Origin of the sequence: Leptospira stimsonii (genome assembly GCF_003545885.1) — a bacterium.
Taxonomy (GTDB): Bacteria; Spirochaetota; Leptospiria; order Leptospirales; family Leptospiraceae; genus Leptospira; species Leptospira stimsonii.
In genome coordinates this window covers 1036686-1152028 of the sequence record NZ_QHCT01000001.1, presented here as the reverse complement: position 1 = coordinate 1152028, position 115343 = coordinate 1036686, and the positions used below count along the sequence as shown (strand labels likewise).

Genomic DNA, 115343 nt, shown 5'->3' with positions numbered 1-115343 from the left:
GATCCTTACAACGTAAGCCTCGTTGCCCTGGGAATCCCAGGAGTGATCGATCTTACTTGGGGACAATCTCTAACATACTGTCTTCAATTAAATCTAAACAATTCCGGTGCAGGTTTTGCAGGAAAGAAAACTTGGAGACTTCCGACTCTAAGCGAACAAATGGGAATTCTTATCTATGAAGGAACTTCCGGCAATGAAACGGTTCCCGCTTCCAGCTTCCCCGGGTTTATCAGAAACAACTACCAAAGATATTGGAGTTCTACGAACGCTGTTAGTGCTTCCTTGGCGAACGGTATTACAGGACCTGATTTAGCAAACGGAGCGAATGCCTGGGGCGCTTGGCAAATTTCCGTGTTCGGCGGAGGGGCCCATCTCAATAACAAAGGTAAGAATTATTCTTGGGGCAACTACTGGATGAACAAATACGCTACGCTCGCAATGTGTGTTGCGGATTGAACAAAGGAGAACTGAGATGAAACGAATCAGACTAATACTACTTTTAATCATTCTCTTCGGATTAGAAAGCAAAATCACCGCAATCGGTGGCGCTTACTCCGATTTAGGAGACGGAACCATTCAAGATGCGGGAAATAGACTTCTTTGGAGAAAGTGTATTCGAGGTAGAGGAACCGCAGGTATGAATTATACGGATTGCGGAACCTCTTCCGGTCCGGCCGAATCGAGCAACTGGACAAACGCACTGAGTTATTGCAGAAATTTAGGAACCACTTTGGGCGACGGAAGACAGTGGAGATTACCTTCCGTTAAAGAATTGATCTCGATCGTTGACTACAGAGTTACATCGATGCCGATCATCAATGCCTCTCTATTTCCAAATACGACAACGGGAAGATATTGGACTTCAACAAATTCTTTTGCGATGGGAAGTAGCCCGACATTATCCGGAAACGGAAATAACGAAAGCGATCCAAAACAGTACGTAGCTTCCTCCGAAAACATAGACCAACACTATAAAATTCCTGAAGGAACGAGCTATCGATCAATGGTTTACATAGTAGATTTCGCAATTGGAGGAGTCGTCGAATATCCGAAATCGAATACAAACGGATATGTTCGTTGTGTTACCAGTTATTGATCATCGAAAATTTGGAATTCCGCAGAAGTTCAGTTTTGCGGAATTCCTTTGTAAATCCGTAATTCCCTCACTCAATATTAAAACAAGCATTCAGCATAAACTCGATATTCTCTTTGGAGATTAAATCCAACCGTTCGTTCCATTTTGCAACCGGTAGACTTTTATCGTCTTTTTCAAGATAACTCATTTGAGGTATGAGAGTATAGGTATGGTTTGCGTCATGCACACTTGAATTGGAAAAGGAAATAAGATTATGAATGACGGGAACACATGTTGTCTGACTAGGATCACAGTATTCCACTCGTTGTTGAACGTGTCTAACGTGAATCTCCGCATCTTTTCCAATCAGCATTTTCTTCTTCGGAAAAACCTTCTTTAATGCAAGAACCAACTCCAGAGCCTTGGTGATATTTTTTTCCTTTGGAGAAGGCAAATAAATTCTTCCAAAAAGTTCTTCCTGTCTCTTACGCATACAAAGATCGTCTTCCGGATTTAAAAATTCAGGATCCGGAGTTTTCGAACAAATCTCTCGCACCGTATCAACGGAAAAAGACTCCACAACGAGCGTTTTTGCGGTTTGAATCTTTTCGATTTTATTGTGATTATCGGGCTCTTGCGTTTGCGCGGACGAACAAGTAACCAAGAACAAGGCAAGATTGAGGAGAGAGATTCGGACTATCATACTCTTCGAAACAATGGTTCTTTTCCTTTTTTGAATACATTTTGAAAGTGTAGGCCGTTTTTTTGATCAAATCATCCATTTTACGTTCGAAAATCTTTGACTCTCATTCCCATCCAAATCTGGAAATATCCACTAACACGATTTAGCGGACCTTGGAAATTGGGAGCAGTCCTTTTGAAAATTCGAGAAGCTACGTTTATCCATCCACAAACGCGAATCTATTGTTCTTCTAAAAGATGGAAAGTTAGACGAAATCAAATACTCCATATTTTATTTTTGAACTATTTTCTGCGGTCAGTCAATCCTAAGGAAAGCATTCGAAATTTATCAAACGTTCAAGATCTTATAACGTAGGAATTCGGCACAGCCAATATAAGACAAAAATAATTTACGAGGGTGTTTAAGAATTAAACATAGCAGGAAAATATGATGAATTTTATTGGAAATCTTTTGAAGAGAATTATTCTTACGATTATCTTAGTGATAGTAGGTGGCCTTAGCTTTCTATATATCAAATATCCGGACATCGGAAAAAAAGAGGAAATCAAGATAGCCCACACTCCCGAACAAGTCCGAAGGGGAGAATATTTAGTAAATAACGTTGCCGCATGTATGGGATGTCATACGGGAGAAAGAGATCCTCAAAAGTTATTCTACCCATTTGATAAAAACGTAGGTGCAGGAAATTTAAAGTTTGGTGAAGAGATGGGCTTACCTGGAAAATTCTACTCGAGAAACATCACTCCCGCATTGACCGGTTTGAAGAATTGGTCCGATACCGATATTTTTTATGCAATCACATCCGGTGTTTCAAAGGACGGTTCGCCGCTCTTTCCTCTTATGCCTTATGAAAATTACGCGCAGTTGGATAAGGAAGATATCTATGCGATCATTGCGTATATTAGAACGATTCCTGCCGTAGAAAATCATGTGGAAAAGTCGAAAGCAAACTTTCCTATGAATCTAATTATGAGAACCATACCGAAACCGCCTGAATTCTCACAAAGACCTGATCCGAAAGATACGATCGCCTACGGAAAGTATATGTTTACACTCGCGGCTTGCAACGATTGTCATACTCAGAAGATAAAAGGTAAACCAGTCGAAGGAATGGAACTAGCCGGAGGTTTTGAATTTGCTTTACCCACCGGTGGAAAATCAATAAGCGCAAATATCTCGCCTGACATTCATACCGGAATCGGAACATGGACAAGAGAAAACTTTATCGCACGATTCAAAGCAAGTGTTGCACGAGCTAACGCCAAGCCCGAAATCAAACCGGGCGAGTTCAATAGTTTAATGCCTTGGTTGGAATATGCAGGAATGAATGACCAAGACTTAGGAGCCATCTACACATTTCTCATGAGTTCAAAGCCGGTTTCCAACAAAGTTCAGACTTTTGAAAAATAATCAATTTATAGTACGCGTAGAAAAGGATCTGCGCGTGCATACCAATTCGGCAAAGACGATATTTTTGAAATAGGTTATTTTCGTTTAATAAATTTGACTAAAAACTTTAATACGTCATAAAATTTTTATTCTGAAAGTTCAAAAACGCAATTTGCAAACTTTTTTGGCGTGAAAGTAATTCTTTTACAACAAACTTCTTCAAAATATATCATTAAGCCATCATTATTAGCTCTATATATCTGACAATTATCGTTTTATAATAAACGATGCTAATATCTGAAAATATCCGTATACTGATATCAGTTATGAAACGATCACTGAGACTTCAGATAATTTCTATCTATTCCTTATTGACAGTGATCAATCTCACCTTTGTCGCCGTCATGATCTTTGAGAATCAAACGGATTTATTGATTGATAATTTCACACTGGAATCGGACCAAATCGCAAGAAAAATTCTGAAGAAAATCGAAGGTTTGGAAACCCAAAACTACGAGGACAAGGAACAATTAGCGGATATAGAGAATAAACTGCTAAGCATTGGGATTGAAAATTTTTCGATCGTTTCCGTTGAGGATCGATCCGTTGAAAAGTTCAAAATCAATCTTGAACACGGAACGCCTACTTCCATAGATTATCTCAAAAGTAAACTGGCCACGATTATCAACGCAAAAGAAGCGATCAATAGTTCTTACGATATCGAGCTCGATTCGGAAAACTTTATCGTAAGTCTCATTTTCTATCTTACCGAGAAAACGTTCTTAGTCTCTCAAGTTCGAGTGAAAGAAATCTTGGATCGCCTTAATTCCTTATACATTCAGCTTGGGCTACTACTTCTCTGGGGTGTGATCTTTCACATTCTTTTCGGTATTTTCCTTTATCGCAAAATCTTCGTCCGTCTATTTATTCTCAAAGAAGTCAGTGAAACCATGGCGACGGGGGATTTGAGCGCACGCGCACTCTGGAACTTTTCCTCAAAAGACGAGCTGGATCTCTTAGGAACCACATTTAACGGAATGGTGGAAAGAATTTCTTCCCAAGTCGAAAGTTTAGAATATAAGAACAATCAAATTCAAACCGAATTGGAAATCGGTAAGAACGTTCAAGAGTGTTTATTACCCGGTAAAAGAAGAAAATTTAATCTGATTACCTTGGATATCTTTTACAAACCGATGCGCGAAGTCAGCGGAGATATCTACGACGTCATCGAAATCAACGAAGATAGAACGGTATTCTTTCTTGCGGACGCGACGGGACACGGTGTTTCTGCGGCGCTTATCACCTCCATCATCCACTATAATATAGAAAATATCATGAAGGAAACGGTTAATCCTTCGTTTATATTTACTCGTTTGAGTGAAAGGCTCTTCGACACTCTGCAAGGCTCATTCTTTGCGACCGGTATTTTTGTTCTCTTCGATAAGGAAGGCTACGCATACTTCTGTAGCGCCGGTCATAACCCAATCTACTATTTCAGAAAAAATAAGGATAAAATCGTCACACTCGATTCCACGGGGCATATCCTCGGAATCGGTATCCCGGAAGAATACCAAGTTCTAAAAATAAAAACGGAACCCGGTGATAAAATTTTAGTTTATACGGACGGAATTCTCGATGCGACTTCTCCAACGGGAGAACAATTCGGGGACGATCGTCTTCTTCAACTTTTTCAGTCGAACGTACATCTGGATGCAAAAGAAATCACGTCGGTTATCAAAAAGGAAGTCGATATTTTCGCGGATCATTTTCCCGACGATGTTACGTTTGGAATTATCGAAATTCAATAACTATGAAGAAGAGCATCGCCATTTCCATTATAGGATTCCTATTGATTCTTCCTCTCGGATTCATCGTTTTGGAGACGAAGCTTTTCGAGCTGAGAATCATATTAGAAAGACGTAAAATTCTTAATTTTTCATTTTCCAGCGAAATTCTACGCTCTAAATTCGAAGGAATCATTTCCAATAAGGAAAACATCAAAGCCGAGATGAAATTGAATCATCTTCAAAGTTCGATGATCGATAGTTCCAGAGATTCACTCTCCTTGGAGCCCTCTTTTATACACGAAACCGGAGCCGTATTGATCAATTCCGTTCGTTCTCTTTCCTTAAAGGCGGGTATCAATCTTCATCTTAATTCTTCTAAAATTCGTCTCTTAGAGCACGCGTTCGCGCTGGAAAGAAATCAATTTTATAAGGAAGCTTATAGAACTTACGAAGAATCCTTTGATCAATTCGGTAAGGAATCTGAAGAAGGAGGTTTTATACAACTTCACCAAGGATTCTGCCTCGCGGTCCAAGGCGAATTCGATACGGCCCTTAAACCTCTCTATGAAGTGAAGGCAAATCATCCGGGCACTCTACTTTCCAGCGACGCAGAAATTCTTATTTCTCTGATTTTAAAAGCGAAACAGAGCGAAAAGGAAATCGAGTCGAGCGAGGATGACCCGGAAAAAAGAGCAAGAGCTTATTTCGCTAAAGGAAATTACGCGAAGGCATTGGAAGAAATCGAAAGAGCAAACATCAATTCTCCTGAGATGAATTATATAAAAGGTTATTCCTTGGAGAAAACGGGACACCAGCCGGAGGCGATCAAAGAATACGCAAGCCTTGCATTCTCTGACAAGAACAAAGAGATCGCGATCAAAGCGAATCGTAGACTTTTGATGTTGGGTTATTATTACAACGCGGGTTCCGAAATCGCAAGCCTTTCCGATAAGAACGCGGAAAGACTTGGAGATACTTCCGAAGCGAAGGAAATTAAAACTTCTTCTGAAAAATTAAAACAGCCGAGCAGACTGCTTGATGGCGTTGATGAAAGACGAGATCCTAAACTGGATATTGACATTTCCAAAAAGAACCAGGCCGTCTTGGAAGAAGTTCTTCAGAAATCGACCCAATTCTTAAAAAAAGTGGAAGCTCAGGCTCCGCCTAAGGCGCTTATCAAGATCATCGTTTCGGACGCGGATCCGGTTTATGCAAATAGAATCGTGATCAACGGAGATCAAACGAGATTATTTTCGACTCACTTCCCGATCACGCTTCCGACTTATACGATCGAATCCATTTCGATGGATAAAAACGCCACAAAGGATTCTAAACTGGTAATGACTAAAGATACGAACAAACAATCCTTCTTAAGGGCATCCTTTGAGGACGATACGATAACCGTGATGGATAAAACTTCTAAGAAGATGGTTCCGATCGATTCCGCCATTAAAATCGAGGTGATCCAATGAGCAGAATTCTTCTCACAGTTACGATCCTCATTTTTTCCCTGGAAATTTCGGCCCATAGAATTATCCTGAAAAACGGAGAAGAGATTTCGGGTAACGTTACGGAAAATGATCCAGCTTTGGAAGAGATCACGATTCAAACCGATGACGGTGAAAGAAAGATCAAAAAGAGCGAGATTTCCGAAATGCGTTTCGAAGAAGCCGGAAATTTTCTCTGTTTGGAATTGGACGAAGACCCGAAACGAATTTGCACTCATAAGATTACGAAAATCAATCCGCAGACTCTTTTTTACGTAACGGAAGAAGGAGAATACCTCAGAGTCGCTTTGGATCGTGTAAAATTCGCTCAAATCAAAGAGCCGTCCGCGAGAATTTTACAACAGCTTTCGAAAACGAATTTGAAATTCACGGTTTCCTCGGAAACGGACGACGACATTCTCTCCAAAATCTCGATCCTCAACGACGAATCCATCATGGTTACCCGAGGAGAAGCCGAATCTCCAGTTATTTTAGAAAATAAGAATATTACAAAATTAGTATTCAAACCAGAGGATCTAACGCCTATAAATCCGGAGACCAGTTTGGTTCTCTGGGATTTCCTGATTCCCGGTTATTACCTTCAGAGAAAAAATTACACCAAGTCCGGATATGCGATGATGGGACTCACCGGTTTTTTTATTGTCGGAGCCGCATACGAATACTACGCGGGAATCAACGTCAAAGAAAAACAACCTTTGCTTATTCCGCAGGACAACGGGACTTTTCTTTTATTCGATCAGAGCAATTCGGAATATTCCAGACACAAACAGCTGAATCATCTTTTTTTGATTTCTTTATCAATTAATTATTTATTAAATACAGCACTGATTTCCTTTCCAGCGGTCTTTTCGATTTCCGCAACGGAAAAAACCCTTCCCTACGCAATGACGAAGGAAAGAAACATCGAATTTAAAATGACGTATACTTTTTAGGAGACAAGAAACTTATGCAAAACACAAACTCAGGCGGAGTAGCCTCTAAAGACGAACTTCAGGTTCAGGAAATCACCGATTCTCACGTGGCGGGAGTTCTCAAAAAGAATATGGCGATCCTGAAAACAACCGGAGAGATCAGCCTCTTTTCGGCGAAAAAGTTCAAAGAAGCGATGACCGATAGAATTGAAAATGGAGTGAACATTTTCTTAGTGGATCTTTCCACTACGACTCATATCGATTCTTCCGGTTTGGCGGCTTTTATCAGCACACAAGCGAGACTTTTTAAGGAAGCTCAAGGAAAGATCATCATCTTCAACGTTCCAACGCATCTTCAAAAGATCTTCGAACTTACAAGACTCGACAAATTGATCGGGATCACACTCGACTTAGACGCGGCTATGGACAAGGCGATTGCCTAACCTTTAGGATCGAATTGCGCCAGGAATCGGAAACGCCGATTTCAAAATGAGTTGCAATGAGTGGAATGCTTCCTAAGCTTTCCTGCGATGGCAGGAAAGCTTTTTCTTATCGGTTCAAACGTTCTTTTGACGGGGGTTCCGATCTTGAACGAGTTGCACGAACACTACAGCGCTTCCCTAATTTTAAGCAACGGAAAACCATTTCGATTTAGAACCGGGTCCAGCGATTGGATAGAATCCCGGTCGATCTTCGTTCGTCCCAACGTCGAACAACAGTTAGATGCTCAAAACGAGGACATTTTCATCTTTCACTTTGATCCGGACAATATCCGAATTCACGGCTCTTTTTTCAGCTTTCCCTCCGATTATCTAGAGTTGGATTCTCAACTATATAAAAGAATCTTAAAATTCTTAAAGGCGCCCGTTAACGAACAAGAAGCGATTACCCTTTGGAAAGAATTATTAAACGAACTCAAAAAAGATAGGAACGGATCGGAAGAACGTGATCCGAGAATCGAAACCGTAGTGCAAAAACTTGCAGAATCCGTTCCCGATATCATTCCTTTGGAAGAATTGACCAAGTTTACGGGTTTATCCGAAAGCAGATTGATGCATTTATTCAAGGACGAAGTCGGAATTCCGATGAGAAAATATATCCAATGGCTTAGAATCAAATCCTGTGTATTTTCTCTTTCACGCGGTAATTCACTGACGCTTGCGTCGCACGAGGCCGGTTTCGCGGATCAGGCCCATATGAGCCGAACTTTTCGAGAAATGTTCGGACTCAAACCCTCACTTTTTTTGAAAAATAGCAGTTCCGTTCAAGTAATCTTCTGCGATTTCGAGGATGATATCCAACTCTAAAAGAAGCCGTCTCATCCGTGTTCTACGAAACGGGATCGGAAACGGCTCTAACAATGATGAAGGGAGTTGAAGATGAAACCAATCGAACAGTGGCTGACCGAATACGCAGATAGCCATCAGAATAAAATCAACAAAAGAATCCACTGGATTATGGTGCCGACCATTATGTTTACGTTATTAGGAATGTTGTGGTCCATACCTTCCGGATCGATTCAAAGTATTCTTCCAGAATCTTTAGGACAGGCCCGTCTCTTTTTAAACTGGGCGACGATCTTCGCTTTGATCACGGGAATCTTTTATCTCCGGCTTTCCGTTCCTTTGTTCATAGGAATGATGCTTATGGTCGTCGTGATGTTATCCGGAATCTACTACATCGCGCTTTCCGGAATTTCCACTCTGATAAGTATCTCCGTGGGGGTTTTTATCGTAGCTTGGGTTTTTCAGTTTATCGGTCATAAAATCGAAGGTAAAAAACCTTCCTTCTTCAAGGATCTTCAATTTCTTTTGATCGGTCCGGCTTGGTGTCTGAGCTTTTTTTACAAAAAAATCGGGATTTCCTACTAAGACTTTGTTTTAATAGATCGATGAAAGAATTTATTTTTCCGATCTAAATCAAGGCGGGGCTTTTGAGCCCCGTTCTTTTTATTTCCGAAAGAATCAAATCTGTCATTCGTTCTAAAACCTCAACATCCTACACAAAACGTTTGACTACTTTGAAAAGAAGATTACGATCTTCGTCCGAAAGGAGCACCAATTTGAAAACACAATCCGAGACTCGATCGATTACGAGAAAAGAATTCCTACGTTCTTCGACAAAATTTTTCCTTCTCATAGGAACCGCAGGTGCGATTCTTCCGAACATAAACCACTGTTCTTCCGCGCCGAAGGGAGTCAAGGATCAAGGACTTGCCTTTGATTCGCTTTCAGAGGCTCTAAAATATCTAAATACATTAGAAAATTCGAATTCGATTTTCGGTTACAACGGTTGGGACGCGGGAAAAGTGATGCTCCATTGCGCTCAGTCCATCGAATATTCGATTCAGGGTTACCCTGAAAACAAAAGTCCGCTTTTCCAAAACACGATCGGCAAACTCGTCTTTTTAAAATTCTCCCTCTCTAAAAAAATGTCCCACGATCTCGAAGCGCCGATCCCGGGAGCAACCGAAATCCAATCGAATACGGAATGGAAAAAAAGTCTCGGCGTTCTAAGAAACACCATTCTAAATTTTCAATCCTATGGCGGAGAACTCAAACCTCATTTTGCATACGGTAGTTTGTCAAAAGAAGAATACGACCAAGCTCACGCGATGCATATCGCGAATCATTTCAGCTTTTTAACGGCTGTCCCCAATTCTTGATCGAAAAAATTACATTCGAATGATTGAACCTTTTTTTCAAGGAAAGGAACGGAACGTTCTTCTTTCTTACTTTCGAAAATATTAAGAGAATGGAAATAAGGAGAAGGCAAAAAAATAGACTTCGGAATTCCTAAGAACTCCGAAGTCCGAGAGCAAGTGTTTCGGATGGATTCGTAAGTGAAAAAAATGTAAAATTACAAGGTCGCCAATTTCGCTTCTGCGAGTTCGTAACCGCCCATCTGATCGGGATGGAAATCTTTTCTAAAATACTTTAGAAATCCTTTATATAAGGGCGGAACCGAAATTCTCATCTGCTCCCTCGCATACTTTCGGTCGTTTTTGAATTTCTTCCAAGTAACTTCCTTATCCGCGAGCAAAAACCAATATTGGAATACAATCGCATACGACCAGAGCATAACCGTGGCGATCATGTATCCGGCGATTCTCAGAAAATAACTCGGAGCGACTTCTTGTAAAACGTCGTAGACGACCGACTTGTGTTCGATCTCTTCACACGCGTGCCAAACGAGAAGTTTTTTCATATCGCCTTGCACGTCTTTTGCCAAATCGTGTTCGAGAGAAATTTCTCCGAGCGTAGCCGTGTAGTGTTCCAGAGCGGCGGTGATCGACAAGTTGAGTTTCGGCCCGAAAAGAAAACCCAACAAATTGAAGATAATTTTGTAACAGGTGAAATGGTAGAACTTCGCGATTCGATCCAAAGGTAGTCCGAAATTCCGAATCGAAGTCCAGACCCTTTCGTGTTCTTTTCCGTGTTGCACTTCCTGACCGATAAAGGCTTTGATTCGATTCTTCAGAGCTTCGCTCCGAATCCGATCCTGAAACGGCTTCACACTTCGGATAAAAAATCTTTCCCCTTCGGGAAAGATCACGTGAAAGCTGTTCACCGCGTGCGTCATGATTGCGTTGTCATTGAAATAGTATCTCGGGACATTCTCCAGAGCTTCGAAGTCCATTTTGCGGACCGATGGAGAATTCCCATCAATCGTTTTCGTAAACGGCTTTTTCATTTCCAACCTCTTTGTTTCATTCGTCTTTTGTTTCCAACGCGAGGTAAGAATACCCGATCTTTCGGATTCGTTCTGTCTGAATTCCAAAAGCACTGATGGATTTCAAAATCGGCTAGCTTTTTTGGAGGAAGAATCCGGATTCTTTCTTCAAAAAAAAATTCACCGAAGCTTCCGGATCGGATTCTTCTTTACGAATTAAGAGGGACGCAAATTCTGGAACGCAAGGTAAGGGGGATTAGCTCAGCTGGTTAGAGCGCTACCTTGACATGGTAGAGGTCACTGGTTCGATCCCAGTATCTCCCACCACCCTTCCTTCGAAAACGCGTCGAATTTGTTTTTAGCGTCGGGAATTCTCCTTCAAGATTCTCCATATGCCCGAATCTCGCAAAAAAATCATCACACGAACCATTCTTGTTCTTTCACTCGTGAGTCTTCTAACCGACGTCGCTTCGGAAATGCTTTACCCCGTTCTTCCCATCTATCTCAAAGAAATCGGATTTTCGATTTTTCTCATCGGAATCTTAGAAGGAGTCGCGGAAGCGACCGCCGGTTTCAGCAAGGGTTCATTCGGAAGAATGTCCGACCTTTCCGGCAAAAGACTCCCCTTTGTTCGTTGGGGTTATTTTCTGAGCGCGATCTCCAAACCTCTGATGACCTCTTTCATTTCTCCGATTTGGGTTTTTCTGATTCGAACCACCGATCGTCTCGGAAAAGGAATTCGAACTTCCGCTAGGGATGCTCTTCTTTCGGATGAAACCACGATCGTGAACAAGGGAATGGTCTTCGGTTTTCATCGATCGATGGATACGTTCGGCGCGGTCTTAGGTCCCGTTGGAGCTCTGGTTTTCCTTTATTTTTATCCGGGACATTATAAGGAATTGTTCTTGTTCGCGTTTCTTCCGGGAATTCTCGCGATCGGTTTTACGTTTTTGATTCGTGAGAAACACAGAGAGCCGATTCTAAAAAAGAAAGGCGAGAATTCTCATTCGATCCTACTCTTTTTTCAATACTGGAAAACTTCTCCGGCTTCTTACAGAAATCTTTGCAAAGGGATTCTACTCTTTTCTCTTTTTAACGGATCGGACGTGTTTCTTCTTCTAAGACTCAAAGAATTCGGACTCAGCGATTCCGCTTCGATCGGAGCTTATATCTTTTACAATCTCGTTTACGCGGGCACGGCTTATCCTCTCGGAATCTTGGGCGATAAGATCGGATTGAAGAGCCTTTTTATCTTCGGACTCGGTTGTTTTGCTTTGGTTTATTTCGGAATGAGTTTCGGAACCTCTTCCTGGGTTCTCTGGGTTTCCTTTTCGATCTACGGAGTTTTTGCGGCTTCTACGGAAGGGATTTCGAGAGCTTGGATCACCAATCTTGTTCCTCAGACGGAAACCGGAACTGCATTAGGAACTTTTAATGCGTTTCAGAGCTTGTGTATGATTCTCGCGAGTTCTATCACCGGATTTCTTTGGACTCAGTGGAATTCCACCGTCGCCTTGAGTGCGTCCGGGATCGTAGCACTGGTCGCAGGAGCTTATCTCTTTTTCTCGGAAGCTCCCAAAAAACAAAAAAGCCCCTGAGGTCATCAGGAGCTTTCATACACCGGTTTGGTTTGATTTTTATTTAACGAACGAGTTTAGAATTTCGATTTTCCTTATTCCACGGAAATCACAGAAATAGACGGAAGTTTAAATCCGAGAACGGTTCCCAAATCTTTACGAATCTGATCGCGCACGGTCTGTTTATCTTCCACAAGAAGCGCCTCACGAAGATAAAATTCCGCGGCCTTCAGATCCACTTCTCCCAATGCCATGGAAACTCTATAACGCACCATCGGGCTTTCGCTCTTCAACATATCGCAGAGAACGTAAAAATTCTTATCCGCGACCTTCAGAATTCTCACGATTGAATTGAGAATCGCCGCACGAGTGAAGTCGTTCTTTTCCTTTTCCAAAGTGGAAACGAGAAAGTTTACGGTTTCCTTGCGATTCATGTATTTTAAACCGTCGGCCGCAGAAGCGCGGATATAATAATTCGGATGACCGAGCGCGTTTACGAGAACGTCTTCGGATTCTTTCGCATACGGATAACTTCCGATCGTTCTCAGGATTTCTCCCGCGGCGATGACCATCGTATAATCGTCTTTATTCGTAAAATACGGTTCGTCCTTTTCGGTGATGGTCGGTTCGATCTTTTTGTATTCTTCGATCGTAGGTTTGATCGCAGATTCTTGATCCATCACGGAAAGAGCTTGAGCGATCGTATATTTCAGGTAGGGATGATTCTCCAAAGATTTAGGAACTTTCGGATTTCCCTTGAGAGCGTTTAAAAGGGGACGAACCGCGAGTTTATTGCTTACGAATTTGAGGTAATCGGCGGCGTCGACTTTCTCTTCGTAAGAACCGGATTCTAACTTTCGAATCTGTTCGAAGTAAGCCCTATCGGCGTATTCCATCGCCTTATCGGAAGAGAATAAAGAGGCAGTGCAGATAGAAAACAGAAAGATAGAGATCGAAATATTCTTAAACATGGAATTCCCTCTCTTGTAATATCGGTTTTTAGAATCTCTGGTTAAAGTTTCAGGCTTCCTTTTCTTTTACGCTTTCCGCAATTTTGCGGATTTTTTCCGAGAGATCTTCCAATGGTAAATCGGATTCCGTGGATTCTTCCAGCTCTTTTCCGATTTTTTTGAGGTCTTCTTGGATTCGAAGCTTGTTCTCGGAAGCCCGAGTCGCCATATGAGTGAGAAGATCGTCCCTGTATTCCGTCGCCAACTCTAGTTTGAGTTCACCCAACGAAATCATAGACTGGAGAATTTTTTCGAGCCTCTCTCTGGTGAGATAACTGGCTCCGATGCCGCCTAAGACCAATCTACCGAAAAGGGAACTGATATCCTTGCCCGTTTCTCGAATCAAAGCCGAAAGCATAAAATTGGAGAATTCCTCGTTTCTTTGTCCCAAAGAAACTTTGAGAAAGGTTTGTCCGAGAATCTTAGGAGTAATATCGGAACCCGACATATTATCGATCACACGAATCTCTTCTCCGTTGATGATCATCTCAGCAACGTCCTCCAGAGTAATTGTCTTACTCGTTTCCGGATCGTAGAGTCTTCGGTTCGCGTATCGTTTGAGGAGCTTCATTTTAATTGGTTGCGTCTTTTACGCATCGCACAATTCTAGAATCCGTCGCAAAACCCTTCGGTCAAGCAAAATACCCATGCCAAGCCTATTGTTCGATTGTCTCCTCCTAAACGGACTTACTAAAAAGGAGGAAAAACTTCTTCTCTCCCTTTTGGACTGGAAAGAAATTTCCTTTTTAGAATGGTCGAATGCGGGAAGATTTCCGGAAACAAAGGCCGGAGAAATCGTAATTCGGAAATCCGTGGAAACAGATTCCTTACAGACGGCCTTGGATTGGTCGAAACAACCTCTTCTTATCGGGAGAATCGATTCTAAACTTTTGAAAGATCTTTTCGACCGCGGTTTGAATTACTTTTTAAATTTAGAATCTTCTAAAATCATCGACATCCCATTGGAAGAAATTCCGCAGAGAAAGGGTTTGCATTCGATCGTGGTGAGCACCGATTCTCTTCTTTATCAAAGGATCCGGGCTCATTTGAGAGCGATGGGATGGGAATGTTATCCTTGTAAGGATCTATCGATTCTCAAAGACCGATATAAAGAATACGAACCCGGAATCCTATTCTTAGATTGGGAACGAATGAACGTCAAAGAAGCCGTGGAACAACTTAAGAATCTTCCGCAAAGACCGACGTTTCCGCCCATCATCGGAATCAGGGACGTAAAGAGGGAGAATCTCTTCCAAGATCTTTCCTTGGGAATTCGGGACTACTGCCAAGAACTATATTCAGAAAAAGAAATATTAGGAATTCTGAATCATTCAATCCAGAGCGAAGAAAGGGAAAATATCGGCGCTGAAAATCAAAAAAGAATGATTTTCGAATTTAGAACCGGGATTTTACCCACCGGTATTCGAATCGAAAGAATCGCTCCGACTCAGTTTTCAACGGATCGACTTGAAAAAATCAAACTCAGGAATATGTTGAGTTGGATGCAACCATTTCTCTGATTCACTGTTCGGACAAACCGAGTGCAATCGAAATAACTCTTGAAGGCGGACTTAAAGTCCGGTTTGAAGTAAAATAAAGGTTGCGGAATCCGTTTTTTACCCACCGCCGTTTTTCGCTTTTAAAACGAGGATTCATCCTGAACCTGGGATCATGAATTCGATCCAAATCAAACCAATCGAAAGTCCGGAAGAAATCCTTTCGACGTTTCCCGTGATGAATCAATTGCGACCGGATCTAAAAAAAGAAGAATATCTTTCACTCGTTTCCTCCATGATGAAGGAAGGTTATCTTTTAGCCGCCGTATCGGAGAATTCCGAAATTTGCGCGGTCGCCGGTTATCGTTTTGGTACGATGCTCGCGCGCGGAAAGTATCTATATGTAGACGATCTTGTGACCGATAGCGAAAAGCGCTCCCGAAGTTTCGGAAAGCTTCTTTTCGATTGGCTCATAGAAGAAGCGAAAAAAAGAGACTGCGATCAGTTCCATCTGGACAGCGGGGTTCAGAGATACGGCGCACATCGATTTTATCTCCGGGAGAGAATGATCCTATCCGCACACCACTTCGTATTAATGCTAAAGTAGAATTTAGAATGTTAGAAACACATTTTATATCTTCCCCTGAAATCGAATCCATCGGATACGACGCGGAGCACAAAGAGCTTCACGTTCGTATGAGAAACGGAAAAGAGAGAATCTTATATTACGTCGAAAAACAAACCTACTCGGAACTTATGCAATCCGGTTCCAAAATGGAATTCCTGAAAAAAATGAATCCTTCCGTTTGATCTCCTCCTCGAATTCCTCAATTATTGTTGAAGTAATCATTTCCTATATAACAATGAGCGGATTGAGAAAAAACGATGCCTCGTAACAAAGAAAAAAAAACTTCCCAACTCATTGATACCGCGTTCGCGTATTATTTTCATAGAACGGATCGTCTTTTAAGACTTCATTTTACAAAACTGATGTCCGATTACAAAGAGGATATCACCGTGGAACAATGGATTCTTCTCAACCAATTATCCGCAACTGGATCGGCCTCTCAAACGGATCTTGTGGATAAAACGTTCAAGGACAGACCGAACGTCACTCGTCTTTTGGACGGACTCGAAAAGAAGGATTTCGTACAAAGAGAAGACGATCCGGACGATCGAAGAAAATTCCAAGTGGTAATTACGAAAAAAGGAAAAGCGTTGCTGGAGAGAACCTTGCCGCTTATGATAAAGGAAAGAAAGTTTGTCTACAAAGGACTCAGCAATTCCGACTTACAAGTTCTAAAAAGAATTTCTGAAACGATAGAAAACAACGTTTTAGACGGAAGAATCTAAGTTGTTTTCCCGTTTCAGAGCAACGACTTGCACAAGCTGATCCTCTTAATGTAAGGGTCAGTTTAGATACGCTTTGATGTCTTCCAATGAAATATGATCCGTCACTTTTTTGGAAAATTTAGCGATCTCGATTTTCAAGTCCGGACCGATTAAAAATTCCGCAGGCATACGATCCATTTTCATGCCGGGAACTTTTCTCATCTCAAAGCCTAATTCTTCCGCTTCCTTCATTTCTTTCTTACCTGTCAAAATCGTACGGATTACACCAAGCCAAGATCGTTCCACGTCGTAAAGCTTATACAATTTGTTGGAGGGATCCGGCACCAATGTAAAGGGGATAGCCTGCTTTCCTACGCTGTTCCGAATACTTTCTTCCGAGGACTCGAACACCGCGACGATTTGAAGACCTTTGTCCTTAAGTTTCGGATACGCTTTTAAAAGCTGGTGTACTCGCAAATTACAAAGGGCACATTCCGCGTTTCTAAAAAAGGCCAGAAGTGTGTATTTCCCTTTCAAATCCGAAAGGTGAATCGTTTTTCCAAGGTAATCTCTTACCATAAACTCTTTGGCCTGGTCACCCGTCTTTAGTTTCATATAAATCTCCTTTGATTCTATACCGAAGATTAGACTCTTTTTGTTGCCTATGCAACAATTATTTAGGCACTTTCTTTAAATATTTTATCACCCCTCCCCTTTCTTTCTTGCAAATTACGGAAATCGACTTCAATGAAAAGGGAAACTTCCGGGAATCAAAAGATTCTTGACTTTCCTTTCAAAAGTCTTAGGTTCCTAGGAAGTATGAAACGAATTCTAATCCTTGCGTTGACCGTTCTCGTTGCGATTTTAATTCTCCTTCCGTTCGTTTCCGACGGAGAAAATCAAATTCTCAATTCGGAAACTCGATCCAAAAGTGGAGGAACGTTTATCGAGACTCCGGACGGCTTTGTACATTACAAATTCGATGGCCCTAAGAACGGAGACGTCGTAGTTCTCGTTCCTGGATTCTCTAATCCTCTGTTCATTTACGAACCGTTGTCGAAGATTCTTCAGGAGGAAGGATTTCGAGTTCTTACGATGGATCTTTTCGGAAGAGGACTTTCCGATCGACCGGATACGATTTACAATCCGGAACTTTTTGAAAGAGAATTACTTCATTTATTCAAATCTTTGAATATTCAAAAACCTGTAAACTTGATCGGAACTTCCATGGGAGGGATTATCGTTGGTCAATTTACGCTAAAACACCCTGAAATGGTCAAAAAACTTGGCTTGATCGCTCCTGCGGGTTTTCCGATGGAACTTCCTTTAATCGGAAAATTGACGAGACTCCCTTGGATCGGCGATTACTTTACGAAAACCTTTGGCGATAGGGCAATTTTGAAAGGTTCGAAGACAAATTTCTACGCGCCGGAAAAATTTCCGGATTTCAATTCGATCTATAAGGATCAGATGAAATACATCGGATTTAAAAGAGCGATTCTTTCCAGCCTCAGAAATATGCCCTTAGAATCCTTTCAGAAAGAATATGAAAAATTGGATAAGATCCCGATTCCTAAATTGCTGATCTGGGGAAAAGACGACAAAGTAGTTCCTTTCCAGAATAGCGAGGCGGCGCTCAAAACATTTCACGGAATTGAATTTTTCCCTTTAGAGAACGAAGGACATATTCCACATTTTGAATCTCCGGAAAGAATTAGGCCGATACTTCTTTCCTTTTTGAAAAAGTAAAAAGCCGGAAGTCGAAACGAATTCAAAGAATTCCCACTTTTTAGATTCTTTTTAATCCAAGGGAACCAAATAGGTTGTTTTGTGTTCCGTTAAGGGCTCGTAGATTTCCATCGAGTATTTTCCTTTCAGTTTACAGCCTTTCTCTTCGCAGGCTTGAAATACTTTTGGATAAACCTTATAGATTCCTAAGAAGATCGAAAGAAAATTCTTCAAAGGAAAGTCGGCTAACACATACTTCTGCTCCGGAATCGTTCGTAACTTTAAATCGAGAGAAAGTCCTTCGGGAACTTTCGACAAGGGTTCCGTTAAAATCGCACCGACCTCACAACGAAGTTTTTCTTTCGGAACCTCGTTCGGATTGTCTAAATAGATTCCAAAAAGTTTAAAGTTTTGAATCCCTTTTGCAGGGAGTTCCTTTTGTAGAATTTCAAAAGTAATTCCAGTGTTTCGATAATCACCGATTCTCTCGTGCGATAAAACATAGAACGGGCCACGATTCTCTTCTTTTACTTGAACGCGATCGAACGCACCCATGTAAAATAAGAATCCGATCAAACCGATCGCCATGATCAAGGTTGAGAAAGTTAAGATTTTCATAGTCACCTCATAGACTTCAGATGAGAAAGAATGAAATAGGGAAAACAAAGTTCAAGAAATATTCTAAAAAACGAATAGAGGATTTCGCGTTCCCAAAGTTCAATCGAGCGACTTATTTGTAAGCGGAACAGTTTCCTTGATCTTGCAAAAGGAACGGTTTTCGAAAGAGTTTCTTTCGTAATCAAACCGTATGGGATTTTCTCATTCTTCGGAATTCTTTTTCTAAAAGTAGATCGGATGCTCACTTCGAAAAATCATTTCGTGTTTTCGTTCCCCGAAAATTTGATTTCCCTTAGAGAAATTTTTTCTGGATTTCTCGATTTCAGAAACAGGTTGATGCCCTCCCAATTCGGATCTACAAACGGGAAGGACCTTTTGGATTTGGTTACGAATCCTCTTTTTTCCTTTTCCAAATCGAGTTTGGGCCGTATTGTTCGACTTTCTTCTCCGCTCCCTGAGTAAACTGTGGAAAAGATTTTTTTCTTTTTTTTGAACGTGTTCATTTTTTTGACTTGAGGGAATTCTCCATTGGAGATAAATTTGAACATGTTCAATTTTGGAGAATAAAAAATGAAACAAATTACCCTATTGCTCTTCACATTCCTTTTCGGAATCCTTTCTTCCTTATCAGCGGATTCTCAAAGCGGTTTTTTTGAAACCGTTCGGAAAGGAGATTTACTAAAAATTGAAAAGGCTCTCGAAAAAGAACCGGAATTAGTTGAGTTCACCGATAGCAGAGGCAGGAGCGCCGTGTTCTATGCAATAGAAAGCGGAAACCCGAAGGTTTTGAAATTGATCCTCGATCGTTACAATCCGAGCGACAGAGCGGATCTTTCCGGTGAATATCCGATCCATGTTGCGGCAAAATATCCCGATAGTAAAATGTTGGAATTATTGGTGGAACGAGATTCTTTTTTGGAATATCTGAACCGTAACGGAGAAAATGCTTTGGATGTCGCTTTACAATATGGAAATACGAATTCAGCCGCATTCCTGATGACAAGAGGATTGAAGGTTTCCAAACGCCAATCCGGCCCATTTACAATCGGACTCTATTCCGCCTATCTCATCATCAGTATTCTTATGACCGTGTGGGTCGCGAGAACACTTTTCAATAACGGTAGAATTTTCCTGGTTCAGATGTTTAATGGAGAAGAGAAATTGGCGGATTCCATCAACCATCTCTTAATCGTAGGTTTCTACCTGATCAATATCGGCTATATCAGCCTTTCCTTGACTACCAGTCAAAAGCCTTTAGATCTGGCAGAATGTATCGAAGTCTTAACCACAAAAGTGGGTATCGTTCTTTTGATATTAGGAGCGATGCATTTTTTCAATCTATTCTTGTTTGCAAAGTTCAGAAAGAAAATCTCATCCAGTTTTGGAGAAGCTGAAGCCAGAGCATGATTCGAAAAAAAATCAAATCCACAGGGGAAACCGGTAAGTCTCAACAGACCCGGTCTCTCCTTTTTAATACCGCGATCTCGTTATTCCAAAAAGAAGGATACGACCAAACCACGATGCGAGCGATCGCTCAAAAAGCGGGACTCGCAGTCGGAGCCACTTACTATCACTTTAAAACAAAAGAAGACATCGTCCTTGAATTTTACAGACTCACTCAGGAAGAAGCTAATATTCAAAATATTGAATTTTGTAGAACCGAGTTGGGACTAAAGGCAAGAGTAAAAAATATTATCCGTTTTAAACTCGGCCAGTTTCAGGGATACGAAAAGTTTCTACACGTTCTTGCGCGGAGCGGCGGTGATCCGAAACATCCACTGTCTCCTTTTAGCAAGGAAACGGAACAAATTCGAGAAGACGCAATTTCACTTTTCAGAAATGCGATCGAAAGTTCCAAAGATTCAATTCCGGATGATTTGGCCGCGGATCTTCCTTTTTTATTCTGGCTCTTACAGTTGGGCTTCATCTACGTCTGGTTATTCGATTCTTCTTCGAAGAAGAAAAAAACGGAAATTCTTATTGAAAAAGGTTTGGATCTCGTTTTTCAACTTCTCAAACTGTCCTCTCTTCCGATCTTTCGATCCGTACGAAAATCCATTCTATCCATGATCGAACTTTTTAAAAACTAAACTCTTAGAGGTTTTCGAAATGAATTTAAAAGACGTCGAAACAATCCCTTCCGCGGATAAAACTAAAGAAGAGGTTCTTCTTAAAACGGCGGAATATCTCAAAGATCTCGCCAAACATCAGGAGAAGCTGTTCGCAAAAAAAGAGAATTCCGTTTTGATTCTTTTACAGGGCGTTGATACCGCAGGTAAGGACGGAACCATAAAACACGTTTTTTCAGGATTGAACCCTTTGGGATGTTCCGTTAAGGCTTGGACAAAACCGAACTCGGAAGAAGTCCAATACGATTTTCTTTGGAGAATCCACAAGTACGTTCCTTCAAAAGGAATGATCTACATTCACAATCGTTCCCACTATGAAGACGTGATCATGCCTTTGATTCTCAATACTCTTCCGGAAAAAAGGATCAAGGAAAGAATGGAATCGATTCGTAACTTCGAAAAACATCTTTCGAGGGAAAACAACACACTCATTCTAAAATTCTTCTTACATATTTCTAAGGAAGAACAGAAAGAAAGAATCCAGGAAAGATTGAATGATCCGGACAAAAAATGGAAGTATGATCCTTCGGACGAAGTAACTCAAGATCGATGGGATGAGTATCGGTCCGCGTACGAGATGATCTTCAACGAAAAGGATCAGGAAAAAGAATGGAATCTGATTCCTTCCGATAAGAAGTGGTACCGAAATTATAAGGTTGCGAAAATTATCTGTAAGGAATTGGAGAAACTCGTTTAATAAATCGAGATCCCGAATCCTCTTGCGGAAAGGATAGAAAGAGGATACAACGTTTTGAGAACTTGATCGACGATCAAGTCACCTCTCTGTCAAATCGATTTTCTCAGTATCCTTCTGTAGGAACTCCCGCAAATTTGATTCAAGGAGCTTGTATTTTTTAGAATCAAAAAACGATTCAATCGAATATTCCATTTATCTAAAAAGAAGGCCGGGATTTTCACCCGGCCTTTTCTATCCCCTAACTAAGGAATCCTTTTCGCGTAAACTTTGAATCTAGAAATCTCGATTCATTTCCCGTTTCGAAGCGAATAAACCGAGTATCTTCAATTGTGCTTCTTTGACTTTTTCCGAACCATCATACGAATCGTCGGATTTCATCAGTTCTTTCATCAACCAGCGGGAAGATTCTCGGTCCATAAAATCCAAGACCTGAATCACAAGTTTTTCCCGTACACTTTTGAGCGCACCCGCCAAATCGGGAAGACTGACTTGTCTCAGAAGATCTTTTAGTTCGTTATGAGAAAGAGAATGGAAAGCGCGGCTCAAAAGAATATCAGAATCGATCTCCGGTTTGGAATTACAAAACTCCGCATAAAAGTCGTTGAGAAGAATCGTATCGATCTCCTTTCTTTTTTGCATCACGTAATCCCAATAATTCTGCTGATACGATTCGCCAAAGAAGGATGCGATTTTTTCCAAAAATACGGATATATGCATTTCTTTCTGAATCGCTTCCATTCCTTCGAGGATGATAATTCTATCTAAAAGTTCCTTCCCTTCGTAATTTCCGGATAGGATATAACCTTTCAAAATATTTCGGACGTTTTCCGGACCCATTCCGATTCCCAAAAGTTCGAATCCTTTTCTTAACAGAAACGGATGTTTTTCGGAATTGAATTCATCAATCAAGAAATACTTTCCAAAAACATAACACTTTTCGCAGAGTTCGAGCATCATTCCCAAAGTTATTAAACTTTGTTCTTTTTCGCTGTCCTTGCAAAAAAGCTGATTCGGTTTAATGTGTGCCAGCATGTCTTCGATTCTCCGATATCTATGATAGTTCTTCCGAACGTTTTCCGATCCCCAAAACGGATCGGAAGCCGACAAATTGGTTTCGCAGAAAGATGCATCAATAGACGAAGAAACGGAATTCTTTCGAACTTTTTGCTAAAAAATTCTTTTTTATAATTTAAAATTCCATTCAAATCCGTCTTCGTAATCCTTTTGTTTTAGCATTTCTTAACCTTTGGAACCAATTCGATTCCATTTAAAAAACGATCCGCTGAAAATGAATGTAAGAACTAAAAAAAATCTGCTAAGAAATCGGCTCCAGAGGATAGAGCAGAACCTGAATCGATTCGGAATAGTGAACCAGAAATGTGTCCTCTAGGACGGGAATGCCATGACTTTGGAGAAGCTCATTTTTACGAATGATACATTTTCCTTTTTGAAGCGGCCAAGGAACGTGATGAACTTCTCCTCTATATATTCTTCCATTAGAATCTTGAGAATAAAGACAGTATCTTTCTGTGAGCCAGTTTTCCAGAGTTCCCGGTTTTGATCGATACACCTCGGAGATGGGTTTGTATTCGGCGTGAAATTCCGCAGTCGCCGCGCGACGATCTTTTCTCAATGAGAAGAATTCTTTTTGATTTTCCTCTCTTCTTATTAACATCTTCGCGTTGAGATAAGGAAGATAAAAAAACTTTCTTGCGATCTCGACAACAAGACGATTGCCCGCGTCCAAACTAAAAAAATAAACTCCTTGTTTTTCTCCGTTCTTTACATAGGTCCGAACATTCAATTCCGGAAAATAGGAAAGCCATGGTAAAGGTGGAAGATAGATCGGCCTTACCCCTCTCATCCGAAACGGAACCAAACCTATATAAGCTTTTCCTTCAAATAGATCGGCTTCCAGATCCTTCGGCAGAACTTCTTCTAAAAATTCTTTCGGAATCTCCCAGTGTAAAAAAGCCAATTCCTCCCAATATTGAACCATAAACGGTTCCGATTTTGGCAAGGGCCAAGGCCGATGCGATATTTGTTTTTGAACGTTTTGAATGGAAGAAGGAATCATTAGAAGAATCTTATGAATCGAATGATTTCAGGAAATATATTTTCTATGTTTTTCTTCCGATTTTAACCCTATTTTCTACGACTTTAGTTTCCCCTGCCTCCACCATTATTTGTATCTTTTCATAATTTTTTATGATTCTTTCAAAAAAAAGGAAGGCACTGTCTGATTCGTTTCCACGAACTGATAGGTATAGAAAAAGGTTCGAAATGAAAAAGTATGTTCTAAAGCTAATTTTAGGTTTTTTCCTCATCACTTCGTTTATCCATTGTCCCGGTGGCGGCGGAGGTTCCGACATGACTCCGATTCTATTTTTGTTGACGAATGGATCTTCCAATTCGGGTAACAATAATTCATCGACGAACACCTCGACTACACCCTGTCTCGAAAAAAATTCCTTTACGATCTCGAGTGGCACTGCTTGGACTTTCAGCGGTCTTCCCTATTTTTATTCGAACGCACGGACTTATACGCTCTCTCCTTCAAGACCTTCTTCGATCTTTTATGTAAAACAAGATCATACGTTTACGAATCCGAATGCAGATTATAGACCTGTTTTCCCCTCCTTCTACGATTCGAACGGAAACAATTATCAAGGAAGGGAGATTTGGAACGTCTTTACGGCTACTTCCATGAGTCCGTACGGTTACAACGGTTATTATTATGTGAATCGTTTTATCAACAATACCCTATCTTCTGGCCAAGTGAACGCGGTAGATTTCAACTTCCCGACCAATCCCGGCACGATCAACGCAAGCGCTTCGATCATCACAAACTGTAGAACCTTGGATCCGGACGAACGATCCTTCTCTGCGGCAAGCGGGACTTCCAGCTCCAACGGCTTGAGTAAAGTTTGGTCAAATCGTAAAAAATTGAACGTGAATCTTATCTTTATTAAGGACGGTAACACTCGGGCTTATCCGAATCCGACGCAGGCCGGTTTGCAAACGGCGCTCGATCGTTGGAAATCGATTTATTCTCAGAACTCGGCTAAGATCGACATTCAATTTACTTCGACAGAATTGGATTCTTCCGAATTCCTAAGTCTTGCGTCATTATCGACCGACTCCTATAACACGACCGGCAGTTTAGGAAAACTTTTCTCTTCCACTTCTTCGGTCCAATCCGATGTCGCATTAAATCTTTATATTGCGAGGGACGAAACGGAAGTCGGAGGCGTTCTCGGAATTTCAGGCGGAATTCCTGGAACCGTCGGCCTCAAGGGGACTCCTCAATCAGGAATGATCGTATTTATCGAACCTCATCGTTCTTCGGGTGCCCTCGGATCGATTCTGAGTGCCGCCGATCAGAACTTTTTAGGCGACACGATGGCGCATGAAGCTTCTCACTTTTTAGGATTATTTCATATCGTGGAAAGCGCGGGTCAAAGCGGGGCGGGTATTCCGAATTATACGATGGATCCGCTGATCGAAACTCCGATCTGCACCTCCGCGAGAAACACAAACGGAAACGGTAGAGTCGACATCAGCGAATGTAGCGGGACCGGTTTTTTCGATTCCGGTTCACTGAATCTCATGTTTTGGGCGGGAGACGGCGTGACCCAGCAAACTCAACTTACCGGAGAACAAGGATGGGTTTTAAGAATGAACCCTCTCGTTTATTGAATAAATTAGGAATATAATATATATGAAAAACTTAATTCTTACATTGATCGTTTTGACGGTGTTGGTTCCACCTTTGATTGCGGGAAATTTAGACCCGCAAAAACTCTCCGAAATCCGATCCGTCTTATCGGGTACGAGACATCTAGAAGATTTAAACGAACTAAAGACGAATTTAGAGATCTACGAAGCGGACCCTTCTCCTTACCTGATTGCGATCATACAAGAATCCGGAACCAGAGTTTATGTCAGAACGAGAGCCTTGAACTTACTTCAATTCTACCCTTCAGAAACGAATTCTCAGTTTTTAGAATCTAAAATTTCCGCAAATAACGAGCACGAATCCGTTCGGAAATTCGCGATTCGATCCTATGCTATTTCGCAAAAAAGCCAAACCTCCAAAGTGGAAACTTTTTTAGGAAAGTATCGCCATGATGCGAACGTTGGAACCTTCGTAAATCGAACGTTGAAAGAATTCAGCTCGAATCAAAGTTTGGAAAAGAAGGATCCTTTCAAGCGACAAATTGACAGAACTCATTTGAAGAAGTAGAAACTAGAGTTTGGTAGTGCCCAGATTTGGCTCGCCTTTGTTCGTAAAGAGCCGCTTTCGAGTTCTTCCATACGGCTTTCTTGTAGGAACTCCTGCGGTTTCCTAATTTCAAGTGCGGATTCTTATTTCAAAAAAAGTAGGAACTCCTGCGGTTCCCTGATTTCAAGTGCGGATTCTTATATCAAAAAAAGTAGGAACTCCTGCGGTTCCCTGATTTCAAGTGCGGATTCTTATATCAAAAAAGTAGGAACTCCTGCGGTTCCCTGATTTCAAGTGCGGATTCTTATATCAATAAAAGTAGGAACTCCTGCGCAACGGATCTGAGTTCCCCCGAAAAAACGCGGGAACTCCCCTAAAAATTGGTGTAGATGAAATACCAAAGTTCAGAAATCTGTGCTCATGAGCCAAATTGAATCCGTTCCAATCGGAACCCTCCCACCCTTGGGACAGGTTCCTAAAAAAATGTATGCACAGGTCGTTCGTCCCGAGCGTTTCGGCGATCCGATCAAAGCAATTCAGGAAGAACTCATCGATGTTCCAGAAATAGCTCCGGACGAGGTGCTCGTCGCGGTAATGGCCGCCGGTGTAAATTATAACAATGTTTGGGCCGCTCTCGGATTTCCCGTAGATGTGATCGGCGCAAGAAACAAAAAAGGTGAACCCGAAAAGTTTCATATCGGCGGATCCGATGCGTCCGGTATCGTTTATAAAGTCGGCGCCGATGTTAAGAATGTAAAGGTCGGAGACGAAGTCGTTCTTCACTGCGGAATCTGGGATAAAAACGATCCTTGGGTAAAAGCAGGAAAAGATCCGATGTTCGCACCTTCTCAGTTGATCTGGGGATACGAAACGAACTGGGGTTCTTTCGCGCAATTCTGCAAAGTGCAAGACCATCAGTGTCTTCCAAAACCGAAACACCTTTCTTGGGAAGAAGCCGCCGCTTACATGTTAGTCGGTGCGACCGCTTATAGAATGCTTCATCACTGGAAACCGAACGACGTACAAAAAGACGACGTGGTTCTGATCTGGGGAGGAGCGGGTGGACTCGGTGCAATGGCGATTCAAATCGTAAAAGCCGCCGGTGGAATTCCAATCGCGGTCGTTTCCGAAGACGATAAGTTCGACTTCTGTATGAAGTTAGGCGCCGCGGGTGTCATCAACCGTAAGAAGTTCAACCACTGGGGAGCTTTGACTTCCGAGATCAACAAGATGGAAAAATTCGCGGAATGGACTAAGTCCGCGCGCGAATTCGGAAAGGCGATCTGGGACATAGCTGGAAAAGGAAATAACCCGAAGATCGTTTTCGAACATCCGGGAGAAACCACGATTCCAACTTCTATGTTCGTTTGTGAAACAGGAGGAATGGTTGTCATCTGTGCGGGAACCACCGGTTTCAATGCGACCGTTGACTTACGTTATCTCTGGATGAGACAAAAACGTCTTCAAGGTTCTCACTTTGCAAACGACGAAAACTCAAAAGGTCTGAACGACCTCGTGATCGAGAAAAAAGTGGATCCTTGTCTTTCCAAAACTTTTGCTTGGAACGAGACCGCTACTTCTCACCAGTTGATGAAAGAAAACAAACATCCTGCTGGAAATATGTCCATTCTCGTAGGAGCCGATAAACCGGGATTAGGAAAAAAATAATTTCCAAATCGGTAAGTCGTAAAACCCCCGAAAGCTAAAAAGGTTTCGGGGGTTTTTTATTTTTCTGAAAAATATCTCGGGCGCGTTCTGCGGTCGATCTTCCGAAGGAAAGAATAGGTCTTTAAGTTCCGCAGAACCGCGCTCTTAGCTCCGGTCAAGTTATTGCCAAAGAAAAACAGAACGAAGCGCGACCCACTCGCAATAACTTGACCACGCTTCGATCGCTCGCGCGGAAAAATCTTAAACCAAAACCGGTAATTTATTAGATGGGTGAATTCGATTCAATTTTTGTTTTGAAAAAGAATACGCTTTCCCCTTAATCGAGTATGGTCCGATCGTTTCAGGATCTCCTGAATAGAAAATCTGACCGCGTTGCGAATCAATCTGAACATTGGTCAGACCCAGATTCAAGAGATCTTCCACTTCCTCTCTGTATTCAAAAGAACGATCCCCTCTTCTTCTTACATCTATGATCTTTCCGGACTGACAAAGGACATCGTCACCCATATCGTAAAACTTGCCGATCGGAAAGAGAAGATCGGCAAAGTTATCCCTTACGATCAAAGGATGCCAACCATCCGTTTCCATCGGAATCTGAAAGGAAAATCGTTCGTTCTGAAGCAGGTAATTTGTTGGATCCGTCGCATTCTTAAAGATTCTCAGTGCAACAGCGGGCATTTCGGTGGAGCCATATTGCTCGATCAGTAGAATGTTCGGAAATCTTCGAAATATCTTTGTTAGATCGGAAGAATAAATTCTTTCCCCTCCAAGTTTGATAGCTTTTAGATTTTTCAAAAAAACAGCCGAATCGTCGACTAACTCCCGAACAACGCTTGGATAACAAGAAATTACATTAGGATCGAACGTATCCAATTGATCGACCTCATCCAATTGAAACGACCTCATCGTGATCGATCCCATTTGTAATTTTACCGCCGCCTCCGTATGAGAGATTCCTCCAAAAAGAGCGATTCTTTCCGGATAAGATTGATAAAATTCGGCATAAGGACGGATCACCCTCTTTGCGATGTCGGCGACATCCGCTTTGGAGCGCGGAATGAGCAAGGGCTCGGAAGTGCTTCCACTTGAGGCTTGAATTATGATATCTTCACCCAAAGATTCCTTTCGAAGAAAGGCATCCCGTTCCAGCTCGGTCAATCTTCCCTTTTTTAGGATTTCTAAATATTCAGTTTTGAGATAATTCTTTCCAACATATTGTTCCATTTTCACCTTCTTTCGCTTTTAGCGTCTGTTATTCCTATCTCAGTTCGGTATATCGAATATTCTACTATTGAAAAGTCCTAATGTAGAACTTTTGCATTGAACCAAACGATATCCTTGGAGAATGATCCTGATGCGCCGCATCAAAACATAAAACGTTTTCAAAACCAGATGGCAATACTTTGATTTTCAATTCTAATCTAATCGTCGCTATGCGTAACTGGTTTTTTTCATTCTATCCGTTCTATAATAATCAAATTTCAATGAGGAAATAAATTAACAGTTTGACTCTATAATTTCAAGTCCATTTAATATCCCTTCAGAATTTTTCATGCATTTATTCGAAAAGGAATTACAATGGCGAATTTTCTTCAGCTCAACTACTACTCGATAGGCTATATCTCAGGAACGATATTCTCCTCCTTTCTCCTGGTTTACCTTTTGAGTTTAAAGGGAAAGTCTAAACAAACTTGGCTCTTAGTTGGCTATTTCTTTTTTGCGCTACTACTGAACCTCGGCTTCGTTTTAAGAACCAGCGTTTTCATTTCGGAACTTGCAAAGCCTGCGAGCTTTATAATCGCACTTTATACTTGTTTTTCGAATTTAGTTTTACTTTCTTTCATCTATTCTTTTCCGAAAAATCGTAACAAAAAAGAATCCTACTTCTCTTTTATCTTTGTAGCGGCGCTCGGACTTTTCGGTTATACATATTATATATTAAATAATCTTAATTCCGAAGTCTTCTACAACTTCGAGACTCAACTTTTTGAATTTCAAACTCCCCAATCCACCGCTCCTATGGGCCTAATCCACTTTCTGACTTTTTTGTGGATTCTTTCCGTAATCTTTCGAAAGACCGTGAGCGAGGAACGCGAATTCAGAAAGATTGAGAACATGAAAGAAAATCGATTCTTTCACCTATTAAGCCCTAATGCGAGAATGTTGCGCTCCTTTGGTTGGGCGGTTATCTTGCATACTTGTTTCTCCGCTGTTTACGTTTTATACGCGGCTAAGAAGATCTCATTTGCCGACTTTCAACTTCTCCTTACTTCCGCTACCAGTTTACAATTGTTTATCTATACCGTAATATATCTAAATAATTCTCCACAACCTTCGTCCTTTATGGTTAAGATCGTAGGCGTTACCTTAGTTTCTACGCTCACGATCCTTAGCATCGTATCAAGGATCACGTTTCGTATCAATGAAACCTATTACGACGAGGCTAGAAACATAGAAGTCGAAACAATTCTCAAGAATATTCCTAAATTAAATAAATCTGTTATTCCGGACGACGTTATATACGTATCCTCAAGACCCAAAAGTGACGGATTATTCGCCTCTTCTTTTAAAATAGAATATAAAAAATTGAATACGATTCAGCAGAAGATCCTATTTCAAAGTGAAGCGAATGAAATGGGAAAATATCTAAATCGACTTCAAAAAAAATCGGTTTCTTCCAAGGAAGAATGGAAAGATTACTACGGAATCGAAGAAAGTTCTTCCACCGCTGTTTCGAATCGTATGTATCGGTCTCTTAAACTTCCGAGCGGCGAAACCATTCTTCTGATTCGTTATTTGATTAAGACCGAAGATATGATTTTCGAGGTCGCCTTTCCTTATTCTTCCTATTTGCAAATGGTTCATTCGATCGTACTAAAAATGGCGATGTTGATTGTATTTACCGCACTTTTGATTCTCCTCCTTTTTCCTTATCTTTTCCACGGAGGTTTGATTCGTCCTTTGATGCTTCTTTTAAGCGGAGTAAAACAAGTCAACGAGGGAGAGTATGACGTTTCCGTTCCTGTTCAGGCGGAGGATGAAATCGGATTCTTATCCAGATCCTTCAATCATATGGTCGCTTCGATTCGTTCGGCGCAGGAGAAACTAAAAGAATATGCGGAGACTTTGGAAGAAAAGGTGGTGGAAAGAACCCACGAGTTACAACAAAGCTTGGAAAAAGTTCAAGAGTTAAAAACGAAACAAGACGCGGACTATTACCTTACGTCCCTCCTTATCCAACCTCTCGCTCAAAATAAATCCAAATCGGAAAACATTTTTGTGGAATTCTTAACCGAGCAAAAAAAGAAATTTCAGTTCAAACGATGGGCTTCGGAAATCGGAGGAGATCTTTGTGTATCAAGCAAGATAAATCTGAAAGGAAGATCTTACACTGTCATCCTAAACGGCGACGCAATGGGTAAATCGATTCAAGGTGCGGGCGGAGCTTTAGTTCTCGGATCTGTCTTCGAAGCCATTTTAGAAAGGTCAAGAAACTCTTTCGACGTAATGAATCTTTTTCCGGAACGTTGGTTAAAAAATACTTTTATAGAACTTCATAATATATTCACGAGCTTCGATGGAACCATGTTGGTTTCCGTCTTTGTTTCTCTTCTTGATGAAGAATCTGGTTTACTTTACTACATGAACGCCGAACATCCTCTCCCGGCCTATTATCGAGACGGAGTCGCAAACTTTCTACCTCATCGATTTTTTTATAGAAAACTTGGAATGCCGATCAATATGGAAACAAGCCTTCATATCAATACTTTTCAATTTCAACCCGAAGACGTTCTAATCATAGGATCAGACGGACGAGATGATATTCTGATTCAAGGTGAAAATGGAACAAACATGAATGAAAATGAGGATTTCTTTTTAAGATGTGTAGAGAAAGGAAACGGTAATCTTCAAGAAATCGTTAAGGAGATAAAAATTGCGGGAGAGGTTACTGACGACATATCCTTGATACGGGTTGAATATAAATTAGGAAACGTACCAGAACTTTCCGAATCGGATGAAGTAAATAAGACATACGCGAAGGCGAGAAACGAGTTTAAACAAAAAAATTACGATGAAACGATTCCGCTTCTTGAAGCGATTTTAGAGAAAGATCCTATTTACAGGAAAAATCGGAAAATTCTCAAACTTCTTACGAATGTCTACATTCAGAAAAAAGAATATCAGAAGGCCGCCGAAGCGGCGTTAAACTATAGCAACGCGACGCCCGAAGATTCGGATTGTCTATTTATCATATCTAAATGTTATAAAAATTCAGGTAATTTAAAGAACGCCACTGACTTCGGGGAGCGCTTGAGACTACGAAATCCGGAGCACAAACAGAACTTGATACACCTATCTGAAATTTACCAGACCGCCGGCGATATTAGTCGTGCAACGATGCTGATAAATGAAGCAAAATACTTTGAAAATAACGGAAACCACAATGAACTTTGAAGATACATTAGTTTCGAACATTAAGAACGTAAAACAGTATGCCCCGTCCACGGAAAGAAGACAACACGGGCGAATCGACGTTCGTATGGGAGGAGATATCTTGTTATTCGCTTCTCATCCAAATTGGAAGGAAGCGAAAGAATTTCGAGTTCTCGACTACTCATCTCTCGGTCTTGGAATAGAAAGTCTGGACAAAGATCTTCATTTGTTAAGCGAAGATCTTAAAAAGAATATTTCAATACAGGTAGATTTTCGTCTTTCTCCAAAAGATACAAATCCATATAGTTTCGTCTGTAGGATCGCAAATCGATCTCAAAAGGAAGACCAACCCATAAGACTGGGACTCCATCGAATTTTAGGCTCGGAAGATCTTTTTCAAGATCGATCGGAAACTATGATGGAGATCTCGGATCAGATTCCTCTTTTCGGATTGATGGATCATCCTTTTCTCTATGATCAAACCTCTCTCATCAAGGTTAGGAGAATCGCGAGAAAACGATTTCTTATCGAAAACTATGACCAATCCTTAGCTATCTTCCCTTCGATGGAAATTGTATTTAGTCTGAATCTTTTTAGCGGAAACGAACCGATTCATGCAAAAGTGGAGGCGGTCCAACCCATCGCAGGTGGAATCAGTTTTATTGCGAATATAGATTTCCTTTCCGAAAATACGGAGAAAGCTATAGTACGATATTTTTTAAGACTCATCGATATAGGACCTTTTTCGCTTCGTAAATTAGGATTCAATACGGCTAATATCAAGAATATAATGACGTATAGATTCGTGAAATCGCAACAGGAGTATGTCGAGGTTCTAAAGTTAAGGAAACTTGCATATTCTGCCGTAAAAAAATTAAAAAAAGAGGCGGACCTATCGGACGTCTCGCATTGGTATGATCCAAATAGTAGAATCATAACCGCCTGGCACCATAATCGGCTAATAGGAAGCGCTAACGTATTCTTCGCTAATGGAGAGGATATACCTTTCGAATTGCAAAGACATATTAAACCGGAAGAATTCAAAAAGTTACCAAACGCGAGAGATATGATAGAAGTAGTCGGTTTGTGTATGCATCACGATTATCGAAAAAGCGATATTCTTATGGGTATATTTGAACGTATTTTTCACGTTCTAATTACCACGAATAAATCCTATATCGTGGCCGCTACCGATCCTTATCTTTGGAAAGTCTACGAACCGCTTGGCTTTGAAAAAACCGGAATTAAATATACACTTAGGAAGAACGACAGAGATTTGATTTTGGACGTAATAATGGTTCACCGGCGAGTAGGCACTTACGGCGGCCTAAAACTGGATCCGATGCGATGGAACGAACTCTACAGGGATATGTCAAGATATCTTGACGGACAAGGGGTTTTACCTAAAACAATGGGGTATAAGATCCTTTCTCCGATCTATAAAACATATATTGAATATGCTAAATTTATGGATAATTCCCAGAGAATGATAAAAGAAACGCAAAATGGAATCATTCAATCGAACATCGTAAAAAAGGTTCTGGATTATGAAATCATAAAACGTTTCATAGATAGTTATCAAACCGACTCCGCAAAAAATAACGCAGAAACGGAAATGGATGCTAACGACTAATAAGGTTATAGAATGGGGCTATCCTGTATCGGATAATGAAAGAACGAATGATCCTCTCGTATTCTTGAGGATTCCGGTTCCAGTTTTCACTGTGTTTTGCATTCCATTGTGTTAGGTGGAGTTCTTTTTCTCTTACCGATAATTTAGAATAAATTCTTTCCGAATGCGAAGGTAAGGTAGCAACGTCCGCGGCAGAGTGCATCAGCAAAGTAGGTGTTTGTATCATCTCGGCGAAGGATTCGGGAGAGGAATCTTTCAAGTCAGCCCCGGAACGTACGGATGCCAACCATATCGCGGAAGGCAACATCGTTAAGATGAGTTTAGAATATTGAACGATTGCTCTCTCGCGAAAAACCACAGTCGCTTTACTATAAGATGAATCCGCTAAAAGGAATGAAAACCTCTCTTTTGATTTAGCCGCGGCCAAAAGGGAAATGGCGGCACCCATCGATTGACCGGCAACCGCTATTTCCGAAGACTTCAATCCCGTTCGATTCTTAAACCATTGAATGATTTGCAAAAGGTCGTCCTTTTCATAAAAACCGTATGTGGATGAATCACCTGAACTCAGACCATGATAACGAACGTCATACACTAAAGAAGGACAGCCGAGCTTGTAAAAAAACTGAGCGTATTTAAGCACTGAAAAACGTGTAACCGTATAACCGTGCGTGATTACAGATCCACATCGATTCTTATACTTCGGTTCAAACAACCAAGCACGAATGGTAACGTCCTTTAATTTAATTGTCACTTCGGACGGAGGATCATTTAATCCCAATTTGGCGAAAGAAGCGATTGCCTGTTCTCTGCGATCTTCTTCCAACGTTTTTGTCTTAAAATGTATAATCTGATCCGAAAAATAGAATACGGCCATCGCATAGGATATGCTGACTACACTAATAAAAAAAATTATTCGCCTCATTTCATGGCTACCATTTGGAAAACGTAAACTACCCAAACGAATGCTTCAGTCAATCGAATATTGCTTATTTTATGAACGGAATGACAAAATTTTTTTATCTAACAATTGAATAATTTAAATCTAAAAGAAAAAAAGATTATTTGAATATTCTTATATTCCTCTTTATTCAATAATGATTCTAATTTCCTTCCGAATTAGAGTTATTTGTACAAGAATCTCGACGTTAAAAAATATAGAATCGCAGAATCGATCTCCGAAATGGAATGATCCGCTCAAAAAATAGAATCAAATTTTTATTCGGCTCCCCATTTTGGTACACGAAAAACCGTTTGCTTTTTTTCTTTTCGGAATTAGTTTCTTCATTCGACCGGAACCATCGAAAAGTCGAGTTCTAAAGAATACGAATTCCGACTTTAGAATCTTCCGCGGTCTTTTGAACGGATCACAATGCAAATTCCAAAAGCAATTCTTCTAACTCAATGTCTTCAAAACGATTTTACCGCCCTTCTTGAAAAATATGATCCTCTTCCGAATGCATTGCATGTCGGTTATCAAGAGTCAAAGCGATTGTTAGGCGAAATGGTGGAATACGGTCCGATCGATTCATTGATCGAATGGGCTTATTCCGTAGAACCGGATGATCTCTGGATCGTTCATATTCGAGATTGGCACGACGCTTCGGATTCTTCTCAAAAGGATCATCTTCGTCAATTCGGACCGCATTGCATTCAGAATACCAAAGGCGCAGAATTCGTTTTTGAATCTTGGCTTCAAGAGGAACAAAAGAAAAGACACCGAATCGTAGACGCATCCGGACTAAACGATTTCGTAAAAACGAATCTTGAGAAAATTCTTGAACCTTTGAAGGAACATCCTCTGAAAGTGGGAATTTCCGGAGTTTGGACCGAGGCAAAAGTTCAATTTCTTGCTTACGATATCAAAACGAGATATCCGCAATGGGAGATTGCGATATGCTCCGCCTTAACCGCATCCTCTTCCATCGGAATGCATTTTATCGCTTTAGATCAGATGAAAGAGATTTTAGGAATCAAAATCTTTCCTTCCATCGGAGCTTTTACTTCTTTCTTAAATGGAAGTGTTCCAAATTTAGAAAAAAGAATCACACATTCCAGAATTTCCACGGACCATTTCAGATTCGAAGAAGATTATAAAGTAAACGAAACGGATGAAAAATTACTCCTGTTCCTTTTTCGAGACTGCAAAGACGTCGAGTTCAAATGTCTCGACGGAGGATTTTCAGGAAACGTCGTTCTAAAATCCAAATCGATCGATCACTTAGGTCATAGCCAGGTTCCATCCGTGATCAAAATCGGTCCGCGGGACCTTATTGCAAGGGAAAGAATCGCCTTCGAACGAATCGAAGAAGTTCTTGGAAACAACGCACCGTCCATCGTAGATTTCGCCGAGTTAGAGGATCGAGGAGCGATTAAATACCGTTATGCGGCAATGTTAGAAGGGAACGTCCGCACGTTTCAAAAAGCATACGAATCCACGGAAGACATCCAAGATTTAAAAAGGATCTTGGACACGGTATTTCGAAAACAATTGGCCAAGCTCTACGATGCATCGGTTCAAGAAAAATTAAATTTATTAGAATATTATGATTTTCAATCTAAATATGCGCCCGGAGTCCGAAAAAGAATCGAGGCGATAATCGGAAAACCGGCGATCGGGGAATGGATCGAAATCGTTTCGGGTTTAATCGTTCCGAACGTCTGTAAGTTTTACGAAGAGGATCTGGTATCGCTTAAAGAATATGTTTCCCTTTCCCATTTTACTTCTTATATTCACGGAGATCTCAACGGTGCCAATATCATCCTGGACGCACAGAACAACGTCTGGTTGATCGATTTCTTCCACACACACAAAGGACATATTCTTAAAGACTTAATTAAACTTGAAAACGATATTCTCTACATCTTTACCAAAATAGAGAATTTAGAAGAATGGAAAGAGGCCATCGAACTTAGCGATGTCCTACTGAAAGTCGCAGATCTTGGAATCCCATTACCGCCAAATCCGAGAAAACCCTGGAAACATTCCAAAATAAACAAGGCGTATTCCATCATAGCGCATCTTAGATCATATTATTCTTCACTAATTAAGATGGATCGAGATCCTTATCAGCTTCATACCGGAGCGTTACGTTATGCGATGCACACTCTATCTTTTGACGAGTCCAACGACTGGCAAAAAAAATGGGCGCTCTATTCGGGAACTCTTTGTGTCGCGGGGATCAGAGAATTCATCCAGAGATCCAAAATTCTTCGAATTGATTTTCTCAAATCCGGCTCAAATCAGGAGGAGATTTCTCGCATCGGGCTTACGATTCTTCCCGGCCGAAAGGATCGGGAAAGAAATTTGCCGGAGGACATTCAAACGATTCAAAAGGAAGGAATCACGCACATTCTTTGTTTACTCACTGAGAACGAATTCTCGGAATACGGAGTCAAGGATCTCAAAGAAGAATATAAAAGTCGCGGCTTAAACGTATATTACTGCCCCGTCTTGGATCAAACCGCACCTTCACTGGAACAAGCAATCGCCTCCCTGAAGTGGATGGAGCTCGCACTTTCACAAAAGAAAAAACTGCTCATTCATTGCGTTGGGGGCTTGGGACGTTCAGGCACGTTTGCCGCGGCGTATATGATCTGGAAAGAAAAGCTGAGTTCAAGCGAAGCCATCTCCATCGTTCGAGAATCCAGAAGCGAACGGGCGATCGAATCCAAGGTTCAAGAAGAATTCTTATCCAATTTGGATACAAAAACGATCAATAAAAAGATAAATTAGATAATTCTACTATTCTCCTAATAGGGTTACGCCTTGCCAATTCTCAGGAACTCCGAATCTACAATGATGTACGGACTTCTCCAGATAAACTCTCGCGGCCTGATCCGCTCTATTTTTTTCCAAGATCCGATTGAATACGACGCAGGCTTCTTCGAAATGTTTTTCTCTAAACATTAGAACGCCGCGTTCAAATTCCTCGCGTGTATTCATATAAGAATCGATCAGATTTTCGGAGAGTCCGTTGAACACCTCCAAAACCGTGTGAACCGTCTTCTGATCGCGAATCTGAATCCGATCCACGACACGATAGTAGTATTTGGAAGAATTTGTTAAGCGAAATAAGGTGGAATCCGTTATAAGTAAGGAAGACTCGTACGTTCTACTCAGTTGTCCTATTCTGGTCACAACGTTTACGGAGGAAGAGATGACCGTGCTCTCCATTCTTTCAGCTTCTCCGATCGTTCCCAGCAAGATCGGTCCCGTGTGAACTCCGCTTCCCGAACGCACGGGATCTTTCCCGTTTGCAATTCTTTCTCGGTTAAATTCTCTCAAAATTCTTTGGATCTCAATCGCGCTATCAAGTGCCTTTTCCGGTTCGGGTGGAAATAACGCCAAAAAAGCCTCGCCGTAGTATTTATCTATAAAGCCGTCTCTTTCTCGGATGATCGGACCGACTTTTCCCAAAAAGGAATTGATGAACTCGAAATTCTCCTTTCCATTCATTTTTTCGGAAAGATCGGAAAAGGCCCTGATTTCGTTATAAAGAAGACTCATTTCCTCTTCGACGGTATCTCCGAGTTTAATTTCAAGAATATCATGTTTATTTAATATTTTAAGAAGTTCTCTAGGAACAAAAAGACCGTAAGAAGAATTCACTTTCTTCAAACTTTCCGACATGTCTTCTACCGCGTCGAAGGCGAGCGAATATCTTTTCGCAAGAAGATAGGCCTCCGAAAAAATAAAGGCGATCAATCCGAAAGGGGCGAGAATAAACGTAGGAATGATTCTTTTATTGTAAAAAATATCCTGGCTATACGCTAAAAAGAAAAGAAACAAACCGATCAGAATGGCGATCGATCCGGGCTTTTTTCGAAGGAGGGCAAAGATCAAAACGTAAAAGCCGTATGCAAAACATACAAATGTAAACACATAATAGTATTCAATCGTTCCCGTAAAAAAGACCGGGTCCTGCGAAACGACGATTAGGGAAAAGATCGAAGCGATACAAACGACCCCGTAGTGGATCTCTTTCCTCACTTCGTCCGGAAACAGCGCTCGTAAGAAAGCGGTCGCGAGAGGAGGAATCAAATAAAAACTGAGATACACGATTCTCATATGAATCTGATAATTGATTCCTGGAAAAATCACTTGAATCAAATTCTGACTCGTACTCAATTCGCGAAAACAAAAGACAAAACAGATGATTCCGAAATACAAAAGGGCCGCGTCTTTTTTTCTAAGAAAGTAAAGTGTAAAATGATAGAAGGCCATCGCCACGAGAAAACCGAATAAAAAGACGTCCAGAGTCATTCTTCTTTCTCGCAATCGAATGACTTCGTCTTCGTTTCCGAATATCAACCTTGCGGTCAACCCGCCTCTCGCATGATAAAAGTTGGAAAGTGGGATTCGAATCTGAAATTCGTTTTTCTGAATTTGAAACGGAATCACTCTTACGTTCCATTCCGGAATCGATGTCTCCTGTGTTTTTCCGGGAACTCCGTGCGATCCTATTTTTTTACCGTCGATCCAGATCTCGTATGCGGTTTCCGACGTTTCCGCAAGAAGAGCGAACTTTCTCGGTTCTTGACTCGGAGGTAAGATCACTTTTAAAAAATACGTGGCGATTCCGGTTCCGGGATAATTCTTACCTTCCGGAGTTTGGATTCGAGTCCAAGCTTTTGGAACAGGCATGATTCTATTTTTTTCGGGTTCTCTGTCCTGGCTTTCGGCAAACTCGTTCCACCGAAAGATCCAATCTCCTTGCATCGCGACAGGACCGTATTCTTCGAAATTCCAAGAAGAAAGATCCAAAACTCCCGATGAGGCGAGTATCTGCGGTCGTTCCGCTTCGCTCAGACATTGAGTCAAAACGAAAAGTAGACCGAGAAAAAACAAAACCTTCTTTGGATAAAATTTAGCTAAACTCATGGGAAGTTTTCTTTATTTTCTTTCCCACTTAGACTCATGGTCAATAAGAATATTGAAAATCGAGTTCTTTACTTTCTTTCAAAAGACATTCACAACGTCAGGACTCGACCATCGAAAAAAGATAGACCTTTTGCATTAAGAATCTTTGATCAAACGTCTAATACTGTTATTCCATCCCAGTTATTCGGCGAGCCGAATCTACAATAGTGGATCGATTTTTCGAGATACCAACGCGCGGGTTGATCTAGTTTATTTCTTTCTAATACCCGATTGAATACAACGCAGGCCTCTTCGAAATTTCTTTGTCGAAAATGTGAAATGCCTCTTTCAAACTCTTCTTTTGTGTCCATAAAAACATTGAGAAGAGAATCCGGTTGTCCATTAAAAACTTCTAAAATGGTTACGATAGAATTATGGCCTTTGAGCTGAATTCGGTCCAAAACTCGCATCTGATACTTTTCCGGATTTTCCAAACTAAAAAGGACGTGGTCCGTCATCAAAATAGATGAATCAAAGAGGCGACAGAGTTGCCCGACCCTTGTCGCAAGAGTAACGGAAGCGGAAATCACGGCGCCTTCCATCCTTTCCGATTCTCCGATCGTCCCTAAAAGAATCGGACCACGATGCAAACCTGTGCCGACTCGAACAGGCTCCCTTCCGTTTCCGAGCCTAAACATATTAATGTCTCTTAATATACTTTGTATTCCGACCGCACTTTCCAACGCGTCTTCCGCCTTTTGAGAAAACAAAGAAAGAAAAGCTTCTCCGTAATATTTATCGATAAATCCGTTATTATCCCTGATCAGAGGTCCGACTTTTCCAAGATAAGAGTTGATGAATTCGAAATTCTCCTTTGCGGAAGTTTGTTCTGAGATGATCTGAGAAGGCCGAATTTCATTATAGAGGATCGTCATCTCTTCTTCGGCCACATCGCCTAACTTCACTTCTATGAAGTTATTCTCGTTGAGAATTTTCAAAAATTCTCTCGGAACGAACAAACCGTAGGAGGTGTTCGTCTTGTTCAAAGTATTGGTCAAATCCACGATCGCGCCGAATGCCTGAGAATAGCGACGAGCCAACAAATAAGCCTGAGAAAAAAGCATTGCGAGAAGACCGATCGGAGAAAAATAACCCGTGTTAATGATTCTCTTATTGTAAAGCGTATCGTGAATGCTTACCAAAAAGAATATTAGCAATCCGTTTAATAGAAGAATGGCTCCGCTTCGTTTTCTTACGATCGCGAGTGAAAGAATATAAAACCCGTATAAAAAAGCGACAAACGTAAACCCGTAGTAAACGTCGATCGTTCCCGTAAAAAAGGAAGGAGATGTAATGAGAACCACCACGGAAGCCAGCGTTCCTACGGAAAGAATTCCATAATACGAGTATTCGTTCAGCTCCGTTGGGAAGATAGATCGAAAAAACGCCGCGAAGATCGGAACCGTTAGATAAAAAGAAAGATATACGATCTTACTATGAATCGAATAATCCAAACCGGGGATCAAAATTTGAATCAAATTTTCCCCCGTGCTGATCGTTCGGAAACAATACACGAGGCAAAGAATTCCGAAAAAGAGAACCGACTTTTCCTCTTTACGAAGATAGAATAAAGTAAGATGATAGAGAGCCATGATCGCCAAACTTCCGAAAACGAAAACTTCGATCGTCAGCCTTTTTTCCCGAATCGATTGGATGGAGGCGCTCTTTCCGATAAAAAATTTTCCGGTCAACCCTCCTCGCGCGTGGTGAAAATTAGAGATTAGAATTTTCAGATTGAGTTCTTTTTCCGTATTCAAAAAAGAAAATATTTTCTTGTTCCATTCCGGTTTTGAACTTTCAGAACTGATGCCGACCGTTCCGATGGATCCCAATTTTTTAGAGTTGATGGAAAGTTCGTATGCGGTTTCGGATATATCCGATTGAAATGATAATTCCTGACCTACTAAAGAATCCGGGAGTTTTATCTTTAGAAAATAAGTCGCATAACCTTGCGACGGGAAACGGCTTCCGTCCGGATTATCAAGCCTTACCCAAGATTTCGGAACCGTCGCAAAGGAGGAATTTTCCGTCCACGATTCTTGCGAAAATTGATTCCATAAAAAACGAAATTCTCCTTCGAGTAACGCCGGACCGTCTTCGTCGAAGTTCCATCCCGTAAGATCTAAGATTCCTTTTTCCGCTCTTGGAAACGGAATCGATTCGATACAAGAGCCGAAAAAAAAGAGAAAAACAAAAATCCAAAAATAGATCCTAAGAATTTTCATATTCTTATCCAGTCACTCGAACCGAAAAGACCGTTGTCGGATTAAAAGGAAGGTTCAGAAGAAGTGTTAATTTCATGTTGTTTCGAGTATCGATCGAAATCCGATTTCGAAACGATATTCTCATCCGCGAAATCAAAAGGTCAATGAATATTCAAACTATATAAATCAATTTCCGTTTCTCTTCCTTTTACTTTGAAATTTCCGAGCGACTTACAGTGCTTTCGATTTTCTTCGGAGAGAAGCTCGTAAACCGCCGAAGAAAAAAGAATTTTCTCCCCGAGCGCCGAACACAGACCTTCGATCCTCGATGCGGTATTGACGCTGTCTCCGATAACTGTAAAATCCAACCGATTCTTAGAACCGATCGCTCCTTGAACGACTTCTCCGTAATGAAGACCGATTCCTGATTCTAATATCGGAAATTGCGAAATACTCCATTCTCGATTGAGAATTTCCAATTCCTTCTGCATCTCTTGCGATGTTCTCAACGCGGCGTCGGCCGGAAAATCCAAATCCACAAGCCCGCCAAAGACGGCCATGATGGCGTCTCCGATGAATTTATCGATCGTACCTCCGTTGCGTGTAATACAATCCGCCATCCGATCGAAGTATTCATTCAATTGTAGAATCAACCGATCCGGATCGGACTTCTCACCCAAAGATGTAAACGATCTCAGATCGGAAAATAAGACGAGAACCTTTTTCTTTTCGGTTCGATCCGTGACACCTTCTCTTAAGAGTTTTTCTTTCACTTCTTCGGAGACGAATTGTCCAAAGAGTCTGGAAATGTTTGATCTTTCTTTTTCCCGTTCTAAAACCTCGGAAAGAAGACGTTTGGTATTTCTGACAAGGACTCCGACTACGATTCCTGAAAAAACCATCATCATCGATTTGAAAAAATAAATCGGCGGATCAGTGAGATCATGCCACTGAAGAAGATCTTTCGAATGAATTTCCAAAATTCCGTCTCTCGAGAGAAAGTAAAAAACAAGATATTGAAGTCCGCAATACGAACCCGAAAGAATCGATAATCGTTCGTCTAACGCAAAGCCGGAAAGAATCACCATAAAAAAATAAAGATAAGAAGCAGGACCGGTGATGTAAGTCGCGGCGCCTAACGGTAGATAGACTTCTGCGAGAACGTATAAAATTCCGGGAAGCGTCGAATAAAACAAAATCACAAGGTAGATCCGTGCGCCCTTTGCCATCTTGAATTTTGCGAGAAGATAAAAGAATAAGGAAACGATTCCACCGATCAAGGTCCATAAAATCGGAACCTGCATCCGAAAAATAATTCCCCACTCCTGCATCCAAATCAAGGCAATCGCGGCCGTCGTTCCCATAATAAAAGAATAGAAACTGACTTTTTTCAGAGTAGAATTGATCTCGAATTCCAAATAAGAAGAGTAAGATTCCTTTTCGCGAAAAGTTGTCATGGCCTGATGACCGTTTCACAAACGGACCGGAATTCCAAGAATTTTTGAAAGAGAGGTCAATTTTATTTTTCCAAACTCGTTTTCACTCTTGATCTGCTCCCTTTTTTACCGTTCATTCCTCTTTAGCAGGCTCTCGCAAATTGAAAATCGAAGAAAAACCGAAACCGTTCTATCTTTTTTCCGGAAGTTCATCGAAGAATCCCAAAAGAAGAAAATCCAATTTTTATTAAACGACGGTGCGTTTTCTAAAGAGCGAACTTCTCGAAGAACAATTCCGATCCACTCAAATGCTCCTTACTATATGGAAGGAATTAAATTATAATTTTAGACCTTATTTAAGTTTTTCTAAGGACCCTATAAAACAAACTTCGACCAGAAATCCTTTTTACGTTCGTTTTTTGACGTTATACGAAACTCCGTCGAATCCTATAAATTCGAATCAAATAAAGCAAGAAAGAAGCGTATCTTACTGCACATTTTTTATAATTCGATTCTCTTTATCATTTCGACAACGCTCGATTCTAAATAAATTTAGTGTATTATAAATACATTATGTAATTTTATACCACCGGAAATAAATGATTCAAAGGAAAATCTATACACTTGTTGAAAAGTAAATCACAAGGAGAACCCTTTACATGAAGAAATCAAAAACTGGACTTGTAGTCTTGCTTGCCCTGACAATGTTTTTGTCTGCCTGCAAAAAAGACAAGGATGACAACACCGCTACTGCCGCTTTACTTTTCCTCTTGGATCAAACTTCAGGAAATTGCGCCGTGGTAACGAGAACAAGTTCTACAGTCTTTACCGCAAATTTGAGCGTAATTCCAAAAGGAGGATGTAACCAAGCGACAATTACCGGATCTTCCTTAGCGGCAAACACGTTACTCACGCAGGCGAACTACGACGCGGCCCAAACTCTTGCCACGTCTTTGGGATGCACAGCAAACACGAAAACTGCGCTCACAACTGCAAAAAATGCAGTAAACACGTCCGCAACGGCTCAGAGTACGTTTGACACAAACGCCGAAAAAACCAGATATTTTCCAATCGCCGACCTGAGAGTCGAAGGTATTGTAGCGTTAAACACCGCGCTATCACCGCTGGGATTCTCGCAAGCAGAAATATTAGCGCTAAACCTGTTAAGCATAGACCTGCTTAAAGCTCTTACGCCGATTAGCTACCTCTCAACTGCGGCGGTAGGAGCAGGTGATGCGGCGTGCATAACTGCTGTCGGAAACAAAATTGCTACGGACTACGCCGGCGTTTATGGCTTTGACCAAACTGCGACCACAAAAGCGAAAATTACAAAACTCGCACAAGCTCAGTGCACGTACGGCAGTGGCGCCGCCGCAACAAGCACTTGCGCAACACTGAATACTCAATTCTAATTTGAGTTCAAATCTGATTTTCAGAAAGTTATCCTTCACCGGATAACTTTCTAGAGAATACGATTGTTAAAGAGTTTATGGAATACTAATGTTCATTCATAAAAAGATTCTACAGAGTGCTCTGTCCTTTCTACTTTTAACATGCAATCCACCGTTTGAAACGATCTCTTATGATCGAAATGACGACGGGACAATCGAAAACAGACTTTATACAAAAACCGATTCTAAGATCGCTATCTTTATGGAGACATTCGAGAATCAAAAAGATTTTCCGGATGACTGGATGTGGTTGAAAATGGATGCAAAGGATCCAAAATCTTACCAAGAATTATACAATGAGATCGCTTCCAAAGATCCTCAAAAAGTTGATATAAAGATCTGGTTCGGACCAGGAAACGTAAAGATGATCGAAAAAGCGGATCGGGACTTGGACGGCTATTTTGAAACGACACAGTACTACAACCGCTTTGCAAAACCGAAAGTGACGTCGAGTATCATCGCTCGAATCGAAATCGACTCCGATAAGGATCAAAGACCGGACATTTGGATTTTTCCTCTGGAAAGGATGGAGTTAGACTCGAACAAAGACGGAATTCCGGACAAACTCGTATCGGATCCCAAGACAATCGGTGAAGCTTTGAAAACAAGAACTCAAACCATCACTTCTAAAACGAAGTCTCTTTCTCTCGGTCAATCCTGGGCGCTTCATCCGGAATTAATCCAAGACGAGAGCCTGAGAGCAGTGATCCTCTTTTCGATCTGAGAAGATTCTAAAACATTAAACTTTAACAAGATTTCAAGTAATCAACCTTTCCTTTTTAGAGAAAAAGGATTCTCTTTTTCAAAATCAATCTTTAGTTCCAAGAATCATGTTACTCTTCTCTATTTAAATAAAAGAAGCGATGATTCCGCTTTCGGATTTAGAAAAGAATAACCGAAGTCAGCTCCAAACCGAAAAAAAGATTCATCATATAATAAGATATCTTTATTTTCATAAAACTCAATCAGATTAATTACAAAAAATAAAATCAAATATTCCATCCCGTCAAATTATAAAAAAATTTTAATTTTAATTTAATTATATATAAAAACTATTAGTTTTTTATTATATTCAGTTTAATGAATTCAATGCAATTACGTTGACCGTGCGATCAAAGAAAATTCACTCTATTGAAAAGCATGGCGTATCTCCGCCATTGTATCACAGGAGAAAATTTAATGAAAAATTGTTTTTTTAGAATCACTGCGATTCTTTCGATCGCAGTAGTATTCAACGTTTGTAAGAAAAGTGACGATGGAAATGACGACACGATCTTAGCGGCTCTTTTGTATGTTGCGGATTTATCTAGCGGAAATTGTGCTACAATTACAAAGAATTCTAGTTCCCTATACAACGCAACTCTCACTTCCGTTCCAAAAGGCGGCTGTAATCAGGCAACCCTTGCGGGTAGCGACGTAGCGGGAAGAGCGGCTTTGATCAATGCAAATTTCGACGCGTATTCCGCCCTTGCTACATCACTCAATTGTTCGGTAGCGACCACAAACTTAATCACTTCAGCTAAGAATACAACATTAGCGGCCAATACGCAAGCCGCCTTTGATAACTTAGTAGCAACGACAAAATACGTTCCTATTCAAGATTTGAGATTAGAAGGGGCGCCCGTAGTTACGAAGAGCGCATTTGGCTTAGCCTTAGGTTTGTCGGAATCCGACGTTTTGTCCTGGAAGCTCTTAACAGTAGACCAAAATAGAAACGCTCAAAATCTTATAAACTTGGCAACGTTCGCAGGTGGAGCCGGTGATGTGGCCTGCGTGACTGCAATTTCGAATAAGGTTAGTAGCGATTTTAAAGGTTTCTTGGGTTTGGATCCTTCGGCGATAACAAAAGCAACGATCACTGGAGTTGCACAAATAACCTGTCAATACGGGACTTCCGCAGTCGTAGCGAACAAATGCGCTACGCTAAACACGGAATTCTAAACTAACAAAAAGATTCTATAGAAAATAATCTATTCTATAGAATCTTTTTTAAATCTTTCCTTCAGAAAACATCATACAGCCTTTTCGAATCTTTTACAAGCGTTCCAATACCAAGAAGAAGCCAAGTCCGTCGGAAATTCTTGCAACACTTCCGCGAAATATGCTTCCGCATTCTTATAATCGTTTTGGAAATAGCTCAAAACTCCCTTTTCAAACTTTGCTTTCGTCTTGAAGAATTTTTCAGCGTCCTCGCTTTCCTTGTCGCAAAATTCCAAAACGGCGAGATCTTCTTTTTTTCCTTTTACGAATGTTCTTCCTAAGTATCGATAGAGAAAAATCGACGGATCCTTTAACGAGGAAAAAGCAGTTTCACTGAGAAGAATTTTGGCGCCGTAGATTTTAGTAAGCCCTTCTATCCGCGAAGCGGTATTGACCGTATCCGAAATTACGGTTACTTCCATTCGGTTGTTAGATCCGATGGTTCCTAACATCACCGGTCCTTTGTGAACGGCAATTCCGGTCTCGATGGGTTTATATCCTTGACGATTTCGGTCCACGTTATACGCCTTTAGTTGGCGATGCATTTCAATCGCCGCCATCAAACCGTCATCTGCGTCGGTTTCGAAAAGAGCCATGATAGCGTCTCCGATAAATTTATCGATGGTTCCCGAATGTTTTTCCACTGCGGGAGTCATTCTTTCCAGGTAGGAGTTTAAAAAATTAAAATTCTCCTGAGGGCTCATCGTTTCGGAAAGTTCTGTAAAAGATCGAATATCGGAGAATAAAACGGTCATCTCTTTTTGGATCTGATCTCCAAGAGAGACTTGGATCACTTCGTTCTTTCCCAATAGATTGATGAGTTTCGAAGGTACAAATCTTGCGAACGATTCGTTCAGACGCGCTTGTTTTTCGATGGAGTCCTTTTGTTCCCTTATAAGTTCTTTTTGTGCTTCCTGTTTATCCTTGATTAGTAAAGAAATTCTATCACCTAACCCCAAAGAAAGCAAAGTGACTTCCAAACCGGAACCGATCTGCATACTGAATTCAGTCATAAAGTTTACGGGGATTGATCCTATGGTTTTGAGAGCGTAAAACACTCCACCGATGAGTAAAGCCGAAAATGCGATCATAAAATAACGAGCCGGTCGAAAGCCGCCTAACAATGCTTTTATTCCGAAGCCGAGAATCGAAAACACGGTAAATAAACCTAAGATCGCGACTTGAAAAGCGGCTTGTGTCAAACTTACAAAGAATGAAGAGATCGATGCAAGTGCGCAAAGTCCGATCAATATCTGATTGAATTTATGCAGAGACGGAAATGTGTTTTTTGTATCCAAAAAATCCCGCGTGAATAGAAGAATGCTCAATTCTAAAAGACCTGCTAAAAAAGGATTCATCCGTCGAGCGCCCCAAGAAAATTCAGGCCAAAAATATTCATAAGCGAAACCGTATTGAGACATGAGAAAAAGTGCGAAGCAGACAATATAGAAGACGTAATAGAAATAGCTTTTGTCCCTGACCGTTAATAAAAGGAAAAGATTATAAACCGCCATCGCGATTAAGATTCCGAAATAAATTCCGTTGATATATTGAATATCTCTAATATTCTTATAAAACGCGGTCGGCTCCCAGAGTATCAAGGGCATCTGCATACTATCGTCGTTCTTAAACCGAAAAAAATAGGTTGATTCTCCAGGTGGAACCTGAATCGGAAAAACAAAAGTGTGACTTTCGATCGGCCTTTCCTTAAAAGGTTTCGTGATTCCAACCGTGATCCCTTTATAACCGTCCGAACTCGGGGAATAGAATACGATCTCGTCGATGAGGGGAAAGGTTACTTCGATCATTTTTTCACGAGTATTTGCTTCACTGTTGAAAAGTGTAAACTTCAACCAATAGGATGATTTCGTAAAACCGAAAGAAGGATTTGTTTGATCGGACTTTTGAAACGGAATACCCTGCACGGAATCGATCGTAAAATTAGAATCCGGATCTTCTAAAATTTGAGAATAAGGCCCTAATCGAACTTGATCATCCTCTAAAGGAATTCGTTCTCCAAAAATTGGAACTGATAGAAAAAGAAACAATAGTACAATAACCCGCAATGTTCTCACGCAATCCTATCTCCCGTATTCCTATGGAATTCCAGCAAGGGTTTGCACATTCCAAAAAACGAGAAACAATTATTTATTTCCAAAGTAAAAAACGAAACGGATTCGAATGAATTTCCGAAAGCGGATTCGTTTATCAAAATAGAAGAATCGATTCCGATATAGAATCTTATATTTCAATGATAAGATTATAAATGATGTGCAAACGACCTAAGAGCGTGATCGAACCGAAAATTTACACGGAGAGAAAGATCTTTCCGTAAGAAAGAATTTCGATATTCGCGACGATTCAACCGTGAAATTCCGTCTTAACACCGTAGATTTAATCCATTCTTATAGATTCGGAATCAGAAAAGAAAGAGCAAACTGAAAACGAACGCCGAGATTCCATCGTTCTTTTAAGAAACGTAGCGGACTTTCTGCGCCTCTTCTTTTCTCGGTGAAACACCGTGAATTCTTTTGAACGCTTTTGAAAATGCGAATGCGGAGGAATAACCAACGATCCTTGCGACTTCTTCCAGAGTAGCGTCTTGATCTTGGATCAGAGTTCTCCCTTTTTCAATCCGAAGTCTCGCGAGATAGTCCATCGGAGTACAGCCCAAAACGTCTCGAAAACGATTCGCAAGAGAAGCCCTTGAAATCCCGATCGCCTTCGCAAGATTCTCCAACGTCCAAGAATGCGCAGGTCTTTTGTGAATCGCTTCCAACGCCGCAAGAATTTTTTCATCTCTAAAAGCGTTTCTCCAACCGGGCGAAGAGGAAGGATGAGTTTCCAACCAATGGCGTATAACGTAATACAGAAGAATATCGGTCAATCTTTGAAGAATCAGATCCGACCCTAACTCCAAGTCGACTTCCTGAGAAATCAGAATCAAAGTCGTATGCAACGGGTGATGCGGAGGGATTTCACCGGAACGAATAAGAATATGATCCGGAAGTTCGAGAAAGAATGGATGTTGCGTGGTCTCAGGGACCTCATACCGAACCGAAACAAACGTTGTGATCGGAATTCCCAAGGACTTGGGATCCTTTTTCAAGAGCTCGTTGAATTTACGAATATCCATCGCTTTGTGGTTCGGAGAGGACACTAACTCGTGATTGAATCCCTTCGCGATAAAAAGAATATCGCCCTTTTCTAATGGAATACACTTTCCTTGAAAACGGACAAAACAAGAACCTTGAGAAAGCAAATGAAATCCGCCGCTTCTTTCACAGGGGAAACGAAGTCCCCAAGCTTGATACATCGATCTTCTCGCAAGAATATCGGTTTTCCATGAGGCCGCAGTGAGAATTTCAGAAAGTAAATCCATAAGCCGATTCTAACAGGAAATATCCTAAAGTCGACTCCTTTATACGATTGGATATGCTTTTTAGATTCTAAGACATAGCCAAATTCTTCCATTTCGGTTATTATCTTTTTAGGAGAATGAATTATGAAAATTTTTGTATTTGCCGGGAGTGGACTCGTTTCCGGTTTAGTGATCGAAAGTTTATTAGAAAAAGGTCATATAGTCTACGCCGGAACTCGAAACCCGGATTCCGGAAGAAAGGCGCAAAACCTTCACTGGGTAAAAGCGGACGCTTCCCAGCCGAATCTTGGACTGGAAGTTTTAGACCAGGTTGATCGGGCATTTTTTCTTTGCCCACCCGGTTATACGGATCAATTCAGCGTTCTAAACCCTTGGATAGAAAAAGCAAAGTCTAAAAAATTACAAAAAGTTGTACTCATGACTGCGATTGGAATCGATCATTCACCGGAAGATCTTCCGTTTAGAAAGCTGGAAATTTCTCTCGAAAACTCAGGACTTGCGTACAATATCGTTCGACCCAATTGGTTCATGCAGAACTTTCAGACGTTCTGGATTTCCGGAATTTTAAAGGATAAAAAAATCTATTTTCCCGGTGGAAACGCAAAAACGAGTTTTATCGATGCAAGAGATATCGCCTCTTCCGCTGTTACACTTTTGTTGAATGATTCTTCGAATGGAAAGGGTTTTACTCTTACGGGCAAGGATTCGATCACTCACGAAGAGGTGGCTCAAAAATTATCGAAAGCTACGGGCTTGAACGTCGCATACGCCGATATAACATCCGAAGATTTCAAAAAAGGTTTAGTAGGCGCAGGAGTTCCGGAAGATTATGCGAACGTTTTGGTTTATCTCGCCGGCGCTTTAAAAGACGGACACGCCGCTCCGGTTTCAAACGCGGTAAAGGAAATCACAGGAAAAGATCCGATTCCTTTCGATCAGTATGCGAACGATAATAAGAAAGCTTGGTTGAATTAGAAATTCTTGAAACGCCCGATTTTCAATCGGGCTTGTCTTTCTTCCTAAAAATTGGTCGTTTGTGATCTCACGGCTTCGGATAAAAAAACATTTTTAAGAATTTTTCAAAATTCTTAAAACAAGAATTGCAAAAAGTCTAATTTCTTGCCGAATAAGGTATGTTTAGAAAGGAGAATTTCGATTCATGAAAATCAAAGGAATTGCACTGGCATTCTTACTGTCCGCTTCCGTTTTACAAGCGGAGCCTTTTCAACTCAAGAGCCCCGAACTCACCGCGGGAAAAGTAATCGCCGAGGAACAAGTGTTTAACAGTTTCGGATGTACTGGTGGAAACGTTTCCCCTTCTCTTTCTTGGTCCGGACTACCGAAGGATACAAAGAGCATCGCTGTCACCGTTTATGATCCGGATGCGCCGACCGGAAGCGGATGGTGGCATTGGATCGTTTTCAATCTTCCGGCGACTACTACCTCTCTTCCTGCAAATGCCGGAAACCTCGAAAAGAATCTTTTACCGAAAGAAGCTGTTCAGAGCAGAACCGATTTTGGAACAGGCGGTTATGGCGGACCTTGTCCTCCTAAAGGCGACAAACCACACCGTTATATCTTCACTGTTTACGCATTGAAAGATAAAATAGGAGCAGATCAGAATTCTTCCGGAGCATTGATCGGCTTTTATATCAATCAACTGAAAATCGGCGAAGCAAAAATCGTCGCAAAATTCGGAAGATAAGAGTCACTCAAACCGATTTTGTTTATACCTCTCGGCAGAAACCTTGTCCTGAGGTATAAACTTTCAGAATTTATTTTTTAAGAATCTGAAAAGCTTCTCGATTTTTTACGTAAAATTCCGTGCGAACAGGGAATTCAATCCGATAGAATCACGGAATGAAGGCTCAGAGGTTTTTCCTTTCCTTTTACTTTCACTTCTCCGATTGCAACCGTATGAAAATCCGGACCGACACGATCCAAAACCTCCTGAGAAACCAAAAATTCCACATTCAATTCTTTGCATGCAGATTCGATTCGAGAAGCCGCGTTCACCGCATCCCCTATTACCGTAAATTCCAACCTTTCCTCGGTTCCGATATTGCCGCAGATCGCCTCTCCGAAATGGATTCCGATTCCTTGCCTTATTTCCGATAGACCTTTCTGAGATCTTGTAATATTCAAATTTTTTAATGCCTTTTTCATTTCGATTCCAGCCCGCATCGCATTGAGACAGTCCTGTTCGGAGGATTCGGGAATTCCGAAAGTGACTAAAATTCCGTCGCCTATGAATTTATCGACGGAACCTCCGTTTTCAAAAACGGCACGAACCATTTCCTTATGGTAATCCGTCAAAAGAGAAATCACCTCGCCCGGAGAAAGTTTTTCTGAAATCGAAGTAAAATCTCGAATATCACAAAACAGCACTGCGATATTTTGAATTGTACCTCCGGGTGCAAAGAGATTATCTTCCGCCGTTATTCTTTGAATGACTCCCGGAGAAAAATATCTACCCAACTGCGAACTCTTTCTTTCCAGAGAAACGGATTCTTTCAAAAGCGTTCTTGCGGTAAAGGAGATAAAAGAAACGAGACCTCCGTATAACAAAACCAAGGCGGTCATCGAAAAGTAATACTCCGGATTCGCTTTAGGAGATAAGAAGGTTTCCGATAGACTCGAAGTCCATTCGACAGTCGGATCGCGTTGAACATATAAAAACATCCAAACGGAAATCGCTACAGATCCAAAAGAGACTAAGATCGGATATACCGGTTTAAGAGATAAACCGCTCAACAAAATGAAAACGGCGGCGACCGGTATAAAACCCGTTTTCATTAGATACGTTTTCGGAATCGCCTCCCCTCCCACCGAATCATACCAAGTCCAAGGAAGGATCGAAAGAATCAAGATATCCAAAAGAACACCGCTCCAACCCGCGATTCGATTGTCGTCCTTCAGGCAAAATCGCTCCTTCGATAAGAACCAAATCATACAGGTCGAGGCGAGCGCGGTTCCAGCGTATAAGATAAGAATCCAGATTCTTTCCGTACTACTTTGTGAGACGTTCAGGCTGGGTGGAATAAAGGAAGCGGCGATGATGATTCTTAAAACATAACCGATTCGAAACGCACGTTTTTCTTTTTGCCCGAGAATATCTTCCGTTGGTTGCATACAGTAATCCTTCGTAATATGAAAAAATATTCACAGTCCTACGTGTTCTATCGAAAGGAGTGTGAAATTATAAATATCAAAATATGATTTTGAAATCGATGCCGAATCAGTTCTTCGATTCACGTTTTTATCTATAATAGCTAAACGTCCATTCAAAATAAATTCTTTACAATTCTATATTCATTCTAAAAGTTCTTTTTCCACAAGGATCTCCCACTTACTATGAATCGATCGTTTTTATTCTTACTCTTACTTCTACTTGGTACATCAAGTTTCGCTCAAAATACTTCCCTTTGGCAGACGATCTTCGGGGGAGAACAATTTAGCGGACTCAAACCGAATGAGTGTCCGGAAGAACTTCCTTCCGGACTTGCTTCTTTTGCAGACGGTAGCTTTCTCGTTGTAGGTTCGGCCAATGATTGCGCAAAACAAGATCTAAATTCTAAGATTGAACAACGGAAATACAGCGCGGCCTGGGTTGCGAAATTAGACCCGAATGGGAACCCGATCTGGTGGAAGTATCTTTTTCCGAGCAAACCCGTCGATATGGACGGCTATTCAATCGCGGTTCATAATCATGAAAGTTATAGAGGAGAACATTTGATCGTAACTCAAGACGGCAATTTTGTCGCGGCAGGAACGATCGGAAGTTCTACGTTCAATCGAAAACTCTCTTTTTCAAAACACGATGCGCAAGGAGAACTCATAGTGGACCGTTTTATCAATGCGAGTGCGTTTTGCGACGGCTTCTGCGGATCGGAAGATCCGCAAATCTTTCACTTGCAGGAACTTTCGAACGGAAAATTCAGAGGACTCGTATCGGTTTCACATAAGATAGAAACGATTGAAAAAGAAGGAAATACAACGGTTACCTCGACTAAAATCAGAACGAGCTTTTTATACACACTTTTCGATAAGGATGGATCTATTAAGAATTCGAAATATATTCCCGATCTAAGCTTCGCTCCCGATGCATTCGCCGCCTTACCGGACGGAGGATTCGTTTTTGTTGTAAGCACCGATAACGTATCCGGAAAAGAATCACAAAGGGATGTCATCGTACAGAGATACGATGACGACGGAAACCCTCTCTGGAAGAAAAAATTCGGAATTCAAGGAGTGGAAGACTTTGGCATTTCCCTAGTAAGACTTACCGACGGCAATCTCCTTTTATCCGGAGGAATTTCCGGAGGAGGGAACAAATCCGCTTGGCTTCTAAAACTTACTCCCAACGGAGAGACCATTTGGGACGTAAAACACAGATTAGGTGGGCAAAACTTTTTGGATCCGATCATCGAATCCCCCGACCACGGATTCTTAGGAATCCTTTCCGACGGAGAAGGACCGATGATTCTTGTGAAGTTTGATTCTTCCGGAAAAAAAATCTGGGAGAAGAAACATTCTCAAAGGGTTTACATGGCGAGCAAAATTCTAAAAAACGAGAAAGGTTACGTCATCCTTTCTTACACAAAGAAAAAACCGGCCCAATACGTTGATGCACTCTTGATTCAAACCGATTGGGACGGAAACGTTTCCAAGGAAGCTGTAAGAAAGAATTTTCCGTAAGAATATTTTTCGGACGCGAAATGCGAAATGTCGATTCGAACTTTTTTGTAAAGTAAAACTTGGTGTTATCTTGTCGGAGGTACGACAAAACTATTGAGGAAGAATTTTGATTGAGGAAAGCGAGTTTTTCTGTTATGGGAGAATTCGCCGTGGTTTTCCCGCCACCGAAACTCAATGATTCGCTCCCTATGAGTCGCTCATCAACCCCTCCACCCAAGATCAGGGTGGGGCGCGCGAATTTCACGAAAAGAGCTTGTCGTAACTACGACTAAGAGCAAAAAGTCTTTTTTTTTTTACCTTCGAATTCCTTTAAAAATTCTGAATATTCTGCCTCTCGCCTTTTTCGTAAGTTTTTTAGAAAGAATTTTGAAACAAAAAAGATCAGAATCGAAACAAAAAGAAAAATCAATAGAGGCGTCACGAAATTCGAATACTCGGTATTTTAAAGTTTCTTTTTTACAAAACAAAAACAATCCGTGGTATGATCCATTACCATTCCGGTCGCTTGCATAAACGCGTAGCAAATCGTAGAGCCCACGAATTTGAAACCTCTTTTTTTTAAGTCCTTGCTCATCGCTTTCGATTCAGAGGTTTCGCTTGGCACTTCTCGGTTCGTTTTCCAAGAGTTGTAAATCGGCCTTTGATCCACAAAGCCCCAGATGTATTTATCGAAAGAGTCGTATTCTTTTTGAATATTCAAAAATTCTTTTGCGTTTTTTACCGTTGCACGAATTTTCAATTCATTCCGGACGATTCCTTCGTTTTTGAGAAGGGATTGAATTTTCTTTTCTCCGTATCTTGCGATTTTTTCGGGATCGAATCCGTCGAAAGCTTTTCTGTAATCCTCTCTCTTTTTTAGAATCGTGATCCAAGACAAGCCGGCCTGAGCTCCTTCTAAGATAAGGAATTCGAAAAGTTTTCGATCATCGTGAATCGGTTTTCCCCATTCCTCGTCGTGATAACTTCTATAAAGCGGATCCTTACTCGCCCAAGCGCATCTCGTTTTCTCGGATTCTTTCTTCATCTTCTTCCGTTTTCGTTCTTCGTGACGACCTCAAAAATAGATTCTTATCCTAAGAATGGAAATTGAAATCTTCCTTCTTTGTCCGGTGTGATCTCATAAACATTTTCCACTGCGTCCGTGTTCAATGGGCCGTAGATATGAGGAAAAATATTCTTCCCCTCTTCTTTCGGAAACTTAGGAGAATCACTCTTTTCGTATTTTAATTCCGATCTTAATTTTTTCGTGTTCACAACGAGAAGAACCAAATCCTTTCTTCCGGCAAAAATTCGGTTCGCCGTGTCTTCCACCTGATTCTTCTTAGAGCTATGAATAAATCCTTCTTTCGAAAGGGAATCCGTGATATAAGCGCCGGTCCTGATCGCTTCTTCGTAATCCTTCTTAGAGGCGATATTGTAGATATAAGTCGGGGTCGATTCTACCATCTTGCGATATGATCTTCGGCCCAACCTTGACCGTTCGTGATCTTGTATTCGTTTTTTCCCAATCGTATGACTCCTTCGAACTTCCCGATCATCTGATGTACGGAAGATGCAAAAATCCCGGTGTTCGTCGTCGCCTTTCTGTGAAATTCAGGAATGAATTGTAAATCGATCGCCTGAGAATCTTTCGTATACAAATGCCACGGTTTCATCCAATTCTCTTTATCGATCGTAAAAACAGCGTTAGACGGAATCTTATAAATTCTTCCGTTGACTAAGATCGCGTTTTCCGTGGTTCCGGTTTCGTCCGTCCATCCGGCTCCGAGATTGATCCCGATTCTTTCTCCCGCGTTAACCGCAACCATGGACGCCCAGTTCCATTTGGTAGAATAAGGCCAAACTCCTCTTCCGTAATCCAAACAAGCAAAAGAAGTCTCCGGTTCGAACTTGTGTTCCATCGCGCCGTATCGGACGGTTCCGCTCGCTCCGACTCCGAATAATTTTTCCGTAAACTGAAATCTTCTCTTGGACCAAGGAACAACTACGTTGAGCGTCTCCCAATTCTCCGGAACGGGAACCAATAGTTCTGCCTGTACCGGAATCTTATTTCTTGGTGAAAAATTGATCGAAAGGCGATATCCTTCTTCTTCCCGAAAGAATTGCAATCTAGCGTTATTTCCGATGTAAGTCGCGTTGCTCCCTAAGAGTTGTCCCAAACTCACTCCCGATCCAAAAGGCGTAAGAATTGTCCCTTCCTCGAAATCTCCCGTTTTACGATTCAACCAATAGACGAAAATAACACCGGCATAATCCACGTCCGAGATCGTAAATGACGCTAAGAAATTCTCGTCATAGATACACCAATAATTCCATTTCTTTTTTCGAAGATAATGTCCGCTGAGATTACAGCGATGCAAAGGCTTCTTGGACCAACCGACCGCGTTTAAATTCAGATTCCCGGATTTATCGCAAAGATTCGTTTCTTGTCTGATTTCTGTCTCTAAGTTCATCTATGGAAAACTCTTTTTAGGATAATGAGTACGGATACCAAGCCCTCCTCCAAAAGTCGACCTCTTTCCGATCAGTTTATGAGTCTGTTTGGATATAGGTTGGAATCCCCTATCGAAGGTTAATTTCTTTTCAAATTATAATTCATTCTCTAAGTTTTACGAATCTTTTCCCTTGAAAGAACGCATCATCTTTGATAGATTAGTTCAAAAGAATCAGATTGCTATTTTAGATTTTTCTTAGGTATAAAATGAAACCCTTCCTTCTAATTTCGATTTTTTGGCTCTTCCTTCACTCTTGTAATCCCGCAAAGGAATTCAACTCAGGAAATCCGAGAACAACCGAGTATTGGGTGAGCCAATTCCTTGCGGGAATCCATCCCATTATCTTTCGCGAAAACACAGGGACCTTAGAATGGATGATAGTCGAAGGAAAAGTCGCGGCATCTAGTCGTGGGAAAGACATCGCCCTCGATCCATTTCTAAACACGGTCGTCGCGGGTGAAACGGACGGGGCCCTCTTTAACGGAACGGTGATTGGAACCCAGGATATTATCGTGGCAAAATACAATCCTGAAAGTGGTCGCGCTTGGGCTCGTCAACTGGGCGCACCGGGCGCCCTCCTTACGGTCGTGGGAATTGCGACGGATCTATTAGGAAACTCTTATATCGCTGGATACACGAATGCGTCCTTCGCCGGTCCGATGTTGAGCGGTCAGGATCTTTTTGTAATCAAGGTTTCTTTGGACGGAACTCCGATTTGGAGCAAACAAGTCGGTCCTACCGGTGGAAGTTTTTTTCTAAATCCTACGGACATCTGCGTGGATAGTCTCGGAAATTCCTACGTCGCAGGAGATACGAACGGACCTTTCGGTGGCCCGGTCGCGGTCGGAGGGACCATGTTTGTGGTTCGTTTTGATTCTTCCGGAAATCAATCCTGGGCGACACAACTTTCAGTTACGGGTGCGAATACCACTGCAAGCGGACTTGCCTGCGATTCTACTTCCGGCTCGGCTTTCGTCGCCGGTTTTGGAGGCGCTAATTATTCTACGCTCACCGTTCCCGGAATCGGCGGAAACGATCTTTTCGTTTTTAGATACGACTCGAGTGGAAACAGACAGTTCTTCACTCACCTTGGTCAAGCAACCCTGGAAGTCCTTACCGGGCCTATAACTCTGGATCGATCCGGAAATATTTTTGTGGGAGCCGGAAGTAATGCGGACTTCGGTTCCGGAAATCCGGGAACGACGTATGCGGGAACCCTCTTTAAATTCGACCAAAGTGGAACGCAACATTGGGTTCAGCAATTCGGCGTCAACAACGGAACTGCGACCACCACGGTAGCGTCTTTAGCCACCGATCTCGCCGGTAACCTTTTTTCAACTGGATATTCAAACGGAAACTTAGCGACCGGTTCCGGAGCGTCCATCGGGAACAACGATTTATTTTTTACGAAACACAACGGACAAGGTCAGCAACAGTGGCTCCGTCAAATCGGAACCGCCGGCGCGACTCTTATGGGGAACGGAATCGTTACCGATCCGGAAGGTGGGCTCTATGGAACGGGTTCCGCAAACGGAACAATCAACGGAATTTCTATCAAAGGAACGCAGGATTTGTTTTTAGTCAAATATCGCTAATCAACCATCGAAAGAATTTCTTTTCTATTCAAAAAAGATCCTCTTGTTAGAAAGGATCTCAAAGACCGCAAACCATGAATCGAAATAGAAGCATCATTCACGTCGGACTCAGCGACTTATTCTTACCGATCGTAGTCAGATCCAAATCGGAAATTCTTCAGTTCCAATCCAAATTAGAAGAATTGGGAATCGAAATCACGGGAACCAACTACGGACCGAATCAAAACGTCCTTACGAGACAACTTTCTCAGTCGGTTCTTACGATCCAAGTGATCAACGCGGGACCGAATATTACACAACTCTTAATCATCTCCGAAAACCCGGACGGCTCTTTGGAATCCATCGAAGAGGATTTTGAAAGAGTGATCGAAGCCTTTGACAAGGTTTGGCAAATTCAAGGGAAGAATGTAGTAAAGAGCGATCTTACCGTTCGTCTCCTCACCGACTCTTCCACAGAACACGCGTTTGGCGAGATCTGGGAAAAACGTCTCAAACAAAGCAGGGACAGTTTACAACAACTCGGAAGACCGATTTTGGGAGGAGGACTTCGTTTTGTTCTTCCTCCTCTCAATCCTCAGGATCCGGAAGACCACGGAATCGAAATCAAGATCGAATCCTTCTTTCCGGATCCCCGTAAAATTTTTATCGAAGCGATCTTTCTCTGGGGCGCTCCTCGGATGATCTCCGAAAAATGGAACGCATCCGATCGAATCCAAAAAGTCATTCAATACGTGGAACAACATCTCATCACTTTTTTGGATCAAGGTTAAGCCCCGGCTGAACGATCTGCGGCGCACGGCCCTTCCACAAACCCATAACTGAAATCGAACGGGATCTCTCGAACTCTTGTAGGAGGACCTACAGGCTCTTCTGTGAAACTTTGGCGGCCCCGCCCAGATCTTGGGTGGAGGGGTTGATGAGCGACTCATAGGGAGCGAATCATTGAGTTTCGGAGGCGGGAAAAACTCCGGGAATTCTTCCCTATCAGAAAATTCTACTTTTCGCAAGTAAATTTCCCGTCCCGAAACCTTGTAGGAACTACGACAAAAACTCCGTTTGGGATCGTCCCTCATTCCAAATCCATTCCCAAGATTCGATTGAGGTTACAACTCCCAGGGCGGGAAGCTCGCAAACGTTTCGAAAAAAAAATTCAAAAAGAATCGGATTCCCTTGAATTTTTGTCCGGGGAAAACCCTATTCTTAGAAATTAGGACGTAGCCCATGATTCGATTTTTACACAGCGCCGATCTACATCTCAGCCAAAAAGAAAAGGACTATTCCCTTTCCGTCCTCAAAGAGATCGTCTCGATCGCTTCCGAGGAACAATGCACTCATATCCTTTTTTGCGGGGATCTCTTCGATCGAAACAACGATATCGGAGCGCTCAAAGAAGAAGTCAAATCGATCCTCAACTCCTTTTCCGGAAGAATTTTCTATATTCCCGGCAATCACGAGGAACTCGGTCTCGCCGAAGGGACCTACCCGATTTCCGCCGATCTTTCGCCGATGCTCTATCCTCAGAAAGGCGAAAACGTGAAACTCTGGTTGGAAGAATCGGACGGTGTCTCCGCGGAATTTTTCGGATTTCCGTTTAACAGAAATTTAGATTATTCGAATATTCAATTTAAAGAAAAGAAGGTTCAGTATCGAATCGCGCTCCTTCACGGAACCGAAACCAAAATGGTGGAATATCTCGGACCTTCTCCGGAAGAGGCGGATTCCATTCTGGATTCCGGGCCGTTTCTCGAAGCCAAGTTCGACTATCTCGCGTTAGGTCATATTCATTCCAAACGTTCGGAAGTTTCCGGCTCTCTGATCAAAGCGTATCCGGGTTCACCTCGGATCGTTTCCTTGGGAGAATCCGGAGTTCGCACAGTAAACATCGTTTCCCTTGGTAAAAACGGAACTCCGGTTTTAAAAGAAAGGGCGATCGTTTCCGCCGGAGAATTTAAGGACTTTTCTCTTTCCGTCACTCTTTCCGGTGAAATTCCTGAACTCGAAAAAACGGCTTCCCGTTTTTCACAAGAAGACACGGTTCGTATCCGCGTCTCCGGAATCGTCGAAGACGAACATGTCGTCTCGGAAACCTTAAATCGTTTTATAGAAACGGCGCGTTGTAGAAAGATCGAAATCAAAACTTCCGATCTCAAAACCTCTTCGGCGCTCATCGACAACCCCGTCGCAAAACTATTTTATGAAAATCTAATGGAACGTCGGCAAAGTTGGACCGGAGCGGATGCTCCCGATTGGAACGAAATTTTGGTATTGGGTTTGGAACAAATCGAAGAAATGGCGGGCAAAAGCGAAAGATGATCTCCAAATTACAACTTCTCAAATTCGGTAAGTTCATTCAATCCGACTTCGACCTCAGTCCCTCCGTTACGATCTTTCAAGGTGAGAATGAATCGGGCAAAACGACAATTTTCGATGCGCTTCGTCTCGGAATCGGAAGCAAATTTCTTACCGCGAGCCAGGAACCGAAAAAAAGCATTCTTTCCCGCTACGGAGAAAAAAGTTTAGAAGGGTATCGTCTCATCGGCGAAATTCCCGAACTTTCCAAGGACGCGGCTCCTCAATATGTGCATTGTATTTCGCTTCGGGAAGGAGAATTGGAATTTGCGTTTCACAACGATAAAATCATCAAACCGGAATTTTTACGGAGTAAACTTCTCAACAACGGAGTGAACTTGGAGGGAATTTCAAAGTCGCTCGGCAAAATTCATTCTCCAAAATCGATTAGCGGAGAATATAAAACTTTTGAAACCCTCAAAAAAGAAATCGCGGATCTCAAAGACAAAAGAATTCAACTCACTTCGAAAATCGAATCTCTTCATTCCCGAAACAAAAACAATGTGGAAATGGAAGAAAAACATCTCAAAGATCAAGAAAGAGTCAATGAGATCCAAGAGAAACTTACGCAACTGGAAAAGGAATTCTTTTTGGATTCCAAGATCCAAAAGAAGATTCAACTTTTAGATTCTCTTTCTAAGATCCAAAGGTTAAAATCTCTGGAAGAAACTCTCAAAAAAAACGTTCTCTATTCCAAAGACGAATCTTCCGTTTATGAAAATCTTCAGAAAGAAATCGATAAAGTCCAGTCTTCTCTAACTTCTTCGGAAACCTTACTACAAGACAAACAAAAAGCGATCGATCTCAAAAAGAAAGAATCCGATTCCCTCAAAAATCAAATTTCCCTTTTGCAAAAGATGAAATCGAAAGCGGAAGAATTGATCGAAAAGTTAGACAAAACTCTCAGAGAAGAAGGTTTTACCGAAGAGGTTCGAACCGAACTTTCCAACTCCAATCAGAAACTCATCGGAGGCAGTATCGCAGGCTTAGGTTTGATGGGAATTTTGGTTTCTTTACTGGTCGCCAACGTTTCTCCGTTCGGACTTTTGATCGGCTCCTTGGTTTCGGCAGGTGCAATCGGAATCGGTCTTTATCTTTTTACTCAAAAAAAAGAATCCCTGGAGATTCGTTACAGCCCGGCAAAGGAAAAGGATGCGGTTTCCAAAAGATTAAGCGAATGGAATCTAACGTTTCCAGAAAATCCCATTTCTCCGCTTGATAGGATTGACTTTCTCAGACAATTCTTAGCAAAACAGATTCTAAATTTTGAATCTAAATCCGAACAGATGGAAACCTTGGAGAAAGAAATCCGGGGTTTGGTCGAAGCCTTGGATTCAATTCTTTCCAAAAGTAAATTGGAAAGGGAAAAACTCTCCGAACTTCAGACAAAGCGAAATTCTTGGCTCGGAGAAAGAAGAGTCGCGTCCATTCAAGACTATCACAAACAAATTGCCGAGTTTCAATCCCAGTCCAAAATTTTCAAAGAATCTTCTCAAAAACTTCAATCCGCAAATGGAGGAAAAAATCCGGAAGAATTGGAAATCCAATGGAAGGCGGAAATTTCCCTGCTCGACGAAATTCCGACACAAGGATTTTCGGAATCGGAAAGACTTTCCAAAAACGCACAGAAGAAAGAATTGGAAACGGAACTTCGATCTCTGGAAGAAAGATTGAACAAACTCAAGACGGAAATCAAAGTCGAGGACACGAGAATCCAAGATTCTCTTCCGGAAAAAGAAAAGGATTTGATTTCTACTCTTCAACTCCTTGCCGAAAAAGAAAAAGAATTTTCGAGTTTAGAATCCAAACGCAAATCCGCAAAAATCGCGCAGGAAATCGTAGAGGACATTTCCAAAGATCAGTCCTTTCAATTTGTTTCGATCGCATCCGAAATCGGGAAGGATCTTCATTTTCTCCTTCCAAAAAGAGGAGTTTCCTTCGAAGCGCTTGATAAAAAAGAATTGATCAAAATGGAAGATGCGGCGGGAACACTTCGTTCTATCGAACACCTTTCCGGTGGAACCTTGGCGACGTTCTACTTAATTTTTAAATTGTTTTTGGCACGGAAGACGGTTCCCCAAAAGGGACTTCTCTTGTTAGACGAACCTTTCGTACATCTCGATCCGAAAAGACTTCAATCCGCGCTTTCTTATCTGAAACGATTTCAAGAGGAAACGGAATATCAAATTTGCTTTTTTACAAAACAAGAAGAACTTTCGGAAACCATTCTAAATACTTTCGAGAATGCGAACAGAATCCGTCTTACTTGAGATTCGATGCAAGCAATAAACAAATTCTTTCCTAAGTCGAAGTCAGTATATGCAAAGATTCTTAAATCTTTTTTTGAATAGAATCCGAGCTTCTTTCGTTTTAGAAGATTACAAACGTCTCCATAGTGCGTTTGTTTTGTAATTATAGAATCGACCTCATTTTTGAATGAGAAATTTATTTCTGATTGACCTGAGACGGATCGGAGGCAGGATTCCTTAAACATAGTTTCAGAGGTCAACGTTGAAAACCCTATTCAATAGAATTCTCATTTTGCTTTTTCTCTCCCAAGTTTATAACTGTATTTTATTTGATACGCTCGGTATTGCTCCCGGAAGAATCAAAGGATCGGAAGCCTCAGGCGAAATCAGGGACGCGGCGATCGTCACGGATCTCATCAACTCTACAATTCTTAGCGGTCGCCCGACGGTTTCGATCCTTTCGATTTTATCGGACCAATTAGCAGGTATCAAATCGGACGGAGTTTACATTAAATCGGAAGTAGACGATTGTATCGCGGAAATCAAGGGATTGAGCGGATATTTGATCGGAGCTCCTCTCACGATCGTTCTTCAGTCTAAATGTTCCTTGAAAGAGGATAAGGTTATCTTAGATTCTCCTTTTCCCGAACTTTAATTCTCGGTCTCTCGAGCCGGAATTCGGCTCGAGTTTTCTTCACTTCTCCAATCACTTTTTGTTTCCTTCAATCCTCTATTTCATTCGAGAATCGATATCGTTTCTTTTCCCGGATTCGAACACGGACCGTCGCGAATCCGATTTCGTAAAGCCTAAGATTTTTACCTTAGTAGATGGATACACATTCCGGATTGATCGGTTCCTTGGTGCAGGGTTTTAATACCTTACTATCGAAGTTGACGAGTAAATTCCGACGATAGGATGCGTATTGTTGAACGGGGGCGGTTCCGTTAGGACCGTAAGAAAACAATTCGCCGGCGCCGACTCCTCCGTAAGCAACTCCTCCGAAATGATCCGCAATTGCGTCGTTTCCAATCGGCCAGTCACAACCGTAAGGACTTCCAAAAAACGTGTACATTTCCACTCTTCCATTAAGATTGAAGTTTCCAAGGAATGTATCGCAATAAAACTTTCCGTTCGTATTCGTATTTACGTTCGAATGCTGAACCGCCGGGAGTAAAGTGGTCCACTGGTTCTTTACCAATTCGGGTATGTTCTCTTGCATCAGAGCCGCAACCATAAAAGAGGTTCCATATCGATTGCTGACTACGGAAGTGGCGCGATCCAATTTCCTGGGAGTGCCGACGCAGGTGTACCACATGGGTTCTCCATTTATATTGCTGACGCTCATCAACAAAGCTTCCGAACCAGTTGTATCGCTACACGCCAAACCGCTACCCGGAAGCGAAGAATTGCCAAAAGGAAGGGAACCTTGCGCCAACTCTCCCACCAAATAGGTTTGATCCGGTCCGATCACCTGGCTACTGCTTCCTGTAGCGCTTGCGAAAATTCTTTCCTGGCCTGAGCCGCCGAACTGGGAAAACCAGATCAGGTTTCCACTCCAATCCAACTGAGCAAAAAAAGCGTCGTCGTTGACTCCCGGAGAATGTTTCACCTGCGTAAAAATATCGCCTATACTCGTAATTTCTCCACCCGCAATACCTGCGACGATAAACCGTTGGTTCGTATTCAGCAATTCTTTCGAGACCGTATAAAAAGTGTCCCGATAAGGACCGCCCAGATAAGTATGCCACTTCACCTTACCGTTCGAATCCAGCTGAATCACCCATCCGTCCGTATTCGTACCATTGACTGGCGAAGAATGAACTTGGATAGGCCTGACTTCTCCAAGCGTCGCATCTGAATCCCCGTCTCCGACAAGGATATAGCTGTTCCAATATGTCTGCGAAAGTCCGCGCAGATTTTCGTTTCCGGCTCCTCCTAAAAAGGTGTACCATTCCACCTGAAAATCTCGTTTGAGTTTGAGAACGAATCCGTCCACTCCACCGGAGTAACGCAGAATGGGAGTCAGACCATCGATCGTAGGAATATCTGCGTTCGAAGTACCTGCAATGATAAAACCCCCGTCTCCCGTTATATCACGTTCAATCGCGACGGCGGTTTGTGTGCCGGCGCCAGAAATCAGTTTCGTTTGCACCAAATGCCCGAACTGATTTACTCTTTGAACCAGCAGATTGGGTTCCGCACCCGATGCGGGGAATTCCTGACTTGTTATGATATATTCGGTGCTTCCAGAATCAGGAACGTCAGCGACGCATAACGCGGTTACACCCTGATTGAAAAAGTCGCCGTCTCCGAATCCGCTTCCTAAAAAAGTATATAGAAGAGGTCGTTCCCAGTTCAAAGAAGTCTCACGCTGATTGCAGGCTAAAGGATCGGCGTCTAAAATCCCAAACTGGGAATTTTCTTTACCGGTCAGAATTCCAAACGTAGATAAAATCGAATCAACAATCGATCCTGAATCTTTATGTTTACAATCAGGACCGGAACAAACAGAAAGTGCGGCGAAAGTTGTTCCGTCGTTAACGTTCGGTCCTTTGTCACAAACCGTAAAAAGAACGTTCAGACTTAGAAAAAGAAAACAGCGTAAGACCGCTCGATAAATTCTTAGCAAAAGAAATAGATGTGAAAGTTTCATTCTTTATAAACTCCTTGGGTTTAAACTTTCACACAATCCTTCAAAACTATCCATAGCTCATTTGTGAGTTATCGTAAAGATTCCCCATCACAATTGTCATATTTAGAATGGAAATTTATGGTCAAACGGCTTTATCGAATATTTCTTAACGAATTATAATTACGAAGTTGAAGATAGGATTGACTTTTTTTATTCTACGTCGACCGATTGAAGACGCATACCTTCTCGCACCGAAAATTTTGAATCTTGATTTTACTTCGGATGAACCCGAAAGCCGTTTTAAGTCCTTTAGAAAAAAGATGTTTTCGGAAATCCGTCGAAAATTCCGTTAAGTTTACTGATTCAAATTTTAAAATGTGGAAAGAATAAAACGAAAACGTTCTCAAAAACTTCACCGGCGAAAACACGATTGGGAACAGCAGAGGTTCCTTTCGAATAAAACGATAAAATGCAGGACATTGAAATAGGATTCTTATTTTTTTTGGGCTGAATACTCTTCGAGAGAAAACGTATCATAGTCTCTTTCTCATCGTGTTTCTTTCGAAATCAAAAACACTTCAAATTACGTGAATTCAAATTATCTCGTAAAAACCGCGACACTTTCCAGATGACTCGTGTGAGGAAATAAATCCACCGGAGTCAATTTATCATAACGGAAAGATTTGGTCAGTTCCAACGCGTCTCTCCGTAAGGTTTCCGGATTACAGGAAACATATAGAATTTTTCCTACTTTAGAATTCAATAATATCTTTTTTGTCTCCGGATCCAATCCTTCCCTCGGCGGATCCACGATTACGACGTCCGGTTTTTCGTTTAATGAAGATTGTAACGTCTGAAGAACTTTACCTTTCATAAAGATCGCGTTCTCCACTTGATTCGCTTTTGCGGCCCCGATCGCGGAACGGATGGAATTCGGATTTTCCTCCAAGCCGATCACCTTTTTCGATTTGGAAGCGGCATAGAGAGTGATCGTGCCGATTCCACAATAGGCGTCGACGACGACCGAATCGGAAGGAAGGTCGTCCAAGACAAGATTGTATAGATTTTCGATCTGAAACGGATTCACTTGGAAAAACGTGGAAAGGCCGATTTGGAAATTCAAATCTCCGATTTTTTCTTTGATAAAATGCCTTCCAAACCAGGTAGTCTCCTTTTCTCCGAGTACCACTTTGGTATTTCTCTGATTTACGTTCTGCAGGATTCCGACCACTTCCGCTTTTGATTTTTCTTGGCTTAAGAATTGTTTAATATACGAATGTAAGCTGTTTGTTATATTCTTTCTTCCCGGAATTTCACTCGCATTCGTAACGACTCCAACGAGAATCTCCTGCGACGCGTGTGCCTTTCTCAAAACGATATGTCTTAAAAGACCGTTCCCATTCTTTTCAAAATACGGACTAAGATTTTCCGTCCTCGCCCAATGTCTTATCGCAGACGCAACCGTGGTGAGATCCGCGTCCTGAATTCTACATTCTTTTTGATCGATGATGAACGTATTCTCTTTGTTGTGTAGGCCAAGAGTGAGAACCGTCTTTTTTCCGATCTTCCGATGTCCAAAAGGAAGTTGTACCTTGTGGCGATACATCTGATCCTTCGGACTCCTTACGATCGTTCTGATATCCAATCCCTTAAAACCTCCGAACTGTTTTTCGATCTCTTCCTGTTTGAGTTGGAGTTGTTTTTCATAACCGATATGCAATCGATCACAACCGGCACACTCCGGGTAGTGTTGACAGGATTGAGTAGAAGGAGGTTTCATTCTCCTTTCAGGCTTTTGATCCTATCTTCGTTGTCAATTGAATTCGGCGATTGATGTATTTTACATCAGATAGATTTTTCCGTGTTTATCCTTGATCATCGGATCTGCCCCGTGTTTGAGAAGAAGTTCCGCAAACTCGGACATTCCATGCGAAGACTTCGCCAAATTCATACAAGTCACTCCGTCGAAATCCTGAACGTTCGGATCGGCTCCCTTTTCCAAAAGAAGTTGAAACGGTAGAAGTTTTCCCTCGTTCACACAATGATGCAAAGGACTCATCCCGTTCCCATCCTTCTGATCGAGATCGGCTCCGAAAAAGATCAACGACGAGATCGTTTCCAAAGAAGAATCTTCCAGAATGGAATGAATCAACGGAGTCAAACCCGTGGTTTCGTCCGGCAGATTCGGATCCGTTAAGAATTCCAAAAGTATTTCAATGATTCTCAGATTCCGATATTTTACCGCAAGCGAAAGCGGACGCATTCCGTAATACAAAACCGCATTGGAATTCAAACCGCCCAACAAAAGACCTCGTAACCTCGAAGCGTCCGCTTTTTGGATCGCTCTGAAAAAGAGAAATCGCTTCCAAAAGGAAACCGTAAATGTTTGATTTGGATTTTCTTCCATTCTATTTTGATTCATTTCGTCCCCGTATAAAAACGGAATCGTGTTTTAATCCATTCTTAAACTGATTGAATTATACTAAAAAGAATAGGGTCTTGTATTGTAAAAAAGGGACAAGATTCGATCTCTCAGTCCGTACCAAACCAGAGGAGAATAACCGGACAAAGAGGCAAATTCCTTGGTAAAATGAGATTGATCGTAATAACCTGCGTCCAGCGCCAAGTCGCTGAGACTTTGTTTTCCAGGCCTCATCCAAGCGGCGTTTTGAAATCGTACGACTCGTGCAAACTCTTTCGGATTGTATCCGATTCTTTCCTGAAACTTTCGCTCCAATGTTTTTTTGTTCGCGCCGAGGTCCAGAATCAACTTTGAGATCGGTATTTTTCCCTTACTCATCCTGATTTTTTTTACCGCTTCAACGACGACGGGTTCCGTTTGTTTTTTAGTACTTAATAATTTTCTAAAGTATTTATCGGAAATCGAAACTCGCTCTTCGAAAGAGCCCGCGTCTCGGATTCGTTTTATAAAATCGGAATATTCATTGGTATTCGAAATCCGCAAATCACCGACATGACTTCTCACTTCTTTTCCTGGAATTCTAAATAATTCCGAAAAAGCGCCGGGAAACAGTCTTATATTAAAAAAACCGACGTTTCCCTCCGGAGAGATACGAAAAGGAGAGAGATGATTTCCGATGATATGACCCTGGGAAGAATTCCATTCTTCCTTTCCGTCGTTCATGGTTCCGATCCGAATCGGATCTCCATACGATATGTGAAGTTCATTTTCTACGGACGGAAATATTTTCGGAAACTCGGTCGGAGGTCCCGAAATCGAATCGGACTCCCAGCCCCAGTAACACACGATCCACGGATTTAAGATCGTTTCGCTCTGAGAAAAAAGAATTTTCATTTCGAATCTCGAATCTTTTTTACGAGCTCCCGATTGGATTCCTGTCTTAACACCGCATTCTTAAATCTTCTTGTCTCGTCTTCCGTTTCCGGTTTGATCTGAGGGACGGGGCAAGGTTTTTTCGATTCGTCTAACGCCACAAAGGTGAGATACGCCGTGGTCGCACGTACGACCGTTCCTGTATAAGGATTTTCCTTAGAGACCTGAACTCCTACTTCCATCGAAGTTCTTCCCGTATAATTCACGCTCGCTTTTAATATCACGTGATCTCCGACTTCGATCGGAGCGATAAAATTAAGGCGATCCACGCTTGCGGTTACCGCTTCTTTTCCGCAGTGTCTCTGAGCTACCATCACTGCGATCATATCGATCCAATACATTAGTGTTCCACCGAATAATGTGCCATAGTGATTGGCTTGATCGGGCATTACGATATGTCGAGTTTCCACTGAACTCTGGTGGGGTGTTTTTAAATTTTCCATTCGATTACTTTAATATACTTTTTTCTACTTCCATATAAAAATGATCCGGAACTTTTCCGGTAGGCCCTCTAAAACTTCTCGCTTCCATCGTTTGAAATCCGAGTCCCTTGTAGAGCCGGATCGCGACTTCATTTTTTTGCGAAACGTCCAAGGACAAGATTTGAAATTGAGGAAACTCCTTCGACATAAAACGGATCAGTTCCTTCCCAATGCCCTTACCTCTGTGTTTTTCGGAAACCGCTATATGTCCAAGATGCAATCTTCCCGATTTCGGAGGACGGATCATTCCTTCCGTAATAAGACCTCGAGCCATCACCTTTGGAGCGGAGAAACCGTAGACAGAAACGATTCTCAGAGCGGTTCCACCGTTTAGCAAAAGGAACGACGGTTGTCGATAGCTCATGATCGCACCCACAACTTCACCGTTTAACTCGGCTACATAGTGATTTTTATAGGAAATCGTATTTCCGCTTTTGATAAACGAAGTGCTGAGAAAATCAAACGGTGTCTTGGATCCTTGCGTAAATACGTAATCCCAGGCGGCGGGACCGGAAGAATAGATCAAAGGAACGATTGCGTCTACGTCCCCGGGTTGCGCGGATCGAATGAAGATCGATGAATTCAATGGTTTCCTCTTTTGATTTTCACACTAAGTTAATAGAATTCCTTTCCGACTCAAGCGAGAAATTCCCTCTCATTGACTTTGAGAATGGCGCGAAGAACGTCGCTTCGTGTGATCATTCCGATCACCTGCGCGTCCTCGTTCACGACGGGAAGACATCCGATTCTTTCTTCAAATAAGACTTTCGAAATTTCGCCTATTCCCGCATACATCTGAACGGAAAGCACTTTCGCTTTCATAATGTCGACTATTGTTTTTGCTAATCCGACTTCGTTTCCTTTTGTCAACTTCCATCTCATCCAATCCCGATCGGATAAAATTCCGCACAACGTGGCCTCGTCTTTGATCACCGGAACGTGACGGAAGCGTTTTTGAAAAAAAATCTCCTCCGCTCTTTCGATCGGATCCGTTTCTTCAAAGCTCACCACGGGGGAGCTCATCAAATCCCGCGCAGTTAAGGACGACAAAAATTCTCCCTGTTTGGATCGAATCTGAGACAAAGAAGAATTGGCTTTATACTCCGAACTTGCTCCCTCAAAAGAACTTTTGGAAGGATTCTCTCTTGTGGTATTAACTTCGGTGTCGATTTTTTGGGACGAAGGTGAAGGAGGGACCGAGTGCAAAGGATGAACGATCTCCGGTCTCGCGGGAGGGATATAAGGTTCTGGAACCCCGCGCGAAATCCAAAAGAACAACTAACTCATCCTCATGATCAAGAAGTTATAGGAAGCAATGATTCGTTGTGTCATTTCCAATCCGTCTTTGTTGATGTCGGGATGGTATTTTTTGATCAACTCTTTGAATCTTTTTTTCAACTCTTCCAAAGTACATGGCGCGTCGAAACCGAGAACATCGAGATGCCTTTGTGTTTCGGGATCCATTTCCTGAAACACGGAGACAGGCTTTTTCTTTTTCGGCTTTTTGCGGAAGGATCCGAACAACTCGTAATAAGCTCGATCCCTGTATTCTCTCGTGATTTCCCGAAGATGAAACAACTTCGTATTGAGAATGGAAAAGATATGATTTTTTAAAAAGACATCGGCGCCGTAATCGTTTTGAATCGATTTCGATTCCATAAAATCGGAGATTCCGTTTACGACGATTCTTTCGAAATTGAACTTATCATCGAAGTAAGAATCGAACGCGTCGTCGAAATCGATCGTCGCGGAAGACAAAAGCAAAAGCAATTCTTTATCCAGTTCGTGTCTTTCCAGTCGATTCTGAATATTCTCCTTTAGATTGATCTGGAGTTCTGCGAGATGATTGTCGTCGAAGTATATTCCACTTTTTGCAAATTCATCCCCGATTCCTTCGATCTTTAGAATTTTAGATAGGAGTTGAATCAGAGAATCCGCTTGTGTCTCGTTAAATCCTGCCGCCGCTCGGGAGGAAAAATGAACTTCGTTTCGAAGGTCGTAAAAAATTCTATAATAATCCTCTTTGCGAATGTTCAGCGCCGAGATAATTTTCTCAACCGGGATATACCACTCGCAGTTCGTACATCCGGATTGGATGTCGAAAATGATGTCCTCCAAAGAGGAACGTATCTGTTCAAAACTTCGAGTTTGCATTCCCTTCTACTTCCAGATTTTCAACCCTAGTAAATCCATTCATCAATTCTTTTTCAGATTCTTCTCTAAGAATCCGAAACGGAATTCTTCCTGAGCGTTGAAAAAAGGTTTGCTCGGATCCTTTCTGAACCCCATCCATCCTAATATGCTTCCACTCATCGCGGTACTCGGTTGTTTCCTCGTCTATTTCCTCGGATATAAATTTTATTCGGGTTATATCTCTCGATCGATCTTCGAATTGAAAGACAATACGACAGATACCCCCGCCCATAAGTTCAACGATGGGGTCGACTACCTTCCCACAAAACCGATCGTTTTATTCGGTCATCACTATGCTTCCATCGCAGGATTGGCGCCTATTCTTGGACCAGCGGTCGCGGTCATTTGGGGATGGCTTCCGGCTATGATTTGGGTCGTATTCGGAAGTATTTTTGTGGGTTGTGTGCATGATTTCGGAGCCTTGGTCGTTTCGGTTCGGAATCAAGGAAAGAGTATCGGCCAGGTTGCGGAAGACCTTCTCGGTCACCGAGCGAGAAGCTTGTTTCACGCGATCATTTTCTTTTTAGTCGCCCTTGCCATGGGCGTTTTCGTTCTCGTTCTTGCGGAAATGTTTTCCGCGGACCCGAAAGCGATTCCCACGTCCAAAACGGCGCTCGCGACGGAAGTCGGAAAGGTTCCGTCTAACGCGAGCGTAGAGACGAAGAATCCGACGAAAGAAGCACACGATCATCCCGGAGAAATTCGAACCGAAGAAAAACCCTCCATTCGACTCAGAAGTCATTTCCCGGAGGCGGTCATTCCTTCCGCCGCGATCATGATTCTTGCGATCATCGTAGGATATCTCCATTACAAAAAAGGAATGAGCCTGACTCCTCTTACGATCATCAGCGTACTCGCGACTCTTGCTTCTATGGTTTTGGGAATGCAAGAATCCGTTCTGCAAGCGACCGGACTCGCCTCGGTAGATACGTCTCCTTCCACGGGAAGTTGGAAATACATTCTTTTATTCTATGCTTTCTTAGCGTCGGTGACTCCAATCTGGCTTCTTTTACAAAGCCGGGATTATATCAACTCCTTCCTTTTGTATTTGGGAATCATTCTGATCTATGTCGGATTTTTTGCCGGCGCCCTATTACAGAACTTTCCTTCATTCAACGCGGAAGCGATTCGTACAGATTCGATCGGATTGGATTTGATTCCCTTTGTCTTTATCACGATCGCCTGCGGAGCCGTCTCCGGTTTTCACGCGTTAGTCAGCTCGGGAACGACGGCGAAACAATTGGATAGAGAAGTGGACGCAAGAGCGATCGGTTACGGAGGAATGATCGGCGAATCGCTGTTAGGTCTTTCCGCGGTAATCGCCTGCACGATCGGCTTCAGTTCCGCAACGGAGTGGTCCGGCTTCTATCGTTCTTGGTCCGGGATTCAGGGATTAGCCCCGCAGGTCGGCGCATACATTTACGGAACCGGAAGATTCTTAGCTCAGATCGGAATTCCGGAGGCGTTCGGACAAGGGTTCATCGCTCTCATCGTGATCAGCTTTGCACTGACATCCTTGGATTCCGCAACAAGACTTCTCCGATATAATATCGAAGAAATCGCCGAGTCGACTCGAGTTCCTTGGATTCAAAAGTTAGTCGGGAACCGATATGTTTCCAGTCTCATCGCTTGTGCGGCGATCGGATTTTTCGCATTCATGGAGATAGAACAAGACGGAAAGAAAAAACCGGCGGGGCTTGCCTTGTGGAAACTTTTCGGAACCACGAACCAACTTTTGGCGGGACTCGCACTTTTAGTTGTAACCGTTTTCCTTCTTAAATCGAAGAAAAGAATCAAAGTGGCTTTTCTTCCTATGCTTTTCGTATTAACGGTAACTCTTTGGGCGATGATCCGAAACTTTTTCGATTTTTTACTCGGACCTTCTCCGAATATTCTGCTCGCGGGAGTCGGCGGAACGTTAATCGTTCTTACGGTTTGGCTTCTGGTGGAAGCAACTCTCACCTGGAATCGCATTAGAAAAGTATGAAATACTGTAGTTCTTGCGGGTCCCCCGTTTCGCACAAAATTCCGGAGGGGGACAATCGGCCTCGGCATATCTGCGACAACTGTGGTACGATCCACTACCAAAATCCGAAGGTGGTAGTGGGAAGTATTCCTATTTGGGAAAACAAGATTCTACTCTGCAAACGCGCCATCGAACCTAGAAAAGGATATTGGACCCTTCCTGCCGGCTTTTTGGAGAATCGGGAAACCGTAGAAGAAGGTGCGATCCGAGAAACAAACGAGGAGGCGAACGCGCAGATCCATATTCTCGGACTTCAATGTGTTTATAGTATTCCCCATATCAGCCAAATCTATATGTTCTTTTTGGCGGATCTCGTGGACGGCAAATTCTCCGAAAGCTCCGAATCCGAAGAAGTGAAACTCTTTGCCACGAGCGAAATTCCTTGGGAAGAACTCGCATTCACTTCGGTTTATTACGCTCTCAGACAATACGTGGATTCGCCGGACAAAAATTCCTTTCATTTAGGAAGCACTCGAAAAAGAAATTATCCCCCTTCGAAAGAATCTTGATCGAACGTTGAACTCCATTCATAAAAAAAACATAGGAAAAAAAACGTACCAATTTAGAGTGTACTGCATGCGGAACCGAACTCTTTCCATTGCGTCATTGTTGTTATTTTTTTCAGGATCTCTAAGCGCCGATACGTTTATCAAAACGAGTTCGGATTCCTTCTCACCCAATTGGGACGGCAGAAACGATACGGTAGAATTTAAAATCTCAAAGTCCGCACTTCCTCGTCTGTTCGACTGGGAATTGATCGTCAAAAACGCAGGTGACGATGTCGTAAAAACCTTTCGCGCCGATCACAGAAGAAAAAAAGGATTTTCCCTTTTTCCATTTTTGCAAGACGAGAATAAACTTTCTCCTCTGGAAATTACGATTCCGGAATCGATTCCTTGGAGCGGAGAAGACTCGAAAGGTTTTTTATTACCCGATGGAGAATACAAATATAGACTAAGATTGGTCACCGAAAATAAAGAGAACCTTTTATCCGAGGAGAAATCGGTTCTTCTTGATTCTCACCCGCCGACTTCCGAGTTGAATGCAAAGACTAGAGTTCTTTTTCTCGGTGGAGATCGGTCCGCATCTAGGATCAACATCTCCCAAAAAGTTTCGGGAGAAATCGGGGACAACTTCACCGGAGAATTTTCGGATTCGGAAGGAAAGGCAGTAAAGTCTTATACATGGAAATTCAAAGACGTTCCTTCAAATCTGAGTTGGGATGGAACCGACTTTTCCAACAAACAACTTCCTAGCGGAATTTATTCCTATCGTTTGATCGGATACGATAAGGGAAGGAATGAAACCGTAACTTTGTTAAACGACTTAACGATTCGAAACGAGACGGGCGGCGTCGATTTGTATTCCGATTCCAAATTGTATTCTCATCTTCCGGGAAGTGTTAAGAATTCGGTCCGATTCCATTCCTACATTTCCCCAAAAATCAAATCGGATTCGTATGAGATTGAGATTTTTCAGAAAAACGGAAACGAAGAAAAGAGCGTCTATCGCGTCCGAGACACGGGAGAACCTTCTTCGGAGTGGAGATGGGATTTGAGAAATCAATCCGGGGATTTGATTTCGGCCGGGATTTATCATTATCGCCTAACAATTCACAGTCGCTATGAACGTTATCAATCCATTCCCTCTTTTTTCCAGGTGACAAAAGATTCTTTCGAACTTTCAATTTCCGTATCTCCGAAAGAATTCACACCCGATAACGACGGGAAAAACGATTTTCTAAAAATTTCACTTTCCGTTCAAGGCGTTCCTCTTCAGTCCTGGGAAACCACATTATACGAAATACCACCTTATACGGACTTGAAAAGAAAAATCAAAACTTGGTCCGGAAACGGTCCACCTTCCGAAGAAATTCCTTGGGAAGGCTTGGATGAAAACGGCGTCAGAGTAGGTTCACTGAGTAACTTCTATTTCGAATGGAAATATACGGATATTTTGGGAAGAGAATCGAGCGGGAACGGCGCCGAATTTAAAACCGGGATTCTTGTTCTGGAAGAGGACAAATCTCTGAGGATCTCGATTCCGGAATCCCAGGTGGAAGCGAGATGGTGGACTCTTCCCGGACAAATCCGCACTTTGTTAAACGAATTCCCCGGCTACAAAATCGAAGTACAGTCGCATTCTTCGCACCAAGGAGACGAAGAGGTCAATCAGGTTACCACGGAGGAACGGGCAAAAACGGCCTTTGAATACTTCTTTTCCAAGTCCGCACCGTTCGGAAGAATCCGGTTTCGAGGATACGGTGAAACTCTTCCACTGATTCCGGGCTCCGGGAAATACGAAGCAGATAAAAATCAAAGAATCGATTTTTATCTTTCACCTTAATAACGTTATGTGCACTGCGATCATTTATAGGAATAAGGAAAAAAAAATCCTAGGTTTGGGTTTTAATCGAGACGAATCCGTAAAACGAAAACCTTCCACTCTTCCTCAAAAAATCGGGAACGGTCCCGTTTATGCGATTTCACCTTTGGACGGAGACTACGGCGGAACTTGGATAGGCGTGAACTCCTCTCAGGAAATTTTCTGTCTTTTGAATTTTTACGAAGCGACTCTCAAACTTTTGAGAAACCCCACGAGCAGAGGTTTGCTCGTTCGTTCTTGTTTATTAAACGAAGTGAATCCGGACCAGTTGAAAGAAGAGGAACTCGTAAACTTTTATCCGTTCAAATTAGTTCGAATCACTCTCGAAAAAACGGACGTCTTTGTCTGGGACGGAAAGGACTTGGTAGTAAAGACCGACCAAGAAACGTTCCAAGTGATGGGAAGCTCTTTTACACAAGGACCAAAAGCTCAGGTTTCCAGAGAAGCAGTTTTCAAAGAACACTTCCTTCCTCGAAACCTTCCCGACGCTGAAGAATTTTTACTTCTATCAAAAAATTTTCTGACTTCGCATATTCCTGAAAAAGGAGCGCTTTCCTCTTGTATGCATAGAAGAGACGCTCATACGGTTTCAAAAACGGAAGTCGTATTAACGGAGAAATTGTTGACTGTCACTTACCAGGACGGCCAACCTTGTGAATCACCGGAGCCTACGATTCTTAATTTGACTTTGACGGATTTTTCGGTAATAGGATAATTGAAATTATATGACCGGCACTAAGTCCTTATTCGACGATTCTTTTGAATACAGGGATCCTGCGATTCAAAAAAGAAAAAATGCCCGCGTTAAAATCACTTTAGACGCGGAAATGACGATCAAAGGAAAATCGGAAAGACATCCTGTTACCATTCTTGATATAGGAACCGGCGGTGTTGCGCTCGACTCAAGAATGACGATGTTCGAAGGAGACCGAATTCATCTTCATGCGAAAATCAACGGTAAGGATATGACTCTTGAAGCGGAGATCATTCGCTCTTCCGGAAAAAAAGCGAACAGCATCTTTGTAAACATCGCAGACGATCATAAAAACGAAATTCAGGAACTCATCCATAAAAAGTTTTTCGAAAAAGAGAAAAAACTGAACTGAAGTTTATAATTTCTTTTCTCACCAGTTTTCATCCCACCTAATTCGTTTCTAGTTCTAAATCACAGGCTTCTTCCAATTTTTCAGAGCAAAGAAACGTATCGATTTCGAATACGATCCTTTGAGAATTGGTGATTCAATTTTTTTCATGAATCCGTTTTTGAAACCGAGGGCTGTTTTGTTTTTCGGTTGCTTCCCTTTCTTTTCTCGGAAACATCCATTCTCATGAAAACGAAAGCGAAAATTTCGAAAAAGAAAATGAAACCTTCCGTGGGAATCGCGAAAAAAGAATCGAAAGAACTCGAAACGTTGAGTAAACCCGCTCCCAAAAAAGAATCGTTTTACGCAAAATTGTTCGCACGATTTTACGATCGTTTTATGGATCGAATCGAAAAGACGGTTCTTTTTCGAAAACGAAAACATCTGATTCAACCCCTACATGGGAAAATCCTGGAAATCGGAAGTGGGACGGGTATCAACTTTCCGATCTATTCTTCCAAGGTAGAAGTCATCGCGATCGAACCCTCCGCGTCCATGATGGAAAAGGCAAAGGAAAGAATCTTGTCTCTACAAAATCAACCTTCCTTTGAGAAATCACATTCAAAAATTAGAATGGAGGCTCTTGGTTTGGGAGATCCTGAATTGGAATCCTTGGTTCCGCCGAAAAGTATGGACGCCGTTGTTTTCACACTGGTTCTCTGCACCGTCCCCGATCCGGTCTACGCGATTCGATTTGCGAAGTCTCGATTGAAACGAGGCGGGAAAATTCTAATTTTAGAACACGTTCAAGCGACTTCAAAAGCAGGACGACTTTTACAAAATTTCCTCAATCCGCTTTGGAATCGTTTCGCGCAAGGTTGTAATCTCAACCGGGATCCTGCTTCCATCTTAAAAGCGGAAGGGTTTCAACCTCTGGAAGAATATCGTTTTAGAAAAACCTTACCCTTTTATCAGGCGATTTACGTACTCAAATAGGTCGTTTATTTACCTTCTTTTGGTTTTTTTCGTTCTACGTTTTTTCTTTTCTGGACACGGAATTTTTAAAAAGAATCCGTTCGATTTTTTTACGAGATCGATCAATCTTGAAAGCACTTCTTGATCATACTCGTTGATCCAATAAATGTTTTCAAAATTCATCGTAAAATGAAACGTATCGTCCTTTTCAAATTTTTCGATCGGAAAAAGATATGCAAAATATGGAAAATATTCTACGAAAGATTCCAAAAGCTCGAAAGGAATCCGCAACCCTTTATGACCGAAAGTCGAAGTCGATAGAAGAATTCCACGATTGACACTTTCGTTCTTTGAATAAAGAATCGCGAACATTCCCACACCAAAAGACAGGACAAGCAAAACGAATAAAACAAGATCGTATTGATTCGAAATGGGCTCCATTCGAATGCGGAGAATCTGTTGATTCTTCTTTTTAGAATCAACAAACCGCACCCCCGCTTTTGCTAAGAATCTAATTCCGAAAAACTTCTTATCGCCTGAGCGTTTCTCCTTCTACAACCAATTCGTAGCGTACAAAACAGACAAACGGTATCAGAGGCAAAACACAAACGGGGAATTTCATTTCAATATCTACATTTTTCAAGATAGAATTGGAAGTTTTCGATTCCGCTTCTTTCAAATAAGAATTCAATTCAACCGGAAAAAGTCCGCCGAATCCGATCCTATATTTCTCGAGTTGAAGCCGTTTTGATTTCGCTTCAGAAAATTCAATCGGACGAATCGGCTTTTCTAAAATAACGTAGCTTATCTTTTTCGGAGTTTGCGAACAACCGAGAACCAATAAACAAAGCTGAAACAAAAAGAATCGAATAGTTCGTTTCATCTCGCGCCCTCCTGCGAAAATCCCGCGCTATGAATCGCAAACCCTTTGATGACAACGCAGTGCATCGGCGCAAACGGTCCCGTCGTATGCGTCACTTCCGCATCCAGAATCGTATCGTACTTTGTATTTAGGATCGTATTCTCAAATGCTTTCGCTAGGCTATAGTAGAATCCGCAATCCTTACCTTCTTTGATTTCTCCCGCAACACTTCGAACGTCCTCTGGAATTTTCTTTCCTTCCAAGTTTCCATAAGACAAAAGATAAACCTTCTGCGTGGTCGAGCAAAAGGATAAGAATAGAATGTTAACGGCGATCCAAGTCAAAAATTTCATTCGCACCAAAACCGAATCCTCTTCAATATAAAATTAAGTATTTTGAATGTATTTAGATTCCGTTTCCAGAAGACAAACCCATTCCGAAAAAACCGAAGAAGAGTCCGATTTTATTTTTCTTTCCTTAGGATATTTTTCTTACTTTTTTGAGCTTCAATTCAAATTGGAAGATAACCTGAAGTGAAATTTAGAATCGATTCCAAAAGAAGGAATAATCTCAGAGAAGAAATTTCTGAAGAATCGAGTCAGTTTGTAAATTCGGCAGTCGACATAAGTCTTTCAAAGTGAAACCATCTATTATCCGGCTCCGCATTGAATTTCAGATCTTGATTTTCCGAAACTAGTTGTATGAAGTTCTTTTTGGGAATCGGATTCGTTTTATTACTTTGGATTCCCTCTTCTATTTCCGCGGACCTCGCGAGTAACGGCGCGACCCATTTAGTCCGGGTTGAAAAAGGACTCAAGGTGAACGAATTTCTCATCAAAGCGATGAACAGTTCGATTTCGAACATCGGTTCCGAAGCTGACAAAGCTCTCTACAAAAGGATCATCCAACACCACGTCGAAACCAGCCAACTTTACTTTCAATTCGATTTGGAACGATCATACGTCGAACTCAAACGAACCCAAGATCTACTTGTAATTCTTTATTCCAACGTCATCGAAGCCAGCAAAAAGACGGTTCGAGGCGAACTGACTTCCCTCGGGTATCAAGCCGTTCGTGGTACGGAAGCAAGACCTAAAAAACATCTGGAACTCGGTTATCGGGAACTCGCCGCGGCGGAACAAAAAAAACTGATCGCAGATAATACCAGACCCTATCTTCAACCGATCAAATTGGAACTACTTTACGAATCCCTAAAACTCTTAAAACAATCCAGGAAGTATGTGATTCTTCTTTCAATGGAATACCTTTCCGACTTTCCCCCCGATCCGGAAAGCGAAGACTTCTTCGGAATTCTCAACGAGATCAACAGAGCCATGTTTTCCAGAAAGGACGAGTTTGCGAGAATTCACTTTGACAATCATTTTCACGCTTATTCAGGTGAAAATCTCTACGATATCTACTGGCAGAATCCTGCCTTAGAGGAATTGGAAAAACCTCTCGGAGAAGTCGACTCAGCCTATCTTAGGGATCGTAGAAAAGCAAAACGTTGATCTTTCTCCGCGCGAGGGATCGATGCGGTATCAACAAATTGATTGTTTCCGTTCGACGTTTCTTTACCCGAAGTTTCAATTTGTTGATAAGAGCGGAGAGCCCGGTGGGCGCTTTTGGAAAAAAAATTCCTTTCCTCCGATCGACTTCGCACACGCGCCCGAATTGATTTTTTTCCGTTTCTCATTTTAGAAATTCAGGTGACAGGGATTTCTTGTCTAGATACAACCTATCCTTGTGTTAGAACTGAGTTGTCCCAACTGCGGCGCGCCCGTCCCCTTTCAAAACAAGGCTTCGATTTATGGAGTCTGTCCGAATTGTAAGACTCTAACCGTTCAAAAGAACCAATCCCTGGAGAGTCTTGGCAAGGTCGGGGAACTCGTTCCGGATCTTTCCCCGATTCAAGTTGGAACTTCCGGTAAAACGAAGGACGGAATCCAATTTCAAGTCGTTGGAAGGATTCAGCAACGGTATAGTCTCGGAACCTGGAACGAATGGCACGCGATCTCTCAAGACGGCAAGTCGATGTGGCTCGCAGAAGCGCAAGGTCAGTTTATGGTTACGGAGCTTCGTCCCACTGCAAAAGCAGAAATTTTTCCAGAACACGATCCGATTCAAAATCTGGAGACTCCTCCGGATGTTTACTTCATCACTTCGAAAACTTCCAAACAACTTCTCAGAGCCGGCGATACTCTCAAACTCGACAATGACCTTTGGATGATCCGTGAAATCGGTGTCGCGACCTGCGTCGGCGGTGAAGGAGAACTTCCCGTCGGTTTCGAATCCGGGACAACTTCCGTTCTTCTGGATCTCGCCAACGATCAAGGCTGGTTTGCTACATTAGATTATTCTCATACACCTCCCCTTTATTTCCGGGGTAAAGTTTACAGCTTCGATCAGATCGAATTCATCAATCTTCGTGATCCGAAGGCGTTTCAAGGTTTTCAAAAAGTGGAAGAAGCCAAGGCGATCCAGTGCCTCGGTTGTGGCGCATCCCTGAGCCAAAGAAGTCCGGATTTTTCCAAATCGATCGCCTGCGAATACTGCGGAACGGTCATGGATACGAGCAAGGACGAGCTCAAAATTCTTTCCAAGTTTCAGGAAGTCATCAAGGATAGAATTTACCTTCTTCCCGGAACAAAGCTCACTCTCAAAGGCAAAGAATGTGAGGTCCTCGGCGTTGTAAAAAAATCGGTCCACGCAGACGGACAAATCTTTCCTTGGACGGAGTATCTTCTTCATTTTACGGGCGGCTACTACTGGTTAAACGAAACAAGCGGTCACTGGACCGTCTTCGAACCGGTTCCATTTATTCCGAGAACGGTTATCGGAACGTATCCTCCGAAAAAATCATTTCAAAAGGAAGAATATAAACTTTTCAATTCTTCGAACGCAGGCACGGACTTCGCCTTCGGAGAATTCTACTATAAAATTCATGCCGGAGACACGGCGGAACTTGCCGACTTTATCGCTCCTCCGAAAATGCTTTCTTCCGAAAAAACCCAGAACGAACTTTTCTGGTCGATCGGAGAATACGTTCCCGTAGACGAACTCAAAAAATCGATTCAAGGTGAAGTGGAACTTCCCGAACCGGCAGGAATCGGCGCCGCACAACCGAACCCTTTTACTAAATTAAGAAAACGGAATGTTCGAATCGCGGCTTGGCTCTCGGCGATCATGCTCGTCGTTCAAATCGGATTCTGTCTGAGTTCCCAGGATAAGGAAATTTTTTCGAAGGACTATCAGTATGTTCGGGATCCGATTGCGGGGGGAACAACCGATTCTTCTTTCGTTACGGAAAGTTTTCAGTTTGAAGGAAACGCGAGACAAAACGTCCAGATCAAAGTGAACGTTCCCAATCTTTCCAATCACTATATCTACTACTACTTGGCTCTGATCAACACGCAGACCGACGTCGCTTACGATACGGGTTTAGAAGTCAGCTACTACGAAGGAGTAGACGACGGAGAACGTTGGACGGAAGGAGATACGTCCGCCGACGTTATCATCGGAGAAGTTCCTCCCGGAGAATATTATCTCAGAATAGAATCCGAATCGGATTTTCCAAGGGGAAGCGGAACGGTCGCCCACTTCAGCATTCGAAGGGATGTGGATCAGTCGTATTACTATCTTCTTTTCCTTTTAGGAATTTGGCTACCGGTCCCCTATTCTTTGTTCCGAAGTTTTTCATTCGAAGCATCGAGAAACGAGAATAGCGATTTTGCGCCGGATAACAGCTCTGACGATTCCGATGACGACGATTCTTATTCTTCGAGCGACGATTGAGAAAGAAGGAAAGAATGAGAAAGGAATTTCCGAACGATCCGCAATTTAGTAACGATCAAGGACGAACACGATGAAATATATAAAACCTCTTTTGTATCCGCTTTATGCGTTAGGCCTCACCGGTTATCTTACTTATACAAATATGTTCGGGGGCGGATCGAGCAACGTGGATGAGATCGAGAACGTTCCCAAAACAGTAAGGGAAAACCCGGGAGTTTATAGAGCGCATTATACGAACTTTATGCGATACTCCGGAGGAAAGTAAGACCGTTTGCAAACCGCGCTTTATATTTCCGTCCTTATCATCTCCTCCTGCGGCCTCGTCTACGAACTGTTAGCCGGAACCATCGCGTCCTATCTTCTCGGAGAAACCGTAACGCAGTTTTCATTGATTATCGGAACCTATCTCTTTTCGATGGGAGTCGGTTCTTGGCTTTCCAAATACGTAGAAAAGGATTTGATTCCTAAGTTTTTGGAAATTGAACTCGCGATCGGCCTCGTGGGAGGATTTAGCGCGGCGATTCTTTATTTGAGTTTCGGACAGATTCGATTCTTTCAAGTTCCTTTGTTTTTACTCGTCATCCTAGTGGGAATCCTTGTCGGTCTGGAAATTCCCGTTCTACTCAGAATTCTAAAAAAAGAACTTCAGTTTAAAGAACTGGTGTCAAGGGTTCTCAGTTTAGATTACGTTGGTGCGTTACTCGCATCGATCCTATTTCCGATCTTCTTCGCGCCGAAACTCGGATTGATCCGAACCAGTTTCTTGTTCGGGATTTTGAACGCGGGAGTTGCGCTCTGGGGAACCTGGGCTTTACCGCTCAAATATTCAAGGATGATATTGCTCCGCGCACAATCGGTGATCGTTCTCACTCTATTGGTTCTCGGATTTTCGTTTTCGGATTTGATCACGTATTACAGCGAAGAAACACTTTACACGGACGAGATCATTCTATCCAAACAATCCCAATTTCAGAGAATCATCGTCACGAGATGGAAAAACGAAATCCGACTTTTTTTAAACGGACATCTTCAATTTTCTTCCAGAGACGAATATCGCTATCATGAAACCTTGGTGCATCCCGCGATCTTGGCCCACCCTTCTCCAAAAAACGTTTTGGTCTTAGGAGGAGGAGACGGATTGGCGGTGAGGGAAATTTTAAAACACGAGGGAGTCCAAAAAATTACGTTAGTCGATCTCGATCCGGCGGTAACGGGACTATTTACGGATCACACCGTCTTGAAAGAACTCAACGAAGGAAGTTTAAAAAATCCTAAAGTAACGGTGATCAATACGGATGCGTTTGTTTGGTTGGAAGAATCCGGCGATACCTTCGACGTCGTCATCATCGACTTTCCCGATCCGAGCAACTTCTCCCTTGGAAAACTCTACACGACCGCATTCTTTCACGTGCTCAAGAGAAGAATGAACGAAACGTCCGTATTGGAAATACAATCGACCTCTCCTTTGTTCGCACGCTCTTCGTATTGGTGTATCGAAAAAACGATTTCGTCCTTGGGTTTTCAAACTCTTCCGTTACACGTGTACGTTCCTTCTTTCGGAGAATGGGGTTTCGTTCTCGCGGGACAAAAACCGATACGGTTTCGGGAAAAATTTCCGGACCATCTTCGATTTTTGAACGCCGAAGAACTCAAATCGATTCAGACCTTTCCCTCGGATATGTCCAAGGTCCCCGTCGAAATCAATCGATTGGACAATCAAGCCCTCGTAAGATATTACGATCGGGAATGGAATCGAATCTTAGACTAAGAGCCTTTTACGAACCAATTTTCGGGCGGCTCCTGAAGTTCTTTCTAGGAAGCAGAATCGAACGTAAGTGCAGGACCGAGCTCTCAGCTCCTGTCAATAAATTGAATCCTTCTTTCAGAGGATCTTTTTTCGATAAACAATTTATTGACACCGCTTCGATCTCTGCCGCGGGGACAGTGCGTCGAGATCGAAGCGAAAAACCGAAGTCAATCTCGGAAGTGAATCACCTCCGTAACCACTGCCAGACCTTGCCGTCTTCGGGGTGAATCAGCTCACCGGTTCTTTCGAAATTCAGACGTTCCAGGATACGGGTTGAGGCGTTATTCTCCGGCAACGTTTGCGCCGTAACGATCACCTCGGGCGACGCTAAACGTGCCTGAGCAACCAAAAAGGACGCAAAAAAAGTTCCGAACCCTTTTCCCTCGTATTCCGGAAAGACAAAGTATGCGATCTCCACTTGACCGTTTTGGGGAGGAGATTTGAACGCACAAGTACCGAGCGCTTCCCCACCTTGGACATACAAATACGCAATCCAAGGTTCCGAGGGCGACTGGCCGGTCGCATTATACATTTTTAATACACTTGAAACGACGTCCTGGACAACGGCGTTTTTTTCGAGTTCCAGTAGCTCTCTCGAATCGGATTGAATGGGAATGAATTTCATTGATATACTCCTTAATCTTTCATTTTTTCTTACTCCAAAAGAATGAGGTGAACATAGGCGGCTCCTGAGTTTTTTTTGGTTCGAACCAATGCCGGAAAATACGATGAAACGCTCATCCGGTGATTCTCAACTTCGTACAAGGTTGTAGTTCTTTTAACTTCCACAAGTCAATCTGCTTTTTTAGTTCCTAGTTCGTTGATACGAAGCGCCTGACACAAGCAGACGCTAACAAGAAGTTGGCTTTCTCTATAGATTTCCAGATGAACCGGTTATCATTCCGGATTTAAGTTTGTATAAAACGTATTTTGCTGATCCGGCAAAAAAGCCGATCGGCGGGTAAAGGTTTAACTTCAAGAAAACGAATTACTGGTAAGCGACTTTTTCGACTCTTCTCCTTGTCGAATTAGGATTGATCGATGTGAGCCGACTTCCCTTCTAAGATTGACAGAATTTTCAAAAACGTGGAACCTGAATTTCAAAAAGTTGTCCAACATCTAAACGGCGTCTTGTACGAAAAGCCCGTGACATTGGACACAACTTGAGGATTTCTGAATGAAAAAAACAATCTCCCTTCTTTCCCTTTCCGGTTTAGCGTTCGTTGCGCTGATTACAATTTCATTGAATGCGCAACCAGAACGCAAAATCGAAACCACGGTGCACGATTTTATGGAAGACTATCCGAAACTTGCCGTAAAAGCCGCTAAAAAAGGAAAACCGGAATATATAGAAAAGATTTTAACCGAACTTCCGAACTTCGCGCTGGACGAACAAAAAGCAAAGTGGACGGAGATTTCTCAAGAAGCACTGAAGACAAAAGACTACGAACAATCCTGCAAAACGTGTCACAAAGAATTCAAAAAAGAGTATAAAAAGACGTATCGGAAAAGACCGATTCAAGTTTCTCCGGAACTGATCAACTATCTGAAAGAACTCAAGAAGTAATCGATTCGTCTTTAGAAAGAAAATCTTCGGAACGGATTCTGATCCGGATTCCGTTCTCGAGATTTTATGGAGATCTTAAGAACCCGCTCGTGAAATCTCCTGATAAATCGGAGCAACAACGTTTTCTTCTTTTTCAAACTTCCCGTTCAAATCCAAAATCATCAGAGTAATATCGTCTTCGAATTGATCGCCGCGTCCGGACCAGGACTTTACCGTATCAAAAACCAATTGATTCAAAATTTTTCCCTGCAAACCCGCGTTTGTTTTTAAGAAATCATAAAATTTTTGATAACCGAACATCTGTCCGTATTGGTTCCGCGCTTCCGTAACCCCATCGGTGAACAAGACAATACGATCTTCTTTTTTTATCGGAATGATGAGTTGGCCGTTTTTCAAATTCCCGTCGATTCCCATGATCCAACCGGGAAGAAAAATTTCTCTGAATTCTCCCTTCCCGTGATTGAGGATCGCGATCGGAGGATGACCCGCGTTCGAGTAAGTTACAATTCCCTTATGTATATCGATGATTAAATACGCCGCGGTAATAAAATGTTTACCGTACTTACCCATCAAAGCGCGGTTGATATTTTTCAAAACTTCAGCCGGTTCCGCGGCCTTTCTGACTTCGATCGAAAATGCGAGTTTTACCATAGAGGCGATGATCGCGGCGGGAATCCCGTGACCGGAAACGTCGCTGATAAAAACTCCAAGCCTTCCGTCACCGTAATCGTGAAAATCGTAAAAGTCCCCTCCGACAGAACTTGCACATTCCATTCTTACCGAAAGTTCGATTCCTTCCACCTTCGGAAGTTTATCCGGGAGAATCGATTCTTGAAGTTCTCTCGCGATCTTCAGTTCTTGTTCTATCTCCGAGAGTTTGATCTGATTCTCATAAGCGTCGATGCTCGTTTGTAAACTCTCGGCCTGCAAAGATTTGAAACGGTCGGCCAAAGCGAACGAAAGAAGAGTCATTTCCAAAAGGGAACCGATCAGAGAACCCCAGTTAGTGAAAAGATTACTAGGTAGCAAGGAAAGGTTTCTGAGGACAGTAATCAAAATAAAAACCACGAGAACCGACCAGGCGAGAAGAAAAAAACGGGCAGGTCTATAACCTTGTCGATAACGATCGATTCCGGCGTAAATCACCACAATAGAAGTGAAAATCGGAAACAAAGTCAATGCCCGCATATTCCAAAAATAGAATATAGGAAAGAAGGAAAGAAGAATCCCCACAATCCCAGGAATCATGAATACAACGAGAAGATAATCGATAATCTTCATCGTCCTACCGGTATGAAGAAACGATCTCGTGAATTGAATCGAAAATACGATTGCAAGATACGCGAAGGGAACCAAAAGGTCGTTCCACGTTTTGAGAGCTGACGTGTAGAGATATCGGTTTCCCACTCCGGTCACGGAAAGTTGCCAGAGACCGAAAAACAAAAGATAAAGAACGTAAAAAAGATAACCCGCTTCTTTCACAGTTGAAAGAACAAAGCCGTTGTAGACGAGCATCACGAGCAAGGCGCCGAAAAATAATCCGAAAAGAAGATTCTGCACTTGAACGTTTGTGATAAACTCGTTCGCGGTCCAAGCCTTAAAATTGAGAATCAAGGATCTTCTCGTGGAGACTTTGATCAAATATTCTTCCGTGTTTCCGTATTGAGTGACCAGACGATAGACCGGATGAAAATATTCTATACTCTGATCTCGCTTGATTTCTTGATAACGAATCGGAAACTGTGAAAGTTTTTTATAGAGTATAAATTCTTCGGAAGCGGGATTGGCTAATTCTAAAAACCAAGGTTGAAAACCGTGACCGATCTTTTCAAAATGAATCTTGGAACGGATCCAAAACGTAGATTGAGTATATCCTTTAGAAAGGCTTTCCTTTTCAAAATTCTTCCATTCCGGATGAAAGTTCGGATTGGAAAAATCCTCGATACGAATCGTTCCATTAGAATCTTCTAATACTTGAAGAGTTTTCCCTAAAAATTCCCCATTCATTTTTTCCGAAAGGGAGAACGCGGATTGGAGCGGAGAAGAATATTTATCGGTGATCGATACCGAATCGGCGAATAGCAGGGCAGTTTCGCAGAAAAACAGAAGAAGAAGGGTTTGAACTTTCAGCTTCAAAGTTTCACACCCGCAAGTCCCAGAATGAACTGAAACTCCGCGGGAGAAACTGGCTGAATAGAAAGGCGAGAACCTTTCTGTAGAAGCACCATGTTCTTAAGTTGTTTGTGCTTTTTCATTTCTTCCATCGTGACAGGTTCAGGGAATCTTTTTTTAAATTTTACATCTACCATGTACCATGTCGGGTTCTCAGTCTTACTTTTCGGATCGAAGTATTTGTGAGAAGGATCAAATGCGAAATGATCCGGATATCCTTGTTTTGCAACTTCGGCAATTCCAACGATGGAAAGGGGGTTAGCCCGGCTATGGTAAAAGAGAATGAGATCCCCTTTTTTAATACTGTCACGCAAGAAATTGCGCGCCTGATAATTTCTTACCCCTTCCCAAGGAGCGATATGGGAAGGAGAATTGTACAGGTCATCGATTGAAAAAACGTCGGGTTCTGTTTTAAATAACCAGTGATTCATTCCATTCCGGCGTTGTACGCGGGGTTTGTTTTGATTCCGTTTTGTTTCTTCGATTTAACCGTTTTTTCCGGCTTTTTTTTTGCGCCGTCTTCGCTCGCAGGATGAACGATGAGCATCAGCTCGTCATGGGAAATGGTTTCTTTCGCAAGAAGGGCCTTCGCAAGTCCTTCGAACTTGGAAGCGTTCTTACGAACCAGATCGCGTCCTTTGTTCAGACAAGTCTGAACGATTTCACGAACTTCTTTGTCGATCATCGCGGCAAACTCTTCCGAGTAATATTTATTGCTATGACCCATGTCTCTTCCCACGAATACATTGGCTTGGTCGCCCGCATAGTTTACGGTTCCGAGTTTTTCGGACATCCCCCATTCGCAAACCATCTTCCGTGCGATGTTCGACGCTTGTTGGATATCATTGCTCGAGCCTGTGGAAGTGACTCCGAACTTAAATTCTTCTGCGATAAACCCGCCCATAGCGACTACGATCTGATCGAGCCAATATGTTTTTGGAAGAATGTGTCTGTCCTCTTTCGGTAACGACTGAGTGAGCCCCAATGCGCGTCCTCTTGGAATGATCGTAACCTTGTGAACCGGTTCCGTATAAGGAAGAAGTGTTCCCAAAATCGCGTGACCTGCTTCGTGATAAGCGATGACTTCTTTTTCTTTTTCGGACATGAAGAACGATTTTCTTTCCGGTCCCATGAGAACCTTGTCGCGCGCTTCTTCGAGTTCGTCCTGAGTGACTCTTTTTTTATTCTTACGAGCCGCGAGTAACGCACCTTCGTTGATCAGGTTTGCGAGATCCGCTCCCGTAAAACCAGGGGTTCCTCTCGCAATCGAGTGAAGGGAAATGTCGCTGGTCATCGGAACTTTGCGGGAATGTACTTTTAGAATTTCTTCTCTTCCTCTGATGTCCGGAAGATCCACCATCACCTGGCGGTCAAAACGACCCGGACGAAGAAGCGCAGGATCGAGAACGTCTGCGCGGTTTGTTGCCGCCATCACGATCACACCTTCGTTCTTTTCAAAGCCGTCCATTTCTACGAGCATTTGGTTGAGAGTTTGTTCTCTTTCATCATGGCCGCCGCCAAGACCCGCGCCTCTCAAACGACCGACCGCGTCGATCTCATCGATGAAAATGATACAAGGAGAATTCTTCTTACCTTGATCAAACAAGTCTCTTACTCGAGAAGCTCCCACACCCACGAACATTTCTACGAAGTCGGAACCGGAGATGGAGAAGAATGGAACTCCGGCTTCGCCTGCAACCGCTCTTGCGAGCAATGTCTTACCGGTTCCCGGAGGACCGACTAACAACACACCGGTGGGGATTCTTGCGCCGATCGCGTGAAACTTTTTCGGATCTTTTAAGAATTCTATGATTTCTACTAATTCTTCTTTTGCCTCTTCACAACCTGCGACGTCTTCAAAAGTGATTTTTACTTTCGGATCGACGGTCATCTTTGCTTTGGATTTTCCAAAAGAGAACGCTTTGTTTCCGGTGGATTGAATCTGTCTCATCATGATGAACCAGAAAAGACCGATCAGTATAACGATCAGAAGAATATTGCTTCCGATTACGCTCCAGAATTTTCCTTCTTCGGCGGAACGCGCGTCGAAAGAAACATTCGCTCTTCTTAATGAAGCGATCAAATCCTTATCCAGCGGAGCGACGGTCGTTCTAAACTTAACCGGTTTCGCGGTTTTAGATTCCGAATATTCCGCCGGAATGTAAAATCCTTCGATTACGTCTTTTTCGATCTGGATCTTGTTGTATTTGTCAACGGTTCCCTTATAGAGTTTACCGAGAGGTTTTTTCCCCTCTACCGGTTCCAACATATTCAAAAAGTCGGAATAGGAGATATCCTTAGTCGCGCCCGCGTTGTTCTCATAATTATAAGCGATGATCAAAACGACCATCATAATGATTAGGACAAAGAATACATTTTTTACGTTCTTGTTCATGGAGTTCTCCTGTAACTTAGACGCCTGTGAGATACATTAAACAGGCAAGAGGTTCCTTCTGTTAGAATTTCACGTTTCTTCAAAAAGGCAAGGAAGAATTGAACGAAACCGCCAAAAGGAAAACGGTTCGAATGAAATTCCCGCAGATTTTTTTACTTCAAAGATGATATTTTTCGATCACGTCGTCGATATCTCCGAGAGAAATCGAACGAATTGCGGCTTCCGCGTCGTTGATGATCTGAATCAGGCTTAGGTTTTCCATCGGTTCGAAATCTTCCTTTAAGAAAGAATCTCTCACTTTGAGATCAAATCCATCGTTCCAAATTCCGATCCGAATTCGAATAAAATTCGGAGAACGAAGCGATTGAATGATGGATTTGACTCCAGGATGATCGGTTTCTTGAGTTCCCTTATCTACGACGATTCTTCCAAGAGGGAGACTCCAGTCTTCTTGAATGACAAGAATTTCTCCCACTTGTATCTTTAAAAACGAAGCGATATAGAGAACGGATTCTCCTGAAAGGTCGCTGAAAGTTTGCGGCTTTAAGAGTACAACTTCTTCCCCCTCAAAATCACCGCGACCAATCAGAGATTTCTTCTTCTTGGTCTTGATCTCAACATTGATGTTATTTGCGATAACATCTAAAATCTTGAAACCGATGTTTGAGCGGTTATTGTTGTATCTGTCTCCTGGATTCCCGAGTCCGACGATCAGCTTCATGAATACCTATCTGTATCTTTCAGGTTAGACCCGAATCAGTTCCGTATTATTTTTTGCCTTTCTTGCCTTTAGCGTCGTCTTTCGCGCCTTGAGCTTCGGCTCTTTCCGCGGCGAGAAGAGCTTTGGTTTTATTTACGGAAGTGACGATCGGATCTCCGTTGATCAAAATTTCCCAGCTTGCGGGAACTTTGAGTTGGCTGATTTTGATCGCGTCGCCTACGTCGAGATCGGTCACATCGATCGTAAGATTTTCTAATAAATCTTCCGGAATCGTTTTTACACGAAGTTCGTGAATGATGTGTTCGAACTGTCCACCTGTCTTAGAACCTTTCGCAACACCGGTAGTTTCGATACCGATTTTCGTTACGATCTTTTGACCGGGAACAACTTTGTAAAAGTCAACGTGACGGATTCTATCCACTTCGGGAAATCTTTGGATTTCTTTTACGAATACTTTGTGAGTTCCTTGCCCTTCCACATCCAACTCGATCAGAGTGGACTGACGGATTCCGGAGTGAACCATTTTTTCAAGTTCTTTCTCGTTCACTGCACCCGAAGTAGCGGTACCGGCTCCGATAATATTGATGGGAACAAGTCCTGACGCACGAAGACGATTGTTTTCGTTCTTACCGGTTTCCGTTCTTTTTTTAACTGCGATTTTGTGAATAGTGTTCTGGCTCATTCTTATTACCTAACCTTAATCGAATAAAGTGCTGACTGATTGATTTGTGTGAATCCTTTGAATCGCGTTAGCGAGCAAAGGAGCTACGGACAATGATTTCAATTTGTTGATCTTTTTGGATTCCGGAATCGCGATCGTGTTCGCAAGGACGACTTCAGTGAAGTTTGTTGCGTTGATTCGATTCACGGCTTCGCCGGAAAGAACTCCGTGAGTCGCCGCGCAATAAACCGACTTCGCTCCGTGTTTGAGAAGCGCTTCCGCGGCCTTGCAGATCGTTCCAGCGGTATCGATCATATCATCGAGAAGAATACAATTTTTCCCTTCGATCTCGCCGATTACGTTCATGACTTCGGATTCGTTCGCCTTCGGTCTTCTTTTATCGATGATAGCAAGCGAACCGTTGACTTTTTTACCGAAAGCGCGAGCACGTTCCGCCCCGCCAGAATCCGGAGACACGATGACCAAGTCTTCGATCTTCTTTGTGTTGATGTATTCCGCTAAAACGGGAGCAAAGTGAAGATTGTCCACTGGAACCCTAAAAAAGCCCTGAATCTGATCCGCGTGAAGATCCATGGTAAGAATCCGGTTCGGTCCGACGACTTCCAAAAGATCAGCGACGACCCTCGCTGAGATCGGAACTCTCGGTTCTACTTTCCGATCCTGGCGACCGTAACCGTAATAAGGAATCACAACGCTGATGCTCGAAACGGATGCTCGGCGAAGAGCGTCCATGATAAGAATCAATTCCATCAAATGATCGTTAGCCGGCGCAGAAGTGGACTGAACGACGAAAACTTCTCTTCCTCGAACGTTGTCTTCGATCTTAACCGAAATTTCTCCATCGGAGAATTTCTTAAGATTGATCTTACCCGGTTGAATCTTTAGATGCGCGCAGATTTCTTCGGCAATTTCTTTATTGGAACTTCCCGCAAATACGGCGATATCTCCATTCATGGATGGACGGCCTCCCCTTTGATCATAGCGGAAAGCATCTGCAGGTCTTCGGGAGAATTCACTCCATGACTTTCAAGATGATTCTTTAATTTCATCGCACCGAGTTTCTTTCCTGAATTTCTATATAATTTCACTAGGTCGGGGAGATAGTATTCTCCCTGAGCGTTGGAGTTTCCGATTTGTCTGAGAGAATCAAAAAGACCTTCTCCGTCAAAAACGTAAGTCCCCGTATTGATTTCTTTGATGAGTTTTTCTTCAGAAGAAGAATCCTTTTCTTCCACAATCGCCGTAACGTCCCCGGAAGAATTACGGATGATTCTTCCGTAACCGGTAGGTTTCTCCACAACCGCAGAAAGAATCGTTGCGGAGAATTCGTTTTCCTTATGTTCTTTTACGATATTGGAGAAAGTCTCCGCGGTGATCATGGGAACGTCGCCGCAGGCAACGATCACAGAACCCTGAAAGTTATTCAGTTGAGATTCTGCGCAGAGAAGCGCATGAGCGGTTCCGAGTTGTTCGGTTTGTTCCGCAAAAGTAATGCCCGGAATTCCGACGCAAAGGTTTTGAACTAATTCTTTTTTGTAGCCTACAACGACGACGATTCTTTCTACGCCGGAGGCTCTCAGGTGATCGAGTACGTGGAGAAGTAGCGGCTTGCCATTCAGCTCCACCGCTACCTTAGGCTGATCCGTTTTCATACGGGTGCCCTTCCCTGCGGCTAATACCACAGCGACCTTATCCTGAGTAGGTTTCATCGTTAATCAATGTCAGTAAATACAATTTGGCTGGGCTGCTAGGATTCGAACCTAGGAAATGGCGATACCAAAAACCGCTGCCTTACCACTTGGCGACAGCCCAGTTTCTAAAAATTGAATCGTACGAATGTGAGATTTGGGAATTCCTGTCTCAGCCTGTGCAACAGTTCTTCCTGGATCTCAAGGCCCTGGACCAGCCCGTACAAACTCGAACCTGAACCGGTTAGAGAACAATAACTGGATCCAAACTCCAGGAATCTGTCCTTAAGAACTCCCAATTCCGGATGAAGTTGGAAGGCAACCGGCTCAAAATCATTCAAGAGCCTACCCTGCAGAGCGCTCCAATCCCCGTTTTTTAAGACAGAAACCAGATTTTCCGACAGCGTATTCCCATTTTTCTGAGAGGGCCCCTCTTGTAAAGGTTTTTTCAGTAAGGAGTACATTTCCGCCGTATTCATGACTTGCGGAGTCAACGCGAGGATTCCTTGTCCAGAATGGACTTCGATTTCTTGAGAATTCTCACCTCTTCCCGTAACGTAGGCGTTTCCTTCTCCTAAAAAGAAAGGAACATCGGATCCGATTTCGGCGGCGAGATTTTTCATTTCATCCGTTGTAAAAAAAGAACGCCAAGAAAAGAGAAACGAAAGAAGAGAAGCGGCGTTCGTACTTCCGCCGCCCAAGCCACCTGCGGGAGAAATTCTTTTTGTGATATGAATTTTCACTCCGGGGAGTTCGGGAAAAAGAGATCGTGCCTTTTGAAAGGTCTTGTAGAGAATATTCTTTTTATAATCTCCGAGTTCGGAAACCTGATCATAAAGTTTACGTTTTTCTAATATAATTTCGTTTCTTGAAATGAGTTCGAAAACTCCGTTGTCTGCGGGTTCGATTTCGATATCGTCTCCCCAAGAAATTCTTAAAAAGACGCTTCGAATCTCGTGGAATCCATCCGGACGCTTGTAAGGAATTTCTAAACCGAGATTGATCTTAGCGGGAGAAAGCAATTCGATTCTTCCTAACGTAGCATAAATTCAATTTCGCCGATCGCTCTTTTTACAAGAGAGGAAGGACTTTTGAGAATTACATTTTTTCCGAAAGGGAGAATCGTCTCTAAAAACCAGGACTCTTCCCGGATGTTTGCCTTGGATAAATGATAAACGACATTGCCGAGAACCTTAGTTTCTCCGCTCCTTTCAAGACCCAACTTGCGATTGAGATTGTAAAAGACTTCCTTTGTGTGCCAGATCTCTGCGATTCCGGAGGAATTTTCCTGATTCTTACGAAATTCTTCGAACTCTTGAATATACTTTGACTTTGTTTGTCCGGCGGGTTGGGAAATTGGGTCTCCGCCGATTATTAAGGAAAGAATATGATCCAATCGGAAGTTGCGAGGCGCTTTTCTTGTGTGGCAATATCCCAGGAGATAATCTTCAAGGGAATGAAAGAGAAACCAAGGATCAACTTTTCTTTGAAAAGGCTTTTCATCGCTTCTAGATTGATATTCTAAGATCAATGTTTTCCCGTTTTGAATCGCTTCTTGAATCGTATTCTTATAGGAAGCAAGAGCGTCCTGTCCCGTGATCGGGAGAATCGATATGATTTTTTGGAGAATCTTTTTGGCGATGGAGTTCGTATTTGAATCGAGATTCGATTCGGAAGTTTCTTCTAAGATCTTTCGAAGAGCGAGCCATTCTCGAATACTAAGTCTTAAACTAGAATCGAAACGAAAAGGAAGAATCAATCCGAACGTATCGGTTTCGGAATCGTAATCAACCTGGATCAGATCGGCGACGTGAGGAGTCGCACCAAGAAAAAATAATTCCCCCAGCTGTTCCTTGAGATCCTTTTGATTGGTAACTCCGGTTATGCTGGATAGTTCTTCCAGGGTCATCCGTTTTCCATCGCGGAGATGACGGATGAGATTCAATTTAAAATTAAGACGAACCGTACTTGGATTCATAGAATGTCCTCAAGAGTAAAAACGCTGGCTTTTCTTGTAAACAGGAAATGTGAAAATTCTCATACGCTCGTGGTCGGTCGGCCGGCTTCACTGCAAATTCGAAAGCGAATCGATTTCATTTTTACAGAAAGAAATCAAAAGGAGAGAGAAAAAAGTGAAGATGAAAAATTCTTTCCAATTCTTTTTGCGAATTCGAAGAATCTGTACATGACTTTTCTCGGAAACTGGAAAGTCCCTTCCTAAGATAAGTTAAAATTTTTTATTTGTTTTTTCGTTCTCTACTTCGGGAGAATTAAGGAACGCGCCCAGGGAAAACTCATGTCAAAAAAGGGGCTTATTGGATTTGGAAAGAAATCTAAAGATCTAGTAATGGTGTTTTGGATTAGATCTAGTTGCCAGATATATCTGTAAACGTCATGAAAGGTAGGAACTCCTGCATTTAAAATATCTTCGATAGAATCTCCAACCTCAGCTTCTTCCAGTGACAATAGAAAATTAAAAAGAAAACATCGAGAAACACCGTGTGCTTGGGCCAAGGCGCCCAACAACGACCAATAACCGGTATTCGTTCTAAAGTTCATTTTTTTCATTTTTCCCGGATTCTGATAAAGAATAGAATCCGCTTTAGAATTCAGCCGACTTCGAGAAGACAATAGTTTGGCATACCGTCTCAAAAGATACGGTAGTTTTTTCGAAAGCTTCTTCTGCTCCTCAGAAGAAAGGCGATCAAAGTAATTCTCAGGAATCAAAAGTGTAACGACTTTTTCCTTTCTTTCGGCAAGCCGGGATTCTATTCTTTCATCAGAGTTTAAAAATATACTTTCCATTACACCTTAACGGTTCTTAGAAGTTCTCCACCGACTCGAGATTTTCCCAAAAAAACCGAATCACAAAAAAAATTAAGAGTTTCACCCGAACTTTTGACCGAGTCAAAAAAATCTTCGCGCGCAAAACGAATAAAATCTCCCGAATCGAGAAAGATCGACTCAAAACATCCTGATTGACAAATCCGATTTTTCAAAAACTCTCAAAGGAATGCGAAAGTATCTCTGGATGTTCCTCCTTTTCCTTCCCTGCTTCTACTACATAGGGACCCTCATGAGTTGGGAAAAAAAGAAAAAACTTCCGATCACGGGAGACGAACCTCATTATCTGATTATCTCCGAAAGCATTCTTCGGGATTCGGACGTGGATCTCAAAAACAATTACGAAGAAGACGCGATCACAAAACAAATTCTTGGCCCAACCGACGTAGAAAATCATACGATTCCGAAGAATGGAAAGTTATACAGCGTTCATCCCATCGGAACGTCTTGGCTTGTTTTAACCGGCTATGCCTTGTCCGGCGTGAGTGGGTCAAGAATTTTTCTCGCTCTCCTTACGGGACTCCTCCCGTTTGCATTCTTTGGAATCGGAAGAATGTTTCATTTGGATCGAGGTGAATCCGCTTTGCTAAGTCTTCTCTATTCTATCTCGCTTCCTTTTCCGATGGTCGCCGGACAAATTTTTCCGGATTTACCCTCGGGTATTTTATTCTTATTTATTTTTACCGCTCTTCTTTACTTAGAAACGAATCCGGATAAAAAAGAATTTCAGAACATTCTACTTTTTGCATGTGGATTTAGTTTTGGATTCCTTGCTTGGCTTCATGTGAAAAATTTGCCTGCGATGATTCCCCTCTTCCTTTGGTTCGTATTCAAAAAAGAATGGAATTTCAAATGGAGAGCCCTATCCTTAGGGATCTCCGTGTTTTTCATCCTCGGCCTTTTTTATTGGAATGATCTCTGGTATGACTCAATCAAAGGATCTTTTTTCGCGGCGAAAAACGCACCTCCAAGACTGGATTCCAGAATCGAACACTGGGTAACGGTCGGATTCGGACTCTTTATGGATCGCAACCAAGGCCTTTTTTTTCAAAATCCTTTGATCTGGATTCCTGGTTCTCTCGGTTGGTTTTATCTATTCCAAAATTCCGATCGTAGAAAATTCGGAATTCTCCTATTTCTTACTTTAGGAATTCAATGGTCCCTGAACGCAGGACATCCTTGTTCTTACGGATGCCTTGCTCTGCCAGGGCGATTCCAGTGGGGATCTGCGACGCTCTGGTTTATCCCTTTTTTGGGAGGATGGATTCTCCTCAAAAATCTTTCAAAATCAATTGCACAGGGAATTTTGATTCTCGCGGTTTCCTATCAAGTCTGGATCGGAAAATACTGGTTCGATCACGTCGCATCTCTCTATCACGTCATGCAACCGGACCCAGAAAAAAGACCTGGATTTTTTCCGGAATCCATTCTTCCTTATCTTCCCTCTTGGACGGATCTGGATAATTCTTGGAAGAATCCAATCAACGGAATCTGGATCGCAGTTTTTCTCTTCCCGATACTTGCTTTTAGCGCTTTTCAGCTTCGGAACAAAAAAAAGGGTCAAAATGGTCTCAAACCTTTGATTGACAGTGAAAACAAATAAGAACGAATATTCTAAAGTAATCTAACAAAAGAAGAATGCTATGAAACCGAATCCGCGCAACACCCTCCTTACGAAATCTATTCTACTCTTATTCTTTTCTTTGCCGTTTGCCGGCATTTTGGCGCAAGAAACCAACACGATTATAAAAGAGAAAATGGTCTGTCAAAAAATAGAACTGATCATCAACGGCCAAACGTACGACGATGGACATAAGTGTATTTCTCCGGAAGCGATCTGCTATCTGGTGGAAGGACTTTCTTTAAGTTGTTTTGCAAATCCGAACAAGGATTCCAATGCAACTAAGCCAAAAACGAATTAAAAGAATTCATGGTGTCGGGAAAACGAAATCGTTGCGTCGAAACTCCTTTTCGTCAGTTCAATACACAAAATTAAAAATTCAAAACCAGCCGTACAATAAAAAAGGCGCCCTTATAAGACGCCTTTTCCATTCAGCCTAAAAAAAGCAGGCCGATTTAAAGATTAAAGACTTCCAAGAACGGATTGATATCTTTGAGCTTCTCTTTCCAATGCTTGCGCTTGTTTTAAATATTTTTGAGACTGAGCGTTGCTTGCGAGAAATTTTCCACCGGTAGATCTTCTTGCAAGTTCACGAAGTTCTTCCGCTCTGGTCGCTTTTTGTTGAGCAACGGCTTTCAAATAATTTCCTACCGCAGTTTTTTGTTCTTTTGTAACTGCGCTTTCTACGATCGCTTTTTCCAGAAGTTGATCTTCAACTTCATCGGATACCGCAAAAGCGGAACTGGTTGCCAAAAGGCCGAGAAGGGAAACTACAGAAATCAGTTTGTTTGTTGTCATGATTGAAACCTCAAATGAGTTTTTATTTTTTCGAAGAACGAATCTTCTGAACCAATTAGACAAACCCTTTTGGAGAAATAAATCAAAAAAATAATCCTAAGCCTTTTTTGAATAAAAAAGTGAATCCGATCGTATAAAATATTCAATTTTTAGAATATTCCATTTTATTTAAGCACAGGAATCCTACCGTGATTCAAAAGAACACAAGCAACTACGGGTAAGCGTAGTATTTGCAATTTTTATTATAAACTTGTTTGCAAGGAACACAGAAGTCGAACGAATGCTTATAAGAAGCGCGGTTGTCCTCTTTGAACGCACCTCTTCCTATATTCTAAACAATTCTTTCTCGAATTGCGGTGCCTCTTGCAGGATTTATATCCAAAATCAAAGATAGAAGATCTTTTCTGAAAGAAATCTGGAGAATTGCCCAACTCAGCGACTTTGCTCATTTAATAAGCATTTATTTTTTGCAAAATCTGCTTTATTTTGGAGCAATGGAGTTGAATAAATAGGACAATCTCCGCCACAGGAAGCAAATATTCTTAAGACAAAGCAAAGAGAGGTTAATTGAAGAAGAACTTTATGTCGCTCTTCCTCTTCAAAGAATCGGAATTCAGAAAGAATTTTGATCATTCTCTCTTCTTTTTCCCGATTGGATTGGATCCTCTCAGCGAATTTCACCGAAGAATTTCAGGCCATTTACAATACGAGCGACCTTTTCCTCGAAAAACGAAGGAGTTCCTACTTTCAGCGCTCAAAAAGGATGCAGATTTTTTTTAACAAAAGGTCGGAAATTTCTCCATTTCGGGAATGTCCGGGCAAACTCTCCAAAGGAAAAATTCATAAGAACCCCTAGCCTGACTCAAATTGGCCGCATCCACGCGAGAAAGCGGACGACGCTTGGAAAGAAATTTCCATTTTTTACGAATTGTATAATCTATCCTTCATTCGATTCTGGCAACTGGAGAAAACATGAAATATCTTCACACAATGATTCGAGTTCAAGACTTAGAAAAGGCTCTCGATTTTTTTTGTATGACCCTCGGACTCGTCGTCTCGCGTAAGAAAGAACATCCGGAAGGAAAATACACACTCGTCTTCTTATCAACGGGAGAACCGGACGCACCGGAGATCGAGCTGACATACAATTGGGGACAGAAAGAACCTTACACCAGCGGTAGAAATTTCGGCCATCTCGCCTTCGAGGTGGATAATATCTATGAGACCTGCGCGAAAATTTCCGCAAGAGGAATCACCATCAATCGCCCACCAAGGGATGGAAGAATGGCTTTCATTCGATCTCCGGATTTGATTTCGATCGAACTCTTACAAAAAGGACACTCCCTTCCCCCTGAAGAGCCTTGGCTTTCCATGCCAAACACGGGAGAATGGTAGTCAAAATCCGATTCCTCATTCAATGATAGAGCGAGCGGGAAGATTTTTTTTCCATCTCGCTTCCGTCCATCTTTTCCTTATCCACTCTTCCGATTCGAAAGAATTTCACTCATTTTCCATTTAAAAAACGAAATCGGAAGAGCTTTTTTGCTAAATTCTAATCAGCCACTTTTCGAAAAAATATAAATCCTGAAAAATTCCTCCGAACAAAACCCGAAGAATCGATTGACATTTTATAGTGTATATGCACTATAAAATCATTGAAGGAGATCAATCAAGATGGAAGAGACATTTCTATTTGAATCCAAGATTCCTGTCCGCTTTAGCGACACGGACATCAACGGACATGTAAACAATCAGAATTATAATTCCTATTGCGACGAAGCAAAGATGAAGGCTTTTATCAGTTCCGGAATCGATATGGAAAAAACCAAACAAAGTGGAATCGGTCCCATCGTCTATAAAGCGGAATACGAATATCTTTCCGATCTAAAATATCCTGACACTGTGATCGTAAAAACCAGGGTCGAATTTATTAAGAGAACCCGAGCGATCTTTCATCAACAATTGATTAGAGAATCCGACGGAAAAATCGTGAGCAAGGTTCGATCCTATGGAATGTGGATCAACTTTGAAACGAAAAAACCCGCATTCTTACCATTGGAAGTCTTAGAAAAAATGGGAAACTTAAAATTCAACTCGGAACATCGAGAAGCGACTTTGGTCTGAGGAACTTTGATTTTCGATTCTTTTGGGAAAGGTTGGAGTAAGGATAGAATGCAAAGGGTATTCCAAAGAATTTTAATCCGACCCGAGATCCGATTGTTTTTTCCTTTGAAAATCGGAACTTGGTTCCAAAGAGGTATTCGATCGTGAAGTTTTCGAACGAGGATCTAAAAGTCATCGGCCTTTCCTGTCTGAATGTAAACCTGAGAAGAACGACTCGATTGGTAACCTCGTTTTACGATTTCATTCTGAAACCTTCCGGATTGAGAATCACACAGTTCACGGTTTTGGCGAGCATCGCCTATCAAGAAGAACCGAGCATCACCGATCTCGCGAAAATCACCGACATCGACAGGACAACTCTCCAGAGAAGTTTAGAAATTCTAAATCGAGATGGATTGATCCGAATCGAAAAAAAGAAAATCGGAAACGTTCGCTCCGTACAACTCACTAAAAAAGGAGAATCTAAACTTTCCGAAGGAATCGATCTCTGGAAACAAGCTCAGGATTCTCTTATGGAAGACCTTGGAAGAACGAAGTTCAAGGATACTCTCAAAATTCTATCGGAGGTAAGAAAACTTCCCGTTTTAAAAACGGCTTTGGAAGAATAAGGCAAACGACCCCAAGCCGCATGACTTTATCGGAATTGTCTTAAATCTTTGCAGTAGTTTTGAGTTTTGGGACGAGCTCTAAAACAAAGAGCGCCTAATCAACTGAGATATTATAGTGCATATACACTAAAAGGAGTAAACAATGGCGGTTATCATCGATGGAGCAAGAACTCCCTTCGGAAAATTCGGCGGAGGACTTAAAGATTTCACTTCTTCGGAGTTGGGTGTCATCACGGCAAATGAGACAATCCGTAAAACGGGAATCGATCCTTTGGAAATAGAAGAAACAATTTACGGAAACGTAATACAGGACGATCAGGATTCCGCATATCTCGCCAGACATATCGGTCTTCGATCCGGTTTGGCGGAAAGTTCGAGCGCTTTGACCCTCAATCGACTTTGCGGCTCGGGTCTGGAAAGCATCATCATCGGAGCCAGAAAAATTCTTTCCAAAGAGAACAATTTGATTCTCGCGGGAGGAACTGAATCCATGAGCAAAGCGCCTTTTGTCTTAAAGAACGCGAGATGGGGAAATAAATACGGGAATTCGATCACCGAAGATCGATTAGCGCAAAGCCTTACGGATTGTTTTGTCGATCTCACGATGGGAATGACCGCGGAAAATATCTCGAAACACTTTCAAATTTCCAGATCGGATCAAGACGAATGGGCAGGCATCTCCCAGGTTCGCGCCGAAAAAGCGACGACCAGAGGCGCTTTCTCCGATGAAATGATTCCGGTTCAGACAAAGGGTAAAAAATCCGTTCTTCTTCAAAAGGACGAACAAATCCGGGGAGCGGAATGTGTGGAACAACTGAAAAATCTTCCTACCGCATTCTTAAAAGATGGAAGTGTCACGGCGGGAAACGCATCAGGGATCAATGACGGAGCCGCCTCCGTTCTGATTTCCTCGGAAACATGGGCGAAAAACGCGAAACTGAAACCGTTAGCGCATATTCTCGGTTATGCGAATGTCGGTTGTGATCCGAAAATGATGGGACTCGGTCCGGTGTTTGCGGTTCCAAGAGCTTTATCCAATGCGGGAATCAAGATCGAGGACGTTGATCTTTTCGAAATTAACGAAGCATACGCCTCTCAAACGTTAGCCGTCATCAGAGAACTAAAATTGGATCCTGAAAAAACGAACGTAAACGGAGGTGCCATCGCGATCGGACATCCTCTCGGAGCCAGCGGAACTCGAGTTACTTTGGCCTTAGCCTACGAACTGAAAAGAAAAAACAAACGATTTGGAGTCGCCTCTCTTTGTATCGGCGGTGGGCAAGGAATCGCAATCGTTTTAGAAAATTCTGAGTTTAGAAATTAGAACTCCGGTTTCAATTCAAACGTTCTCCGAAAACGATTGATAATTGAACGATATTTGTTCGACGTTCTTCCGGAACGCCTGCGCCAAGGTTTCCGGAAGAATTTTTTGAATCGTGTCTCTTGCTTCGATCAAAAACGGAAACAATCCTTCTTGATTTGTGATTTTCAATCGAAAAGAATCTCGTTTAAATTCTTCATAAGGAATTTCTGATATTGCATTTCGAACCTTATACGAAAATTCGGGATCGCAGATCAGCTCCACTTCGATCGGATCGTGAACTTGAAAAAGAGCCGGATGAAGAACCCAATCCTGAGAAATCTCCCTTTTGAGTCCTTGCGGTTGATAGAGAGAATTTTCGGCGATCGATTCCAATTTTGAAATTTTAGGAATGATAAATCTTCTTCTTTCCTTTTTCTTTCGATCGTAAGCCAGAAGATAGTAGTCTTCCGAATTTTTGCGAATCAATCGGATCGGATCGACTTCCACTCGATATGTTTCTTCCGGAAATGTTTTGTAATACAAAAACTGAATCGGGGATTTTGTTTTCAAAGATTCGAGGAGTTTTTTGAGAATCTCTTCCGAAGAGCTACTCTCATTTTGGCTGAGATTTTTTTGCGTTTTTAAATCCATCTCCAACTCGGGATAGACGTCCAATTTTCCTTCAAAGAGTTTTTGAGAAAGAGAATAGAGTTCGAGAGACGGAGATTCTTGATAGGATCTTAGAATCATTTCCGCGAGGACTTGCAATTCTTCCTTTTCTAATTTCAATTCTCGATTGGAGACGTTTCGATCCAAGACGTAACCTTCCTGAGTGGAACGAACGAAAAAGCCGAGTTCTCCCAATTCTTCCACATCTCTGGAAAGTTTCTTTCGATCGGAATCCGGATTCTCCAAATTCTGATAATGATCCGGAAGTAAGGAACGGATTTTTGTAAAACTCAAGGGAGAATGATGATTGAGAAGATTGAATAAGAGCGCTGAGAGCCTGGATTCCGTCTTTCCTGCTTCCTTGACGGGAATCGGAAAATCCTCTTCCTCATCGTTCCAGTTTTCATTTTGAGACATAGCTGAAACTTTCCGAGAATCCGGATTCTAAGCAACTCGAAAACCACTTGAATCCCATCGCTTTCTTTGCAAAATCTCCTCATTCTTAGTTTTTGAAAAAGGAACCAAAATGAATACGATTCTCCATTACATCATTCCTCACACCGTCGGAATCATTCTCATCGCAATCGGTTGGTACGTGAGTATCTTGAATGTCGGCCTCACCCGTTTCACGGAGAATGTGCTGATTTCCAAGTGGACCGTCGGCGGCTTGATCTTAATTCTCATAGGCGCTTATCTTCCGGAAATCTGGATCGGAACCAGAAATCTTTTTAAGAAAGACTAAAAAAGTAGAAGCCGGAAGCAATTCCGGTTTTTTTTGAGATCCGGATTTTTCGTCGATTGATCTACAAAGTTATTTTTTGTTTTTTCATTCTAAAAACAAGAATCGGCGTTGTTCCGGACTTTCCCCTTCGCGAAGTCAAAGCAAAGTCAATAAGTTCCACCATTCTATAAAACATCATGAATATTGAATGTGATTTACAATAGCCGTCTTAAATGAAAAGCCGAACGAAATTCTTCGAGTTTTATTTCTAAATGAATCAATCTGAGATTATTTTCGATCAATCGAATCCGGAAAACGATTTTTGTGGATCTATCATTCGAATCCGATTCTATTTTAGTAATCAAAGACACTTCACCTTTCGTAAATCTCCGTGTAAGACCGAAAGAGATATTTACAAATGAAAATATTCAAAACATTCTTTTTTTGAATGATTCTCGCCGCCTTTTCCTTTCCGGTCGTGTTTTACAAAATGAAGTAGACACTTTCGATCAAGAAGTGCTCTTCATCTTAGCCGCGACGTCCCTGGACTCAAAGTTTACGAATCTTGGCGCAAGTAAATGCAAATTCCTTGAATAGTCAGGAAGTGGCAAACCGGAACGTTGATTCGGGAAGCACCTGTACTGGACTGCGCTTTTTTTTTCGAAAACAATGCAACCTCTTCGAAAAGATTTCTTCTTCCCGGCGTAGGAATGTTTTCGGTAAAAGCTTCCTTCGGTGCTTCGATTGCGTGTTCCTCTGCTCCAGCCATCTTGTCGGCAAACAAACGAACCGTGGACTGCTTTGTGAATCTCAAATACCGTGGATTGCCTGTAAAAGCGGCAAAAGAACTCGTTTCCGAAAAGATTCTTCTTTTAAGCCTTTCGTTCGGGAATTCGAGAAAACTTAGGACTTTTCCTACTGATATAGGAGTTCCTACTTTTTCCAAACAAGGTCGAGCGTTTTTCTGAAGTTTCAGTCCGATAGGAGTTCCTACTTTTTCCAAAACAAGGCCAGGCGCTTTTCTGAAGTTCCGTCCGATAGGAGTTCCTACTTTTCCCCGAAACAAAGCCGAGCGTTTTTCTAAAGTTCCGTCCGATAGGAGTTCCTACTTTCTCCAAAACAAAGCCGGAACAAGGAGAATTCCGCAATAAAACGGAGCTCCAACGACTGGCCTTACCTATGATCGCGGGAGTTCCCACAAAATTCCTCTCGAAAGGGAAGATTTTTCTTGTACTTTTTCCCGTACCTACGATTCTCCGTTTGCGGCCTGTCAAAAAGGAATTTACGAGATTTTTCTTTGGATCAGAATGCGACATAATATAATTATATGAGCTTGAGTTGGATATGAGTAGCACCGAAACTGAAATTCTAGAAAAGAATCCTAAGAAAAAAACGGAGATTGAATTTCACAAACCGACTCTTTCGAGAGAGGATCTGAAAACGGTCCTGGAATGCCTCGTAGAAGACCATCTCACGACCGGAAATGTTACAACCCGATTTGAAAAGGTCTTTGCATCGACCTTTCGATTCAAACAGGTCGTTTCCAGTAGCAATCTTACTTCCGCTTATCACTTAGCTCTTCTTGCGCTGGAAGTCCAAGCCGGAGACAAAGTGGTTCTCTCCACATTCGCACCGGTTTCCGCACTCGATGCGATTTTTCTTCTCAAAGCGATTCCTCTCGTAGTGGATTTGGATAAGAATTCCTTTCACATGAGCGCAGAAGGTTTGAAAACCGCGCTCGAAGATTCTTCCGTAAAAGCGATCATCTTGGATCACGCGTTTGGCGCCGTCGTCGAAGCGAAACGTTACGACTTCAAAGAAATTCCGGTAATCGAAGACATCTCGGAAGTTTTAGGCGCACAAAGTGAAACCTTCACTCCTGGGAAACAAGGAAGTCTTGCGATCTGCGGCCTTTCCGTGGATCAGATGATTACAACCGGAAACGGAGCGATGATCATCACAGATCAGGAATCCCTCGCAAAAAAAATGCGGGCGATGAAGGCGGGAAAGGAACCCTATCAAAGAAAAGAAGGCCAACCGAAGCTGGATTATAACCTAATCGACTACCAAGCCGCCTTAGGAATCGAACAACTTTCCAAAATCGGAATCATCTTAGAAAGAAAGAGAAAGATCGCTCAAGTTTATCACCAATCGATTTCCGGAACCTCGGTCACAACTTGGTATGGAGATCCGAACCTGGATACGTTCAATCGTTTTATCATCATCGCACCCGGCGCTTACGAACAGGTGGAACGCTATTTCCGTTCCCTTCAAATCGGAACCCAAAGAGCTTCCGATGAACCGATCCATCATATTCTCGAACTTTCCAATTCGGATTTCCCGAACGGAGAAAGACTTTTTCAAAGAGGACATTGTATTCCGGTTTATCCGAACCTCACGAAAGACAATATCCAAAGAATTTCCCAAGCGATTCGTAGAATCTACTAATCCATTTAGGTTCCCAAAAAAACGAAAAAGAGCTCCTACATATTAAAAAAGTAGGAACTCCTATTTTTGAATGTTCCAAATTCCCTTTTCATTGTAGAATCTTCTGAAAACATTCTTCAAAAATTGTTTTCGTATTCAAACTATTAAGTCCGATTTTTGACTAAGAATCTAAAATTTCTCTACGGAGAATTGATAGTGATTTCCTTTTTTGGAAGGAAGCCACTCTCTGGCAGATACACTGAGGTAATCCATGAATATCGCCCAGCTTTCGATCAAACGACCTATTTTTATTTCGAGTATCGTTCTTCTTATGCTTCTCACCGGCTGGGTGGCGTTGGGAAGAATGGGAGTCGATCTCTTTCCGGATGTTAACATTCCCGTAGTCTCAGTCACTACCATCTATCCTGGAGCAGGTCCGGAAGAAATTGAAGAGCTCGTCTCTAAACCGATGGAGGAAGAACTTTCTTCCATCTCCGGTCTTAAAAAAATCTCCTCCCGAAACCAAGAAGGTGTCTCGGTTGTTTTTGGAGAATTCACTCTCGATACGGATATCAAATACGCAGAACAACAATTCCGCGATAAAGTAGGACTTGTAAAACCGAAACTTCCCACCGGAATCCGAGAACCGAAAGTGGTTCGTTTCGATCCTGCGGATCAGCCGATCATCCGTCTTGCGGTCTTTGCGGAATTGGATCAGGCACAACTCTACGACTTAGCAAAAGAAACGATCAAATCCAGACTCGAGCAAGTACAAGGTGTCGGCTCCGTAAAAATCGTCGGCGGAACCAGAAGAGAAATCCAGATCGAACTCGACCGAAACAAACTCAGTTCTTATCAAATGCCGATGGTCGTCATCGCAAACCGGCTAAAAAGCGCGGGCTTAAACGTCCCTGTTGGAAAATTTGAAACCGGTTCCAAAGAAACTTCCTACAGAACCTTAGGAAGATACGAATCCCTTTCTCAAATTGAAAACACGATCGTCTCTTTCGGCGGAGAAGTCGGAAACGCGGTCTTAATCAAACAATTGGGAACCGTACGAGACGGAACCGAAGACGAAGAAACGATCGGATATCTCTGGGCTTCCAAAGACGACGTAGAAGAGGAAAAATCTTCCTTTTTCGCGAAAATCGGAAACTTTTTTAAAGGCAAAAAGGAAGTCAGCGAAATCCCGAAAGAAATCAAACCGGCGCTTTTCATCGACGTCTACAAACAATCCGGCGGTAACACGGTTGCGGTTGCCGACGAGGTTCTCAAACGAATCGGGAAACTCAACGACGGAATCAAAGACATGGAAGGAAAGCCGAAAATTCGGCTGATCCGTGACGGTTCCAAATGGATTCGATACAACGTGGAAGACGTAACCGAAGCGATCGTAATCGGAATGCTTCTCGCGGTCATCACGGTTTACTTTTTCTTAGGAAACTTCCGTTCCACTGTGATTACCGGACTTGCACTTCCAAACTCGATGCTCGGTGCATTCGTTCTTATGTGGGTCATGGGTTTTACGATCAACGTTATGACCCTTTTGGCCTTATCCTTGGCGGTGGGATTGCTCGTCGACGACGCGATCGTCGTTCGAGAAAACATCTTCCGAAAGCTGGAAGAAGGAATGGGAGTTTTAGAAGCGTCCGAAAAAGGAACTACAGAAGTAACGTTAGCCGTAATCGGAACATCCCTTACGGTAATCGCCGTATTCTTACCCGTTGGATTTCTTTCGGGGATCGTGGGACAATTCTTTAAACAGTTCGGATTGACGGTCGTATTTGCGATGTTGATCTCCCTGTTTGACGGTCTTGCAGTAGCGCCGATGCTTTCCGCTTACTTTGCTGGAAAGATAGATCATCACGCGAAGAAAAACAAAGCGGTGGAAGCTTTTGACAAGTTCCAAACCTGGTTGGAAAAACAATACGGAAGAATCATGAGAGTCGCTCTGAAAAGACCGGGCCTCGTTCTTTTAGGCGCGCTCGGAATTTTCATTCTTTCCATCTTCTCATTGAAATTCGTAAAGAGTACGTTCTTACCCGCAAACGATCAGGGAGAATTCTTAGTTACCTTGGATCTTCCACCGGGAACCAGCCTTCAAGGAACCAAACTTGTAGCCGATCAAGTCTTGGACGTGATCAAAAAAATTCCTGAAATGGATATGGTTGCCGTTACGATCGGTAAACCGGACGGAGGAGAACCAAACGCGGCGACTCTTGCGGTTGCATTAGTAAATTCTAAAAAACGAAAACGTACGACCACTCAAGTCAAAGACGATATTCGAGAAATCCTCAAAGCCTTCACTTACGCGAGGCCTGCGGTTTCCGATTATAGCGCGGTTGGAGGCGGGATCCAATATCCGTTCCAACTCGTAATCAAAGGCGAGAACTTGGCGGAGATGGAAGTATATTCCAAAAAGGTTGTGCAGAGATTGAAGTCGATCTCCGATCTCGCCGACTTGGATACGGATTACAGAGCCGGAAAACCGGAATACCAAATCCATTTGGATAACATGAGAATGCAGTTGGTCGGAGTTCTTCCCGGTGTGGCCGGTTCCGAACTTCGTTATCAAATCGCCGGAGACGAGGTCAGCAAGTTCTATGATAAAGGGATCGAGTACGAAGTAAGAATGAGACTTCAGCCGGATCAGAGAAACCTGCGGATGGCTTACGGACAAACGAAGGTTCCGAATATCGCAAACAAGTTGATTCCCCTTTCCGCGATTAGTACGGGAAAAGAGACCGCCGGTCCTTCTCGAATCAACCGTATCGACCGCGCGAGAACGATTGTCGTCAACGCGAACTTAGCTCCGGGAGGAGCCGTACAAGACGCGACTCGGATGGCGGACGAAATTATTAAAAAGGAACTTCCTCCACCTCCCGGAATCCGTTACAACTTCCAAGGTCAATCCGAAGACTTTAAGGAATTGTTGGCGAATATCGTTTTAGCGTTCGGATTAGCGTTGGTATTTATCTATCTCGTACTTGCGTCGTTATACGAATCGTTTATCACACCGGTCACGATTCTTTTTGCGATTCCACCGGCGATCTCGGGAGCTTTCTTCGCACTTGCTCTTACGAATGAAATGCTCAACCTCTTCTCGATGATCGGTTTGATTCTTCTTATGGGACTCGTTGCGAAAAACTCGATTCTTCTCGTGGATTATGCGATGCAGGCGATGAGAGACGAAGGATTGTCAAGGGACGAAGCGATCTACCAAGCCGGACTTGTTCGACTCAGGCCGATCTTGATGACTTCTCTTGCAATGATCATGGGAACCGTTCCGATCGCATTGGGATTCGGGGAAGCCGCGAAATCAAGAACCGCGATGGGGATTGCGATCATCGGAGGATTGATTCTTTCCACCGTGGTTACTCTCGTCGTCGTTCCATCGATCTTCGGATTTATCGACCGTTTTAGAGAATGGATCGAATCCAAATTCCGTCCGGATTACGACATGAACGCTTCCTTGGTTCATCCGGCGTCGCATCCTTCCAACGGTCAGATGGCTTACGAAAAAGAATTACTTCTGGCTCAAGAAGAATCTTTTCCGAAAAAAGCCGCTTCCAAAAAGCCGAAGAAATAACATTCAAAAAATCGAATGGAGAATCCGCTAAAAACGGATTCTCCAACTGAGATCCCAGCGACTTTGACTAATTCCTGAAAGGCCGGCTTGCGGTAACATAGGAACGTTATTTCTCTCGGGAGAATCCTGAGGTAAGACCGGACTTGTGGGTGTCTGTGAAGAATCGGGTTTCACATTGATTTCAATCGATTCTTTCTTTTCTTCCGGAGCTTTTCCGAAAAAATTCCAAGGTCTCCCGTACAACCACGCATCGATTAAATTGAACGTATAGATCGTCAAAAAAAGGACGAAAGCGGAAGATGCATGAATTCCAGCTTGGTATCTTTGGTTTCGTATTTCATTCGCGTTTAAAAAGGCACCCGCGATCAGAGTCGGGTTTCCGCTCGTCCCGGACAGGATGGACAATCGATTCGCTTCACTCAAATCCTGCGTTTCCTTTTTAAATTTCGAATCCGCTTGCATCCAATAAAGAAACGTAAGCCCTGCAGAAACGGAGAAAAAATAACCTCTTTCGGAATCCTTTCTATGAAATTGCCCCCAACCGGGAAGAAGCGCGCTTCTCCAAAGAGAAGCTCTTGCAAGTTCCTGATTCTTTTCCACTTCTTCCTTTTTTAGAGATTCTTGGATTTCCCGCTCGGAAAGGGATTTTTTCAGCGAATCGATTTCTACGAGCATCTTTTCTTTTTCTCGCAATTGATTTCGAACATAGACCTCTTCGTCTTCGTTAAACGAAATCCGAGAAACCTTTTTCTTTTCTATATCCCAAGTTTCCCTCTCGTTGGAGACAGTGACCTTATCCATGTCCTGATTGATCACTTTAACGAAAAGGACTCTACCGTCTTTCAAGTAGATAATATCCGCAAAGAGAGAATCATTCCAAAAAATGAATGTAATTAGAATCCAGTAAATCTTACTTTTCCACATGATGCTTTATACGCTTTTGCGAGAATTTTCACCGGAAAAACTAAACGTAATCTTTGAATTCCAATCCGGTTGCCTACAAGCACGATTCAAAAAAAGAAATCGGTCAATTTGAATTTAAAGGATTGATGTGATTTAAGAAACAAAAACCTCGATCCGCGCCTTTGCACGATGGCAATACAAACTATTTAAATGGCGATTCGCCGATTCGCATATTCTTAACAGAACGATTGTGGACAATAGGATCGTTGCGACCCATTTACTTGCATTGCGTCGCCTTATCGGAAAAAACGGTCCGACTCGGAAAAGCAATAAACAAAAAGAATTACGATCTCGTCCATCGAAATGCCTATCACAAAAATGAAAGATCTTCTTTCCAAATTCGAAATGTAAAAAACCGGACGGACGAATCTTTGGATTTTTAAAATCAAAAGCAGGATTCTATTTTCTTAACGATAACAATCGAATCGTAAACGCGAAACAAGATGTCAAGTATGACAAAGAGGGCGATATATGTTCATACCCGAAAGCACATTTTCGTGTTAGAATATAAATCCAATGGACAGGGCGGGAACTTCTTCGTCCAATGAAAGAAGACTTCGTAAGGTAAGGGATTTTAGAATTGAATCCAAAAAACCAAACTATCATCGGGAACGTTTATTCTCCCGAATCTTCAGAGGTATTAGATCATCTTCCTTTATTGATCTGTAAATTTCTTCCGGATACAACTCTCACTTATATCAATCAAAGTTGCTGTAATACTTTCGGAAAAACGAAACAACAACTCTATACAATTCAGTGGATTCACTTTCTTCCCGAACCGGTTCGGAACAGGATTTACGAAATTTTAAAGAACATTAAGAATACTTTAGAGCCCGAGTCCCATTCTTATCAGATACGGAATTCGGATGGAAAACTCCTAAACGTGGAATGGAAAATCTATCCTGTCATCGATATACAAAATCAATTCCAAGGATATCTCGGAGTAGGCACCGATAAGACAAAGGAAGTTAGCGCGGAAACCAGCGTAAAAGAAAAAGACGATCTTTTAAAAAAAATCCTGGGAACGATCGACGATCTGATTTGGTCCGCCGACGTCAAAAGAAATGAACCACTGTTCGTAAGCGAAGCCGCTCGAAAGATATACGGAGTTGAACCGGAAGAATTTACAAAAGACCATGAGCTCTGGGCAAAAATGGCCCATCCGGAAGACCGGCAAATCATAGAAAAGAAAATACAAGCACTCAACTCGGGAAGCCCTTTTGTGGAAGTCGAGTATCGAGTCATCAAAAAGGACGGGGAGATCATTCATGTTTGCGATCGCTCTTGGGTAGTTTCGGACGAAAAGGGTGAACCGGATCGATTTGAAGGGATCACGAGGGATATCACTCGGGAAAAAGAACTACAAAGTGAAATGGACAAAATTCGATCGACGATCCATTCGATTATCGGAAATACGAACGATCCCATTTGGTCTTTGGACAAAAATTATAGACTAACTTATTTTAACGAAGCGATGAGAATGCGTTATGAAAGACTTTCCGGGTTGGAAATTCAAACCGGAATGACCTTGGAAGAAATCGCGCCCAACACGGAACTCAAAAACCTATTCCGAAAGTTATTTGAAAGGGCATTTCAAAACGAACAATTCGTTTACGATCAGGAGATCGACGGAAGGATTCTGGAATTATCGTTCAATCCCATCTCAAAAGAAGATGAGATTACCGGAGTAGCCGTATTTTGCAAAGACATCACGGATAGAATGTCCATGGCGGAGAAGCTGGCTCGATCGGAGGCCAATCTAAGAATATTGGTAGAGAACGCGAAGGATTCCATACTTTCCGTGGATAGAAACTACAAGATCCTAGTGATGAATCATACGTTTTACAATTCCATAAAAAATCTGTACGGCCTCGACATCAAAGCGGGAACGAATATTCTAAAAGAATTCAGTTCCGAATCAAAGGACTATTGGAAGGAAATCTATGATGAAACTTTTTTAGGAAAGTCGATTCATAAGGAATTGGAAATAAAAACACAAGAAGGTCTTTTGTATTATTATGAAATTCTAACATATCCGATTTTCAGCAATTTTCCTTCCTCCAATCGAAAAAGTTTAGAGAACGAATTCCCTCGGACCTTCGAAATCAAAAACGTCCCCCTTCCGTTCGGAGAAGAGACGGTTTCCGGAGCAACGGTTTATATAAGAGATATCACGGAAAGAAAAATCCATGAGCAGAAGGCGATCAATCGAATCAAGAGCAAGGATCGTCTTCTCGCGGCGGTGGCACACGATCTCAAAAATCCTATCAGCGGAATTTTAAGTCTCACCGAGTTGATGAAAGACCAGGAAACAAATCAGAAGAATATAGAATTATTGAATAGGATGCTCCGCGCCGGAAGCAAGTCGCTTCATATTATTCAGGAACTTCTACAGATCGCAGAGATGGAGAATGAGAACTATCGCTTAAAATTGGAGAAGACAAATCTCAATTACCTCATCGAAACGTTAATCAAACAAAACGCGACGGAAGCCGAAAAGAATAAAATCAAATTGTATACGAACCTCGGAGACGATCCGATCCACGTTCAGCTTGAATCGATCAAATTTCAGAGAGTGTTGGAAAATTTAATTTCAAATTCATTGAAGTTCACGAAAGAAGGCGGAGAAATTCTAATACGATCCTTTACGAAAAATAAAAAAGCGATCATCGAAGTAGAAGATTCAGGAATCGGGATTCCTGAAGGTTTGCAACCGGTCATTTTTGAACAATTTACAAGAGCAAAACGTCAAGGACTCAAAGGAGAGGAAACGACGGGCTTAGGGATGTCGATCGTAAAAGTAATCGTAGAACTACATAAAGGAAAAATTCGAATGGAAAGCCAGGAAGGAGTTGGTACAAAATTCGTCATAGAACTCCCTCTTGAACCGTAAAGCCATAAGATCCGATCGACAAAGGATGCCCCTCTTGCCTAATGGTTCTGATTCCAAATCAATTAATTCTCCATTCTCTAAAATTAAGTTTGATCCAAAACTATCAAAATCGAATTTTGGAATGAGATAGAATTATAAAAAGAAATAAGAATAAATCAAAGAGGACTCTTATGAAATTAGCGAAAGAAATCATCACTGCAAAAGATTCTAAGATTGGAGTTTTGAAATTAGTACCCGATGGTCCAATGACACTTACTCTTCCGCTCATGCAGGAGTTGGGTTCCATCTTAAGAGAATTTACTTTGGATCAAGATATCAGAGCAGGTATTATCGCGGGACCAGACGGAGATTTTTGCGTAGGTTTGGATCCGGATGCGATTCTAAATTCGAATCAAGAAGAAATAGGAAAGATTATGACGGGTGTATTTGATATGTTTGCTTCCTTAATCAGCTTTCCAAAACCGTTGATCTCGGAAGTCGGAGGGAACGCAGTGGGTGGGGGAGCGATTATTGCTTATACCTGTGACTATCGTTATATGGTAGATGGAAAGGGAAGAATCGGATTCGCAGAACCTTTAGTCGGACTTCCTCTATCGTCTTCACTAGTGA

104 protein-coding genes, 2 tRNA genes and 1 pseudogene (2 of these 107 cut by a window edge) are annotated in these 115343 nt (G+C 42.2%); 60 read left to right on the top strand and 47 right to left on the bottom strand.

Annotated features, from left to right (window positions below):
- Both DLM75_RS05615 and DLM75_RS05610 read left to right on the top strand, forming a co-directional pair.
- Window positions 1-456, top strand: the end of a protein-coding gene (locus tag DLM75_RS05615; RefSeq protein WP_158586446.1) for an Lcl domain-containing protein. Its footprint begins 1611 nt before the window's first position; 456 of the gene's 2067 nt are visible here — the last part of the coding sequence; its start codon lies beyond the left edge, outside the window; its stop codon occupies window positions 454-456.
- 16 nt (window positions 457-472) lie between these two features.
- On the top strand, window positions 473-1096 hold the full coding sequence (locus DLM75_RS05610) for an Lcl C-terminal domain-containing protein (protein ID WP_118967484.1): 624 nt from the start codon (window positions 473-475) through the stop codon (window positions 1094-1096).
- Window positions 1097-1163: 67 nt separating this feature from the next.
- On the opposite strand, the gene DLM75_RS05605 is transcribed toward DLM75_RS05610, so the two are convergent.
- On the bottom strand, window positions 1164-1778 hold the full coding sequence (locus tag DLM75_RS05605; protein ID WP_118967483.1) for a hypothetical protein: 615 nt from the start codon (window positions 1776-1778) through the stop codon (window positions 1164-1166).
- 426 nt (window positions 1779-2204) lie between these two features.
- Here DLM75_RS05605 and DLM75_RS05600 point away from each other — a divergent pair, with 426 nt between their 5' ends.
- From DLM75_RS05600 to DLM75_RS05565, 8 genes are all read left to right on the top strand, one after another.
- Window positions 2205-3188 (top strand): c-type cytochrome, encoded by a 984-nt coding sequence (locus DLM75_RS05600; protein ID WP_206610862.1) that lies wholly within the window; start codon window positions 2205-2207, stop codon window positions 3186-3188.
- 305 nt (window positions 3189-3493) lie between these two features.
- Window positions 3494-4975, top strand: a complete 1482-nt coding sequence (locus tag DLM75_RS05595) for a SpoIIE family protein phosphatase (RefSeq protein WP_118967481.1) — start codon at window positions 3494-3496, stop codon at window positions 4973-4975.
- A gap of 2 nt (window positions 4976-4977) precedes the next feature.
- Window positions 4978-6426, top strand: coding sequence for a tetratricopeptide repeat protein (locus tag DLM75_RS05590; RefSeq protein ID WP_118967480.1), 1449 nt, complete (start codon window positions 4978-4980; stop codon window positions 6424-6426).
- Window positions 6423-7394: an LB_137 family protein gene (locus DLM75_RS05585; protein ID WP_118967479.1), complete on the top strand. Its 972-nt coding sequence runs from the start codon at window positions 6423-6425 to the stop codon at window positions 7392-7394. The genes DLM75_RS05590 and DLM75_RS05585 overlap by 4 nt, the downstream gene beginning before the upstream one ends.
- Before the next feature lie 14 nt (window positions 7395-7408).
- Complete coding sequence (locus tag DLM75_RS05580; protein WP_118967478.1) at window positions 7409-7816, top strand: STAS domain-containing protein; 408 nt, start codon at window positions 7409-7411, stop codon at window positions 7814-7816.
- Between the two features lie 87 nt (window positions 7817-7903).
- The gene (locus DLM75_RS05575; protein ID WP_118967477.1) at window positions 7904-8680 is read left to right on the top strand and encodes a helix-turn-helix transcriptional regulator; all 777 of its coding nucleotides are present in this window, start codon (window positions 7904-7906) and stop codon (window positions 8678-8680) included.
- 72 nt (window positions 8681-8752) lie between these two features.
- Complete coding sequence (locus DLM75_RS05570) at window positions 8753-9244, top strand: Mpo1 family 2-hydroxy fatty acid dioxygenase (RefSeq protein WP_118967476.1); 492 nt, start codon at window positions 8753-8755, stop codon at window positions 9242-9244.
- 218 nt (window positions 9245-9462) lie between these two features.
- Window positions 9463-10038 carry a DUF1569 domain-containing protein gene (locus tag DLM75_RS05565; protein WP_429945428.1) on the top strand — a complete coding sequence of 192 codons (576 nt, stop codon included), beginning with the start codon at window positions 9463-9465 and terminating at the stop codon, window positions 10036-10038.
- Between the two features lie 194 nt (window positions 10039-10232).
- Here the strand turns inward: DLM75_RS05565 and DLM75_RS05560 are convergent, their stop codons facing one another.
- Window positions 10233-11066, bottom strand: a complete 834-nt coding sequence (locus tag DLM75_RS05560) for a metal-dependent hydrolase (protein WP_118968000.1) — start codon at window positions 11064-11066, stop codon at window positions 10233-10235.
- Window positions 11067-11295: 229 nt separating this feature from the next.
- Here DLM75_RS05560 and DLM75_RS05555 point away from each other — a divergent pair.
- Together DLM75_RS05555 and DLM75_RS05550 are read left to right on the top strand one after the other, a co-directional pair.
- A tRNA-Val gene (locus DLM75_RS05555) sits at window positions 11296-11372 on the top strand.
- 65 nt (window positions 11373-11437) lie between these two features.
- The gene (locus DLM75_RS05550; RefSeq protein ID WP_118967475.1) at window positions 11438-12643 is read left to right on the top strand and encodes an MFS transporter; all 1206 of its coding nucleotides are present in this window, start codon (window positions 11438-11440) and stop codon (window positions 12641-12643) included.
- 74 nt (window positions 12644-12717) lie between these two features.
- On the opposite strand, the gene DLM75_RS05545 is transcribed toward DLM75_RS05550, so the two are convergent.
- Together DLM75_RS05545 and DLM75_RS05540 are read right to left on the bottom strand one after the other, a co-directional pair.
- The gene (locus DLM75_RS05545; RefSeq protein ID WP_118967474.1) at window positions 12718-13593 is read right to left on the bottom strand and encodes a HEAT repeat domain-containing protein; all 876 of its coding nucleotides are present in this window, start codon (window positions 13591-13593) and stop codon (window positions 12718-12720) included.
- A gap of 49 nt (window positions 13594-13642) precedes the next feature.
- Window positions 13643-14203: a polyhydroxyalkanoate synthesis regulator DNA-binding domain-containing protein gene (locus DLM75_RS05540; protein WP_118967473.1), complete on the bottom strand. Its 561-nt coding sequence runs from the start codon at window positions 14201-14203 to the stop codon at window positions 13643-13645.
- Between the two features lie 76 nt (window positions 14204-14279).
- Here DLM75_RS05540 and DLM75_RS05535 point away from each other — a divergent pair, with 76 nt between their 5' ends.
- From DLM75_RS05535 to DLM75_RS05520, 4 genes are all read left to right on the top strand, one after another.
- Entirely contained in the window at window positions 14280-15152 is an 873-nt protein-coding gene (locus tag DLM75_RS05535) for a hypothetical protein (protein WP_118967472.1), read from the top strand.
- 151 nt (window positions 15153-15303) lie between these two features.
- Window positions 15304-15735 (top strand): GNAT family N-acetyltransferase, encoded by a 432-nt coding sequence (locus DLM75_RS05530; protein ID WP_118967471.1) that lies wholly within the window; start codon window positions 15304-15306, stop codon window positions 15733-15735.
- An 8-nt stretch (window positions 15736-15743) separates the two neighbouring features.
- Window positions 15744-15938: a KTSC domain-containing protein gene (locus DLM75_RS05525; protein WP_118967470.1), complete on the top strand. Its 195-nt coding sequence runs from the start codon at window positions 15744-15746 to the stop codon at window positions 15936-15938.
- A gap of 75 nt (window positions 15939-16013) precedes the next feature.
- Window positions 16014-16481, top strand: coding sequence for a MarR family winged helix-turn-helix transcriptional regulator (locus DLM75_RS05520; protein WP_118967469.1), 468 nt, complete (start codon window positions 16014-16016; stop codon window positions 16479-16481).
- A 57-nt stretch (window positions 16482-16538) separates the two neighbouring features.
- Here DLM75_RS05520 and DLM75_RS05515 read toward each other — a convergent pair whose 3' ends face one another.
- Entirely contained in the window at window positions 16539-17075 is a 537-nt protein-coding gene (locus DLM75_RS05515) for a peroxiredoxin-like family protein (RefSeq protein WP_118967468.1), read from the bottom strand.
- A 204-nt stretch (window positions 17076-17279) separates the two neighbouring features.
- Here DLM75_RS05515 and DLM75_RS05510 point away from each other — a divergent pair, with 204 nt between their 5' ends.
- On the top strand, window positions 17280-18209 hold the full coding sequence (locus DLM75_RS05510) for an alpha/beta fold hydrolase (RefSeq protein WP_158586445.1): 930 nt from the start codon (window positions 17280-17282) through the stop codon (window positions 18207-18209).
- A gap of 51 nt (window positions 18210-18260) precedes the next feature.
- On the opposite strand, the gene DLM75_RS05505 is transcribed toward DLM75_RS05510, so the two are convergent.
- Window positions 18261-18806, bottom strand: coding sequence for a GyrI-like domain-containing protein (locus tag DLM75_RS05505; RefSeq protein ID WP_118967466.1), 546 nt, complete (start codon window positions 18804-18806; stop codon window positions 18261-18263).
- A gap of 570 nt (window positions 18807-19376) precedes the next feature.
- Between DLM75_RS05505 and DLM75_RS05490 the strand changes: the two genes are divergently transcribed.
- From DLM75_RS05490 to DLM75_RS05480, 3 genes are read left to right on the top strand one after another with little or no spacing between them, the layout of a single operon-like run.
- A complete protein-coding gene (locus DLM75_RS05490) occupies window positions 19377-20213 on the top strand; it encodes an ankyrin repeat domain-containing protein (protein ID WP_118967463.1) in 837 nt (278 codons plus the stop codon).
- On the top strand, window positions 20210-20896 hold the full coding sequence (locus DLM75_RS05485) for a TetR/AcrR family transcriptional regulator (RefSeq protein WP_118967462.1): 687 nt from the start codon (window positions 20210-20212) through the stop codon (window positions 20894-20896). Before DLM75_RS05490 ends, DLM75_RS05485 begins: the two co-directional genes overlap by 4 nt.
- A gap of 19 nt (window positions 20897-20915) precedes the next feature.
- The gene (locus DLM75_RS05480) at window positions 20916-21632 is read left to right on the top strand and encodes a PPK2 family polyphosphate kinase (protein WP_118967461.1); all 717 of its coding nucleotides are present in this window, start codon (window positions 20916-20918) and stop codon (window positions 21630-21632) included.
- Window positions 21633-21905: 273 nt separating this feature from the next.
- Here the strand turns inward: DLM75_RS05480 and DLM75_RS05475 are convergent, their stop codons facing one another.
- Complete coding sequence (locus tag DLM75_RS05475) at window positions 21906-22664, bottom strand: LIC10244 family PerRA/PerRB upregulated protein (RefSeq protein ID WP_118967999.1); 759 nt, start codon at window positions 22662-22664, stop codon at window positions 21906-21908.
- Window positions 22665-22947: 283 nt separating this feature from the next.
- Window positions 22948-23709: a YqjF family protein gene (locus tag DLM75_RS05470; protein WP_118967460.1), complete on the bottom strand. Its 762-nt coding sequence runs from the start codon at window positions 23707-23709 to the stop codon at window positions 22948-22950.
- Window positions 23710-23915: 206 nt separating this feature from the next.
- On the opposite strand from DLM75_RS05470, the gene DLM75_RS05465 reads away from it, so the two are divergent.
- The 3 genes from DLM75_RS05465 to ccrA all read left to right on the top strand — a co-directional run bounded on the left by DLM75_RS05465 (window position 23916) and on the right by ccrA (window position 27525).
- Entirely contained in the window at window positions 23916-25331 is a 1416-nt protein-coding gene (locus tag DLM75_RS05465) for a zinc metalloprotease (protein ID WP_158586444.1), read from the top strand.
- A 22-nt stretch (window positions 25332-25353) separates the two neighbouring features.
- Window positions 25354-25878, top strand: coding sequence for a hypothetical protein (locus DLM75_RS05460; protein ID WP_118967458.1), 525 nt, complete (start codon window positions 25354-25356; stop codon window positions 25876-25878).
- Window positions 25879-26277: 399 nt separating this feature from the next.
- Window positions 26278-27525: a crotonyl-CoA carboxylase/reductase gene (ccrA, locus tag DLM75_RS05455; protein ID WP_118967457.1), complete on the top strand. Its 1248-nt coding sequence runs from the start codon at window positions 26278-26280 to the stop codon at window positions 27523-27525.
- Between the two features lie 240 nt (window positions 27526-27765).
- Here ccrA and DLM75_RS05450 read toward each other — a convergent pair whose 3' ends face one another.
- Window positions 27766-28749, bottom strand: coding sequence for a phenylacetate--CoA ligase family protein (locus DLM75_RS05450; RefSeq protein WP_118967456.1), 984 nt, complete (start codon window positions 28747-28749; stop codon window positions 27766-27768).
- 354 nt (window positions 28750-29103) lie between these two features.
- Between DLM75_RS05450 and DLM75_RS05445 the strand changes: the two genes are divergently transcribed.
- A complete protein-coding gene (locus tag DLM75_RS05445; RefSeq protein ID WP_118967455.1) occupies window positions 29104-31980 on the top strand; it encodes a SpoIIE family protein phosphatase in 2877 nt (958 codons plus the stop codon).
- Window positions 31970-33592, top strand: coding sequence for an N-acyl amino acid synthase FeeM domain-containing protein (locus DLM75_RS05440; protein ID WP_118967454.1), 1623 nt, complete (start codon window positions 31970-31972; stop codon window positions 33590-33592). The genes DLM75_RS05445 and DLM75_RS05440 overlap by 11 nt, the downstream gene beginning before the upstream one ends.
- Here DLM75_RS05440 and DLM75_RS05435 read toward each other — a convergent pair.
- Window positions 33582-34517, bottom strand: a complete 936-nt coding sequence (locus DLM75_RS05435; RefSeq protein WP_118967453.1) for an alpha/beta hydrolase — start codon at window positions 34515-34517, stop codon at window positions 33582-33584. The two genes, DLM75_RS05440 and DLM75_RS05435, sit on opposite strands and share 11 nt — an antisense overlap.
- A gap of 447 nt (window positions 34518-34964) precedes the next feature.
- Between DLM75_RS05435 and DLM75_RS05430 the strand changes: the two genes are divergently transcribed.
- Complete coding sequence (locus DLM75_RS05430) at window positions 34965-37328, top strand: phosphatase domain-containing protein (protein WP_118967452.1); 2364 nt, start codon at window positions 34965-34967, stop codon at window positions 37326-37328.
- 9 nt (window positions 37329-37337) lie between these two features.
- Here DLM75_RS05430 and DLM75_RS05425 read toward each other — a convergent pair whose 3' ends face one another.
- The 3 genes from DLM75_RS05425 to DLM75_RS05415 form a co-directional block, all read right to left on the bottom strand.
- Complete coding sequence (locus DLM75_RS05425; RefSeq protein ID WP_118967451.1) at window positions 37338-39476, bottom strand: adenylate/guanylate cyclase domain-containing protein; 2139 nt, start codon at window positions 39474-39476, stop codon at window positions 37338-37340.
- A 149-nt stretch (window positions 39477-39625) separates the two neighbouring features.
- Window positions 39626-41740 (bottom strand): adenylate/guanylate cyclase domain-containing protein, encoded by a 2115-nt coding sequence (locus DLM75_RS05420; RefSeq protein WP_118967450.1) that lies wholly within the window; start codon window positions 41738-41740, stop codon window positions 39626-39628.
- 140 nt (window positions 41741-41880) lie between these two features.
- On the bottom strand, window positions 41881-43176 hold the full coding sequence (locus DLM75_RS05415) for an adenylate/guanylate cyclase domain-containing protein (RefSeq protein ID WP_118967449.1): 1296 nt from the start codon (window positions 43174-43176) through the stop codon (window positions 41881-41883).
- A 638-nt stretch (window positions 43177-43814) separates the two neighbouring features.
- Here DLM75_RS05415 and DLM75_RS05405 point away from each other — a divergent pair.
- The 3 genes from DLM75_RS05405 to DLM75_RS05395 all read left to right on the top strand — a co-directional run bounded on the left by DLM75_RS05405 (window position 43815) and on the right by DLM75_RS05395 (window position 46547).
- Entirely contained in the window at window positions 43815-44567 is a 753-nt protein-coding gene (locus DLM75_RS05405) for a hypothetical protein (protein ID WP_118967447.1), read from the top strand.
- Window positions 44568-44655: 88 nt separating this feature from the next.
- On the top strand, window positions 44656-45330 hold the full coding sequence (lsa25.6, locus tag DLM75_RS05400; protein ID WP_118967446.1) for an Lsa25.6 family adhesin: 675 nt from the start codon (window positions 44656-44658) through the stop codon (window positions 45328-45330).
- A gap of 455 nt (window positions 45331-45785) precedes the next feature.
- Window positions 45786-46547, top strand: a complete 762-nt coding sequence (locus tag DLM75_RS05395) for a hypothetical protein (protein WP_118967445.1) — start codon at window positions 45786-45788, stop codon at window positions 46545-46547.
- A 71-nt stretch (window positions 46548-46618) separates the two neighbouring features.
- Here the strand turns inward: DLM75_RS05395 and DLM75_RS05390 are convergent, their stop codons facing one another.
- Both DLM75_RS05390 and DLM75_RS05385 read right to left on the bottom strand, forming a co-directional pair.
- Window positions 46619-48661, bottom strand: a complete 2043-nt coding sequence (locus tag DLM75_RS05390) for a 7TM diverse intracellular signaling domain-containing protein (RefSeq protein WP_118967444.1) — start codon at window positions 48659-48661, stop codon at window positions 46619-46621.
- A gap of 395 nt (window positions 48662-49056) precedes the next feature.
- Window positions 49057-49968: an AraC family transcriptional regulator gene (locus DLM75_RS05385; RefSeq protein WP_118967443.1), complete on the bottom strand. Its 912-nt coding sequence runs from the start codon at window positions 49966-49968 to the stop codon at window positions 49057-49059.
- 123 nt (window positions 49969-50091) lie between these two features.
- Here DLM75_RS05385 and DLM75_RS05380 point away from each other — a divergent pair, with 123 nt between their 5' ends.
- Window positions 50092-50943 carry an NmrA family NAD(P)-binding protein gene (locus DLM75_RS05380; protein ID WP_118967442.1) on the top strand — a complete coding sequence of 284 codons (852 nt, stop codon included), beginning with the start codon at window positions 50092-50094 and terminating at the stop codon, window positions 50941-50943.
- Window positions 50944-51127: 184 nt separating this feature from the next.
- Window positions 51128-51673: a YbhB/YbcL family Raf kinase inhibitor-like protein gene (locus DLM75_RS05375; protein WP_118967441.1), complete on the top strand. Its 546-nt coding sequence runs from the start codon at window positions 51128-51130 to the stop codon at window positions 51671-51673.
- 134 nt (window positions 51674-51807) lie between these two features.
- Here DLM75_RS05375 and DLM75_RS05370 read toward each other — a convergent pair whose 3' ends face one another.
- A complete protein-coding gene (locus tag DLM75_RS05370) occupies window positions 51808-53100 on the bottom strand; it encodes an adenylate/guanylate cyclase domain-containing protein (RefSeq protein ID WP_118967440.1) in 1293 nt (430 codons plus the stop codon).
- A gap of 222 nt (window positions 53101-53322) precedes the next feature.
- On the opposite strand from DLM75_RS05370, the gene DLM75_RS05365 reads away from it, so the two are divergent.
- Window positions 53323-54666, top strand: coding sequence for a hypothetical protein (locus DLM75_RS05365; RefSeq protein WP_118967439.1), 1344 nt, complete (start codon window positions 53323-53325; stop codon window positions 54664-54666).
- 442 nt (window positions 54667-55108) lie between these two features.
- On the opposite strand, the gene DLM75_RS05360 is transcribed toward DLM75_RS05365, so the two are convergent.
- From DLM75_RS05360 to DLM75_RS05350, 3 genes are read right to left on the bottom strand one after another with little or no spacing between them, the layout of a single operon-like run.
- Entirely contained in the window at window positions 55109-55690 is a 582-nt protein-coding gene (locus DLM75_RS05360) for a DNA-3-methyladenine glycosylase I (RefSeq protein ID WP_118967438.1), read from the bottom strand.
- Window positions 55691-55734: 44 nt separating this feature from the next.
- Complete coding sequence (locus tag DLM75_RS05355; protein ID WP_118967437.1) at window positions 55735-56112, bottom strand: DUF952 domain-containing protein; 378 nt, start codon at window positions 56110-56112, stop codon at window positions 55735-55737.
- Complete coding sequence (locus tag DLM75_RS05350; protein WP_118967436.1) at window positions 56106-57119, bottom strand: DUF2804 domain-containing protein; 1014 nt, start codon at window positions 57117-57119, stop codon at window positions 56106-56108. Before DLM75_RS05350 ends, DLM75_RS05355 begins: the two co-directional genes overlap by 7 nt.
- Before the next feature lie 248 nt (window positions 57120-57367).
- On the opposite strand from DLM75_RS05350, the gene DLM75_RS05345 reads away from it, so the two are divergent.
- From DLM75_RS05345 to DLM75_RS05325, 5 genes are all read left to right on the top strand, one after another.
- Entirely contained in the window at window positions 57368-58756 is a 1389-nt protein-coding gene (locus tag DLM75_RS05345) for an SBBP repeat beta-propeller lipoprotein, LipL53 family (protein ID WP_118967435.1), read from the top strand.
- 74 nt (window positions 58757-58830) lie between these two features.
- On the top strand, window positions 58831-59526 hold the full coding sequence (locus DLM75_RS05340) for a hypothetical protein (protein WP_118967434.1): 696 nt from the start codon (window positions 58831-58833) through the stop codon (window positions 59524-59526).
- 451 nt (window positions 59527-59977) lie between these two features.
- The gene (locus tag DLM75_RS05335) at window positions 59978-61069 is read left to right on the top strand and encodes a metallophosphoesterase family protein (RefSeq protein ID WP_118967433.1); all 1092 of its coding nucleotides are present in this window, start codon (window positions 59978-59980) and stop codon (window positions 61067-61069) included.
- Window positions 61066-63375, top strand: a complete 2310-nt coding sequence (locus DLM75_RS05330) for an ATP-binding protein (protein ID WP_118967432.1) — start codon at window positions 61066-61068, stop codon at window positions 63373-63375. The genes DLM75_RS05335 and DLM75_RS05330 overlap by 4 nt, the downstream gene beginning before the upstream one ends.
- Before the next feature lie 241 nt (window positions 63376-63616).
- Window positions 63617-64009 (top strand): TIGR04452 family lipoprotein, encoded by a 393-nt coding sequence (locus DLM75_RS05325; protein ID WP_118967431.1) that lies wholly within the window; start codon window positions 63617-63619, stop codon window positions 64007-64009.
- Between the two features lie 166 nt (window positions 64010-64175).
- On the opposite strand, the gene DLM75_RS05320 is transcribed toward DLM75_RS05325, so the two are convergent.
- The 8 genes from DLM75_RS05320 to DLM75_RS05285 all read right to left on the bottom strand — a co-directional run bounded on the left by DLM75_RS05320 (window position 64176) and on the right by DLM75_RS05285 (window position 71978).
- The gene (locus tag DLM75_RS05320; protein ID WP_118967430.1) at window positions 64176-66008 is read right to left on the bottom strand and encodes a hypothetical protein; all 1833 of its coding nucleotides are present in this window, start codon (window positions 66006-66008) and stop codon (window positions 64176-64178) included.
- A 577-nt stretch (window positions 66009-66585) separates the two neighbouring features.
- Entirely contained in the window at window positions 66586-67767 is a 1182-nt protein-coding gene (rlmD, locus tag DLM75_RS05315) for a 23S rRNA (uracil(1939)-C(5))-methyltransferase RlmD (protein WP_118967429.1), read from the bottom strand.
- A gap of 60 nt (window positions 67768-67827) precedes the next feature.
- Window positions 67828-68409 (bottom strand): ankyrin repeat domain-containing protein, encoded by a 582-nt coding sequence (locus tag DLM75_RS05310; protein WP_118967428.1) that lies wholly within the window; start codon window positions 68407-68409, stop codon window positions 67828-67830.
- Between the two features lie 60 nt (window positions 68410-68469).
- A complete protein-coding gene (locus DLM75_RS05305; RefSeq protein WP_118967427.1) occupies window positions 68470-69303 on the bottom strand; it encodes a helix-turn-helix domain-containing protein in 834 nt (277 codons plus the stop codon).
- Window positions 69300-69785, bottom strand: a complete 486-nt coding sequence (locus tag DLM75_RS05300) for an acyl-CoA thioesterase (protein ID WP_118967426.1) — start codon at window positions 69783-69785, stop codon at window positions 69300-69302. The genes DLM75_RS05305 and DLM75_RS05300 overlap by 4 nt, the downstream gene beginning before the upstream one ends.
- Window positions 69786-69789: 4 nt before the next feature.
- A complete protein-coding gene (locus DLM75_RS05295) occupies window positions 69790-70410 on the bottom strand; it encodes a GNAT family N-acetyltransferase (protein WP_118967425.1) in 621 nt (206 codons plus the stop codon).
- Between the two features lie 50 nt (window positions 70411-70460).
- Complete coding sequence (locus tag DLM75_RS05290) at window positions 70461-71102, bottom strand: CBS domain-containing protein (RefSeq protein ID WP_118967424.1); 642 nt, start codon at window positions 71100-71102, stop codon at window positions 70461-70463.
- Complete coding sequence (locus DLM75_RS05285; RefSeq protein WP_118967423.1) at window positions 71103-71978, bottom strand: J domain-containing protein; 876 nt, start codon at window positions 71976-71978, stop codon at window positions 71103-71105.
- 145 nt (window positions 71979-72123) lie between these two features.
- Between DLM75_RS05285 and DLM75_RS05280 the strand changes: the two genes are divergently transcribed.
- From DLM75_RS05280 to DLM75_RS05255, 6 genes are all read left to right on the top strand, one after another.
- Complete coding sequence (locus tag DLM75_RS05280) at window positions 72124-74004, top strand: carbon starvation CstA family protein (protein WP_118967422.1); 1881 nt, start codon at window positions 72124-72126, stop codon at window positions 74002-74004.
- The gene (locus DLM75_RS05275) at window positions 74001-74552 is read left to right on the top strand and encodes an NUDIX hydrolase (protein WP_118967421.1); all 552 of its coding nucleotides are present in this window, start codon (window positions 74001-74003) and stop codon (window positions 74550-74552) included. Before DLM75_RS05280 ends, DLM75_RS05275 begins: the two co-directional genes overlap by 4 nt.
- A gap of 67 nt (window positions 74553-74619) precedes the next feature.
- The gene (gene lsa66 / locus DLM75_RS05270; RefSeq protein ID WP_118967420.1) at window positions 74620-76389 is read left to right on the top strand and encodes a fibronectin-binding adhesin Lsa66; all 1770 of its coding nucleotides are present in this window, start codon (window positions 74620-74622) and stop codon (window positions 76387-76389) included.
- A gap of 7 nt (window positions 76390-76396) precedes the next feature.
- Window positions 76397-77143: an NRDE family protein gene (locus DLM75_RS05265; RefSeq protein WP_118967419.1), complete on the top strand. Its 747-nt coding sequence runs from the start codon at window positions 76397-76399 to the stop codon at window positions 77141-77143.
- A 10-nt stretch (window positions 77144-77153) separates the two neighbouring features.
- Window positions 77154-77534, top strand: coding sequence for a PilZ domain-containing protein (locus DLM75_RS05260; RefSeq protein ID WP_118967418.1), 381 nt, complete (start codon window positions 77154-77156; stop codon window positions 77532-77534).
- Window positions 77535-77789: 255 nt separating this feature from the next.
- Window positions 77790-78506 (top strand): class I SAM-dependent methyltransferase, encoded by a 717-nt coding sequence (locus DLM75_RS05255; RefSeq protein ID WP_158586442.1) that lies wholly within the window; start codon window positions 77790-77792, stop codon window positions 78504-78506.
- 9 nt (window positions 78507-78515) lie between these two features.
- Here DLM75_RS05255 and DLM75_RS05250 read toward each other — a convergent pair whose 3' ends face one another.
- From DLM75_RS05250 to DLM75_RS05240, 3 genes are all read right to left on the bottom strand, one after another.
- Complete coding sequence (locus tag DLM75_RS05250) at window positions 78516-78926, bottom strand: hypothetical protein (protein ID WP_147456607.1); 411 nt, start codon at window positions 78924-78926, stop codon at window positions 78516-78518.
- Between the two features lie 88 nt (window positions 78927-79014).
- The gene (locus tag DLM75_RS05245; RefSeq protein ID WP_118967415.1) at window positions 79015-79368 is read right to left on the bottom strand and encodes an LIC10260 family lipoprotein; all 354 of its coding nucleotides are present in this window, start codon (window positions 79366-79368) and stop codon (window positions 79015-79017) included.
- A complete protein-coding gene (locus DLM75_RS05240; RefSeq protein WP_118967414.1) occupies window positions 79365-79700 on the bottom strand; it encodes a hypothetical protein in 336 nt (111 codons plus the stop codon). Before DLM75_RS05240 ends, DLM75_RS05245 begins: the two co-directional genes overlap by 4 nt.
- Window positions 79701-80048: 348 nt before the next feature.
- Between DLM75_RS05240 and DLM75_RS05235 the strand changes: the two genes are divergently transcribed.
- From DLM75_RS05235 to DLM75_RS05215, 4 genes are all read left to right on the top strand, one after another.
- Window positions 80049-80858 (top strand): adhesin OmpL37 family surface protein, encoded by an 810-nt coding sequence (locus DLM75_RS05235; protein ID WP_118967413.1) that lies wholly within the window; start codon window positions 80049-80051, stop codon window positions 80856-80858.
- Between the two features lie 235 nt (window positions 80859-81093).
- Complete coding sequence (locus DLM75_RS05225; RefSeq protein ID WP_118967411.1) at window positions 81094-83142, top strand: DUF4178 domain-containing protein; 2049 nt, start codon at window positions 81094-81096, stop codon at window positions 83140-83142.
- 70 nt (window positions 83143-83212) lie between these two features.
- On the top strand, window positions 83213-83407 hold the full coding sequence (locus DLM75_RS05220; RefSeq protein WP_118967410.1) for a DUF4806 domain-containing protein: 195 nt from the start codon (window positions 83213-83215) through the stop codon (window positions 83405-83407).
- 6 nt (window positions 83408-83413) lie between these two features.
- Complete coding sequence (locus DLM75_RS05215; RefSeq protein WP_118967409.1) at window positions 83414-84910, top strand: polyamine aminopropyltransferase; 1497 nt, start codon at window positions 83414-83416, stop codon at window positions 84908-84910.
- Between the two features lie 223 nt (window positions 84911-85133).
- Here DLM75_RS05215 and DLM75_RS05210 read toward each other — a convergent pair whose 3' ends face one another.
- Window positions 85134-85574 carry a GNAT family N-acetyltransferase gene (locus tag DLM75_RS05210; protein WP_118967408.1) on the bottom strand — a complete coding sequence of 147 codons (441 nt, stop codon included), beginning with the start codon at window positions 85572-85574 and terminating at the stop codon, window positions 85134-85136.
- Between the two features lie 552 nt (window positions 85575-86126).
- Here DLM75_RS05210 and DLM75_RS05205 point away from each other — a divergent pair.
- The gene (locus DLM75_RS05205; protein ID WP_118967407.1) at window positions 86127-86516 is read left to right on the top strand and encodes a hypothetical protein; all 390 of its coding nucleotides are present in this window, start codon (window positions 86127-86129) and stop codon (window positions 86514-86516) included.
- 75 nt (window positions 86517-86591) lie between these two features.
- Here the strand turns inward: DLM75_RS05205 and DLM75_RS05200 are convergent, their stop codons facing one another.
- From DLM75_RS05200 to DLM75_RS05145, 11 genes are all read right to left on the bottom strand, one after another.
- Window positions 86592-88652, bottom strand: coding sequence for a 7TM diverse intracellular signaling domain-containing protein (locus DLM75_RS05200; protein ID WP_118967406.1), 2061 nt, complete (start codon window positions 88650-88652; stop codon window positions 86592-86594).
- Entirely contained in the window at window positions 88649-89119 is a 471-nt protein-coding gene (locus DLM75_RS05195; RefSeq protein WP_118967405.1) for an EVE domain-containing protein, read from the bottom strand. The genes DLM75_RS05200 and DLM75_RS05195 overlap by 4 nt, the downstream gene beginning before the upstream one ends.
- The gene (ftsH, locus tag DLM75_RS05190) at window positions 89116-91083 is read right to left on the bottom strand and encodes an ATP-dependent zinc metalloprotease FtsH (RefSeq protein ID WP_118967404.1); all 1968 of its coding nucleotides are present in this window, start codon (window positions 91081-91083) and stop codon (window positions 89116-89118) included. Before ftsH ends, DLM75_RS05195 begins: the two co-directional genes overlap by 4 nt.
- A 157-nt stretch (window positions 91084-91240) precedes the next feature.
- Window positions 91241-91804 (bottom strand): aminoacyl-tRNA hydrolase, encoded by a 564-nt coding sequence (gene pth, locus DLM75_RS05185; RefSeq protein WP_100786752.1) that lies wholly within the window; start codon window positions 91802-91804, stop codon window positions 91241-91243.
- A gap of 46 nt (window positions 91805-91850) precedes the next feature.
- Window positions 91851-92486 carry a 50S ribosomal protein L25/general stress protein Ctc gene (locus DLM75_RS05180; protein WP_118967403.1) on the bottom strand — a complete coding sequence of 212 codons (636 nt, stop codon included), beginning with the start codon at window positions 92484-92486 and terminating at the stop codon, window positions 91851-91853.
- A gap of 15 nt (window positions 92487-92501) precedes the next feature.
- Window positions 92502-93440, bottom strand: coding sequence for a ribose-phosphate diphosphokinase (locus DLM75_RS05175; protein WP_118967402.1), 939 nt, complete (start codon window positions 93438-93440; stop codon window positions 92502-92504).
- Window positions 93437-94195, bottom strand: a complete 759-nt coding sequence (locus DLM75_RS05170; protein ID WP_118967401.1) for a sugar phosphate nucleotidyltransferase — start codon at window positions 94193-94195, stop codon at window positions 93437-93439. Before DLM75_RS05170 ends, DLM75_RS05175 begins: the two co-directional genes overlap by 4 nt.
- 27 nt (window positions 94196-94222) lie before the next feature.
- Window positions 94223-94298 (bottom strand) — tRNA-Gln (locus DLM75_RS05165).
- A gap of 4 nt (window positions 94299-94302) precedes the next feature.
- On the bottom strand, window positions 94303-95196 hold the full coding sequence (locus DLM75_RS05160; protein WP_118967400.1) for a 4-(cytidine 5'-diphospho)-2-C-methyl-D-erythritol kinase: 894 nt from the start codon (window positions 95194-95196) through the stop codon (window positions 94303-94305).
- Window positions 95197-95207: 11 nt separating this feature from the next.
- A complete protein-coding gene (locus DLM75_RS05155) occupies window positions 95208-96152 on the bottom strand; it encodes a helix-turn-helix transcriptional regulator (protein WP_118967399.1) in 945 nt (314 codons plus the stop codon).
- A gap of 278 nt (window positions 96153-96430) precedes the next feature.
- The gene (locus DLM75_RS05145; RefSeq protein WP_118967397.1) at window positions 96431-96979 is read right to left on the bottom strand and encodes a DUF1564 domain-containing protein; all 549 of its coding nucleotides are present in this window, start codon (window positions 96977-96979) and stop codon (window positions 96431-96433) included.
- A 208-nt stretch (window positions 96980-97187) separates the two neighbouring features.
- On the opposite strand from DLM75_RS05145, the gene DLM75_RS05135 reads away from it, so the two are divergent.
- Together DLM75_RS05135 and DLM75_RS05130 are read left to right on the top strand one after the other, a co-directional pair.
- The gene (locus DLM75_RS05135) at window positions 97188-98621 is read left to right on the top strand and encodes a hypothetical protein (protein WP_118967395.1); all 1434 of its coding nucleotides are present in this window, start codon (window positions 97188-97190) and stop codon (window positions 98619-98621) included.
- A 40-nt stretch (window positions 98622-98661) separates the two neighbouring features.
- On the top strand, window positions 98662-98940 hold the full coding sequence (locus DLM75_RS05130) for a hypothetical protein (protein ID WP_118967394.1): 279 nt from the start codon (window positions 98662-98664) through the stop codon (window positions 98938-98940).
- A 161-nt stretch (window positions 98941-99101) separates the two neighbouring features.
- On the opposite strand, the gene DLM75_RS05125 is transcribed toward DLM75_RS05130, so the two are convergent.
- Together DLM75_RS05125 and DLM75_RS24095 are read right to left on the bottom strand one after the other, a co-directional pair.
- Window positions 99102-99437, bottom strand: coding sequence for an LIC10421/LIC12816 family protein (locus tag DLM75_RS05125; protein WP_118967393.1), 336 nt, complete (start codon window positions 99435-99437; stop codon window positions 99102-99104).
- A gap of 432 nt (window positions 99438-99869) precedes the next feature.
- Entirely contained in the window at window positions 99870-100070 is a 201-nt protein-coding gene (locus tag DLM75_RS24095) for a hypothetical protein (protein WP_147456606.1), read from the bottom strand.
- A 339-nt stretch (window positions 100071-100409) separates the two neighbouring features.
- Between DLM75_RS24095 and DLM75_RS05115 the strand changes: the two genes are divergently transcribed.
- The 4 genes from DLM75_RS05115 (at window position 100410) to DLM75_RS05100 (ending at window position 103493) form a co-directional block, all read left to right on the top strand.
- A complete protein-coding gene (locus DLM75_RS05115) occupies window positions 100410-100832 on the top strand; it encodes a VOC family protein (RefSeq protein ID WP_118967391.1) in 423 nt (140 codons plus the stop codon).
- 279 nt (window positions 100833-101111) lie between these two features.
- On the top strand, window positions 101112-101561 hold the full coding sequence (locus DLM75_RS05110; protein ID WP_118967390.1) for an acyl-CoA thioesterase: 450 nt from the start codon (window positions 101112-101114) through the stop codon (window positions 101559-101561).
- Window positions 101562-101704: 143 nt separating this feature from the next.
- Window positions 101705-102169: a MarR family winged helix-turn-helix transcriptional regulator gene (locus tag DLM75_RS05105; RefSeq protein WP_118967998.1), complete on the top strand. Its 465-nt coding sequence runs from the start codon at window positions 101705-101707 to the stop codon at window positions 102167-102169.
- A 142-nt stretch (window positions 102170-102311) separates the two neighbouring features.
- Window positions 102312-103493 carry a thiolase family protein gene (locus DLM75_RS05100; RefSeq protein ID WP_118967389.1) on the top strand — a complete coding sequence of 394 codons (1182 nt, stop codon included), beginning with the start codon at window positions 102312-102314 and terminating at the stop codon, window positions 103491-103493.
- Between the two features lie 15 nt (window positions 103494-103508).
- Here DLM75_RS05100 and DLM75_RS05095 read toward each other — a convergent pair whose 3' ends face one another.
- Window positions 103509-104558: a helix-turn-helix transcriptional regulator gene (locus DLM75_RS05095; RefSeq protein ID WP_118967388.1), complete on the bottom strand. Its 1050-nt coding sequence runs from the start codon at window positions 104556-104558 to the stop codon at window positions 103509-103511.
- A gap of 109 nt (window positions 104559-104667) precedes the next feature.
- Here DLM75_RS05095 and DLM75_RS05090 point away from each other — a divergent pair, with 109 nt between their 5' ends.
- Window positions 104668-104883, top strand: coding sequence for a hypothetical protein (locus DLM75_RS05090; protein WP_118967387.1), 216 nt, complete (start codon window positions 104668-104670; stop codon window positions 104881-104883).
- 535 nt (window positions 104884-105418) lie between these two features.
- Here DLM75_RS05090 and DLM75_RS05085 read toward each other — a convergent pair.
- Window positions 105419-105928 (bottom strand): hypothetical protein, encoded by a 510-nt coding sequence (locus DLM75_RS05085; RefSeq protein ID WP_118967386.1) that lies wholly within the window; start codon window positions 105926-105928, stop codon window positions 105419-105421.
- Between the two features lie 278 nt (window positions 105929-106206).
- Here DLM75_RS05085 and DLM75_RS05080 point away from each other — a divergent pair, with 278 nt between their 5' ends.
- Both DLM75_RS05080 and DLM75_RS05075 read left to right on the top strand, forming a co-directional pair.
- Window positions 106207-107310 carry a DegT/DnrJ/EryC1/StrS family aminotransferase gene (locus DLM75_RS05080; protein WP_167731730.1) on the top strand — a complete coding sequence of 368 codons (1104 nt, stop codon included), beginning with the start codon at window positions 106207-106209 and terminating at the stop codon, window positions 107308-107310.
- Window positions 107311-107560: 250 nt separating this feature from the next.
- The gene (locus tag DLM75_RS05075; protein WP_118967384.1) at window positions 107561-110878 is read left to right on the top strand and encodes an efflux RND transporter permease subunit; all 3318 of its coding nucleotides are present in this window, start codon (window positions 107561-107563) and stop codon (window positions 110876-110878) included.
- 27 nt (window positions 110879-110905) lie between these two features.
- Here DLM75_RS05075 and DLM75_RS05070 read toward each other — a convergent pair whose 3' ends face one another.
- Window positions 110906-111802 carry an LA_0442/LA_0875 N-terminal domain-containing protein gene (locus DLM75_RS05070; protein ID WP_118967383.1) on the bottom strand — a complete coding sequence of 299 codons (897 nt, stop codon included), beginning with the start codon at window positions 111800-111802 and terminating at the stop codon, window positions 110906-110908.
- A gap of 619 nt (window positions 111803-112421) precedes the next feature.
- Between DLM75_RS05070 and DLM75_RS24895 the strand changes: the two are divergent.
- The 3 genes and pseudogenes from DLM75_RS24895 to DLM75_RS05060 form a co-directional block, all read left to right on the top strand.
- Window positions 112422-113570: pseudogene (locus tag DLM75_RS24895) on the top strand (PAS domain-containing protein); the annotation flags it as partial.
- The gene (locus DLM75_RS24890) at window positions 113568-114734 is read left to right on the top strand and encodes a sensor histidine kinase (RefSeq protein ID WP_346725232.1); all 1167 of its coding nucleotides are present in this window, start codon (window positions 113568-113570) and stop codon (window positions 114732-114734) included. The pseudogene DLM75_RS24895 and the gene DLM75_RS24890, both read left to right, overlap by 3 nt.
- A gap of 170 nt (window positions 114735-114904) precedes the next feature.
- Window positions 114905-115343 carry the 5' portion of an enoyl-CoA hydratase/isomerase family protein gene (locus tag DLM75_RS05060; RefSeq protein ID WP_118967381.1) on the top strand. It continues 362 nt past the right edge of the window, so only the first 439 of its 801 coding nucleotides appear in the window; it begins with the start codon at window positions 114905-114907; its stop codon lies beyond the right edge, outside the window.

Bases quoted from the DNA above. Each gene is read 5' to 3' on its own strand.
- DLM75_RS05610 (WP_118967484.1), top strand. From the start codon at position 473: ATGAAACGAATCAGACTAATACTACTTTTAATCATTCTCTTCGGATTA.
- DLM75_RS05605 (WP_118967483.1), bottom strand. From the start codon at position 1,778: ATGATAGTCCGAATCTCTCTCCTCAATCTTGCCTTGTTCTTGGTTACT.
- DLM75_RS05600 (WP_206610862.1), top strand. From the start codon at position 2,205: ATGATGAATTTTATTGGAAATCTTTTGAAGAGAATTATTCTTACGATT.
- DLM75_RS05595 (WP_118967481.1), top strand. From the start codon at position 3,494: ATGAAACGATCACTGAGACTTCAGATAATTTCTATCTATTCCTTATTG.
- DLM75_RS05590 (WP_118967480.1), top strand. From the start codon at position 4,978: ATGAAGAAGAGCATCGCCATTTCCATTATAGGATTCCTATTGATTCTT.
- DLM75_RS05585 (WP_118967479.1), top strand. From the start codon at position 6,423: ATGAGCAGAATTCTTCTCACAGTTACGATCCTCATTTTTTCCCTGGAA.
- DLM75_RS05580 (WP_118967478.1), top strand. From the start codon at position 7,409: ATGCAAAACACAAACTCAGGCGGAGTAGCCTCTAAAGACGAACTTCAG.
- DLM75_RS05575 (WP_118967477.1), top strand. From the start codon at position 7,904: ATGGCAGGAAAGCTTTTTCTTATCGGTTCAAACGTTCTTTTGACGGGG.
- DLM75_RS05570 (WP_118967476.1), top strand. From the start codon at position 8,753: ATGAAACCAATCGAACAGTGGCTGACCGAATACGCAGATAGCCATCAG.
- DLM75_RS05560 (WP_118968000.1), bottom strand. From the start codon at position 11,066: ATGAAAAAGCCGTTTACGAAAACGATTGATGGGAATTCTCCATCGGTC.
- DLM75_RS05550 (WP_118967475.1), top strand. From the start codon at position 11,438: ATGCCCGAATCTCGCAAAAAAATCATCACACGAACCATTCTTGTTCTT.
- DLM75_RS05545 (WP_118967474.1), bottom strand. From the start codon at position 13,593: ATGTTTAAGAATATTTCGATCTCTATCTTTCTGTTTTCTATCTGCACT.
- DLM75_RS05540 (WP_118967473.1), bottom strand. From the start codon at position 14,203: ATGAAGCTCCTCAAACGATACGCGAACCGAAGACTCTACGATCCGGAA.
- DLM75_RS05535 (WP_118967472.1), top strand. From the start codon at position 14,280: ATGCCAAGCCTATTGTTCGATTGTCTCCTCCTAAACGGACTTACTAAA.
- DLM75_RS05530 (WP_118967471.1), top strand. From the start codon at position 15,304: ATGAATTCGATCCAAATCAAACCAATCGAAAGTCCGGAAGAAATCCTT.
- DLM75_RS05525 (WP_118967470.1), top strand. From the start codon at position 15,744: ATGTTAGAAACACATTTTATATCTTCCCCTGAAATCGAATCCATCGGA.
- DLM75_RS05520 (WP_118967469.1), top strand. From the start codon at position 16,014: ATGCCTCGTAACAAAGAAAAAAAAACTTCCCAACTCATTGATACCGCG.
- DLM75_RS05515 (WP_118967468.1), bottom strand. From the start codon at position 17,075: ATGAAACTAAAGACGGGTGACCAGGCCAAAGAGTTTATGGTAAGAGAT.
- DLM75_RS05510 (WP_158586445.1), top strand. From the start codon at position 17,280: ATGAAACGAATTCTAATCCTTGCGTTGACCGTTCTCGTTGCGATTTTA.
- DLM75_RS05505 (WP_118967466.1), bottom strand. From the start codon at position 18,806: ATGAAAATCTTAACTTTCTCAACCTTGATCATGGCGATCGGTTTGATC.
- DLM75_RS05490 (WP_118967463.1), top strand. From the start codon at position 19,377: ATGAAACAAATTACCCTATTGCTCTTCACATTCCTTTTCGGAATCCTT.
- DLM75_RS05485 (WP_118967462.1), top strand. From the start codon at position 20,210: ATGATTCGAAAAAAAATCAAATCCACAGGGGAAACCGGTAAGTCTCAA.
- DLM75_RS05480 (WP_118967461.1), top strand. From the start codon at position 20,916: ATGAATTTAAAAGACGTCGAAACAATCCCTTCCGCGGATAAAACTAAA.
- DLM75_RS05475 (WP_118967999.1), bottom strand. From the start codon at position 22,664: ATGCTGGCACACATTAAACCGAATCAGCTTTTTTGCAAGGACAGCGAA.
- DLM75_RS05470 (WP_118967460.1), bottom strand. From the start codon at position 23,709: ATGATTCCTTCTTCCATTCAAAACGTTCAAAAACAAATATCGCATCGG.
- DLM75_RS05465 (WP_158586444.1), top strand. From the start codon at position 23,916: ATGAAAAAGTATGTTCTAAAGCTAATTTTAGGTTTTTTCCTCATCACT.
- DLM75_RS05460 (WP_118967458.1), top strand. From the start codon at position 25,354: ATGAAAAACTTAATTCTTACATTGATCGTTTTGACGGTGTTGGTTCCA.
- ccrA (WP_118967457.1), top strand. From the start codon at position 26,278: ATGAGCCAAATTGAATCCGTTCCAATCGGAACCCTCCCACCCTTGGGA.
- DLM75_RS05450 (WP_118967456.1), bottom strand. From the start codon at position 28,749: ATGGAACAATATGTTGGAAAGAATTATCTCAAAACTGAATATTTAGAA.
- DLM75_RS05445 (WP_118967455.1), top strand. From the start codon at position 29,104: ATGGCGAATTTTCTTCAGCTCAACTACTACTCGATAGGCTATATCTCA.
- DLM75_RS05440 (WP_118967454.1), top strand. From the start codon at position 31,970: ATGAACTTTGAAGATACATTAGTTTCGAACATTAAGAACGTAAAACAG.
- DLM75_RS05435 (WP_118967453.1), bottom strand. From the start codon at position 34,517: ATGAGGCGAATAATTTTTTTTATTAGTGTAGTCAGCATATCCTATGCG.
- DLM75_RS05430 (WP_118967452.1), top strand. From the start codon at position 34,965: ATGCAAATTCCAAAAGCAATTCTTCTAACTCAATGTCTTCAAAACGAT.
- DLM75_RS05425 (WP_118967451.1), bottom strand. From the start codon at position 39,476: ATGAGTTTAGCTAAATTTTATCCAAAGAAGGTTTTGTTTTTTCTCGGT.
- DLM75_RS05420 (WP_118967450.1), bottom strand. From the start codon at position 41,740: ATGAAAATTCTTAGGATCTATTTTTGGATTTTTGTTTTTCTCTTTTTT.
- DLM75_RS05415 (WP_118967449.1), bottom strand. From the start codon at position 43,176: ATGACAACTTTTCGCGAAAAGGAATCTTACTCTTCTTATTTGGAATTC.
- DLM75_RS05405 (WP_118967447.1), top strand. From the start codon at position 43,815: ATGAAGAAATCAAAAACTGGACTTGTAGTCTTGCTTGCCCTGACAATG.
- lsa25.6 (WP_118967446.1), top strand. From the start codon at position 44,656: ATGTTCATTCATAAAAAGATTCTACAGAGTGCTCTGTCCTTTCTACTT.
- DLM75_RS05395 (WP_118967445.1), top strand. From the start codon at position 45,786: ATGAAAAATTGTTTTTTTAGAATCACTGCGATTCTTTCGATCGCAGTA.
- DLM75_RS05385 (WP_118967443.1), bottom strand. From the start codon at position 49,968: ATGGATTTACTTTCTGAAATTCTCACTGCGGCCTCATGGAAAACCGAT.
- DLM75_RS05380 (WP_118967442.1), top strand. From the start codon at position 50,092: ATGAAAATTTTTGTATTTGCCGGGAGTGGACTCGTTTCCGGTTTAGTG.
- DLM75_RS05375 (WP_118967441.1), top strand. From the start codon at position 51,128: ATGAAAATCAAAGGAATTGCACTGGCATTCTTACTGTCCGCTTCCGTT.
- DLM75_RS05370 (WP_118967440.1), bottom strand. From the start codon at position 53,100: ATGCAACCAACGGAAGATATTCTCGGGCAAAAAGAAAAACGTGCGTTT.
- DLM75_RS05365 (WP_118967439.1), top strand. From the start codon at position 53,323: ATGAATCGATCGTTTTTATTCTTACTCTTACTTCTACTTGGTACATCA.
- DLM75_RS05360 (WP_118967438.1), bottom strand. From the start codon at position 55,690: ATGAAGAAAGAATCCGAGAAAACGAGATGCGCTTGGGCGAGTAAGGAT.
- DLM75_RS05355 (WP_118967437.1), bottom strand. From the start codon at position 56,112: ATGGTAGAATCGACCCCGACTTATATCTACAATATCGCCTCTAAGAAG.
- DLM75_RS05350 (WP_118967436.1), bottom strand. From the start codon at position 57,119: ATGAACTTAGAGACAGAAATCAGACAAGAAACGAATCTTTGCGATAAA.
- DLM75_RS05345 (WP_118967435.1), top strand. From the start codon at position 57,368: ATGAAACCCTTCCTTCTAATTTCGATTTTTTGGCTCTTCCTTCACTCT.
- DLM75_RS05340 (WP_118967434.1), top strand. From the start codon at position 58,831: ATGAATCGAAATAGAAGCATCATTCACGTCGGACTCAGCGACTTATTC.
- DLM75_RS05335 (WP_118967433.1), top strand. From the start codon at position 59,978: ATGATTCGATTTTTACACAGCGCCGATCTACATCTCAGCCAAAAAGAA.
- DLM75_RS05330 (WP_118967432.1), top strand. From the start codon at position 61,066: ATGATCTCCAAATTACAACTTCTCAAATTCGGTAAGTTCATTCAATCC.
- DLM75_RS05320 (WP_118967430.1), bottom strand. From the start codon at position 66,008: ATGAAACTTTCACATCTATTTCTTTTGCTAAGAATTTATCGAGCGGTC.
- rlmD (WP_118967429.1), bottom strand. From the start codon at position 67,767: ATGAAACCTCCTTCTACTCAATCCTGTCAACACTACCCGGAGTGTGCC.
- DLM75_RS05310 (WP_118967428.1), bottom strand. From the start codon at position 68,409: ATGAATCAAAATAGAATGGAAGAAAATCCAAATCAAACATTTACGGTT.
- DLM75_RS05305 (WP_118967427.1), bottom strand. From the start codon at position 69,303: ATGAAAATTCTTTTTTCTCAGAGCGAAACGATCTTAAATCCGTGGATC.
- DLM75_RS05300 (WP_118967426.1), bottom strand. From the start codon at position 69,785: ATGGAAAATTTAAAAACACCCCACCAGAGTTCAGTGGAAACTCGACAT.
- DLM75_RS05285 (WP_118967423.1), bottom strand. From the start codon at position 71,978: ATGCAAACTCGAAGTTTTGAACAGATACGTTCCTCTTTGGAGGACATC.
- DLM75_RS05280 (WP_118967422.1), top strand. From the start codon at position 72,124: ATGCTTCCACTCATCGCGGTACTCGGTTGTTTCCTCGTCTATTTCCTC.
- DLM75_RS05275 (WP_118967421.1), top strand. From the start codon at position 74,001: ATGAAATACTGTAGTTCTTGCGGGTCCCCCGTTTCGCACAAAATTCCG.
- lsa66 (WP_118967420.1), top strand. From the start codon at position 74,620: ATGCGGAACCGAACTCTTTCCATTGCGTCATTGTTGTTATTTTTTTCA.
- DLM75_RS05265 (WP_118967419.1), top strand. From the start codon at position 76,397: ATGTGCACTGCGATCATTTATAGGAATAAGGAAAAAAAAATCCTAGGT.
- DLM75_RS05260 (WP_118967418.1), top strand. From the start codon at position 77,154: ATGACCGGCACTAAGTCCTTATTCGACGATTCTTTTGAATACAGGGAT.
- DLM75_RS05255 (WP_158586442.1), top strand. From the start codon at position 77,790: ATGAAACCTTCCGTGGGAATCGCGAAAAAAGAATCGAAAGAACTCGAA.
- DLM75_RS05250 (WP_147456607.1), bottom strand. From the start codon at position 78,926: ATGGAGCCCATTTCGAATCAATACGATCTTGTTTTATTCGTTTTGCTT.
- DLM75_RS05245 (WP_118967415.1), bottom strand. From the start codon at position 79,368: ATGAAACGAACTATTCGATTCTTTTTGTTTCAGCTTTGTTTATTGGTT.
- DLM75_RS05240 (WP_118967414.1), bottom strand. From the start codon at position 79,700: ATGAAATTTTTGACTTGGATCGCCGTTAACATTCTATTCTTATCCTTT.
- DLM75_RS05235 (WP_118967413.1), top strand. From the start codon at position 80,049: ATGAAGTTCTTTTTGGGAATCGGATTCGTTTTATTACTTTGGATTCCC.
- DLM75_RS05220 (WP_118967410.1), top strand. From the start codon at position 83,213: ATGAAATATATAAAACCTCTTTTGTATCCGCTTTATGCGTTAGGCCTC.
- DLM75_RS05210 (WP_118967408.1), bottom strand. From the start codon at position 85,574: ATGAAATTCATTCCCATTCAATCCGATTCGAGAGAGCTACTGGAACTC.
- DLM75_RS05205 (WP_118967407.1), top strand. From the start codon at position 86,127: ATGAAAAAAACAATCTCCCTTCTTTCCCTTTCCGGTTTAGCGTTCGTT.
- DLM75_RS05195 (WP_118967405.1), bottom strand. From the start codon at position 89,119: ATGAATCACTGGTTATTTAAAACAGAACCCGACGTTTTTTCAATCGAT.
- ftsH (WP_118967404.1), bottom strand. From the start codon at position 91,083: ATGAACAAGAACGTAAAAAATGTATTCTTTGTCCTAATCATTATGATG.
- pth (WP_100786752.1), bottom strand. From the start codon at position 91,804: ATGAAGCTGATCGTCGGACTCGGGAATCCAGGAGACAGATACAACAAT.
- DLM75_RS05180 (WP_118967403.1), bottom strand. From the start codon at position 92,486: ATGAGCCAGAACACTATTCACAAAATCGCAGTTAAAAAAAGAACGGAA.
- DLM75_RS05175 (WP_118967402.1), bottom strand. From the start codon at position 93,440: ATGAATGGAGATATCGCCGTATTTGCGGGAAGTTCCAATAAAGAAATT.
- DLM75_RS05170 (WP_118967401.1), bottom strand. From the start codon at position 94,195: ATGAAACCTACTCAGGATAAGGTCGCTGTGGTATTAGCCGCAGGGAAG.
- DLM75_RS05155 (WP_118967399.1), bottom strand. From the start codon at position 96,152: ATGAATCCAAGTACGGTTCGTCTTAATTTTAAATTGAATCTCATCCGT.
- DLM75_RS05145 (WP_118967397.1), bottom strand. From the start codon at position 96,979: ATGGAAAGTATATTTTTAAACTCTGATGAAAGAATAGAATCCCGGCTT.
- DLM75_RS05135 (WP_118967395.1), top strand. From the start codon at position 97,188: ATGCGAAAGTATCTCTGGATGTTCCTCCTTTTCCTTCCCTGCTTCTAC.
- DLM75_RS05130 (WP_118967394.1), top strand. From the start codon at position 98,662: ATGAAACCGAATCCGCGCAACACCCTCCTTACGAAATCTATTCTACTC.
- DLM75_RS05125 (WP_118967393.1), bottom strand. From the start codon at position 99,437: ATGACAACAAACAAACTGATTTCTGTAGTTTCCCTTCTCGGCCTTTTG.
- DLM75_RS24095 (WP_147456606.1), bottom strand. From the start codon at position 100,070: ATGATCAAAATTCTTTCTGAATTCCGATTCTTTGAAGAGGAAGAGCGA.
- DLM75_RS05115 (WP_118967391.1), top strand. From the start codon at position 100,410: ATGAAATATCTTCACACAATGATTCGAGTTCAAGACTTAGAAAAGGCT.
- DLM75_RS05110 (WP_118967390.1), top strand. From the start codon at position 101,112: ATGGAAGAGACATTTCTATTTGAATCCAAGATTCCTGTCCGCTTTAGC.
- DLM75_RS05100 (WP_118967389.1), top strand. From the start codon at position 102,312: ATGGCGGTTATCATCGATGGAGCAAGAACTCCCTTCGGAAAATTCGGC.
- DLM75_RS05095 (WP_118967388.1), bottom strand. From the start codon at position 104,558: ATGTCTCAAAATGAAAACTGGAACGATGAGGAAGAGGATTTTCCGATT.
- DLM75_RS05090 (WP_118967387.1), top strand. From the start codon at position 104,668: ATGAATACGATTCTCCATTACATCATTCCTCACACCGTCGGAATCATT.
- DLM75_RS05080 (WP_167731730.1), top strand. From the start codon at position 106,207: ATGAGTAGCACCGAAACTGAAATTCTAGAAAAGAATCCTAAGAAAAAA.
- DLM75_RS05075 (WP_118967384.1), top strand. From the start codon at position 107,561: ATGAATATCGCCCAGCTTTCGATCAAACGACCTATTTTTATTTCGAGT.
- DLM75_RS05070 (WP_118967383.1), bottom strand. From the start codon at position 111,802: ATGTGGAAAAGTAAGATTTACTGGATTCTAATTACATTCATTTTTTGG.
- DLM75_RS24890 (WP_346725232.1), top strand. From the start codon at position 113,568: ATGGCGGAGAAGCTGGCTCGATCGGAGGCCAATCTAAGAATATTGGTA.